107 protein-coding genes, 4 tRNA genes, 1 other RNA gene, 2 pseudogenes and 1 riboswitch (1 of these 115 running past the window's edge) are annotated in these 115343 nt (G+C 56.4%); of the genes and pseudogenes, 37 read left to right on the forward strand and 77 right to left on the reverse strand.

Features of this window, described 5'->3' with window-relative positions:
• Positions 1–488, forward strand: the end of a protein-coding gene (locus AAH446_RS05015; RefSeq protein WP_342905585.1) for an MFS transporter. It extends 979 nt beyond the left edge of the window; only the last 488 of its 1467 coding nucleotides appear in the window; its start codon lies off the left edge, out of view; it ends in the stop codon at positions 486–488.
• 37 nt (positions 489–525) lie between these two features.
• Here the strand turns inward: AAH446_RS05015 and idi are convergent, their stop codons facing one another.
• The 5 genes from idi to bglX all read right to left on the reverse strand — a co-directional run bounded on the left by idi (position 526) and on the right by bglX (position 7731).
• Positions 526–1068 (reverse strand): isopentenyl-diphosphate Delta-isomerase, encoded by a 543-nt coding sequence (gene idi / locus AAH446_RS05020; RefSeq protein WP_342905586.1) that lies wholly within the window; start codon positions 1066–1068, stop codon positions 526–528.
• Between the two features lie 149 nt (positions 1069–1217).
• Entirely contained in the window at positions 1218–3113 is a 1896-nt protein-coding gene (locus tag AAH446_RS05025; protein WP_342905587.1) for a methyl-accepting chemotaxis protein, read from the reverse strand.
• A gap of 139 nt (positions 3114–3252) precedes the next feature.
• Positions 3253–4362, reverse strand: coding sequence for a suppressor of fused domain protein (locus AAH446_RS05030; protein ID WP_342905588.1), 1110 nt, complete (start codon positions 4360–4362; stop codon positions 3253–3255).
• 130 nt (positions 4363–4492) lie between these two features.
• Entirely contained in the window at positions 4493–5362 is an 870-nt protein-coding gene (locus AAH446_RS05035; protein WP_342905589.1) for an oxygenase MpaB family protein, read from the reverse strand.
• A gap of 71 nt (positions 5363–5433) precedes the next feature.
• Positions 5434–7731 (reverse strand): beta-glucosidase BglX, encoded by a 2298-nt coding sequence (gene bglX, locus AAH446_RS05040; protein ID WP_342905590.1) that lies wholly within the window; start codon positions 7729–7731, stop codon positions 5434–5436.
• Between the two features lie 189 nt (positions 7732–7920).
• Between bglX and dld the strand changes: the two genes are divergently transcribed.
• On the forward strand, positions 7921–9651 hold the full coding sequence (gene dld, locus AAH446_RS05045; protein ID WP_342905591.1) for a D-lactate dehydrogenase: 1731 nt from the start codon (positions 7921–7923) through the stop codon (positions 9649–9651).
• A 58-nt stretch (positions 9652–9709) separates the two neighbouring features.
• On the opposite strand, the gene AAH446_RS05050 is transcribed toward dld, so the two are convergent.
• The 3 genes from AAH446_RS05050 to AAH446_RS05060 form a co-directional block, all read right to left on the reverse strand.
• Positions 9710–12136: a DUF3772 domain-containing protein gene (locus tag AAH446_RS05050; protein ID WP_342905592.1), complete on the reverse strand. Its 2427-nt coding sequence runs from the start codon at positions 12134–12136 to the stop codon at positions 9710–9712.
• A gap of 181 nt (positions 12137–12317) precedes the next feature.
• Positions 12318–13259 (reverse strand): D-alanyl-D-alanine endopeptidase, encoded by a 942-nt coding sequence (gene pbpG / locus AAH446_RS05055; protein WP_342905593.1) that lies wholly within the window; start codon positions 13257–13259, stop codon positions 12318–12320.
• A gap of 178 nt (positions 13260–13437) precedes the next feature.
• A complete protein-coding gene (locus tag AAH446_RS05060) occupies positions 13438–14025 on the reverse strand; it encodes a Yip1 family protein (protein WP_342905594.1) in 588 nt (195 codons plus the stop codon).
• 212 nt (positions 14026–14237) lie between these two features.
• On the opposite strand from AAH446_RS05060, the gene AAH446_RS05065 reads away from it, so the two are divergent.
• Positions 14238–14828, forward strand: a complete 591-nt coding sequence (locus AAH446_RS05065; protein WP_342905595.1) for a DedA family protein — start codon at positions 14238–14240, stop codon at positions 14826–14828.
• Positions 14829–14845: 17 nt separating this feature from the next.
• Here AAH446_RS05065 and AAH446_RS05070 read toward each other — a convergent pair whose 3' ends face one another.
• Complete coding sequence (locus AAH446_RS05070) at positions 14846–15622, reverse strand: SDR family oxidoreductase (RefSeq protein ID WP_342905596.1); 777 nt, start codon at positions 15620–15622, stop codon at positions 14846–14848.
• A 156-nt stretch (positions 15623–15778) separates the two neighbouring features.
• Between AAH446_RS05070 and AAH446_RS05075 the strand changes: the two genes are divergently transcribed.
• Complete coding sequence (locus AAH446_RS05075; RefSeq protein ID WP_342905597.1) at positions 15779–17593, forward strand: glycoside hydrolase family 15 protein; 1815 nt, start codon at positions 15779–15781, stop codon at positions 17591–17593.
• 183 nt (positions 17594–17776) lie between these two features.
• Positions 17777–19003, forward strand: coding sequence for a L,D-transpeptidase family protein (locus tag AAH446_RS05080; protein WP_342905598.1), 1227 nt, complete (start codon positions 17777–17779; stop codon positions 19001–19003).
• 110 nt (positions 19004–19113) lie between these two features.
• Here AAH446_RS05080 and AAH446_RS05085 read toward each other — a convergent pair whose 3' ends face one another.
• The 5 genes and pseudogenes from AAH446_RS05085 to AAH446_RS05105 form a co-directional block, all read right to left on the reverse strand.
• Positions 19114–19458 (reverse strand): DUF1493 family protein, encoded by a 345-nt coding sequence (locus AAH446_RS05085; RefSeq protein ID WP_342905599.1) that lies wholly within the window; start codon positions 19456–19458, stop codon positions 19114–19116.
• Positions 19443–19562 (reverse strand): annotated as a pseudogene (locus tag AAH446_RS05090) (STM2901 family protein); the annotation flags it as partial. The pseudogene AAH446_RS05090 and the gene AAH446_RS05085, both read right to left, overlap by 16 nt.
• Before the next feature lie 39 nt (positions 19563–19601).
• Positions 19602–20546, reverse strand: coding sequence for a tRNA dihydrouridine(16) synthase DusC (gene dusC, locus AAH446_RS05095; RefSeq protein WP_342905600.1), 945 nt, complete (start codon positions 20544–20546; stop codon positions 19602–19604).
• Positions 20547–20606: 60 nt separating this feature from the next.
• Complete coding sequence (gene rhlE / locus AAH446_RS05100; protein WP_342905601.1) at positions 20607–22034, reverse strand: ATP-dependent RNA helicase RhlE; 1428 nt, start codon at positions 22032–22034, stop codon at positions 20607–20609.
• Between the two features lie 329 nt (positions 22035–22363).
• Positions 22364–22747, reverse strand: coding sequence for a YbhQ family protein (locus AAH446_RS05105; protein WP_342905602.1), 384 nt, complete (start codon positions 22745–22747; stop codon positions 22364–22366).
• Positions 22748–22929: 182 nt separating this feature from the next.
• Between AAH446_RS05105 and AAH446_RS05110 the strand changes: the two genes are divergently transcribed.
• The 3 genes from AAH446_RS05110 to AAH446_RS05120 are packed head-to-tail and all read left to right on the forward strand — an operon-like array spanning position 22930 to position 25943.
• A complete protein-coding gene (locus AAH446_RS05110; RefSeq protein WP_342905603.1) occupies positions 22930–23691 on the forward strand; it encodes an endonuclease/exonuclease/phosphatase family protein in 762 nt (253 codons plus the stop codon).
• A complete protein-coding gene (gene clsB, locus AAH446_RS05115; RefSeq protein ID WP_342905604.1) occupies positions 23688–24932 on the forward strand; it encodes a cardiolipin synthase ClsB in 1245 nt (414 codons plus the stop codon). The genes AAH446_RS05110 and clsB overlap by 4 nt, the downstream gene beginning before the upstream one ends.
• A gap of 42 nt (positions 24933–24974) precedes the next feature.
• A complete protein-coding gene (locus AAH446_RS05120; protein ID WP_342905605.1) occupies positions 24975–25943 on the forward strand; it encodes a lysylphosphatidylglycerol synthase domain-containing protein in 969 nt (322 codons plus the stop codon).
• Between the two features lie 53 nt (positions 25944–25996).
• On the opposite strand, the gene AAH446_RS05125 is transcribed toward AAH446_RS05120, so the two are convergent.
• A complete protein-coding gene (locus AAH446_RS05125) occupies positions 25997–26707 on the reverse strand; it encodes a Bax inhibitor-1/YccA family protein (RefSeq protein WP_342905606.1) in 711 nt (236 codons plus the stop codon).
• A 260-nt stretch (positions 26708–26967) separates the two neighbouring features.
• Between AAH446_RS05125 and AAH446_RS05130 the strand changes: the two genes are divergently transcribed.
• Positions 26968–28914 (forward strand): methyl-accepting chemotaxis protein, encoded by a 1947-nt coding sequence (locus AAH446_RS05130; RefSeq protein WP_342905607.1) that lies wholly within the window; start codon positions 26968–26970, stop codon positions 28912–28914.
• A 197-nt stretch (positions 28915–29111) separates the two neighbouring features.
• On the opposite strand, the gene AAH446_RS05135 is transcribed toward AAH446_RS05130, so the two are convergent.
• The 6 genes from AAH446_RS05135 to moaA form a co-directional block, all read right to left on the reverse strand.
• Positions 29112–30206, reverse strand: coding sequence for a DUF1615 domain-containing protein (locus AAH446_RS05135; protein WP_342905608.1), 1095 nt, complete (start codon positions 30204–30206; stop codon positions 29112–29114).
• Positions 30207–30316: 110 nt separating this feature from the next.
• Positions 30317–30769 (reverse strand): molybdopterin synthase catalytic subunit MoaE, encoded by a 453-nt coding sequence (gene moaE, locus AAH446_RS05140; RefSeq protein ID WP_342905609.1) that lies wholly within the window; start codon positions 30767–30769, stop codon positions 30317–30319.
• Between the two features lies 1 nt (position 30770).
• Positions 30771–31016 (reverse strand): molybdopterin synthase sulfur carrier subunit, encoded by a 246-nt coding sequence (gene moaD, locus AAH446_RS05145; RefSeq protein WP_342905610.1) that lies wholly within the window; start codon positions 31014–31016, stop codon positions 30771–30773.
• Entirely contained in the window at positions 31009–31494 is a 486-nt protein-coding gene (moaC, locus tag AAH446_RS05150; RefSeq protein ID WP_342905611.1) for a cyclic pyranopterin monophosphate synthase MoaC, read from the reverse strand. Before moaC ends, moaD begins: the two co-directional genes overlap by 8 nt.
• A gap of 4 nt (positions 31495–31498) precedes the next feature.
• On the reverse strand, positions 31499–32014 hold the full coding sequence (moaB, locus tag AAH446_RS05155; protein ID WP_342905612.1) for a molybdenum cofactor biosynthesis protein B: 516 nt from the start codon (positions 32012–32014) through the stop codon (positions 31499–31501).
• A gap of 14 nt (positions 32015–32028) precedes the next feature.
• Positions 32029–33018 (reverse strand): GTP 3',8-cyclase MoaA, encoded by a 990-nt coding sequence (gene moaA, locus AAH446_RS05160; protein ID WP_342905826.1) that lies wholly within the window; start codon positions 33016–33018, stop codon positions 32029–32031.
• Positions 33005–33137: riboswitch (molybdenum cofactor riboswitch) on the reverse strand. (Overlaps the previous gene by 14 nt.)
• 187 nt (positions 33138–33324) lie before the next feature.
• On the opposite strand from moaA, the gene AAH446_RS05165 reads away from it, so the two are divergent.
• Positions 33325–34233 carry a gluconeogenesis factor YvcK family protein gene (locus AAH446_RS05165; RefSeq protein ID WP_342905613.1) on the forward strand — a complete coding sequence of 303 codons (909 nt, stop codon included), beginning with the start codon at positions 33325–33327 and terminating at the stop codon, positions 34231–34233.
• Positions 34234–34479: 246 nt separating this feature from the next.
• Here the strand turns inward: AAH446_RS05165 and AAH446_RS05170 are convergent, their stop codons facing one another.
• The 3 genes from AAH446_RS05170 to uvrB form a co-directional block, all read right to left on the reverse strand.
• Positions 34480–34968 carry a PIN domain-containing protein gene (locus AAH446_RS05170; protein WP_342905614.1) on the reverse strand — a complete coding sequence of 163 codons (489 nt, stop codon included), beginning with the start codon at positions 34966–34968 and terminating at the stop codon, positions 34480–34482.
• The gene (locus tag AAH446_RS05175; RefSeq protein WP_342905615.1) at positions 34968–35429 is read right to left on the reverse strand and encodes a helix-turn-helix domain-containing protein; all 462 of its coding nucleotides are present in this window, start codon (positions 35427–35429) and stop codon (positions 34968–34970) included. The genes AAH446_RS05170 and AAH446_RS05175 overlap by 1 nt, the downstream gene beginning before the upstream one ends.
• 676 nt (positions 35430–36105) lie before the next feature.
• Positions 36106–38136, reverse strand: a complete 2031-nt coding sequence (gene uvrB / locus AAH446_RS05180) for an excinuclease ABC subunit UvrB (protein WP_342905616.1) — start codon at positions 38134–38136, stop codon at positions 36106–36108.
• A gap of 531 nt (positions 38137–38667) precedes the next feature.
• Between uvrB and AAH446_RS05185 the strand changes: the two genes are divergently transcribed.
• Both AAH446_RS05185 and AAH446_RS05190 read left to right on the forward strand, forming a co-directional pair.
• Positions 38668–38823 carry a hypothetical protein gene (locus AAH446_RS05185; RefSeq protein ID WP_342905617.1) on the forward strand — a complete coding sequence of 52 codons (156 nt, stop codon included), beginning with the start codon at positions 38668–38670 and terminating at the stop codon, positions 38821–38823.
• Between the two features lie 229 nt (positions 38824–39052).
• Positions 39053–39769 carry an ABC transporter ATP-binding protein gene (locus AAH446_RS05190; RefSeq protein ID WP_342905618.1) on the forward strand — a complete coding sequence of 239 codons (717 nt, stop codon included), beginning with the start codon at positions 39053–39055 and terminating at the stop codon, positions 39767–39769.
• 45 nt (positions 39770–39814) lie between these two features.
• Here AAH446_RS05190 and bioD read toward each other — a convergent pair whose 3' ends face one another.
• The 4 genes from bioD to bioB are packed head-to-tail and all read right to left on the reverse strand — an operon-like array spanning position 39815 to position 43407.
• The gene (bioD, locus tag AAH446_RS05195; RefSeq protein WP_342905619.1) at positions 39815–40489 is read right to left on the reverse strand and encodes a dethiobiotin synthase; all 675 of its coding nucleotides are present in this window, start codon (positions 40487–40489) and stop codon (positions 39815–39817) included.
• Positions 40482–41240 carry a malonyl-ACP O-methyltransferase BioC gene (bioC, locus tag AAH446_RS05200; RefSeq protein WP_342905620.1) on the reverse strand — a complete coding sequence of 253 codons (759 nt, stop codon included), beginning with the start codon at positions 41238–41240 and terminating at the stop codon, positions 40482–40484. Before bioC ends, bioD begins: the two co-directional genes overlap by 8 nt.
• Positions 41221–42375, reverse strand: coding sequence for an 8-amino-7-oxononanoate synthase (gene bioF, locus AAH446_RS05205; protein ID WP_342905621.1), 1155 nt, complete (start codon positions 42373–42375; stop codon positions 41221–41223). The genes bioC and bioF overlap by 20 nt, the downstream gene beginning before the upstream one ends.
• Positions 42376–43407, reverse strand: coding sequence for a biotin synthase BioB (gene bioB / locus AAH446_RS05210; protein WP_342905622.1), 1032 nt, complete (start codon positions 43405–43407; stop codon positions 42376–42378). It lies immediately after the preceding gene.
• 88 nt (positions 43408–43495) lie between these two features.
• On the opposite strand from bioB, the gene bioA reads away from it, so the two are divergent.
• From bioA to AAH446_RS05230, 4 genes are all read left to right on the forward strand, one after another.
• Positions 43496–44785, forward strand: coding sequence for an adenosylmethionine--8-amino-7-oxononanoate transaminase (gene bioA, locus AAH446_RS05215; protein WP_342905623.1), 1290 nt, complete (start codon positions 43496–43498; stop codon positions 44783–44785).
• A 105-nt stretch (positions 44786–44890) separates the two neighbouring features.
• Positions 44891–45934 carry an NADP-dependent oxidoreductase gene (locus tag AAH446_RS05220; RefSeq protein ID WP_342905624.1) on the forward strand — a complete coding sequence of 348 codons (1044 nt, stop codon included), beginning with the start codon at positions 44891–44893 and terminating at the stop codon, positions 45932–45934.
• A gap of 11 nt (positions 45935–45945) precedes the next feature.
• On the forward strand, positions 45946–46626 hold the full coding sequence (locus AAH446_RS05225; protein ID WP_342905625.1) for a type 1 glutamine amidotransferase domain-containing protein: 681 nt from the start codon (positions 45946–45948) through the stop codon (positions 46624–46626).
• A 13-nt stretch (positions 46627–46639) separates the two neighbouring features.
• Positions 46640–47116 (forward strand): kinase inhibitor, encoded by a 477-nt coding sequence (locus AAH446_RS05230; protein WP_342905626.1) that lies wholly within the window; start codon positions 46640–46642, stop codon positions 47114–47116.
• A 78-nt stretch (positions 47117–47194) separates the two neighbouring features.
• Here AAH446_RS05230 and pgl read toward each other — a convergent pair whose 3' ends face one another.
• Positions 47195–48193: a 6-phosphogluconolactonase gene (gene pgl, locus AAH446_RS05235; protein ID WP_342905627.1), complete on the reverse strand. Its 999-nt coding sequence runs from the start codon at positions 48191–48193 to the stop codon at positions 47195–47197.
• A gap of 149 nt (positions 48194–48342) precedes the next feature.
• Here pgl and AAH446_RS05240 point away from each other — a divergent pair, with 149 nt between their 5' ends.
• Complete coding sequence (locus tag AAH446_RS05240) at positions 48343–49161, forward strand: pyridoxal phosphatase (RefSeq protein ID WP_342905628.1); 819 nt, start codon at positions 48343–48345, stop codon at positions 49159–49161.
• On the opposite strand, the gene modC is transcribed toward AAH446_RS05240, so the two are convergent.
• The 4 genes from modC to AAH446_RS05260 form a co-directional block, all read right to left on the reverse strand.
• Entirely contained in the window at positions 49162–50220 is a 1059-nt protein-coding gene (gene modC, locus AAH446_RS05245) for a molybdenum ABC transporter ATP-binding protein ModC (protein ID WP_342905629.1), read from the reverse strand.
• On the reverse strand, positions 50214–50909 hold the full coding sequence (gene modB, locus AAH446_RS05250; protein ID WP_342905630.1) for a molybdate ABC transporter permease subunit: 696 nt from the start codon (positions 50907–50909) through the stop codon (positions 50214–50216). The genes modC and modB overlap by 7 nt, the downstream gene beginning before the upstream one ends.
• Complete coding sequence (gene modA, locus AAH446_RS05255) at positions 50906–51679, reverse strand: molybdate ABC transporter substrate-binding protein (RefSeq protein ID WP_342905631.1); 774 nt, start codon at positions 51677–51679, stop codon at positions 50906–50908. Before modA ends, modB begins: the two co-directional genes overlap by 4 nt.
• A 141-nt stretch (positions 51680–51820) precedes the next feature.
• Entirely contained in the window at positions 51821–51976 is a 156-nt protein-coding gene (locus AAH446_RS05260; protein ID WP_342905632.1) for an AcrZ family multidrug efflux pump-associated protein, read from the reverse strand.
• 144 nt (positions 51977–52120) lie between these two features.
• Here AAH446_RS05260 and modE point away from each other — a divergent pair, with 144 nt between their 5' ends.
• From modE to gpmA, 6 genes are all read left to right on the forward strand, one after another.
• Positions 52121–52900, forward strand: a complete 780-nt coding sequence (modE, locus tag AAH446_RS05265) for a molybdenum-dependent transcriptional regulator (protein WP_342905633.1) — start codon at positions 52121–52123, stop codon at positions 52898–52900.
• A 75-nt stretch (positions 52901–52975) separates the two neighbouring features.
• Positions 52976–54448, forward strand: coding sequence for a molybdate ABC transporter ATP-binding protein ModF (gene modF, locus AAH446_RS05270; RefSeq protein WP_342905634.1), 1473 nt, complete (start codon positions 52976–52978; stop codon positions 54446–54448).
• A 281-nt stretch (positions 54449–54729) separates the two neighbouring features.
• Positions 54730–55776, forward strand: a complete 1047-nt coding sequence (gene galT / locus AAH446_RS05275) for a galactose-1-phosphate uridylyltransferase (RefSeq protein WP_342905635.1) — start codon at positions 54730–54732, stop codon at positions 55774–55776.
• A gap of 2 nt (positions 55777–55778) precedes the next feature.
• Entirely contained in the window at positions 55779–56927 is a 1149-nt protein-coding gene (gene galK, locus AAH446_RS05280; RefSeq protein WP_342905636.1) for a galactokinase, read from the forward strand.
• Positions 56921–57949, forward strand: coding sequence for a galactose-1-epimerase (gene galM / locus AAH446_RS05285; protein WP_342905637.1), 1029 nt, complete (start codon positions 56921–56923; stop codon positions 57947–57949). Before galK ends, galM begins: the two co-directional genes overlap by 7 nt.
• 145 nt (positions 57950–58094) lie before the next feature.
• Positions 58095–58847, forward strand: coding sequence for a 2,3-diphosphoglycerate-dependent phosphoglycerate mutase (gpmA, locus tag AAH446_RS05290; protein ID WP_342905638.1), 753 nt, complete (start codon positions 58095–58097; stop codon positions 58845–58847).
• A 91-nt stretch (positions 58848–58938) separates the two neighbouring features.
• On the opposite strand, the gene aroG is transcribed toward gpmA, so the two are convergent.
• A complete protein-coding gene (aroG, locus tag AAH446_RS05295; RefSeq protein ID WP_342905639.1) occupies positions 58939–59991 on the reverse strand; it encodes a 3-deoxy-7-phosphoheptulonate synthase AroG in 1053 nt (350 codons plus the stop codon).
• A 296-nt stretch (positions 59992–60287) separates the two neighbouring features.
• Here aroG and AAH446_RS05300 point away from each other — a divergent pair, with 296 nt between their 5' ends.
• The 4 genes from AAH446_RS05300 (at position 60288) to zitB (ending at position 65366) form a co-directional block, all read left to right on the forward strand.
• Positions 60288–60623, forward strand: a complete 336-nt coding sequence (locus tag AAH446_RS05300; protein ID WP_342905640.1) for a YbgS-like family protein — start codon at positions 60288–60290, stop codon at positions 60621–60623.
• Positions 60624–60740: 117 nt separating this feature from the next.
• Complete coding sequence (locus tag AAH446_RS05305) at positions 60741–61331, forward strand: response regulator transcription factor (RefSeq protein WP_342905641.1); 591 nt, start codon at positions 60741–60743, stop codon at positions 61329–61331.
• Positions 61313–64450 carry an ATP-binding protein gene (locus AAH446_RS05310; protein ID WP_342905642.1) on the forward strand — a complete coding sequence of 1046 codons (3138 nt, stop codon included), beginning with the start codon at positions 61313–61315 and terminating at the stop codon, positions 64448–64450. The genes AAH446_RS05305 and AAH446_RS05310 overlap by 19 nt, the downstream gene beginning before the upstream one ends.
• Entirely contained in the window at positions 64431–65366 is a 936-nt protein-coding gene (gene zitB, locus AAH446_RS05315; RefSeq protein ID WP_342905643.1) for a CDF family zinc transporter ZitB, read from the forward strand. Before AAH446_RS05310 ends, zitB begins: the two co-directional genes overlap by 20 nt.
• A gap of 1 nt (position 65367) precedes the next feature.
• Here zitB and pnuC read toward each other — a convergent pair whose 3' ends face one another.
• From pnuC to AAH446_RS05330, 3 genes are all read right to left on the reverse strand, one after another.
• On the reverse strand, positions 65368–66084 hold the full coding sequence (pnuC, locus tag AAH446_RS05320) for a nicotinamide riboside transporter PnuC (RefSeq protein WP_342905644.1): 717 nt from the start codon (positions 66082–66084) through the stop codon (positions 65368–65370).
• A 36-nt stretch (positions 66085–66120) separates the two neighbouring features.
• Complete coding sequence (nadA, locus tag AAH446_RS05325) at positions 66121–67164, reverse strand: quinolinate synthase NadA (RefSeq protein ID WP_342905645.1); 1044 nt, start codon at positions 67162–67164, stop codon at positions 66121–66123.
• A 144-nt stretch (positions 67165–67308) separates the two neighbouring features.
• On the reverse strand, positions 67309–67830 hold the full coding sequence (locus AAH446_RS05330) for a methylated-DNA--[protein]-cysteine S-methyltransferase (RefSeq protein ID WP_342905646.1): 522 nt from the start codon (positions 67828–67830) through the stop codon (positions 67309–67311).
• A gap of 178 nt (positions 67831–68008) precedes the next feature.
• Here AAH446_RS05330 and AAH446_RS05335 point away from each other — a divergent pair, with 178 nt between their 5' ends.
• Complete coding sequence (locus tag AAH446_RS05335) at positions 68009–69466, forward strand: AlkA N-terminal domain-containing protein (protein WP_342905647.1); 1458 nt, start codon at positions 68009–68011, stop codon at positions 69464–69466.
• 184 nt (positions 69467–69650) lie between these two features.
• On the opposite strand, the gene AAH446_RS05340 is transcribed toward AAH446_RS05335, so the two are convergent.
• The 25 genes and pseudogenes from AAH446_RS05340 to sdhC form a co-directional block, all read right to left on the reverse strand.
• Positions 69651–69726, reverse strand: a tRNA-Lys gene (locus AAH446_RS05340).
• A gap of 59 nt (positions 69727–69785) precedes the next feature.
• Positions 69786–69861: transfer RNA gene (locus tag AAH446_RS05345), tRNA-Lys, on the reverse strand.
• Positions 69862–69920: 59 nt separating this feature from the next.
• Positions 69921–69996: transfer RNA gene (locus tag AAH446_RS05350), tRNA-Lys, on the reverse strand.
• A gap of 33 nt (positions 69997–70029) precedes the next feature.
• A non-coding RNA gene (locus tag AAH446_RS05355) (RtT sRNA) lies at positions 70030–70154 on the reverse strand.
• 11 nt (positions 70155–70165) lie between these two features.
• Positions 70166–70241, reverse strand: a tRNA-Lys gene (locus AAH446_RS05360).
• A 164-nt stretch (positions 70242–70405) separates the two neighbouring features.
• Positions 70406–71206, reverse strand: coding sequence for a cell division protein CpoB (cpoB, locus tag AAH446_RS05365; protein ID WP_342905648.1), 801 nt, complete (start codon positions 71204–71206; stop codon positions 70406–70408).
• A 9-nt stretch (positions 71207–71215) separates the two neighbouring features.
• Positions 71216–71737, reverse strand: coding sequence for a peptidoglycan-associated lipoprotein Pal (gene pal, locus AAH446_RS05370; RefSeq protein WP_342905649.1), 522 nt, complete (start codon positions 71735–71737; stop codon positions 71216–71218).
• 44 nt (positions 71738–71781) lie between these two features.
• The gene (tolB, locus tag AAH446_RS05375) at positions 71782–73074 is read right to left on the reverse strand and encodes a Tol-Pal system beta propeller repeat protein TolB (protein ID WP_342905650.1); all 1293 of its coding nucleotides are present in this window, start codon (positions 73072–73074) and stop codon (positions 71782–71784) included.
• A 121-nt stretch (positions 73075–73195) separates the two neighbouring features.
• Positions 73196–74407: a cell envelope integrity protein TolA gene (gene tolA, locus AAH446_RS05380; RefSeq protein ID WP_342905651.1), complete on the reverse strand. Its 1212-nt coding sequence runs from the start codon at positions 74405–74407 to the stop codon at positions 73196–73198.
• 29 nt (positions 74408–74436) lie between these two features.
• Positions 74437–74868 carry a colicin uptake protein TolR gene (gene tolR / locus AAH446_RS05385; RefSeq protein WP_342905652.1) on the reverse strand — a complete coding sequence of 144 codons (432 nt, stop codon included), beginning with the start codon at positions 74866–74868 and terminating at the stop codon, positions 74437–74439.
• Positions 74869–74882: 14 nt separating this feature from the next.
• Positions 74883–75560, reverse strand: coding sequence for a Tol-Pal system protein TolQ (gene tolQ / locus AAH446_RS05390; RefSeq protein WP_342905827.1), 678 nt, complete (start codon positions 75558–75560; stop codon positions 74883–74885).
• A 5-nt stretch (positions 75561–75565) separates the two neighbouring features.
• Positions 75566–75970: a tol-pal system-associated acyl-CoA thioesterase gene (gene ybgC, locus AAH446_RS05395; protein WP_342905653.1), complete on the reverse strand. Its 405-nt coding sequence runs from the start codon at positions 75968–75970 to the stop codon at positions 75566–75568.
• Positions 75971–76197: 227 nt separating this feature from the next.
• The gene (ybgE, locus tag AAH446_RS05400) at positions 76198–76491 is read right to left on the reverse strand and encodes a cyd operon protein YbgE (protein WP_342905654.1); all 294 of its coding nucleotides are present in this window, start codon (positions 76489–76491) and stop codon (positions 76198–76200) included.
• Between the two features lie 5 nt (positions 76492–76496).
• Positions 76497–76601 carry a cytochrome bd-I oxidase subunit CydX gene (cydX, locus tag AAH446_RS05405; protein ID WP_342905655.1) on the reverse strand — a complete coding sequence of 35 codons (105 nt, stop codon included), beginning with the start codon at positions 76599–76601 and terminating at the stop codon, positions 76497–76499.
• Between the two features lie 15 nt (positions 76602–76616).
• Complete coding sequence (gene cydB / locus AAH446_RS05410) at positions 76617–77756, reverse strand: cytochrome d ubiquinol oxidase subunit II (protein ID WP_342905656.1); 1140 nt, start codon at positions 77754–77756, stop codon at positions 76617–76619.
• 15 nt (positions 77757–77771) lie between these two features.
• Complete coding sequence (gene cydA / locus AAH446_RS05415; RefSeq protein WP_342905657.1) at positions 77772–79337, reverse strand: cytochrome ubiquinol oxidase subunit I; 1566 nt, start codon at positions 79335–79337, stop codon at positions 77772–77774.
• A 574-nt stretch (positions 79338–79911) separates the two neighbouring features.
• Positions 79912–80230 (reverse strand): annotated as a pseudogene (locus AAH446_RS19730) (iron chelate uptake ABC transporter family permease subunit).
• 172 nt (positions 80231–80402) lie between these two features.
• Positions 80403–81275, reverse strand: coding sequence for a succinate--CoA ligase subunit alpha (sucD, locus tag AAH446_RS05425; RefSeq protein WP_342905658.1), 873 nt, complete (start codon positions 81273–81275; stop codon positions 80403–80405).
• A complete protein-coding gene (sucC, locus tag AAH446_RS05430) occupies positions 81275–82441 on the reverse strand; it encodes an ADP-forming succinate--CoA ligase subunit beta (protein WP_342905659.1) in 1167 nt (388 codons plus the stop codon). Before sucC ends, sucD begins: the two co-directional genes overlap by 1 nt.
• Positions 82442–82550: 109 nt before the next feature.
• Positions 82551–83777: a 2-oxoglutarate dehydrogenase complex dihydrolipoyllysine-residue succinyltransferase gene (gene odhB / locus AAH446_RS05435; RefSeq protein ID WP_342905660.1), complete on the reverse strand. Its 1227-nt coding sequence runs from the start codon at positions 83775–83777 to the stop codon at positions 82551–82553.
• A 15-nt stretch (positions 83778–83792) separates the two neighbouring features.
• Positions 83793–86600, reverse strand: a complete 2808-nt coding sequence (gene sucA, locus AAH446_RS05440; protein WP_342905661.1) for a 2-oxoglutarate dehydrogenase E1 component — start codon at positions 86598–86600, stop codon at positions 83793–83795.
• A gap of 260 nt (positions 86601–86860) precedes the next feature.
• Positions 86861–87577 (reverse strand): succinate dehydrogenase iron-sulfur subunit, encoded by a 717-nt coding sequence (locus tag AAH446_RS05445; RefSeq protein ID WP_342905662.1) that lies wholly within the window; start codon positions 87575–87577, stop codon positions 86861–86863.
• A 17-nt stretch (positions 87578–87594) separates the two neighbouring features.
• Positions 87595–89361: a succinate dehydrogenase flavoprotein subunit gene (gene sdhA / locus AAH446_RS05450; RefSeq protein ID WP_342905663.1), complete on the reverse strand. Its 1767-nt coding sequence runs from the start codon at positions 89359–89361 to the stop codon at positions 87595–87597.
• Complete coding sequence (gene sdhD, locus AAH446_RS05455; protein WP_342905664.1) at positions 89361–89708, reverse strand: succinate dehydrogenase membrane anchor subunit; 348 nt, start codon at positions 89706–89708, stop codon at positions 89361–89363. The genes sdhA and sdhD overlap by 1 nt, the downstream gene beginning before the upstream one ends.
• Positions 89702–90091 carry a succinate dehydrogenase cytochrome b556 subunit gene (gene sdhC / locus AAH446_RS05460; protein WP_342905828.1) on the reverse strand — a complete coding sequence of 130 codons (390 nt, stop codon included), beginning with the start codon at positions 90089–90091 and terminating at the stop codon, positions 89702–89704. The genes sdhD and sdhC overlap by 7 nt, the downstream gene beginning before the upstream one ends.
• A 623-nt stretch (positions 90092–90714) precedes the next feature.
• Between sdhC and AAH446_RS05465 the strand changes: the two genes are divergently transcribed.
• Entirely contained in the window at positions 90715–91995 is a 1281-nt protein-coding gene (locus AAH446_RS05465; protein WP_342905665.1) for a citrate synthase, read from the forward strand.
• A 129-nt stretch (positions 91996–92124) separates the two neighbouring features.
• On the opposite strand, the gene nei is transcribed toward AAH446_RS05465, so the two are convergent.
• The 13 genes from nei to seqA form a co-directional block, all read right to left on the reverse strand.
• On the reverse strand, positions 92125–92916 hold the full coding sequence (nei, locus tag AAH446_RS05470) for an endonuclease VIII (RefSeq protein ID WP_342905666.1): 792 nt from the start codon (positions 92914–92916) through the stop codon (positions 92125–92127).
• Positions 92917–92938: 22 nt separating this feature from the next.
• Positions 92939–93592: a pyroglutamyl-peptidase I gene (gene pcp, locus AAH446_RS05475; RefSeq protein WP_342905667.1), complete on the reverse strand. Its 654-nt coding sequence runs from the start codon at positions 93590–93592 to the stop codon at positions 92939–92941.
• A 7-nt stretch (positions 93593–93599) separates the two neighbouring features.
• Complete coding sequence (locus AAH446_RS05480) at positions 93600–94589, reverse strand: DUF979 domain-containing protein (RefSeq protein WP_342905668.1); 990 nt, start codon at positions 94587–94589, stop codon at positions 93600–93602.
• Positions 94589–95317, reverse strand: coding sequence for a DUF969 domain-containing protein (locus tag AAH446_RS05485; RefSeq protein ID WP_342905669.1), 729 nt, complete (start codon positions 95315–95317; stop codon positions 94589–94591). The genes AAH446_RS05480 and AAH446_RS05485 overlap by 1 nt, the downstream gene beginning before the upstream one ends.
• A 68-nt stretch (positions 95318–95385) precedes the next feature.
• A complete protein-coding gene (pxpA, locus tag AAH446_RS05490; RefSeq protein WP_342905670.1) occupies positions 95386–96123 on the reverse strand; it encodes a 5-oxoprolinase subunit PxpA in 738 nt (245 codons plus the stop codon).
• On the reverse strand, positions 96107–97045 hold the full coding sequence (gene pxpC, locus AAH446_RS05495; RefSeq protein ID WP_342905671.1) for a 5-oxoprolinase subunit PxpC: 939 nt from the start codon (positions 97043–97045) through the stop codon (positions 96107–96109). The genes pxpA and pxpC overlap by 17 nt, the downstream gene beginning before the upstream one ends.
• Positions 97039–97695 carry a 5-oxoprolinase subunit PxpB gene (pxpB, locus tag AAH446_RS05500; protein ID WP_342905672.1) on the reverse strand — a complete coding sequence of 219 codons (657 nt, stop codon included), beginning with the start codon at positions 97693–97695 and terminating at the stop codon, positions 97039–97041. Before pxpB ends, pxpC begins: the two co-directional genes overlap by 7 nt.
• Positions 97696–97816: 121 nt before the next feature.
• Positions 97817–98560 carry a type 2 GTP cyclohydrolase I gene (locus AAH446_RS05505; RefSeq protein ID WP_342905673.1) on the reverse strand — a complete coding sequence of 248 codons (744 nt, stop codon included), beginning with the start codon at positions 98558–98560 and terminating at the stop codon, positions 97817–97819.
• A gap of 35 nt (positions 98561–98595) precedes the next feature.
• Positions 98596–100020 carry a deoxyribodipyrimidine photo-lyase gene (gene phrB, locus AAH446_RS05510; RefSeq protein WP_342905674.1) on the reverse strand — a complete coding sequence of 475 codons (1425 nt, stop codon included), beginning with the start codon at positions 100018–100020 and terminating at the stop codon, positions 98596–98598.
• 21 nt (positions 100021–100041) lie between these two features.
• Positions 100042–100998, reverse strand: a complete 957-nt coding sequence (locus AAH446_RS05515; RefSeq protein ID WP_342905675.1) for a YbgA family protein — start codon at positions 100996–100998, stop codon at positions 100042–100044.
• A gap of 123 nt (positions 100999–101121) precedes the next feature.
• The gene (locus AAH446_RS05520) at positions 101122–101328 is read right to left on the reverse strand and encodes a YbfA family protein (protein ID WP_342905676.1); all 207 of its coding nucleotides are present in this window, start codon (positions 101326–101328) and stop codon (positions 101122–101124) included.
• A gap of 259 nt (positions 101329–101587) precedes the next feature.
• On the reverse strand, positions 101588–103228 hold the full coding sequence (pgm, locus tag AAH446_RS05525; protein WP_342905677.1) for a phosphoglucomutase (alpha-D-glucose-1,6-bisphosphate-dependent): 1641 nt from the start codon (positions 103226–103228) through the stop codon (positions 101588–101590).
• Positions 103229–103258: 30 nt separating this feature from the next.
• Positions 103259–103810: a replication initiation negative regulator SeqA gene (seqA, locus tag AAH446_RS05530; RefSeq protein ID WP_342905678.1), complete on the reverse strand. Its 552-nt coding sequence runs from the start codon at positions 103808–103810 to the stop codon at positions 103259–103261.
• Positions 103811–104065: 255 nt separating this feature from the next.
• Here seqA and ybfF point away from each other — a divergent pair, with 255 nt between their 5' ends.
• The 4 genes from ybfF to fur all read left to right on the forward strand — a co-directional run bounded on the left by ybfF (position 104066) and on the right by fur (position 106766).
• On the forward strand, positions 104066–104830 hold the full coding sequence (gene ybfF / locus AAH446_RS05535; RefSeq protein ID WP_342905679.1) for an esterase: 765 nt from the start codon (positions 104066–104068) through the stop codon (positions 104828–104830).
• Between the two features lie 147 nt (positions 104831–104977).
• Entirely contained in the window at positions 104978–105259 is a 282-nt protein-coding gene (gene ybfE / locus AAH446_RS05540; RefSeq protein WP_342905680.1) for a LexA regulated protein, read from the forward strand.
• Between the two features lie 162 nt (positions 105260–105421).
• Positions 105422–105952 (forward strand): flavodoxin FldA, encoded by a 531-nt coding sequence (fldA, locus tag AAH446_RS05545; protein WP_342905681.1) that lies wholly within the window; start codon positions 105422–105424, stop codon positions 105950–105952.
• A gap of 370 nt (positions 105953–106322) precedes the next feature.
• Positions 106323–106766: a ferric iron uptake transcriptional regulator gene (gene fur, locus AAH446_RS05550; RefSeq protein ID WP_342905682.1), complete on the forward strand. Its 444-nt coding sequence runs from the start codon at positions 106323–106325 to the stop codon at positions 106764–106766.
• 328 nt (positions 106767–107094) lie between these two features.
• Here the strand turns inward: fur and glnS are convergent, their stop codons facing one another.
• Together glnS and nagE are read right to left on the reverse strand one after the other, a co-directional pair.
• Positions 107095–108762, reverse strand: a complete 1668-nt coding sequence (gene glnS / locus AAH446_RS05555) for a glutamine--tRNA ligase (protein WP_342905683.1) — start codon at positions 108760–108762, stop codon at positions 107095–107097.
• Between the two features lie 153 nt (positions 108763–108915).
• Positions 108916–110946 carry an N-acetylglucosamine-specific PTS transporter subunit IIBC gene (gene nagE, locus AAH446_RS05560; protein WP_342905829.1) on the reverse strand — a complete coding sequence of 677 codons (2031 nt, stop codon included), beginning with the start codon at positions 110944–110946 and terminating at the stop codon, positions 108916–108918.
• A 337-nt stretch (positions 110947–111283) separates the two neighbouring features.
• Between nagE and nagB the strand changes: the two genes are divergently transcribed.
• The 4 genes from nagB to AAH446_RS05580 all read left to right on the forward strand — a co-directional run bounded on the left by nagB (position 111284) and on the right by AAH446_RS05580 (position 115312).
• On the forward strand, positions 111284–112084 hold the full coding sequence (gene nagB, locus AAH446_RS05565; protein ID WP_342905684.1) for a glucosamine-6-phosphate deaminase: 801 nt from the start codon (positions 111284–111286) through the stop codon (positions 112082–112084).
• 66 nt (positions 112085–112150) lie between these two features.
• A complete protein-coding gene (nagA, locus tag AAH446_RS05570) occupies positions 112151–113299 on the forward strand; it encodes an N-acetylglucosamine-6-phosphate deacetylase (protein WP_342905685.1) in 1149 nt (382 codons plus the stop codon).
• A gap of 7 nt (positions 113300–113306) precedes the next feature.
• Complete coding sequence (gene nagC, locus AAH446_RS05575; RefSeq protein WP_342905686.1) at positions 113307–114527, forward strand: DNA-binding transcriptional regulator NagC; 1221 nt, start codon at positions 113307–113309, stop codon at positions 114525–114527.
• Between the two features lie 32 nt (positions 114528–114559).
• Positions 114560–115312 carry an HAD-IIA family hydrolase gene (locus tag AAH446_RS05580; RefSeq protein WP_342905830.1) on the forward strand — a complete coding sequence of 251 codons (753 nt, stop codon included), beginning with the start codon at positions 114560–114562 and terminating at the stop codon, positions 115310–115312.
• The last annotated feature ends 31 nt before the right edge of the window (positions 115313–115343 follow it).

Consider the following 115343-nt stretch of genomic DNA (forward strand, 5'->3'; position numbering starts at 1 on the left):
TGACCACTATTCTGGTGTCGCTGGCGCTGAACCTGCTGTTTGCCTTTACCGGCGGTTTGCTGGCGGTGCGGCTGGTTCCCCGCTTCGGCGCATGGAAGATGACCGTGCTGGGCTATGCCTGCCAGCTGGCCGCGCTGGTTGGCCTTGCGCTGGTTGGCAGGCCGGATAATGGCGATCAGGCCGCAATTTCTATCGCCATGCTGGCGCTGTTCCTGCTGGGACAGGGCTTCGGTCCCGGCTCTCATAGCATGACTTTCGCCTCGCTCAGCTATCCCACCTCGCTGCGTGGCGTGGGCGTCGGCTTTAACCAGACGCTGATGCGCGCCAGCTCAACGCTGTCGCTGTTTCTTTTCCCGCTGCTGTCGGCGGCGCTCAGTACCGACGTGTTCTGGGTGATTGCGCTGGCGCCGCTGGCGGGTCTGATTGCGCTGCTTGCCATCCGCTGGGAACCCTCCGGCTACGACGTGGATGCGGAGGATTTTGCCTGATAAGCGAGAGGGTTTTGCTGGACGGCGGCAGGCAGGTTCAGGCCGTTACCAGACTGCTGGTAAAGCGCCGCAGCTGTTCAGGCACGCGGGAAAAGGTGTAGCGGAACCAGGGGGTGAAGCGTTCGGGGTGGGCGGCGATTTCGGCCTCGATTTCCGCTACGCTGGCATAGCGCCAGCCAGCGGCTTCCTCCGCGGCGGGCTGCGGCAGCTCATCGCTGATGGCAAAATAGACGTGGCCGAACTCATGTTCCGACAGGCCGTTGCTGAGCGGCAGGTTATAGCTCACTTCAAACACGGGCTGGAGCGAAAGGCGCATCCCCATCTCTTCCCGCAGCCGGCGTTCAGCGGCATCCCGGGTCCGCTCGCCGGGAACGGGGTGGCCGCAGGTGGTATTACTCCACAAGCCGCCACAGTGATATTTGCCCATGGCACGCTGCTGCAACAGCAGCTGATGGCGTGAGTTAAACACATAAACGGTTACCGCCCGGTGCAGTAATCCTTTCTGATGTACCTCCAGCTTCTCCATCCGTCCGGTAGGGCGATCGTGCCGATCGACCAGGATCACTTCGATTGCTGACATGCTGATTCCTTGAGATTAATCTCAGGTATTGTGGCACATCGCCAGGGCGTCATACTGTATAAAATCGTGCGGCGCGTTCGCCTTGTGAGCGCGGTATAAAAAAGGGCAGCCGATGGCTGCCCTGACTGAGTGACTTATTACCGGAGGCGTTACAGCTTAAAGCTGCTGACAACCAGCTCAAGCTGGACGCTCTGCTCTTCCATGGCCTGCGCGGCGGCGGAGACCTGCTCCACCAGCGAGGCGTTCTGCTGAGTCGTGCTGTCGAGCTGGTTGATGGCGGTGTTAACCTGGTCAATTCCCATGCTCTGCTCACGGCTGGCGGACATGATTTCACTCATCAGCGTGGTCACGCTACTGACGCCGTTCATCAGTTCATCCATGGTACTGCCCGCTTCCTGCACCAGCAGGCTGCCCTGATCGATATTGGCGACCGACTCTTCAATCAGCTTTTTAATTTCACGCGCGGAGTTGGCGGAACGCTGAGCGAGGTTGCGCACTTCCGACGCGACGACGGCAAATCCACGCCCCTGTTCGCCGGCACGAGCCGCTTCTACTGCGGCGTTAAGCGCCAGGATGTTCGTCTGGAAGGCGATGCTGTCGATCACGCTGATGATATCCACCACTTTGCGGGAAGAAGTATTGATCTCTCCCATGGTGACCACTACCTGCTTCACGACGCTGGAACCGCGCTCGGCAACGCGTGATGCGTCCCCGGCCAGCTGGTTAGCGTGGGTGGCGTTATCCGCATTTTGCCGGACGGTGCCGGTCAGCTGCTCCATGGAGGCCGCCGTTTCCACGATAGAGCTGGACTGCTCCTCGGTACGCGCGGAGAGATCCATATTGCCGCTGGCGATCTCTTTCGAGGCGGAGGTGATTGCCAGCGCACTGTCACCAACCTGCCGCATCAGTCCCTGCAAGTATTCAATAAAGGCGTTAAAGCTCTGTGAGACGGCATTGAACTCCGGGCTGCTGCTGGCAGGCAGGCGCTGGGTCAGGTCGGCGCCGCCGGTTGAGAGCGAAAGGATATTCTCATTAAGACCGTTCAGACGAGTCATCATGGTGCGGATAAAGCCCAGCAGTACCAGCAGCAGCAGGATAGCCAGCGGGATCTGCACCAGGCCCAGGCGGGTCAGGATTGAGTTGGTCTGTTTCGCCAGTAGCGCGGTGGGCACGTCACTGGCGATGAACCAGGGGCTGCCGGAAATCTGCTGCACGAACAGCGTATGCGAACCGTCCTCACCTTCATAGGTGTTCTGCACCACATCGCTGCCTGCACCAGAAAGCATCGCCTTCAGCGGCGCCGCCATTGGCGTAGCGAAATCGCTCAGGTTGCCGAGCTTGGGCGCTGCGCCAACCAGGGTGGCATCACCCACGACTTTGCCATCCGCTTCGACGATAAACACTTTGCCGTCAATCGCTTCACCCATCTCTTTCGCCAGATGGTTAAAGAAGCCCAGCGTGACGTCAATAGTTGCCACGCCCCAGGCCGCGCCGTCACGGTAAATGGTCATGGCGCAGTTGGTGCGCGGCTGCGGGCTGGCCGCGTCCTGATAGGCTTTCGCCCAGGCGCACTGCCCTTTAGCGGCGGCCATGCCATCTTTATACCAGGGCTGCTCGTAGTAGTTTGGGGCTTCGGCCGAGTTCCAGAAGGTGTTGACCTTCAGCGCATTGCTGCTGTCACGGGCGAAGAAGGTGCTGAATTTGTCCGTGGCCGGATCGCGCATTTTAGGCAACGGCCAGATCCCGCCGCCGAAGACGTCCACATCCTGATACTGATTCACCAGCGCAGGAAGCACAGTATCAATGCTGGCGCTGTCGAGCACCGCGACGGTTTCCGTAATACTGCGCTGCTGCGCCTGAATACGGTTCATCATGGCGGTAATCCGTGAACCAATGCTGTCCACTTCGTAACGTACCAGCCGGCTCTCATTGGTCGTAAGCTGAGGCGCGACAAAAATTTTAATGACAACCACCGTGATCAGCAGCAGCAGCGCAAAGAAGCCGACGATCAACAGCGTAAATCTGCCCTGGGTTGTTTTTAACATGTAGAGCCCCATCCTACTCAAATTCGGCACAATTGCCTGATCGAATTAACGGCGGGGCCAGACGGAACTTGAGGTGATAGCAATCACATTTCAGGGAATATTTTCATCCATGCGGGCGTGGCGCGAAACCGGCAAGAATTTATTCTTGTGATTCAACCAGCTGCTGGCGTGGGCGAAATATATGTCCACCCCCCTCGGCAAGTAACCGGGTTACCAGCTGGTGGCCGCCGTTCTCTTCCACCTCAGCGAATTCCCGTTCGGCGGTTGTGACCGGCGAGGTCCAGAGCAGGTTAACCTTATCGCCCTCGCGTCTGGGCAGGGCAAACTGCCCCGCCTCACCGCCCAGCTCACCAGAAAGGATAAAGCCCTCAAAGCCCACCGGGGCCACGGCGGAGGTCAGCGTATGCCCTTCGCCCAGCCAGCTGAGGCGGGCCCAGGGAAAGTGCGCAAAGCTGGCAAGGGCGCTGGCCATCTGCACGGCGTTCTCTTCCGTCATCACTTCAGCATCAATCGCCATCCCCAGCTCGACGCGACGATAGTGCGGCGCAAGATCTTCATAAAGATAATCCACCCACGGCATCGGACGAATGCTCATACCCAGCGTCAGAAAGAACCAGCTGCCCTGATGATAGTGCTGGGAAATCGCCATCGGCGGCCAGTTGCCCTGGTCGATGGAATAGTACTTCAGCGATTCGCCATAATGAGATTCATAGCACTTCAGCATATCGCGCTGCATCGGTTCCCAGAGGTGTCCATCGTGCCAGTCACGCCAGAAATGCCGGTGTTTTTCCGCCAGCGCGTAGTAGTCATTGGTGGAGGCGGAGCCGAGCGGCGCCGTCAGGCGATTCTCTTTAATACAGCCAGCGGAGAAGCTGACCTGCTTCTGCTGGTAAAGGCTCCAGCCGGGAATGACCGCCAGCAGCTGCCCCTGATACCAGAGCGCGGCGCCATCGTCACCCGGCTCCCAGATAATTTGCAGTCCTGCCGGATCGAGGATCGGCTCAGCCTGAAGCGTACGGCAAAAGGCCGCGCTCAGCAGCGGAGGACGCCCCTGCTCTATCGCCTCCTGGTCTTCACTGGCGGGCGCAGGCAGCAGGTTTCTCAGCCAGCAGCCGCGTACGGCAAACTGCTGACGAAACGGCTCGGCGGGCCAGATATAGAAATAGGCGACGCGCTCATCCTGTTCAACGCTGGCGAGCAGGGTTTGTTGCTGATTAAAAACTTCAGCAATCCGGTACGACTGTGTCATAGAGCCTCGGCGGTGGAGGGTGATCTTTTTTCGGCAGAGTAGCAGAATGTCCCGTTACGCCACGCCGGGACAAGGGGAAGAGTCTCAAAATGTCCGCTGCTGACGCGCTGGCAGCCGATAATCGCGCGGTTTATTCACGCCCCATACGCGCCATCGCCCGCTGATAAGCGCCCCGGCGGATTGACCAGCGCAGCATGGCGGCAAGCAGGTTAATCCGCTGCCGGATAAACCCCCGACGCAGCGAAGTGAAGTGAAAGCCAAACTGCGCCTGCGCCCATTCCGGCAGCAGCTCAATCCCGGCCATCATCATCGCTTTCATCGCCGGACGGGCCTGCCAGCTGGGGGCCGGTGCGCTTAACAGCAGCGAAAGCACTTCACGGGTGCGCGCGTCACAGCGTAGCTGTGGGCGCATCGCCTCAAAATAGGCCTCTACCGCCTGCACCGATTTCGGCACCTGTTCCGCGCCCAGCGCTTCCGCCACCACGGCCGCTTCGGCATAGTAGCGATCCTGGTCGGCAAGGCTTAACTGTGGGTTTTTATAGCGCAGATGCGCCGCCAGAAAACGGCTGGTCTCCGCCACATGCACCCACGTCAGCAGCGCCGGATCGCTGGCCGAATAAGGCATTCCGTGCGCATCCACGCCCGTCACCTTAAGGTGGATCCGCCTGACCCGCTCAATCAGCGTGGTGGCATCGGCGGTATTTCCAAAGGTCGTGACGGCAATAAACTGGCTGGTGCGGCGCAGTCGGCCCATCATGTCGTCGCGAAAGGTGGAGTGATCCCAGACCCCGGCCAGCGCCAGCGGATGCAGCATCTGCATCAGCAGCGCCGAAATGCCGCCGCAAAGCATGGAGGAGAAATCACCATGGACGCGCCAGATAACGCTGTCCGGGCCATAAAGCCCCGGATCGCCCGGCGGCTGAGAGAGATCGAACTCGTTCATTGCCAGCCCGTTCAGACGAAAGATCTGCTGCTGAATTTTGTCCCGAACCGAAGGCATAAAAATTCCTGTTGAGAGGCAATCAGGGGCGAATCACTTCGCCCCTGATTGAGGGTGTTGTACCGGTCCCGCTAAAGGTATTCAAACTCCGCGTCGTGAGTACGTGCGGAATCCAGACCAATCATCACGCTGAATTTGCCCGGTTCCGCCACCTGCTGCATTTTCGCATTCCAGAACTGGAGCGCCTTCACGTCAATCGGGAAAGTGACGGTTTGCGTCTCGCCCGGTTTAAGGCTGATCCGCTTAAAGCCTTTCAGCTCCTTCACGGGGCGGCTGATGCTGGCCGTCTGGTCGCGCAGGTACATTTGCACCACGGTTGCGCCTTCCCGCTCACCGGTATTGGTGATCGTTATGCTGGCATCCACCACGCCGTTACGCGGCATGGTCGGCGCAGACATAGCCACTGGCGATAGCCTGAAGGTGGTGTAGCTCAGTCCATAGCCGAACGGATAAAGCGGGCCGTTTGCCGCATCATAGTAGTGGGAGGTGTACTTGTTCGGCTTATCCGCGTTATAAGGACGTCCGGTGTTCAGATGATTATAGTAAATCGGGATCTGCCCGACGGAGCGCGGGAAGGACATCGGCAGCTTGCCGGACGGGTTATAGTCGCCGAACAGTACGTCAGCGATGGCATTACCCCCTTCGGTGCCGCTGAACCAGGTTTCCAGCAGCGCGTCGGCCTGCTGATCCTCTTTCACCAGCGCCAGCGGACGGCCGTTCATCAGTACCAGCACCAGCGGCTTGCCGGTCGCCTTAAGCGCCTTAATCAGCGCCTGCTGGCTCTCGGGAAGCGTGATGTCGCTACGGCTGGACGCCTCGTGCGCCATCCCCTGGGCTTCGCCCACCACCGCTACCACCACGTCAGCTTGGTTCGCCGTGGCGACCGCTTCATCCAGCAGCTGTTGCGGCGTGCGGTTATCTACCGTCACCGCTTTTTCATAGAGGTTCAGGAAATCCTGAATCCCTTTATGATCGGTGGCGTTAGCGCCCTTGGCGTACAGCACTTTGGCCTCTCCGGCGGTGGCGTTTTTCAGCCCCTGCAAAACGGTCACCGACTGTGTCGCCACGCCTGCCGCCGACCAGCTGCCCATGATGTCACGCTGGCTGTCGGCCAGCGGGCCGATCAGGGCAATAGTACCGGTTTTCTTCAGCGGCAGCGTATTCTGCCGGTTTTTCAGCAGTACCAGGCTTTTGCGCGCCACGTCGCGGGCTTCAGCACGGTGCAGACGGCTTTCGGCATTGGTGTCCGCCGGATCGCTGCTTTTGTCACCCAGGTGGCTGTAGGGATCGTTAAACAGCCCCATATCATATTTAACGTTCAGCACGTGGCGTGCCGCGTCATCAATCTCTTCTTCACTTACCGCACCGCTTTTCACCAGTCCCGGCAGGTACTTACTGTAGTACTCGTCGCTCATGCTCATGTTGACGCCGGACTGGATAGCAATACGTACCGCGTCCTCAGGATCGCTGGCGACGCCGTGCTGGATCAGCTCTTTAATCGCACCGTGATCGCTAATGGTAATCCCTTTAAATTTCCACTCTTCGCGCAGTACATCCTTCAGCAGCCAGTCATCAGCGGTTGCCGGGACGCCATTGAGCGAGTTAAGCGCCACCATCACGCCGCCGCTGCCGGCATCCAGCGCGGCTTTGTAGGGCGGCAGGTAGTCCTGCGCCAGTCGCTGCGGGCTCATATCCACCGTGTTGTAGTCACGTCCGCCTTCGACCGCGCCATAGGCGGCGAAGTGCTTGACGCTGGTCATCACTGAATAGCGGTCAGCCGGGCTTTTCCCCTGCATCGACTCGACCATCGTGCGTCCCATCTCCGAGGTGAGGAAAGTATCTTCGCCAAACCCTTCAGAGACGCGTCCCCAGCGTGGTTCACGCGTCACGTCGACCATCGGCGCCCAGGTCATATTCAGACCGTCGTCGGCGGCTTCATGAGCGGAAACGCGTCCCACCACCGCGACCGCTTCCCGATCCCAGCTTGCCGCCAGGCCCAGCGGAATGGGGAATACCGTGCGCTGACCGTGCACCACGTCATAGGCGAAGAAAAGCGGGATCTTCAGGCGGCTTAGCTGCATCGCCTGATCCTGCATCGCACGGATATCTTGTCGCGTAACGGTATTAAAGATGGCGCCAACCTGCTCCTGCTTAATCATCTCGCGGATGGCTTCTTTCGGGTTATCTGGCCCAACGCTGATTAGCCTGAGCTGGCCAATTTTTTCATCCAGCGTCATTTTCTTTAGCAGGTTGGTGACAAAGGCATCGCGGGCTTCCGGCGTCAGCGGATGGTCACCAGAAAGGTCTTCGGCATGACCCGGCTGCAGCGCCAGTGCGACAGCGAGACTGACAGAGCAAATCCATTTCATCAGGTTGATTCTCTTAAGTAACTGCGTAGCAAGGGATTATTATAAGATAGCGTAACAGGACATTAGTGTGCCATAAGATGAGGATAGCAGGTAGTTTTCAACCCATTAACGCTACCCTTCTGATTATTAACCGCTTCACCGCCGGCGCGGTGCTACTATCAGGCAATCTGACAGAAAAGGACAATGGCTATGCATAACTCCCCGGTCCGGGCCAGCCTGCCGCTGCTGGCTGAACTGAAGCGCATCGTTGGACGCAGTCATCTTCTTACCGATCCCCGTGAGACGGAACGCTACCGTAAGGGCTTTCGCTCCGGTGAGGGCGAGGCGCTGGCGGTCGTTTTCCCCGGCACGCTGCTGGAGCAGTGGCGCATCCTGCAGGCCTGCGTGGCGGCGGACGTGATTATCCTGATGCAGGCGGCCAATACCGGCCTGACCGAGGGCTCCACGCCGCAGGGCAGTGATTATGACCGCAAAATAGTGATTATCAGTACGCTGCGGATGGATAAAATCCAGCTGCTCGACGGCGGCAGCCAGGTTGTCGCTTTTCCCGGCAGTACGCTTTACCAGCTGGAAAACGTGCTGAAGCCGCTGGGCCGCGAGCCGCATTCCGTGATTGGCTCCTCCTGCATCGGCGCCTCGGTGCTGGGCGGCGTCTGCAATAATTCAGGCGGCTCGCTGATCCGGCGTGGGCCCGCCTACAGCGAAATGGCGCTCTATGCGCAAATTGATGCCGGGGGAAAGCTGACGCTGGTAAATCATCTTGGCATCGACCTTGGTACGACGCCGGAACAGATTCTGACGCGGCTTGATGACGAAACCTGGCAGCAGAGCGATGTCCGGCACGACGAGCGTCACGCGTCAGATCATGAGTACGCCAGCCGCGTCCGCGAAGTGGAGGCCGACACGCCTTCCCGCTTTAACGCGGATGCCCGCAGGCTTTATGAAGCGTCCGGCTGCGCGGGCAAGCTGGCGGTGTTCGCGGTGCGCCTCGATACTTTTCCCGTTGAGCAGGCCCAGCAGGTCTTTTATATCGGCACCAACGATACCTCGGTGCTGGATGACATCCGTCGCCATATCCTCAGCAAGTTCAGCAATCTGCCTGTGGCTGCGGAATATCTGCACCGCGATATTTTCGATATTGCCGAGGTCTACGGCAAAGATACCTTTGTAATGATCGATAAGCTTGGCACCGATAAAATGCCCGCCTTTTTTACCTTTAAAGGCCGTGCCGACGCGCTGTTAAATCGCATTTCGTTTATCAAACCCCATTTTATTGACCGGATGCTGCAAAAGGTCAGCGGCCTGCTGCCCTCTCACCTGCCGAAGCGGCTGAAGCAATACCGCGATCGTTACGAGCATCATCTGATGCTGAAAATGTCCGGTGAAGGGACTGAAGAGGCGCGACGCTATCTGACCCGCTACTTTCAGCAGGGACAGGGTGAATTTTTTGAGTGCAGCAAGGAGGAAGGGGCAAAAGCGTTTCTGCACCGGTTTGCGGCTGCGGGCGCTGCCGTACGTTACCATGCCGTGCATCACGATGAAGTGGAGGATATTCTGGCGCTGGATATCGCCCTGCGCCGTAACGACCGTCACTGGTTTGAACGCCTGCCTGCCGAATTCGATGAGGCGCTGATCCACCGTCTCTATTACGGCCATTTCTTCTGCCATGTCTTCCATCAGGACTACATCGTAAAAAAAGGCGTTGATGTCCATGCGCTGAAAGAGAAGATGTTAGCGATACTGTCAGAGAGAGGGGCCGAATATCCGGCGGAGCACAACGTCGGACACATTTATGCGGCTAAACCGCAGCTGAAAGCGTTCTATCAGCAGCTCGACCCCACCAACAGCTTTAACCCCGGCATCGGCAAAACGACCAAAGCGAAGCACTGGGCTGGCTGCGGCTGCGATAAGGCCAGCTAAAAGGAAATGCATCAGCCCGGCTGGCCGCGTAACAGGTGGCCGGGCCGGGCTTAGAGCGTCAGGCGTCTGATTCCTTCAGCACGATATGTCCGTTGCGTTGCTCGACAATCATCGTCTGCGGCGTTGAAAGCACCACGCCCTCATCACGCAGCCGGGTCAGGATCGCAAACAGTAGATCGCTTTTGGCGCCTGAAACCCGGCGCGGGCTTGAGACATTGCCGGTCACCGAAAGAATAATGCCTGAGGCGGTGAGATCCTTAAAAGAAACCGAAGGTTCCGGCGTGGCGAGAATGCTCTCATTTTCATGGTAAACGTCAAGCAGCAGCTGGCGGACCTGTACCGGGTCGATATCCAGCGGAAACGTCAGCGTGACGGTTACCACGCCCTGGGCGTTACCCATGGTGGCATTGCGGACGTTTTGCGAAATAAACTGCGAATTAGGCACGATCACCGTGGATCTGTCGCCAAGCTGGATCTCCGTTGCGCGCACGCTGATGCGGCGTATGTCGCCTTCAATCCCGCTGATGCTCACCAGATCGCCGACTTTGACCGGCCTTTCCGTCAGCAAAATCAGGCCGGAGACGAAGTTTTTCACGATCTCCTGCAGGCCAAAGCCCATTCCCAGCGACAGGGCGCTGACGATCCAGGCCAGTTTATTCCATTGCAGCCCCATCACCGACAGCGCAAGCAGGATAATCAGTACATAGCCAACGTTGCTGAACAGGGTGATCAGCGAGACCCGCATTCCTTCGTCCATGGTGGTTTTCGGAAGAAAATCCCGTTCCAGCCAGCGCTTCACCGAACGCAGCACGTAGATGCCAACCACCAGGCAAAGCAGCGCATTAAGGACGTGAGCGGGCACGATATTCAGGGATTCAAGCCCCTTGCCGCCCCAGAATTCGATCGCCTTTTGCATCAGCTCAATCGGCGTGGCGCTGCCAAAAGTGCCGTTCAGTATCGCGACGGCCGCCGCCAGTACCAGTACGGCCCGGCTGACGCCGGTCAGCAGCGCGGCCGTCTGTCCCAGATAACGCTCGTCAATGTTAAGCGAACGCTGAATACTTTTGCCGGAGGCATTGTGGGTGGAAAACAGACTTTCAAAACTGTCGGCCATCAGCTGGCTGAGAATAAAGAAAGAGCCGAACACTATGCCTATCCAGATAAGCTCATAGCTGAGGAAGCGCGCCAGGGTCACGTAACCGATGACCAGCGAAACCATGATGCCGATGCCGACCAGCGTAATGGACATCTGAATCAGGCCGACCAGCGTGGACTTCGCTTCCGGCTGCTGCCCCTGGAGGATCATCCGGCGGCGTACGCGGTTAGTACGGAAACTGATGGAAAGTGCGGTGGCGCCAATCAGCAGCGCGGTCAGGCCGTTGGCGAAAACCGTGGTCGCCACGCTGGTATTGGCGGTGCTGTTCAGGGTTTCGCTCATCTGGCAAACGAAGACCAGTGCGGCCGTGAGCGGAGGAAAGGGTTTTAACGCCAGCGCCACTTCATCCGAGATATTGGGCAGCCGCCACGAGGAACGGCGGGTGGAAAGGAACGCCCTGCCCAGCCCGGCGATAAGCCCGCAGAGAATGCTTAAATTCACCAGCCCGTCGGCAAAATCACGCACCTCATCTTCAACAAGATCGTGGCGCGTAAAAGCGAGATCGAGGAAGTTAAACGCCAGCACAATCGCAACCAGCGACGTCAGGGCGGTTGCCGCCGCGAGGAAACTGCGCCGCAGCCGCCCCTCCGGCAGCAGGTGAATGCCGACCCAGGCCAGGAATTCTTCCAGGTAGCGTCGACCGGCCGTTGCCACCAGCCCGGCAAGCAGAAGCCAGAACAGCGTCCCGATACGCCATTCTGGCTCCCATGAGAGCGCTACCGCATCCCGCAGCTCGCTGATGAAATTGCCAATTTTTTTGCTGTCGTTACTCTGGTTGTTAAACACCGGCGCCCAGAAACGCGGCCCGAAAATACTGCCGGCGTTGAGCGCCAGCTGGGTTTTCAGCGCATCGCGCCGCAGGGTGACGATTTGGGCGGAAAGCGTGATCGCGCCGCTTTTAATCGCCTCAGCCTGCTTAATCTGATCGTCCAGTTTACCTTTCTGATTTTCCAGGCTTTTACGCTTTCTGGTGACGTCAGCGGTTTCGTTTACCCCGCTGTCAGCCTGGGGGGCCGGGCCAAGCACGGCAAGCTGGGCCAGTAGCTGGACGCGCTGAGGGATAAGCGCCTGCGTCAGCGTATCGGCGGTGCCGGAAAGCTCCAGCGCCAGCTCGTTAAGCGCGGTAAGCCTGCTGTCATTGGTTTCCCCCGACACCTGCTGCTTAATTTTATCCAGCACCTTCTGCATTTTGGGCAGTTCAGCGGCGGCATTGATCTTTACCGGAGCATCTTCACTTTGCTGAGGCCGATCGGCTGCCTGTGTCAGCAAAGGCGTCAGCGCAAACAGCGCCAACAAAAAAACCCGAAACCAGGTGAGTAACGTAGACATGGAAATTTCCAGATAGCCAGTAAAACGGCCCTGAAGGGGCCGGGGAGGTTCAGCCGCCAGTCTAGTCTTTTGACCGGACCGACACTATCAGATTCATAAACGAAAACAGCGCCTGTAACATTCTCCGGCGGGGCCCGGTTCGCGCCTGGCATTCCCCCCGAAGGACGGGGGGAGCGGTCAGCTATTCGACGCTCTCAGCGGGAACATCATTGCTGGCCGTCAGCGCGGCCTTCTGCTTCTTGTAGCTCAGCGCGGCAGCGGGCACCGGCGAGATTTTGCCGGTTTCCATCCAGCTTTTCAGCCGCCGGGCATCCGCAAAGTGGGTATATTTCCCAAAAGCATCCATCACCACCAGCGCGACCGGCTGCTGCTTAATAACCGTACGCATCACCAGACAATGTCCTGCTTCATTGGTGAAGCCGGTTTTGGTCAGCTGAATATTCCAGTCCGGCCGGTAGACCAGATGGTTGGTATTACGAAAAGGCAGCGTATAGGCCGGGCTGCTAAAGGTCGCCATATCCTCATGGGTTGTGCTTAGCTGCCCCATCAGCGGATAGCGTTTGGTGGCGATCAGTAACTTGATCAGATCGCGGGCGGTAGAGACATTTTTCGTCGACAGTCCGGTCGGCTCAACGTAGCGCGTATGGTTCATGCCCAGCGCTTTCGCTTTGGCGTTCATCGCGCGGATAAAGGCGTCATAGCCGCCCGGATAGTGATGAGCGAGGCTTGCCGCCGCCCGGTTTTCCGACGACATCAGCGCCAGCAGCATCATCTCTTTACGGCTGATTTCGCTGTTCAGCCGCACGCGCGAATAGACACCGCGCATCTCTGGCGTATGGCTGATATCCACGGCGATTTTCTCGTCCAGCGGCAGGTGCGCATCCAGCGCGACCATCACCGTCATCAGCTTGGTGATAGAGGCCATCGGCCTGATCCGGTCGGGATTGCTGGCATAAAGGATTTTATTGCTGTTGAGGTTAACGATCATTGCGCTGCCGGACGCGATTTGCGGACGCGGCGCAACCTCAGCCAGAGGCGGGCTGGCAGCAGCCTGATTCAGGGCGGCCTGGCCGGAAAAAAGGAGAACCAAACTCAGCAGAGACGAGCGAATGTGTGCAGGCATTTATTAAAACTTAACCGGAAGATGATTCTGGTGCGGCGTCGCCACACGCTGCCGTCGCGCAAACAAGCGTGCGCTGGGCTGGCGTGCGCATCATACGCTGACCACCGTTTTGTTGCCTACTGGATTATCGTTTCCGGGCATTACCGGAAAACCGCCGGCGAACCGGCGGCGCAGGGAATTACCGTATTAAGTGGCCATAGCCCCAAATCACAACCGTCAGCGCCAGCAGCACTTCAAATACCAGCACGCCAATCGCCAGCGTCGAACTGGAAAACCGCAGGCTCTCCTCACGATCGATATTCAGAAAGAGCGGAATCCCGATATAGAGCAGATAGCCGGTATAGACCAGCGCCAGCGCGCCCACCAGCACGCAGAGCCAGACCAGCGGATAAAGCGCCACTAAGCCGCTCAGAAACAGCGGAGTTGCGACATAGCCGGCAAATACCGTACAGCGTTGCAGGCTCGGGCGCTGTGGGTAGTCACGCGCCATCCAGTGAATAACCCTGCCCATCACCGCCACGCCGCCCAGTATCATCCCATAAAACAGTACGGCCAGGCCCAGCGCGCTGACCAGCGATAGCGGGATAGTTTCATTAGCGCCCAGATCCCAGCCAATTTGTGTCGTGCCGATAAAAGCGCAGATCACCGGGATCAGCGCCATAAGAAGAACGTGGTGGGTGTAGTGGTGAGAGACGGTTTCGTTTTCCTGCTTGATGTCACGCATCTCGCGGTCGGGATGCGCAAGAAGTCCCCAAACGTGGTTCATATCTTCACTCCTCTGCTACGACGATCACCCTGGATGGCCGGGTGGGTCATTCAAGTATAAGCGCATGCAGGCTGTTTATTTTTTCAACAGCGGAGATTTTGGCTAATGCGTTAATTTTGCAACTGAAAAAGGTAAAGCAGCTTTTCTCTTTCACCCTTTCAGCCGCAGCGTTTACACTCAGCGTCTGTTTGCGGATGAACCGGTGGGAAATAATGCCTGTTGATGTTAACGCTCTGATTTCGCAATACGGTTATCTGGCGCTGTTTATCGGCTGTATGGCCGAAGGGGAGACATTTACGCTGCTGGGCGGCGTGGCGGCGCATCAGGGACTGCTGCACTATGGCTGGGTGGTGCTGGTCGCCCTGGCCGGCGGCACGCTTGGCGATACGCTGCTGTTCCTGATAGGTCGTCGTTATGGCACGGCGTTGCTGAAGCGGTTTAAAAATCATCAGAACCAGATTAACCGCGCTAACCGCCTGATCCGTAAGCGTCCGGCGCTGCTGATTATCGGCGTCAGGTTTATGTATGGGCTGCGCATCATTGGCCCGATTATCATTGGAGCCAGCGGCATTAAGCTACGAAAATTCCTGCCGCTTAACCTTCTCGGTGCCGCGCTCTGGGCGATAATATTCGTCACGCTGGGCTATCTCGGCGGCCAGATTATCACGCCATGGCTCGCTGTGCTGGATCACCACATCAAGCAGCTTTTCTGGGTTGTTCTGACGCTGGTACTGGTGTGGGGAATAAGGATCTTTCTGAAGCGACGCGCCGGGAAAAAGAAAGAGGAAGCCGGGCGCGACTAGCCCGCCCGGCCCGGGCGTTATTCCTGCATATAATACTGAGGATTGGCCAGCGTGAAGCCGCCATCAATCACAAATGACTGCCCGGTGGTGTAGGTTGACCACTGGGAGCAGAGCCAGGCGACCATGCTGGCGATTTCCCGAGTATCGCCAGGGCGGCCTGCCGGAATTTCCGGTAGTTCAATGCTCTTCACATCCTTGTTTTCCATGTCGTTCATCGGCGTGGCGATAGCGCCAGGCGCCACGGCATTCACCAGAATGTTATGCGGCAGCAGGCTCAGGGCCATCGATTTGGTTAATCCGCCTAAGGCATGTTTGGTGGCGGTATAGGCAACGGAGCCAGGCAGCGGCGTATGCTCGTGTACCGAGGTGATGTTGATAATTCTGCCACCCTGCCCCTGCTTAACCATATGTCTGGCGGCGATCTGGCTGCAGGCGAAGGCACCATCTACGTTCACGCTAAAAACCTTGCGCCAGTCTTCAAAACGGGTTTCAAGGAAATCGCCTTTGACGTTTGTTCCGGCATTATTCACCAGCACGTCAATACGCCCCAGCCGGGCGATAAGCGTTTCAAGCGCGCGGCTTCCCTCTTCAGGCTCGGCAAGGTCCAGCCGTTCAACTTCCGCTTTACGCCCCAGCTCCTCAACCTGACGCGCCGTCTCCCGCGCCCCTTTTTCATCTGAACGCCAGGTAATGCCAATATCGAACCCCTGTCGGGCCAGCATGATGGCGCAAGCCTGGCCGATTCCCGAATCTGATGCAGTGACGATGGCAACCTTATCTTCAGGTGTACTCATGGTTTTCTCCTGTTCAGTAAAGTGAAGTTCGCAGCAAGTATAGTTGATGGAAATATCCTCCTGCTGATGCCGGGTTTCAGGCTCCCGCCCCGCTGTGAGCCGCAGGGACTATAGTTAACTCTGACAGTCTGTTAATTCACGATTTCCGGGAGAAAAATGAGTCAGATAAAACGCAGAATCGAAGATCATGGAATTATCGGCGACCTGAGAACCTGCGCGCTGGTCGCCTGCGATGGCACCATTGATTATTTCTGCTGGCCCGATCTGGACAGTCCGTCAATCTTTACCGCCCTGCTTGACGGCGACGAGGCCGGTATATTCAGCATTGAGCCGGACTGGTATGAGCCCCGCCGGCAGCAGCTTTACCTGCCCGACACCGCCCTGCTGCAAACGCGCTGGCTCGCTGACGAAGGCGTGGCGGAAATTACCGATTACATGCCGCTGTGCCAGCCGGATGATATGCAGCCGCGTATTATCCGGCGGATAAAAGTGCTGCACGGCCAGGCGAACTTTACCCTTCGCTGTGCCCCCGTACACGATTATGCGCGAGCCGATACCCTCGCCAGCCTGAAAGAGGGCAGCGTTCTCTTCAGCGCAAGTAACCAGCCTACGCTGCGGCTGTGCGGTAACGTGGAGTTCAAAATAGACGGCGGCGCAGCTACTGCATGCTTCACCCTGAAAGAGGGGGAACATCGGGAATTTATCCTTGGCGGCGCCGATGATAAGCATCTTGACGAAGAGAGTACGGCTCACTATTTCCAGGAAACGCTGAACTACTGGCGGGACTGGAGCGCCAGGAGCAGCTATCACGGACGCTGGCAGGAGATGGTCAACCGTTCGGCGCTGACGCTGAAGCTGCTGACCTCGCTAAAGCACGGTTCGATTGCCGCAGCGGCAACCTTCGGTCTTCCCGAAGAGCTGGGCGGCGAACGCAACTGGGATTACCGCGCCTCCTGGCTGCGCGACGCCTCTTTCAGCATTTATGCGCTGATGCGCCTCGGCTACGTGGATGAAGCGAAGCACTTTACCCATTGGGTGGGGCGCTGCGTGGAAAACAGTCACAACGATGTCGAAAGGCTTCAGGTTATGTATCGTCTCGACAGCGGCACCGAGCTGCATGAGAGCGAACTGCTCAACCTGTCGGGCTATGCCAATTCGACGCCGGTCAGGATCGGTAACGATGCCTGGAACCAGAAGCAGCTTGATATTTACGGCGAGCTGATGGATGCCATCTATCTGGCCAATAAATATGGCGAAGCGATTTCCCACCGGGGATGGCTGCACGTGACTAAAATGATCGATCACGTCTGTGAATGCTGGAATCAGCCCGACGCCGGAATTTGGGAAATGCGCGGCGAACCTCAGCACTTTCTGCATTCACGACTGATGTGCTGGGTGGCGCTGGATCGGGCGGTCCGCCTGGCCGAGAAGCGCTCCCTCTCTTTTCCGCGCGACCGCTGGTGCCAGGTACGGGATGAGATCCGCGAAGATATCTGGGAAAACTTCTGGAACAGCGAGCAGGGCCACTTCGTCTCCACGCGACTGGGTAAGTTTGTCGATGCCTCAATGCTGCTGATGCCGCTGGTGCGGTTTGTCAGCGCAACCGATCCGGACTGGCTTGCCACGCTGGATACCATCAAAAAAGAGCTGGTCAGCGACGGGCTGGTGCGCCGTTATAATATGTCCGAAACCCCTGCCGACGGGCTGGAAGGAAGTGAAGGCTCTTTCGTCGCCTGCTCTTTCTGGTACGTTGAGTGTCTGGCGCGCGCGGGCCGCGTGGACGAGGCGCATTTCGAGTTCGAGAAGCTGCTCACCTATGCCAATCCGCTGGGCCTTTACGCCGAAGAGTTTGATAAGCGCGGCCATGCGCTGGGCAATACGCCTCAGGCATTGAGTCACTTGGCGCTGATAAGCGCGGCATTTTTCCTCAACAGGAAGCTGAAAGGCGGCGATTTACTCTGGCAACCCTGAACGCAATCAGGCATGTTGAGCGGTAACAGCCGCTCAGCGGGACAATTTTGCGTAAAGTTAGTTCAACGGACAAAAATCCAGGTTTATTCCTTGCTGGCATGACCATATAATGTGCAGCCGCTCACATCCGGGCGGAACTGATTTATTTATCCACCGTTCACATGGCGCTATACCCTGAAGAATATGAAAAAGAGCATTCGCGCGTTAGTTATTTTCGTTCTGGCCGTTACGGCATACAGCCCTTCGGCCTTCGCCGTGGTCTACTCGCTTCCGGCCGCGAACAGCCGCCTGGTGGGTGAGAATATCGAAATTACCGTCCCCCAGGACAGCAAGCTTCCGCTGGAAGCCTTCGCTGCACAGTATCAGATGGGCCTCAGCAACCTCATGGAAGCCAATCCGGGCGTGGATGTTTATCTGCCAAAGCCGGGCAGTAAGCTGATTATCCCGCAGCAGCTACTCCTGCCCAGCGCACCGCGTGAAGGCATTGTGATTAACAGCGCGGAAATGCGTCTCTATTACTACCCGAAAGGCACCAAAACCGTGGTAGTGCTGCCTATCGGTATTGGCGAGCTGGGCAAAGATACGCCGGTGGACTGGACGACAACCGTACATCGCAAAAAAGATGGTCCGACCTGGACGCCGACTAAAAAGATGCATGAAGAATACGCCGCGCGCGGTGAGGTTCTGCCTGCGGTCTTCCCTGCCGGTCCCGATAACCCAATGGGCCTTTACGCGCTCTATATCGGCCGCCTGTACGCCATTCACGGCACCAACGCCAACTTTGGTATCGGCCTGCGCGTCAGCCACGGCTGCGTCCGCCTGCGCTCGGAAGATATCAAATGGCTGTTCGATAATGTGCCGGTTAGCACCCGCGTTCAGTTTATCAACCAGCCCATCAAGGCCTCGGTTGAGCCAGATGGTTCACGCCTGATTGAAGTGCACAACCCGCTTTCTGAAACCGAAGAGCAGTTCAATTCACGCGCGCCGGTTCCGCTGACGATCACCCCTGTGGTCAGCAAAGTGGTTTCTGATGCCAGCGTCGATACCGCTGCCCTGGAGGCGACCCTGAAAACGCGCTCCGGTATGCCGACTAAAATCAACGGCGCGGCGGCTGACAACACCCCTGAAGTTCCGGTCGCAGTTCCTGAAATGGAAGATGCTATGCCGGCCGAAGAGCCAATGACGCCTGTTATGCCGGAAGGTGCCAGCGAGGCGGCACCGCAGGCCGATCCCGCCACGGTGAATGCCGCAGCGCCAACGGTGGAGAACGCTGAACCTGACAGCGCAAATGAAAACACCACTTTTGTGGCGCCTGTTCAGCCCGGCCCAATCTATGAGCATAGCGCTACCGCCGTTCCGGCTAAAGCTGCCGCTCAGGCGATGAAAAAAGCGGTTACGACCCCTTCCTGATTATTATCCTGAAATGGGCCAGCTCTGGCCCATTTTTTCTGTCCTTCCTTTCCGGTCACAAAATTTCTTCTGCTGCTATTAAAAGCGGTGAGTCACGTTGACACTGATAGCTAATCGTACAACCACTTTCCAGCTTCAGCAGACTCAGCGAACATTCTTACGGTTAATGCCTGCCGTGTTTGTTCCACTTCATCCCGTTTAGCCTTAAACCATCTGGTGAGCAATGGGGTGTTTTCCCACGGGAAATAGCAAGACCAGTCCACATCGGATAAATCAACCCTGAACTCTTTTTCAAATCTGTCCAAAGCACTATGAAGATCATCGCTTGGTGCATCATACAAATCGGAGTCAAGTTCAAGAAGAATCTCTTTCCCATTGCTGTCAAGTTCACGTGATATTTCATCCCTGAATAGCCTAAGAACATCCTCCTGTATGCTCATCAGAAAGACGTCCATTGGACACGGTCTTTCGGTCTGGCTATAAGGTTGTATTTGTTTTGAGTCTTACGTGATACCTGATGCAGGGAATTAATCAGGCCAATCCAACCTAACCAGGGAAGTTTCATTTCATACCCCCTAAAGCGCGAAAGCCCACATTGTCAGACAGGCAGACTGACGCTATCGATGACACGGGCGATCTCTCCTGAGCTTTTCAGCGCACGGATCTGCGCGAACAGAGAGGTGGCTTCGTCATACTCTTTGCGCAGATAGCCCAGCCACTGCTTGATGCGGGCCACATGATAAAGTCCGGTATCGCCCTGCTTTTCAAGGCGCACATATTTTTGCAGCAGCGTAACGACCTCCGGCCAGGGCAGACGGGGCTCGTTGAATTTAATCACCCGGCTCAGGTTAGGCACGTTAAGCGCTCCCCGGCCAATCATCACCGCATCACAGCCGGTGGCCGCCAGACACGCCTGCGCGCTCTGCCAGTCCCAGATTTCTCCGTTAGCGATAACGGGGATCGTGAGCCGCTGGCGAATTTTGCCAATGGCCGCCCAGTTGATCCGCTCCGCTTTATAGCCATCTTCCTTCGTGCGTCCATGTACCACCAGTTCAGTAGCGCCAGCCTGCTGAACGGCGTCAGCGATTTCAAACTGACGATCGCCATTCTCCCAGCCCAGCCGCACTTTTACCGTCACCGGCAGCCCGGCGGGAACGGCCTCACGCATCGCTTTGGCGCCGCGATAAATCAGGTCGGGGTCCTTGAGCAGGGTCGCCCCGCCGCCGCTGCCGTTGACCGTTTTGGAAGGACAGCCGCAGTTGAGATCGACGCCCCAGGAACCCAGCTCCACCGCCCGGGCGGCGTTTTCGGCCAGCCATTGCGGTGACTGTCCTAAAAGCTGCACGCGCACCAGCGTGCCAGAGGGCGTACGGCTGGCATGGAGAAGTTCAGGGCAGAGGCGATGAAAGGATTTGACCGGCAGAAGCTGGTCAACAACGCGCAGGAATTCGGTAACGCAGAGATCGTAATCGTTGACCTCCGTCAGGAGTTCCCGAACCAGGGAGTCGAGTACGCCCTCCATCGGGGCCAGTAAAACACGCATATCACAACCTGTTCGTAGCGTTGAGAAAGGGGATCCGGAGATCCCCCTGGAGAAAAGACGTTAAGCGGGGTTGGAGCGGCGTGGACGGGTTTTGCCGCGTGCCGCGTCGCCGCCTTCTGGCCTTGCGCTGCGTCCCGCGCTGCTGCTGCCCGCGCCCTGACGACGCTGACCGTTACCGTTACCGTTACCGCTGCGCTCGCCGCCTGCGGACTGGCTGCGTTCGCCGCCGTTACCACGACCCTGCGCGCTGCCACGATTGCCCTGCGGCGCGCCGCGTCCACGGCCACCGCCTGCGCCTGCACCGCCGCGCTGCTGACGTCCGTTCTGAATCGGTTCAGCTTTAATCGACGGGTCCGGCTCGTAGCCTTCAATCGCAATGCGCGGGATTTCACGCTTCAGCACGCGTTCAATGTCACGCAGCAGCTTGTGCTCATCCACGCAGACCAGCGACAGCGCTTCACCGGTGGCCGCAGCACGTCCGGTACGACCGATACGGTGAACGTAATCTTCCGGCACGTTAGGCAACTCATAGTTCACCACGTGCGGCAGTTCAGAGATATCGATGCCGCGTGCAGCAATATCGGTCGCCACCAGCACGCGAATGTTGCCTTCTTTAAAGTCGCTCAGCGCACGGGTACGCGCGCCCTGGCTTTTGTTACCGTGAATCGCGGCCGCGGTGATGCCGTCTTTATTCAGCTGCTCGGCAAGATGGTTGGCACCGTGCTTGGTGCGGGTAAACACCAGCACCTGCTGCCAGTTATCACGGCCAATCAGGAACGACAACAGCTCCCGCTTGCGTTTCTTATCAACGAAATGCACATGCTGATCGATCTGCTCGGAAGCGGTATTGCGGCGGGCCACGGAAACCTGTTCCGGGTTGTGCAGCAGTTTTTCCGCCAGGCCTTTAATCTCATCAGAGAAGGTGGCAGAGAAGAGCAGGTTCTGACGTTTGGCCGGTAATTTGGCGAGGATGCGACGGATATCGTGAATAAAGCCCATATCCAGCATGCGATCCGCTTCGTCCAGTACCAGGATTTCAACTTTAGAGAGATCCAGCGCGTTCTGGTGTACCAGATCGAGCAGGCGTCCCGGCGTGGCAACCAGTACGTCAACGCCGCCACGCAGTTTCATCATCTGCGGGTTAATGCTGACGCCGCCGAAAACCACCAGCGAACGCATATCCAGATATTTGCTGTAGTCGTGAACGTTTTCACCCACCTGAGCCGCCAGTTCGCGGGTCGGGGTCAGGATCAGCGCACGAACCGGGCGGCGTCCTTTTGGATGCGGCGTTTCTGTACTGAGCAGCTGAAGCAGCGGCAGCGTAAAGCCGGCCGTTTTACCGGTACCGGTCTGGGCGCTGGCCATCAGGTCGCGTCCGGCCAGCACTACCGGAATAGCCTGAGTCTGGATAGGGGTCGGCTCGTTATAGCCCTGTTCTGCAACAGCACGCAAAATGTCGGCGTTAAGGCCGAGAGAATCAAATGACATAGAATTGAAAGACTCCGGTTCCGCCCTGACCGCCATGAGCGGTGTAGTTTCCAGGGGGATACTTGGACGCCAGGCTTCGCCTGACGTTTGAAAGGGGGCACAAACCACGGTGCGTAAGGGGCGGATTATAACAGATGTTGCGCTGACGGGAGAGATTCTTTTCAGAAGCGGCCCTTTGGGCGCACCTCTTTATAACCGATACCGGCACCAGGCGTTGCTGCCGAATGGTTATCTGTGCCTCAGCCACGCTGCGGGTCATGATGGCAGTGTTTCTGTCTGAAGAGGAGGGATTTTCAGCGAAGCGGGGCCACCGGAGTGGCCCTCAGGGATCAGCGGTGGCGCGCGCGAACGGGCTCTTTCGCCAGCAGCGAAACCACGGCGGGTCCGGTCAGCATCAGCACGCCCACGCAACCCAGCAGGAGGTTGTTATGGATCACGCGTGAGAGCAGATAAAGCACCAGCATGGCGGCGCCGAAATAGTAAGTGGTGGTAACGAACTCCAGGAAGCCACCCACGCGGCGGAGGCGTGGCAGGCGCTGGGTTAACAACATCGCGCCAAAGACGCCGGCATACATCGCCAGTAATATCGTTGAGACTTGCAGCAAGGCCTGATGCTTCCATCCCCACACCAGCGCGGCCATCAGCAGCAGGTGGAGAGCGATATGTACACAGGTTTGTCCGGTGACAATCTGGATACGATTAGACCATTTCATTTTCTTCTCCTGGCAGACCCAACAGAGGTCGCCCAGCCTTGTTAACACAGTAAGTGATAACGTATTTCCTCAGACTATCGTAGTTTTAGGATAATGCCCCAAACAACACAGCTTGTCGGCACTCTTTTGTGACAAAGACTACACTTTACTCCACACCAGTCGAAAAGGAGAGCGCGCACAGTATGTCACAAAAACCGCAAGGATTTTCATTAAAAGTCCTGACGATCAATACACATAAGGGTTTTACCACCTTTAACCGTCGTTTTATTTTGCCTGAACTCCGCGACGCCGTACGCGCCACCTCGGCAGATATCGTGTTCCTGCAGGAGGTCATGGGCAGCCACGCAATTAATCAACTTAAGGTGGATAAGTGGCCTGAGACGCCCCATTATGAATTTCTGGCCGACACGATCTGGAATGACTACGCTTATGGCCGCAATGCGATCTATCCGGAAGGACATCATGGTAATGCGGTGATGTCCCGCTTCCCGATCGCTGAATATGAAAACCGGGATATCTCGGTTGAGGGCACAGAAAAACGCGGCCTGCTGCACTGTAGAGTGGCGCTCCCTGCCCCGCATACGACCCTGCACGCTATCTGCGTCCATCTGGGCCTTAAGGACGCGCACCGCAATGCGCAACTAAGGCTCCTGTGCGATCTTGTAAACAGCCTGCCGCCCGGTGAGCCGGTAGTGGTCGCGGGTGACTTTAATGACTGGCAGCAGAAGGCCAACAGGATTTTAAAACAGGGAGCCGCAATGGAAGAAGTTTTCAGCAGTAAATATGGACGTCCGGCCCGCACCTTCCCCGCCCGGTTCCCGCTGCTGCGGCTGGACCGCATCTATGTTAAAAATGCCAGCATCAGTCATCCCCAGACCATCCCTCTGCGGCCCTGGTCACATCTATCCGATCATGCGCCTCTGGCAGTGGAGATTCATTTATGAACATGGAATGGCGCGACGGCAACAGCCTGCGGCTGCTGGAAAACGGGGAAGCCTATTTCCCACGAGTGTTTGGCGCGATCCGCCGGGCGCAGCAAAGCGTCCTGCTGGAATCCTTTATTTTATTTGACGATGAAGTCGGCCAGGAACTGCACGCCGTGGTCATCGAAGCGGCACAGCGCGGCGTAAAAGTCGAAATGCTGCTGGATGGCTATGGCTCAAACGACCTGCCCGACAGCTATGTCAAAAGCCTGACGGCGGCCGGCGTACGCTTTATTTTTTACGATCCCCGCCCGCTGGTGTTGGGGATGAGAACCAACATCTTTCGGCGGCTGCACCGTAAAACCGTGGTTTGCGACGGCGAAATAGCTTTCGTCGGTGGCATTAACTTTTCCGCCGAGCACAATTCCAGCTTTGGCAAGCAGGCCAAACAGGATTACGCCGTTGAGGTGAAAGGCCCCATCGTTGATGATATTACCCGCTACGTACAGCAGGCGATAAACAGCAAGCAGGAGACGCGTCGCTGGTGGGGGCAGCGTTCCCATCGCCCGACGAAGAACACCACGCCGGGTGACGCTCAGGTGCTGTTTGTCTGGCGGGATAATGATGAACATCGCAACGATATTGAGCAGCACTATATTGAAATGCTGCGATCCGCGAAGCAGGAAGTGATTATTGCCAACGCCTATTTTTTCCCCGGCTATCGTTTACTGCGGGAAATGCGGGATGCGGCCCAGCGCGGGGTCTCGGTCAGGCTGATTGTCCAGGGCGAACCGGATATGCCGATCGTCAAGGTAGGCGCCAAACTGCTCTATAATTATCTGGTCGGGGGCGGCGTGGAGATCTATGAATATATCCGGCGCCCGCTCCATGCCAAAATCGCCCTTCAGGACGATCACTGGTCTACCGTCGGCTCCAGCAATCTCGATCCGCTGAGCCTGTCGCTGAATCTTGAAGCTAATCTGATCGTTCACGATCGCACCTTCAACAATACGGTACGGGAGACGCTGAACCGTCTGCTTGAGGAGGACTGCAGGCGCGTTCACGAAAGCGAGCTGCCTAAGCAGAACTGGTGGCAGCTGAGCAAGGGCATCATTGTTTTCCATTTTCTGCGTCATTTCCCCGCTATTGCCGGCTGGCTGCCCGCCCATACGCCAAAACTGGCGCAGGTAGATCCGCCGGTCCAGCCGGAAATTGAAACGCAGGACCGTGCTGAGCCTGAAAATAAAAGGGTTGAACACTGATGCGCCGTTTTCTGATTCCCGTGATTAAGAGAGTAGAGCCTGATGTCTGAGTCGCATTCCCGCTGGAAAATGATAAAAAAAATCCTGACATGGCTGTTTTTTATTGCGGTCGTGGTGCTGTTGGTGATCTACGCCAAAAAGGTTAACTGGCAGGATGTTATAGACGTCATCGCCAACTATAACCGGCTGGCGATCCTGGCCTCGGTTGCGCTGGTCGTCGTCAGCTACCTGACCTATGGCCTGTACGATCTGATTGGCCGGGCTTACTGCGGTCATCAGCTGCAAAAGCGTCAGGTGATGCTGGTGTCATTCATCTGCTACGCCTTTAACCTGACGCTCAGTACCTGGGTGGGCGGCGTGGCGATGCGCTATCGTCTTTACTCCCGGCTGGGCCTGGACGGCAGCACCATTACGCGTATTTTCTCGCTAAGTATTGCCACTAACTGGCTCGGCTATGTGCTGGTGGCCGGCGTGGTGTTCAGCGCTGGCATGGTCCCCATCCCGGCGGGCTGGTTTATCGGCGACGGAACGCTACGCGTTATTGGTATCGCACTTCTTGCTTTTACCCTGTTTTACCTGGGGCTGTGCGCCTTTTCCCGGCGCCGTAGCTGGCACGTAAGAGGTCATAAACTGGCGCTCCCTTCCCTGCGTATGGCTTTGATTCAGTTTGCCGTTTCCAGCGCAAACTGGCTGGTGATGGGGACAATCATCTGGCTGCTGCTGGGACGAAATGTGGATTATCCCCAGGTACTGGGCGTGCTGCTGATCAGCAGTATTGCGGGGGTGATTATCCATATTCCGGCCGGTATCGGCGTACTTGAGGCGGTTTTCCTGGCGCTGCTGAGTGGGGATCATCTGTCCCACGGCGCGATTATCGCCGCCCTGCTGGCCTATCGGGTTATCTACTTTATCGCGCCGCTGCTGCTGGCGCTGGTGCTCTATCTCTGGCTGGAGAGCCGCGCCAGGTCTTTGCGGCAGAAGAATCAGCGAGATATGGGAAACGTACCCTGACGTCAGGCAATAAAAAAGGCGAATCGTAAGATTCGCCTTTTTTCCCTTCAGGGTTAGCGGCGGTTGCCGAAAATGCGTAGCAGCATCAGGAACAGGTTGATAAAGTCCAGATAGAGGGTCAGCGCGCCCATAATGGAATAGCGACGCAGATTCTCTTTATCCTCAACGTTAATCCCCTCCCCGATATTTTTCAGCTTCTGGGTGTCGTAGGCGGTCAGACCAACAAAGACCACCACGCCGATATAGGTGACGGCCCACATCAGCGCGCTGCTTTTCAGCCAGATATTCACCAGCGAAGCCAGCACTATCCCAATCAGCGCCATAAACAACATGCTGCCCATGCCGCTCAGATCGCGTTTAGTGGTGTAGCCCCAGAAGCTCATGGCACCAAACATCCCGCCGGTCACCAGGAAAGTGCTGGCGATGGAGGAGTAGGTGTAAACGAGGAAAATACTCGCCATGGTCAGCCCGGTCAGAGCGGAGTAGAGCATAAACAGCGCCGTCGCCGCCGCGCCGCTCAGCTTATGCACCATGCCTGAGAGCACAAAAACCAGCCCCAGCTGAACGATAATCAGACCGAAGAACGTGATCTGATTTGCAAAAACCAGCTCCATTACCGCAGGCGTATTCGCCGCGAACCATGAGACAAAGGCCGTCAGCAGCAGGCCACAGGTCATCCAGCCGTAAACCTGCGCCATGTAGGTCTGCAGGCCGGAGCTGGCCTGCGAGACAATGGTGTCGTTTGAACGTGGATATCGATCCATGATGCTCTCCTTATTCGCGAGTCGAAAATTAAACAGATTAACCAAAAAGTGTCGCTTAAGTCTGGCACAGTCCGGGAAGATTAAGCCAGCGCCCATCCTCTCTTTTTATGCAGGACGCCCCATTTCAGCAGGCAATACGCGCTCAAAAAGAAACCGATATGCTTAAAGGTTACACATTTGTTGCCGATAGGTTTTGTACAGGGAGATTCACTGACAGGAAGTACAAAATTTGCTTCACTCTTCAACACCGGGGAATCTCCATGAACAGTCAGCCAAATTCCAGGCGAAAAATGCGTACCCGAACCCTTATGCTGCTGGCTGGTGGGTTGACGATTACGCTCGGTTTTACCCTGACCATTGGTCTTCTTAGCTGGCAGTCGAGCCAGCAACAGCGCAAGCTGGCGGAAGACTATCTGGGTCAAATTGCCCTTGGCAACGCGCTCAGCGTTCAGAAAGAGCTGGATTACGCCCGCACCGTGGCAAGAGATCTGGGTCAGAGCATTATCGCCCTGCCGGCATCCGGTATTACTGACCGCAGCGTTGCCGAAAACCTGATGAAATATTCGCTCAAGCAAAATCCGGACTATCTGTCGATGTCGGTGATTTTTGAAGCGAACGCTTTCGATGGCCGCGATGCGGAATTCGCGCTGCTGCCCGACTCTGCCCCACAGGGACGCTTTGCCCGCTTTGTCGATCGCAATAGCGCCGGACAGTACGCCCTGCACAACCTTGACTCCTTTCTGACGCCGGGCCAGGGCGACTATTACCTGATCCCGCAGAAAGAGCAGAAAGATACCCTGATTGAACCCTACAGCTATGCCTATAACGGCGTCGATACGTTACTGACTTCGGTCGCCGCCGTGGTGATAGATGAAAACAAACTGAAAGCGGTGGCCACGGCAGATCTTTCGCTGGCCTCGCTGCAGAAGAGCATTGGCGCTATTAAACCCTGGGAAGGGACTGGCTATGCGCTGCTGCTTTCTAATAAAGGCCTGGTGGTTTCAGCCCCGGACGCAACCCTGGCGGGCAAGCCTTATCAAGGCGACACCAGCGATTTCAGCACGCAGGTTGTGGAACATTACGACAGCGTTCTGGGCGAGAACGTGCTGCAAACCTGGCGTCCCGTCACCATTGGGAACAGCGAACATCCCTGGTATCTTAGCGTCGTCGCGCCGGTGAATACGGTAATGGCCGCAGCTAACCGTCAACTGATGCACGCCCTTATCATGATGGTGTTCAGTATCATTATCGTGTGTACGGTTCTTGGCCTGCTCTTCAGCCGTAAAATTGCCCGGCCCGTTGGCGGCGAGCCTTCTCAGGCTGCAGAGATAGCCCTTGGCGTTGCCGAAGGGGATCTGACCGCCCATATCCCGGTAGAGAAAAACGACAGCCAGAGCATCTTCTTTGCCATGCAGACTATGCAGCAGCAGCTGCGTACGATGGTCGGTGAGATCATCTCCGCCAGCGACTCTGTCCGTCAGGGAGCCGGCGAAATCGCCAGCGGCAACCTCGACCTCGCCTCCCGCACCGAACAGCAGGCGGCGGCGCTGGAAGAGACGGCGGCCAGCATGGAGCAGCTCACCGCAACGGTAAAACACAATGCGGACAATGCTCACCAGGCGACTGCCCTGACCGATACCGCCAATGAAATTGCCGGGCGTGGGGAAGCGCTGGTGCAGCAAGTTGTGCAGATTATGCAGCAAATTGACGACAGTTCCCGCAAGATTGGCGCCATTACCAGTATTATTAACAGTATCGCATTCCAGACGAATATCCTGGCGCTGAATGCGGCCGTGGAAGCCGCCCGCGCCGGTGAACAGGGCCGCGGTTTTGCCGTCGTCGCGGCGGAAGTGCGCAGCCTGGCTCAGCGCAGCGCGAACGCCGTAAAAGATATTTCCGCACTGATTGATGAGTCAACCAACCGCGTTGGCCGTGGCGTCAGCCTGGTACAGGATGCAGGTAAAACGATGCATGAAATGACCGTTGCGGTGAACTCGGTGAAAACCATTATCGGCGAGATCGTTCACGCTTCTGACGAGCAGTCGCAGGGGATTGGCCAGGTGACCGTTGCCGTCAACCAGATGGATGGCGCTACCCAGCAGAACTCCGCGCTGGTGCAGCAGATGTCCGCCGCGGCCTCTTCTCTGGAAGATCAGGCGCAGCAGCTGGCGCAGACCGTGCAGCTGTTCCGGCTGGAAACCGCTTAAGCGCAGGCTGCTTTATCACCAAAAAAAGGGGTTAGCAGAGACAGATAGCATCGCCCCTGCACGGCTAACCACCGCACCGCTGTAAAAAAATAACCCGGTTTACCAGACCGGGTTATTTTTTATCTGCATCCGCCGCGATTTCCGCAGGCGCCGATCTTAGTCCCGCAATGCCGGTAGATTTTGGCGCGTAATCTGCGCTATTTTGCCCGTGACAGGCAGCGCTGGTAGCGGCTGTCGACACGCTGAGCAAACCAGGCGGTCGTCAGATTACGGGTGATTTTTGGGCTTTCCAGCTTGATGCCGGGCAGCATTTCCCTCGGCTGACGCCTGCCGGCGTTTTTATCCGCCAGCGCAAAAACCTTATTCCAGAGATCGGTTTCACCGAACTCAATACTGTTTCCTTTCTTCAGCGCACGACGAATGGCGCTGTCACTCATATCCAGCCGTTTGCCTAAGGTCCGGACTGCCAGCTCGGTCGAACCCGCCTGGTCCGATCCATAAAGGATCAGATCGCCGTCCAGCGCCAGCCTGATGCCGGTAAGCTGTGCCACGGCAGCCTGAAACGCCGCATTGCGGCTGGCATACCAGCCGGCATTAAAGTCAGCAAAGCGGTAGAGCGGTTTACTGTAGCTGGCCGGATAGCCCAGCAGATGCATCGTGCCGAAATACATGCCTCCCCGACGGGTAAAGACTTCACGCCGGACCGAATCCTCCACCGGGTAGGGGTAATCTTCCGCATGCGCCTCGGCGAAGGCGATGCTGACCTGCATCGGGCCGCCGGTATGGATCGGGTTCAGGTTGCCAAACAGCGTCTGCCCCATCGGCACCATGTTGATAAAATCATCAAAGATCGCGCTCAGCTCTTTTTCACTGCGCACATTGTCCAGACGCTCGGTATAGCTTTTCCCGTCCGGCGAAGGAATTCTGAGCGCGGTACGCACCACAAAGTTGGGGATATGCAGTTTGCCTGCCCGCCGGTCGATTTCGCCCCAGGCAATTTTGGCAAGGCCGGAAACGTTGGCGTCGGCGCTGAAGTTGGATTCCTGATCGGTCACGGCAATTACCGCGCAGAGGTTGCTCACGGAAGGATCGAGTTCCTGACTGTTAAAGGCGGCGAAAATATCGTTGGTCCACGCCTGACGATCGGCGATCTTCGGCGGAAGCAATTTGCTAATCTGCGCTTTAACGTCAGCGGGCTGGCGTTGCGGCACGGTTTTCTCTGGCTGGCTGCTACAGCCCGCCAGCACCAGCAGTGCCAGCAGCGACAAATGCCTTAGCGAAATAAATGACATCGCAATCCTTGTTAGATGAATTATGGCGGAAAGGGTACACAGCGGGGCGGCAATATGCCATCAGCGAGGCGGTTTTCCTGCCGCCCGTATTCTCAGGGCGGCAGGAAGGGTTATTCCCAGCGGGTGGCGGCGTCACGATCGCTGTCGCGCGCTTCAACCCAGTGCTCACCCTCCGGGGTAGCCTCCCGCTTCCAGAACGGCGCGCGGGTTTTCAGATAGTCCATGATGAATTCGGCAGCGGCAAAGGCGCTGCCGCGATGCGCCCCGCTCACGCCAACCATCACGATTTCGTCGCCGGGAAAGAGTTCGCCAATGCGATGGATCACCGTCACGCGCTGCAACGGCCAGCGCGTCCGCGCTTCGGCCACGATCTCCTCCAGCGCTTTTTCCGTCATACCGGGATAGTGTTCCAGCGTCAGCGCAGAAACGTTTTCACCAAGGTTGTGGTTACGCACCTTGCCGGTGAAAGTGACGACCGCCCCATCCTCATCACAGGCGGCCAGCCAGCGGTACTCTTCAGCCATATCAAAGGGAGCCTGGCCGACTCTGATCCGCGTCGCCATATCAGCCTCCGGTGACCGGTGGGAAAAAAGCGACCTCGTCACCCGCTTTCAGCGGATGCTGCGGCGACACCAGCGTCTGGTTAACCGCCGAGAGCAGCTTGCCCGGTTCCAGCGCCAGCGCCCAGCGATCGCCTTTCGAAGCCAGCGCGGCCCGCAACGCTTCCACGGTGGCATAATCTTCCGTCATAGTGACGCTGCCAGTGCCCACCAGCTCGCGCACCTGGGCAAAAAAGAGGACGTTAATCACGATCCACCGCCTGAAAATCGCCTGACTTGCCGCCGCTTTTGCTCAACAGGCGGCAGGTTTCGATGGTGATATCTTTCTGTACCGCTTTGCACATATCGTAGATGGTCAGCGCGGCGACCGAGGCCGCCGTCAGGGCTTCCATCTCGACGCCGGTTTTACCGGTCAGGCGGCACAGCGATTCGATCCGTACCCGGCTTTGCGCCACCTCCGCCGTCAGCGTGACCTCCACCTTGCTCAGCAGGAGTGGATGGCAGAGTGGGATCAGCTCCCAGGTGCGCTTGGCGGCCTGAATGCCTGCGATGCGGGCAGTGGCAAACACGTCGCCTTTATGATGGCTGCCCTCGACGATCATTTGCAGCGTATCGGGATGCATCACCACAAAGGCTTCCGCACGCGCTTCGCGCACCGTTTCACGCTTGGTGGAAACATCCACCATATGCGCTTCGCCGGCCGCATTAATATGGGTCAGTTGAGACATGGTTTCAGGACTTCTTCAGGTGGGAGACAAAATTACAGGGGCGGGTCCGGGCATCCAGCTGTTCGCGGATAATCCGTTCCCAGGCAATCTGGCAGGCGCTGGTCGAGCCCGGCACGGCAAAAATCAGCGTCTGGTTGGCGATACCGCCTAGCGCACGGGACTGAAGCGTGGCGCTGCCGACCTCCTCCCAGGAGACCATGCGGAACAGCTCGCCAAAGCCTTCGATCTCGCGATCGAACAGCGGCAGCAGCGCCTCGGGCGTGCTGTTTTTGCTGTTAAAGCCGGTACCGCCGTTGATCAACACAACCTGCACATCCGCGCTGGCAATCCAGCTGGAGACCACGGCGCGAATGCGATAGCGGTTATCACCGACCAGCGCATGATCGAGCACCTCGTGACCCGCTTCGGTCAGCGCCTCGCGCAGATAGTCGCCGGAGCTGTCGCTGGCCGCATCGCGGCTGTCCGAAACGGTCAGAACGGCCACGCTGAGCGGCATAAATTCGTTAACAGGTTTAGCCATGTTTGCCTCCTTAGTTAGCCACCGATATAAGAGAGATTCTGCGTCACGCCGGTATTGCCCTGATGCAGGAAATGCGTCTGCTTTTTGGTGCGGAGGCTGGCGGCGATGCGCGCCTGAAGCTCGGCCTGCTGATCGTCCGTCTGGAGCAAGTCACGCAGGGAAACGCCGCCGTCACCAAACAGGCAGAGATGCAGCTTGCCGGTCGCGGAAACCCGCAGCCGGTTGCAGCTGGCGCAGAAATCTTTTTCGTAGGGCATGATCAGGCCGATTTCACCCTGGTAATCAGGGTGGGTGAACACCTGCGCCGGGCCGTCGCTGCGCTCGCGCGGCTGACGCGTCCAGCCCTGTATCAGCAGGCTGTCGCGGATAACCTCACCGGAGATGTGGTGCTTGCGAAACAGCGAACCGCCGTCGCCGGTCTCCATCAGCTCAATAAAGCGTAGCTGAATGGGCCGTTTGCGGATCCATTCAAGGAAGGTGTGCAGGCTGTTGTGATTGACGTCGCGCATCAGCACGGTGTTCACCTTCACCTTACTGAAGCCCGCCTCAAAGGCCGCGTCAATGCCGCTCATCACCTGATGAAACTTATCCTGGCCGGTAATGGCGTGAAACTGCCGGGCATCCAGGCTGTCGATGCTGACGTTCAGCGCGGTCAGACCCGCATCCCGCCACTGTGCGACGTCACGCGCCAGCCGGTAGCCGTTGGTGGTGACGGCCAGTTTGCGAATAGCGGGGTTTTCCCGCACCGCGGCGATAATGTCGGTAAAGTCGCGCCGCAGCGAAGGCTCGCCGCCGGTCAGCCGCACCTTTTCCGTTCCCGCCGCCGCAAAGGCACGGGTCACGCGCCGGATTTCATCCAGCGTCAGGAAACTTTTATTGGCGACGCCCTGCGGCTTGTAGCCGTCAGGCAGGCAGTAGTTACAGCGAAAATTGCAAACGTCGGTAATCGACAGGCGCAGATAATAGAAGCTGCGGTCGAAGCTATCGGTAAATTGTGACACCAGGACACCTTTCCAAATACGGGAGATGCAGGCATTTCTTTCTGCACCCTGGCAACGGAGCGTTGCGGCCAGGGCACCCTATCAGGAGACGTAGGTGCCAGGGCTAAGTGTGATAAACCGGACATCGGTAAATCATGGTAGGAAAATTCTACTGCTATTAGCGCCATGTTACCAGCGTAGCGTTTCGCTATATATTTTGATATATAACGTATTTTCACAGCTTTTTCCCCGAAAGGCAGGATAAGATAGCGGGCAATTCCCGGCTTTGCGCTGGGTCAACGCGCCGCCCTATAACAATGAAGGAGTGATATGCGTAACCGCACACTGGCTGACCTCGATCGCGTGGTGGCTTTAGGCGGCGGGCACGGCCTGGGCCGTGTTATGTCCGCCCTTTCCCCGTTGGGTTCACGGCTGACGGGCATCGTCACCACCACGGACAACGGCGGCTCAACCGGCCGCATTCGCCGCTCCGAAGGCGGCATTGCGTGGGGAGACATGCGTAACTGCCTTAATCAGCTTATCGCTGAACCGAGCGTAGCCTCGGCAATGTTTGAATACCGCTTCGCGGGCAATGGCGAACTGGCCGGCCATAACCTGGGTAACCTGATGCTGAAAGCGCTGGATCATCTCAGCGTCCGGCCCGTCGAAGCGATCAATCTGATCCGCAATTTACTCAAGGTGGACGCTTTTCTGATCCCGATGTCCGAGCAGCCCGTCGATCTGGTTGCGATCGACGATGAGGGAAATACGGTTTATGGCGAAACTGACATTGATCGTATGCCACAGCCGCCGCGCGAAATGATGCTTTCACCGACGGTAAAAGCGACCCGGGAAGCGATCGAAGCCGTGGGCGAAGCGGACCTGATTTTAATTGGCCCCGGCAGCTTCTATACCAGCCTGATGCCGGTGCTGCTGATGCCGGATATGGCGCAGGCGCTGCGACGCACCCCGGCGACCATGGTGTTTATTGATAATCTGGGCAGAGAGCTCAGCCCGGCGGCGGCCCGGCTGACGCTGGCCGATAAGCTCGGGCTGATGGAGGGGACCATCGGCAAGAAGGTCATTGATGCGGTAGTGGTCGGTCCCGGCATTGATGCCCGCCACCTCAGCGATCGTGTGGTGATTCAGGAGCCGCTGGAGGCGAACGACGTTAAATATCGCCACGATCGCCAGCTGCTTCATGCCGCGCTTGAGCATGCCATCCAGTCGATAATCTGACATGCCGCCCGGACGCGGGTGGCAATGCGCACCTTCACGAAGCCCCGCGCTCATTGGGAGAAGTGGATTGCCCAAAACCTCCAGACACCAGATGCTTGTACTGCTCCCTACATCTGACCGTTGATATAAAACCTTTTAAAAACAGCCTGCCATGGGCGGGCTAGATCATGAACCGGTAACCTTCAAGAGCTTTAACGGTCATTGGTAATCCCAGCTTTAGAAGAGATTCCAGGTATAACGCTGCGCTCATAGGCAGATTTTAAGGCTTGATCGTTGCGTGCGTACAGCATTCAAAACCAGTGCCTGATTAAGATCGAATAAGTCTGAAATAAATTCATCCGGGTGCATCGCTTCAATACCAAACTGCGCAAAATTATCCTTGGGAAAATCCTTCATATTAAAGGTAACGATAACCTCTGCGTTGCACCTTGTCGCAGCAGCTAATACATGCCTGTCATCTGGATCAGGTAATGTTAGCCCCGGAATTAATGGCTCAAAACCAGTTACAAGAGCATCAGGAAGCGCTTTGTTCATCAGCGCCTCAACATGCTTAACCTTTTCCGGGATTACTTCCGGCATATTGTTAATTAAGTTTCTTTGCCATTCATCGTGAATAGTAGCAGACCATTTTGGCTGGTATAACCCACTTAGTCCAAGCCGCATAAGCAGGTCACGCAGCATATTTGGATAGATGACACAGGCATCAAGTACAACCGGATAAGGCGAATGATTCATTAGTAAAAACCGAGTTCCTGACTTACATCAGCCAACTCCTGCATGGCATCATTACTTTCACTTTCGCGCTGAGCTTTATAACGCATCAGATCGGCAAAGAGCACGCGGCGATGACGGCCCGTTTTATGAAATGGCAGATTCCCATCCTCTAAAAGTTTCACCATATGAGGACGTGAAACATTTAGAATATTGGCGGCTTCCTGTGTCGTTAATTCAGCATGAACCGGGACTATCTGAACCGCGTTGCCTTCGGCCAGTTCCCCTAAGATATTCATTAGCAGCGTCAATGATGACGTTGGTAGCTCGATCTGATGGGTTTTGTCGTTTGCATCCTGAATTGTAATGTTTTGCGTTTCAAATTTTGTAGAGAGAAATGTTGCAAGTTCTCTTTGTCCACGTAAAGCAACCTCAATTTCTTTCTGAGCTGGCAGGCTTAAATTGTCCAGAATTGAGCTTTTCATAAGTATCTTCCAGGTTTCTATGACTTTTCAGTTTTTGAGGTTTATGCGGCACGCTTATGGTGCAGAAACATCAATTTCTCAAGCTTAAACGAAACAAACGAAATGGGCAACATTCGAAACAAACGAAATGATACGGTGCGTAGAGCGATGCTTTCGACGAGTAACGCTTTTAGTTACGCACAATTTTCAGCGCGACCGCCGAAACCATCACAGCAACCAGAGAAACCGCCTTTACAGCTTTTTTTTGCTTTCTGAGGTGTAGTAATGGTTCAACGTATTCTTACCGCTACCTTATCTCAGAACAAGCCTGTGCTGGTGGAGTCTGTCTTTAACGATGGCATTTTTAATTATGGCCGATCCCGTTACCTACTCCCCTTGCCGTGACAATCTAATTACCGACATGCTTCCCGCCTCATTAAGTGACGTGTCAATGGGTTTAAAGTGCGGGTAGATGAAGTGTCAGGCGAGTTTTCAAAAATGTCTGGTGCGGGTCAGGTCAGGCTTAACGATCCGCATACTGATGGCGGACCGGTTAGCTCTGCTGCGCTCGACCACCACCAGGAAAGCGCAGGCCCAAGAGCATTATCACGTCTCAATCCGGGGCCAGGTTTGATATCCCACAAAGCCTTATTGATTCCACCAGCAATAGCAAAAACGAAACGGTTTACGACTTCAACTATGAGGCGGCGATAAACAGCTCGCGGGCTTCATGCAACAGATCGCGCACGTGCGCCGCCTCTTCAAACTCCAGGTTCTGCGCATGCTGCTGCATCTGGGCTTCCAGCTCGTGGATTTTCTTCTGGAGTCCCTTCGGCGACATATCCAGATAAGCGGCATCCTCTTCCACAATGCTGGCACGTCCCGATTTTGCGCCCCGTCCTTTGGTTTTGGCCTTGTTAATGCCCTGGCCCAGCTCAAGGATATCGGCGATTTTCTTATTCAGGCCCTGCGGCACAATGCCCCGTTCTTTGTTGTAAATTTCCTGCTTCTCGCGGCGACGCTCCGTCTCGCCGATGGCCCGCTCCATGGAAGGGGTGATCTTATCGCCGTAGAGGATCGCCTTACCGTTGACGTTACGGGCGGCGCGGCCAATGGTCTGGATCAGGGAGCGTTCGGAGCGCAGGAAGCCCTCTTTATCCGCATCCAGAATCGCCACCAGCGACACTTCCGGCATATCCAGCCCTTCCCTCAGCAGGTTGATGCCCACCAGCACATCAAATTTGCCCAGGCGCAGATCGCGGATAATCTCCACCCGCTCCACGGTATCGATATCGGAATGGAGGTAGCGTACCCGCTCGCCGTGCTCTTCAAGGTATTCGGTCAGATCTTCCGCCATACGCTTGGTCAGCACCGTGACCAGCACGCGCTCATTGATGGCCACGCGTTTGCGGATTTCCGACAGCAGATCGTCCACCTGGGTCGCTACCGGACGCACTTCAATCAGCGGGTCGAGCAGCCCGGTAGGCCGCACCACCTGATCGATAACCTCACCGCCGGATTTCTCCAGCTCATAGTTCCCCGGCGTGGCGGAAACATAGATGGTCTGCGGCGCGAGCGCCTCAAACTCTTCAAACTTCATCGGGCGGTTATCCAAAGCGGAGGGCAGACGGAAGCCATATTCCACCAGCGTCTCTTTACGCGCCCGGTCGCCGCGATACATACCGCCAATCTGTGGAATGGTAACGTGTGACTCATCCACCACCAGCAGGCCGTCAGCGGGCAGGTAATCGAACAGGGTCGGCGGCGCTTCGCCGGGGCCACGGCCGGACAGATAGCGGGAGTAGTTCTCGATCCCCGAGCAGTAGCCCAGCTCGTTCATCATCTCTAAGTCAAACTGGGTGCGCTGAGAAAGACGCTGCTCTTCCAGCAGTTTGTTATTGGCGAGCAGCACTTTCTTGCGGTCGGCCAGCTCATCTTTGATATCTTCCATCGCCTGGAGGATACGTTCACGCGGCGTCACGTAGTGCGTTTTCGGATAGATGGTATAGCGCGGGATAACCGAATCGATCTGCCCGGTCAGCGGATCGAAAATGGAGAGCCGCTCCACCTCTTCATCAAACAGCTCAACGCGCAGGGCGTAGTCATCCGACTCGGCCGGAAAGATATCAATAACCTCGCCGCGCACGCGGAAGGTGCCGCGCTGAAACGCCTGATCGTTGCGGGTGTACTGCAATTCCGCCAGCCGCCGCAGAATAGCGCGCTGATCGATAACCATGCCGCGTGAAAGGTGCAGCATCATTTTAAGATAGAGATCGGGGTCACCCAGGCCATAAATGGCCGACACCGAGGCCACGACGATAACATCGCGGCGCTCCAGCAGCGCTTTTGTCGCGGAAAGCCGCATCTGCTCGATATGTTCGTTTACCGAGGCGTCTTTTTCGATAAAGGTATCCGAGCTGGGCACATAGGCTTCTGGCTGGTAATAATCGTAGTAAGAGACAAAGTACTCGACCGCATTGTCGGGGAAGAACTCTTTCATTTCCCCATAGAGCTGGGCGGCCAGCGTCTTGTTAGGCGCCAGCACCATGGTTGGGCGGTTCAGATCGGCGATGACGTTGGCAACGGTAAAGGTTTTCCCCGAGCCGGTCACGCCCAGCAGCGTCTGATGTGCCAGCCCATCCTCCAGGCCCTCCTCAAGACGACGGATCGCTTCCGGCTGGTCGCCTGACGGTTTGAATTCGGAGTTGAGTTTAAAGACTTTGCTCATTGAGGGGCTACCTGGTGATGAATTTACGCGAACAGGGATCTTATTTTACTCTGCCATGGCGATTTTGCCAGCAAAAAATACTGGATATAAAACCAGTGATATTGCATGATGGCAGCAGAAAACGTCCGTAGTGCTGTGGCTCACTTTAGCGCACCCTGCCATCCCGCAGCCAGCACATGGGTTATCCCCAGCCAGGAGCGGCATTTAACATTTGTCAAGTGTCGCTGACAAAATGACGTCATCCGGACAAGTCAGATTATTCCAGCGCTTGATTTTCACCAACTTGCTGATTTTAAATAACTTCAATCGCAAGACGAGTTTCACACCAACTCGTAGCCAGCCCGCGCCCGCTCTCGTTTCGCAAGGGTTTTAAGCCACTCATACACATGGTTATCCACAGGAATGGTGGATAACTGATTTCAGCGCCCAACCAGACTGATGTGTATAAATCGGCGTAAGGCCGCCGTCGCCCGGCGAAATATTTTTTTTTGGTTTTTTTTATCCGCTTTTCGCACAACTGGCACGTTGGTTATGCATATTTCCGTCGCTGCTGCCAGCCCTTCAGGCGTGCTTTTTGCACCGATTATCCTCCCTTCTTTTGCCCTGATGACAGGCAATTGCACTACTTTTGATCCGCGCCCGGCACTGGCGAAGTGCAGCGAACAATTTCCAGAAGCAATTAATTAACAACATTGACTAATCATTGGCGCTAACGACCCGTTTTCATCATGCTGCAGCAAAAAAGAAGGTTCTGGCCCACGAATTGCAAGCTATCAGATAACCACCTCGCGTTTCTCAACACCAGAGCGAGATGCACAGAGCCGCAGGCTTTTCCTGCGAAGCGCTGAAGCTGTGTCACAGCCGGAGAGCTGATGCAATCAGGTGCGATCGAAAACTGTCTGGAGGAGAGAGTCAGATGCTCAGCTTACGTTCGGTAAATCAGTTCTATGGGCAAAATCATATTCTCTGGGATGTGGATCTGGATCTGCCGCCCGGCACCTGCACCGGCGTGCTGGGCCAGGCCGGCATGGGCAAAACCACCCTGGTGAACTGCATCATGGGCCACTTGCCGGTTAACAGCGGTACCATGATCTGGCAGGAGGCGAATCTGCCGCCGCAGAATCTGCTGTTGCAGCCGGTAGAGCAGCGGGCGGCGCTGGGGATTGGCTATGTGCCGCAACGGGGGCATATTTTTTCACAGCTCAGCGTAGAGGATAATCTGCATATTGCGCTGCTGGCTGGCGCAGGCGAGGATCGCCACCGGGCCATACCGCCCTCCGTTTATGCGCTCTTTCCCATGCTCTATTCCCTGCGGCACCAGCGCAGCGGAGAACTGCCGCCAGAGCAGCAACAGCAGCTTGCGCTGGCCCGGGCGCTGGTATTGCAGCCCAAGCTGCTAATTTTGGATGAGCCGACCGAAGGGATGTCGCCGTGGCTGGAGGAGGAGACGGGGAACCTGATCCATATTCTGAACCACGATTTTGGTCTGACGATCCTGCTTCTTGAACAGCGCCTCTCGTTTATCCGCAAAGTGGCTGATTACTTTTTACTGCTGCATCGCGGACGTAATGTCGCTCATGGTGAGGTTGCACAGCTGGATGAGAGTATGGTGAATACCTGGCTCAGGGTATGAGGAAAAGGCCGGAGCGCGCAGGCTGCTCCGGCAAGTCGATAAAAGTCAGGCAGGCAGCGTCACATACTGCCCGAGGTTATCGAACGCGGCGGCCTCCGTTAAGAAGGGGATTTCGCCGAGTTGCGGCGCGGGCAGCCGCAGCCGGAGCGTGTCGAGGTACTCCCTGTGCCGTTTTCCCGGCGGCTGGATATCATTGGCGATCCAGCCAGCCAGCCGCAGGCCGCTCGCGGCTATCGCCTGCGCGGTCAGCATGGCGTGATTGATACAGCCCAGCTTGATGCCGACGACCAGCACCACCGGCAGCTGCTCCAGCTCTACCCAGTCCGCGAAGGTTGTACTGGCTGACAGGGGAGTAAACCAGCCGCCCGCGCCTTCGGTCAGCACCCAGTCCGCCTGCTGCGTCAGCGCCTGAAGGCCAGCTGAAAGCTGCTGAAACGTGATGGGCCGGCCCTCTTCCGCGCTGACAATGTGGGGCGACGTCGGCTCAATAAAGGCCAGCGGGTTAATGCTGTCATAGGGCAGCGTCAGCGCAGAGTATTTTTGCAGGGCCAGCGCATCGCTGTTCCGCACGCCTTCCGGCGTCAGCTCACAGCCTGAGGCGACCGGTTTGTACCCTACGCTGCGCCATCCTGCCAGCTTCGCCGCCTGAAGCAGCGCGGTACTGGCGACCGTTTTGCCCGTTTCCGTATCGGTTCCGGTAATAAACCAGCGTTCAGTCACGGTGAATCACTCCATAAATCAGATGATAGCTGAGCAGGTAACCACGCCGATCCTGCGGCCACTCACGCTCAAGCTGTTGCAGGCGGGCACGGGTTAGCAGACCGCCGCTGCGCCCCTGGTGTAAATGGGTAGCTCCAATCCCTTTTAAAGAGCGAAGCAGGCTGAGCAGGTCGGGGAACGCCATGGTGATGCTGTGCGGCTGGAGCCTCAGTGCCAGCCCCTCTCCCGCAGCGGCAATCTCTTCTGACGTTAAAAAAGCATTTACCGGCGCGGCCAGGCCACAATTCTGCCAGGCGGTGCTCAGTTCATGCAGCGAGCCATCGGCGACCGTTGAGAAGAGCACCTGGCCTCCAGGACGGATGATTTGCTGAAACCCCGTCAGCACACGCCGCAGATCGCCACACCACTGCACCGCCAGATTACTCCAGCAAAGATCGAACGCCGGGCCGGTAAAGGGTAGCGCCTCAATATCGCCCTGGCGGTAGAGGTCCGCCGCCTGCGCGCGCTCTGCCTGCTGCAACATTTCCGCTGACAAATCCAGCGCGGTGACGTGATTGCCCGCCTGACGCCAGCGGCGGCTGAACCAGCCCGTGCCGCAGCCGGCGTCCAGCACGCGCATTCCCTGCTTCCGGCGGGCGAGCGCCGCCAGTCCCTCGCCGCTCAGCCGCTGGAGTTCAGCATGCTGGTTGTAATGCCGGGCCGCACGGCCAAAAGCCTGCGCGACCGCGTCTTTATTGACTTCCTGCGTCATGCAATACCTCCAGAAGTCGTTCTATATCTTCCGCCTGATGCGCCGCGCTGAGCGTGATGCGCAGCCGGGCCGTACCGGGCGGTACTGTGGGCGGACGGATAGCCGTTACCCAGCATCCCTGCTGGCGCAGCGTGTCCGCCAGCGTCAGTGCCCGACGCTCGTCCCCCACAATCAGTGGCTGAATAGCGCTGGCGGAGGGTGAGAGCAACAGCCCTCTTTCCCGCGCGCCCTGCCGGAAATGCCGGATATTTTTCTGTAGCCGCTCGCGCAAATCGTCAGCCTCCCGGATACGGCTGAGCGCGGCGTCCAGCGCGTAAGCCTGAGCGGGCGGCATCGCCGTGCTGTAAACCAGATGGCGGGCAAACTGCAACAGATAATCCGCCGTGTCGTTCTGGCAGAGCACCGCCGCGCCGCTGACGCCAAACGCTTTGCCGAAGGTGACCACCAACAGCTCGGGTTTGACCTTCTGCTGCCAGCAGCTGCCGCGCCCCTCTTCGCCGACGATGCCCACGCCATGCGCGTCGTCCACCATCAGCCAGCCGCCGTGCAGCCGGGTAATTTCCTGCAACGCCGCCAGCGGCGCGCTGTCGCCGTCCATGCTGAAGACGCCTTCCGTCACCACCAGCGCCTCTCCCACGGCGGGTTTAGCAAAGAGTTTGCTGAGGGCATCCGGCTGATTATGCGCAAAGCGACGCAGGGTCGCCGGGCTGAGCGCCGCCGCTTCCAGCAGTGAGGCGTGAGAGAGTTTATCTGCGTAAATGACGTCATTTTTCGCCATCATTGCCGCAATAATTGCCTGATTCGCCGCAAATCCCGAAATAAACAGCAGCGCGCGGGGAAATCCCAGCCAGCGGGCAAGACGCTCCTCCAGCGCCGCATGGGCCTGATGGTAGCCGGTGACGTGGCCGGAACCGCCAGCGCCGACGCCGTAGCGACCGGCACCGCGCTGCCACGCGTTGATAATGCTGGGATCCTGACTCAGTCCAAGATAATCATTCGCGGCAAAATTGAGATAGTCCCGCCCTTCAATCCTGATCTTTCGCACATCGCCCTGCTGATTGATCCGTCGCTGCCGGAACTGCGCTTTCTCACGGCGGGCGGTGAGCGCCAGATCGATCCGTTGCTGCCAGCTCATTCAGCGGGCCGCGTTATAGAACTGGTCGGTATCGGCCTGAAGCAGCTGCCCGGCCAGCGCCTGCTGCTGTTCGTTATCGCCCGCGTCGGTCGTGGTCTGACGCGGGTTCAGCCCGAGCTTACGGAACAGCAGCATATCTTTATCCTCTTCCGGGTTCGGCGTGGTCAGCAGCTTGCAGCCGTAAAATATTGAGTTCGCGCCCGCCATAAAGCACATCGCCTGGGTCTGCTCGCTCATCTGCTCACGTCCGGCGGAAAGACGCACGTGGGAGGCTGGCATCATGATGCGCGCCACGGCGATAGTGCGGATAAAATCGAAGGGATCGACATCGTCGTTATCCGCCAGCGGGGTGCCTTTGACTTTCACCAGCATATTAATCGGCACGCTTTCCGGCGGTGTCGGCAGGTTAGCCAGCTGCACCAGCAGCCCGGCACGATCGTTAACGGTTTCTCCCAGGCCAACGATGCCGCCCGAGCAGACTTTTATCCCGGCATCGCGCACTTTGCCCAGCGTATCCAGGCGCTCCTGATAGCTGCGGGTGGTAATGATGTTGCCGTAAAATTCGGGCGAGGTATCCAGGTTATGGTTGTAGTAATCCAGCCCGGCATTCGCCAGTCGCTGAGCCTGTGCTTCGCTCAACGTCCCCAGGGTCATGCAGGTTTCCAGGCCCATTTCCCTGACGCCCCGGACCATCTGCTCCAGGTAAGGCATATCGCGCTCATGCGGATTCTTCCAGGCCGCGCCCATACAGAAGCGATCGGACCCGGCCGCCCGCGCTTTACGCGCGGAGCTGAGCACTTCTTCCACCTCCATCAGCCGTTCCGATTCCAGCCCGGTCTTATAGCGGGCGCTCTGCGGACAATATTTGCAGTCCTCAGGGCAGGCGCCGGTTTTGATCGACAGCAGCGTACTGACCTGCACCTGGCGCGGGTCGAAGTGTTGCCGGTGAACCTGCTGCGCTTCAAACATCAATTCAAGAAAGGGCTTATCAAACAGGGCCTGTGCCTGCGCAATCGTCCAGCGGGTTGCCATTGCATGCTCCAAATAATTCTGTCGTTTGTGGTGACGGTCTGGTTATACTTGTAAACTAATTTTTTTAATTTTGGTTTACAAGTTTTTTATGACCCCTTCCGATCTCGCTTTTGACCGTGACCATATCTGGCATCCCTATACCTCGATGAGCGAACCGCTGCCGGTATGGCCGGTCGTGGCTGCACAGGGAACCTCGCTTCAGCTGGCGGATGGCCGTCAACTGGTTGACGGCATGTCCTCCTGGTGGGCGACGATACATGGCTACAATCATCCCCGCCTGAACCGGGCGATGACGGCGCAAATCGAACAGATGTCACACGTAATGTTTGGTGGCATCACCCACCCTGCCGCCGTGGCACTCTGTCGCCAGCTGGTAGCGATGACGCCCGAAAATCTGACCTGCGTCTTCCTGGCGGACTCCGGCTCGGTCGCGGTTGAAGTCGCGATGAAAATGGCCTTGCAGTACTGGCAGGCGCGGGGCGAAAAGCGTCAGCGCTTCCTCACACTGCGCAACGGTTATCATGGCGATACCTTTGCGGCGATGTCGGTCTGCGATCCCCAGAATTCAATGCACAGCCTTTATCAGGGATATCTGCCTGCGCATCTGTTTGCCGCTGCGCCAACCTGTCGCTTCAGCGACGACTGGCAGGAGAACGACATTGATGATTTCGCCCACCAGCTGGTGCAGCATGCCGGCGAGATCGCAGCCGTTATTCTGGAACCTGTCGTGCAGGGTGCCGGAGGAATGCGCTTTTACCATCCCCGCTATCTGCAACGGGTACGTGAACTGTGCGACCGGCACAACATCCTGCTGATTGCCGATGAGATCGCCACCGGCTTTGGCCGCACCGGCAAACTTTTCGCCTGCGAACACGCCGGGATTTCGCCCGATATCCTCTGCGTCGGCAAGGCGTTGACCGGTGGCACCATGACGCTGTCCGCCACGCTGACCACCCGCGAGGTCGCCAATACCATCAGCAACGGCAAAGCGGGCTGTTTTATGCACGGCCCGACCTTTATGGCCAACCCGCTCGCCTGCGCCGTCGCCAGTGAAAGCCTGGCGATGCTGCAGGAAAATCACTGGCCGCAGCAGGTTGCCGCCATTGAGGCGCAGCTGCGCAAGGCACTGCTGCCGCTTAACGCACACGCCGCCGTGAAGGATGCGCGGGTGCTGGGCAGCATTGGCGTGGTGGAAACGCACCAGCCGGTGAACATGGCGGCAATTCAGGCATTTTTTGTTGGACGCGGCGTCTGGATCCGACCGTTTGGCCGGTTAATTTACCTGATGCCGCCCTATATTATTGCTCCGGAGGCGCTGGCTTTACTGACCAAGGCCATCACAGATGCGCTGGATCGCCCCGATCTGTTTCTCTGCTGAGTGGCTTAACCCTGTCACAATCTCTTTATGGCACAGAGCGCCAGGCGGCGATGGCGCTGATGCACTACGCTTTTACGGGATAACATCTCGCAGAGGAGCAAATATATGCCGCAAGATAAACAAACTAATCGCCGCATCGTGCTGGCTTCCCGCCCTCAGGGCGCACCGACGGAAGAAAATTTCCGCCTTGAATCTCAGCACGTTCCCTCTCCTGGTAAGGGTCAGGTTTTACTTCGCACCGTCTGGCTTTCGCTCGACCCCTATATGCGCGGCAGAATGAGCGATGCCCCCTCTTATGTGCCACCGGTTGCCATAGATGAGGTGATGGGCGCAGGCACCGTGGCTATCGTTGAACAGTCCAGTCACGACGATTACGCGCCCGGTGACTGGGTGGTCAGCCAGAGCGGCTGGCAGGACTTCGCAATTTCCGATGGCAAAGATCTCTTCAAGCTGAGCGGTCCGGTACTGAAGCACCCTTCCTGGGCGCTGGGTATGCTGGGTATGACCGGTTTTACTGCCTATATGGGGCTGCTGGATATTGGTAACCCTCAGCCCGGCGAAACGGTCGTGGTGGCCGCCGCTACCGGTGCCGTCGGATCGATGGTTGGCCAGATTGCCAAACTGAAAGGCTGTTATGTGGTCGGCATTGCCGGCGGTGAAGAGAAGTGCCGCTACGCCGAGGAAGTGCTGGGCTTTGATAAGTGTCTGGACCACCGTTCGCAGGGCCTGGAAGAAGCGCTCAAGCGCTACTGCCGCGACGGAATAGATGTCTATTTTGAAAGCGTCGGCGGCAAAGTTTTCGATGCCGTCCTGCCGCTGATGAACACCAAAGGCCGCATCCCGGTCTGTGGCCTGATTGCCGACTATAACAGCAGCGAACCGGGCACCGGTCCCGACCGTCTGCAACCCTTCCAGAGCGCCATCCTGCGCAAGCGTCTGCGCGTACAGGGGTTCATCATTACCCAGGATTACGGCCATCGCTTCGGTGAGTTCTTCAGCCAGATGAGCCAGTGGGTGGCAGAAGACCGCTTCGTCTTCCGCGAAGATATCGTTGAGGGTCTGGATAAGGCACCTGAAACCTTTATCGGCATGCTTGAAGGTCAAAATTTCGGCAAGGTGCTGATCCGCGTCGCCGGTGATAATCCGTAAAGGAGAGCAGTATGAAAGTGCTAATGGTATTAACCTCACACGACAGGCTGGGCGAAACCGGCAAGAAAACCGGTTTCTGGCTGGAAGAATTTGCCGCCCCCTGGTATATCTTTCGCGATGCCGGCATCAATGTAGTACTGGCTTCCCCGGCAGGCGGTCAGCCGCCGCTGGATCCAAAAAGCGATGAACCTGACGCGCAGACCAGCGATACCGAACGCTTCCGCCACGATATCAGCGCACAGCAGTCGCTGGCGAATACCCAGCAGCTTGAGAAAATTGACAGCAGCCATTTCGACGCGGTGTTCTATCCGGGCGGTCACGGACCGCTGTGGGATCTGGCGGAAGATCGCAAAAGCATTGAGCTGATTGAAAATTTCTACGCTAACGGTAAGCCGGTGGGTGCCGTTTGCCATGCGCCGGGCGTACTTCGCCACGTGAAAAAACCTGACGGCACGCCGCTGGTGGCAGGTAAAAGGGTGACGGGGTTTACCAACAGCGAAGAAGAGGCGGTCGGGCTGACGAATGTGGTACCTTTCCTGGTAGAGGATGCGCTGAGATCGCTGGGGGCGCAGTTTGAGAAAACCGATGACTGGGGCGTGTTTACGCTGACGGATGGTCATCTGGTGACCGGACAGAATCCCGCATCCTCCGCAGCAGCGGCCGAAGAGCTGCTGAAACTGCTTCATCAATAAAACAGGAGGTGGAATGAAACTGCTAAGCCAGGATTTCAACGACGGCGATAAGCTGCCGCTGCGTCATGTCTTTAACGGCATGGGCTACGAAGGGGATAACCTTTCCCCGCAGCTGATGTGGGACGATGCCCCTGCGGGCACCAAAAGCTTCGTTGTGACCTGTTACGATCCCGATGCGCCAACCGGCTCCGGCTGGTGGCACTGGGTCGTTGCTAACCTGCCCGCTGACACGCGAGTGCTGCCTCAGGGTGCAGGCTCCGGCATCGCCGCACTGCCGTCCGGTGTGGTTCAGTGCCGCACCGACTTCGGCACCAGCGGCTACGGCGGCGCGGCACCGCCGAAAGGCGAAAGCCACCGCTATATCTTCACCGTGCACGCGCTGGACGTGGAGCAGATCGAGGTGGATGAAGGCGCCAGCGGCGCGATGGTGGGCTTCAACGTCCATTTCCACCAGCTTGCCAGCGCCTCCGTGACGGCAATCTACTCCTGATAAAGAGAGGGCGGAGACAACTCCGCCCTGCTTTCAGTCTGAAGTGACGCCCTCAGCGAAACAGCGCCGATAGATCACTCAGTCCAGACGATGAATCACCACCCACATTGGACCCTGACCAACGGCATAACGCGCCAGCGGCGTCAGCAGCCCCTGTTCACCGCTGATTTTGCATACTTCGATATGGTGAGACTTCTGTCCCGCCGCGATCAGATACTGGCCGCTATGGTCGATGTTGAAGCCGCGTGGCTGCGTCTCCGTCGGCTGATGGCCTTCCAGGGTCAGTAATCCGCCATCTTCGCTGATGCTGAAAATGGCCAGAACGCTGGCGGTACGATCGCAGCTGTAGAGATGGCGCCCGTCCGGCGTGATATGAATATCCGCCGCCCAGCGCGTTTCACTGAAGCCGGCTGGCATCATATCCAGCGTCTGCACCCTTTCCATTTCGCCATGCGCATTGTTCAGCTGCCAGACGTCAACGGTGCTGTCCAGCTCATTGATGCAGTAGGCGTACTGCTGGCCCGGATGAAAGGCCATATGTCGCGGCCCGGCGCCTTCCACGGTCGTAACCTGTGGCTGCGAATGCGGCACCAGCTCTCCATTCTCCTGAAGATCGAACAGGCAGATGCGATCCTGCTTCAGCGCCGGCACGTAGAGCGTTTTATTGTCCGGACCGATATTGGCAGAATGGCAACCATCCATCCCACTGACAACCTGAAGCGGTTCACCCGGCAATCCATCATTTCCGATCGGTGACACGCTGACGCAGGCATCGTTGTAGGAACCGACAAAGATAAAACGACCCTGGCGGTCGGTTGAAATATGGGTCGGGCTGCCCGGCAGCGAAGCCTGTCCCGCCTCTTCAAGCTTGCCATCCGCATCAATCCGGTACGCCACTACCCGAAAATCGGGACGGACGCCCACGTAGAGAAACTGCTTATCGGGGCTGACCACCATCGGCTGCACCTGCCCCGGCGCATCAATCACCTGCAAAAGCGCCAGAGCGCCTTCATCGCTGAGCTGCCAGGCATGGATCTGATGGCTCTCAGGGCTCGCGGTATATACGACTTGTTTCATGAATTCTCCTTTTTCTGGGTAATCGGCTTGTGGCAAAGCGTAGCGCGTTTTAACACCCTGCGTGGGGGAATTGTGGCGCATCATTTTGTCAGCCTCACCACAGGGTGTACACTTACCGGCTCTTATTTAGTCACTTCCGGAACTGTTTTATGAGTTATCGCATTATTGCGCTGGACCTGGACGGCACCCTGCTGACGCCGCGCAAAACCATTCTTCCCGAGTCGCTGGAAGCGTTAAAAAAAGCCCGCGAGGCCGGCGTGAAGGTGGTTATCGTCACCGGTCGCCATCACGTTGCCATCCATCCTTTTTATCAGGCGCTGGCGCTGGATACACCTGCAATCTGCTGTAATGGCACCTATTTGTATGATTACCATGCAAAAAACGTCTTGGCCTCCGATCCGCTGCCGCAGGATCAGGCGCTGGCCGTTATCGATATGCTGGATGCGGCAGCCATTCACGGCCTGCTTTACGTCGACGATGCGATGCTGTACCAGACGGAGACCGGTCACGTAGCGCGCACCATTAACTGGGGCCTGTCGCTGCCCGAAGATCAGCGTCCGGTATTCCGTCAGGTCGACAGCCTCGCGCAGGCAGCGAAAGCGGCGACCTCAATCTGGAAGTTCGCCCTCTCACATCCTGATACCCGGGCGCTGGATCAGTTTGCCGGGCAGGTGGAAAAAGAGATGGGGCTTGCCTGTGAGTGGTCATGGCACGATCAGGTGGATATCGCCAAAGCGGGTAACAGCAAGGGCCGGCGGCTGGCGGAGTGGGTGGCGTCGCAGGGTTTGCAGATGAGCGACGTGCTGGCCTTTGGCGATAATTATAACGACCTCAGCATGCTGGAAGCGGTCGGCCTTGGCGTGGCGATGGGCAATGCCGACGAGGCGATCAGGGCCCGTGCCGGTCGGGTGATCGGCACCAACCTGGAGCCCGGTATAGCGGAAACGATCTACCGGGAAATCCTCTAATCAGGGCGTGATGGAGACGCTTTTGATCTGCGCATAGAGCCACATTCCCGGTTTGATCATCAGTTCATCGCGGGCCCAGGGCGTGATTCGTGCCCAAAGCTCGCTCTGCCCCACCAGCAGCTTCACCTCTATCTGATCGTCAATCTCCAGCAGCTCGGTCACCTGCGCAGGGATGACGTTGCGGATCGTGGTGTTTACCGGCGGCTGTAGCACCAGCGAGACGTCAGCCGACTGAATGCGGATACGCAGCGCCGTTTTCAGCGGCGCATTGACGCGGCTGACCCAGATATGCTGATCGCCCAACGAGAGCGCGGTCATGGCGTAGCGCGGATGCTGCTCCAGCACCTGCACTTTCAGCACGCTGCTTTGCTCCGCGCGCGGCAGCCAGGGCCGCATCGCGCTGCTGGCCCAGACATTTTCCAGCGTGCCGAGCGCCTTCACTTTTCCCTCATCCAGCACCAGCACGTAATCTGCCAGGTGCAGGATCTCATCAAGGCTGTGGCTGACGTAAAGGATCGGGATCGCCACCTGAGCCGCCAGCTTTTGCAGATAGGGCAACAGCTCGCGTTTGCGCGGCAGATCCAGCGAGGCGAGCGGTTCATCCATCAGCAGCATTTCCGGCGCGGTCAGCAGCGCCCGCCCTATCGCCACCCGCTGTTTTTCTCCTCCTGAGAGGGAGGCGGGATAGCGCGAGAGCAGCGGCTCCAGCCCGAGCAGGGCCACCAGCGGGTCAAACTGAGGCCGCATACTTCTGGCCATGCCATATTCAAGGTTGCCGCGCACGCGGTAGTGCGGGAAAAGGCGGGCATCCTGGAATACGTAACCGATACGCCGCTTTTCCGGCGGCAGATAAATGCCCGGACCGGCATCGCACAGCACACGGTCATTTAGCAGGATACGCCCTTCCTGCGGTCGGGTAAGGCCGCCTATGGCGTTGATCAGCGACGTTTTCCCCGCGCCTGAAACGCCGAATACCGCCGTAATGCCCTTCGCGGGAAGCCGGGCGTTAACCGCCAAAGTATGGTCGCCGAGGCGCTGGGTGAAATTCAGTTCTAACATGATTCTCCCAACCTCTTACGGCCCCAGCGGGTCAGCCATTCGGAAAGCAGCAGTGAACAGAGCGCCAGCAAGATGGCAATCACGCAGAGACGGGCCGCCGCCGCCTCCGCACCGGGCGTTTCAATCAGGGTATACATCGCCGAGGGCAACGTTCTGGTTTCGCCAGGGATATTGGAGACGAAGGTGATCGTGGCGCCAAATTCGCCCAGCGAACGGGCAAAGGCCAGCACCGTTCCCACGATAATGCCCGGCAGCGTCAGCGGCAGCGTGATGGTGAAAAAGACCCGCCAGCGGCCTGCGCCAAGCGTTCGCGCGGCCTGCTCCAGCCGGCCATCCACGCCCTCCAGCGACAGGCGGATAGCGCGCACCATCAGCGGGAAAGCGATCACCGCCGAGGCAAGCGCCGCGCCGCGCCAGCTGAAGGCGAAGCTGAAGTCAAACCACGCATCCAGATACTGGCCGATAAAGCCGCGGCGTCCGAAGCTAATCAGTAAAATGTAGCCCACCACGACCGGCGGTAGCACCAGCGGCAGATGGATCAGGCTGTCGAGCAGCGCCTTGCCCGGAAAACGGCAGCGAACCAGAATCCAGGCCATTAAAATACCGAACGGCAGACTGGCGAGCACCGCCACCGAGGAAACTTTCAGGCTGAGCGCGACAGCCTGCCATTCAGGCTCACTGAGGATCATATTTCAGGGGTAAATCCATAGCGTTTGAAAACGGCCGCGGCTTCCGGCCCTTTCAGATAGTGATAAAAAGCGGTGACGACGGGAGAAGCGTGTCCCTTCACCATCGCCATCGGGTATTTGACCGGCCTGTGGCTCGCCTCCGGAAAGACGCCCACGACCGTCACTTTTTTACTGACAACCGCATCAGAGCCGTAAACGATGCCGTAAGGCGTTTCGTTACGCTCCACCAGCGCCAGCGCGGCGCGAACGCTGTTGCCTCGCGCCAGAACCGGCGACAGCGTATCCCAGGCCCCCAGGTTTTGTAACGCCTCTTTCGCGTAAATCCCGGCAGGCACATGGTCAGGATCGCCAACGGAGAGGCGCTGGCCCTTCAGCAGGTTTTTCCAGTCGGTTTTCGCGGTGATCGCCACCGGCTGGGGATGGTTTTCCACTGGCGCTATCAGCACCAGATCGTTACCCAGCAGCGTATAGCGGCTGGCCTTATCCATCGTATTTTTCTCTGTCGCGTAATCCATCCACTGCAAATCGGCAGAAATAAACAGATCGGCTGGTGCGCCCTGCTCTATTTGCCGTGCCAGCGTCGAGGAGGAGGCAAAGGAGGAGACGATTTCCACCTTTTTATCCTTCTGGTACTGAGCAGCAATTTCCCCGAGCGCATTGGTGAGCGAGGCCGCGGCAAAAACGGTAATTTTGTCAGCGGCGGCAGCGTTGCCCGCCACGCTGACGCTCAGCGCGGCACCGATAATATAGTGAGTTAGTTTTACAGACATAGTGTTCTCCTGAACGTTATATAAGTAATAATATAACGATTGCAAAAGCGCTGTCTTGACTAATATCGGCTGAAACAGAAAGAAGTTGAGCAGGGAGAGCAAAAATACGCGCCCGGCGGAGAGCCGGACGCGGCAGGAAATTTACTGGCGGTTTTTCGCCGGCTGGTTATTGCGGTGACCAATTTTCGAAATCACGTTAAACACTTCACCCAGCCCGTAAATCAGACCGAGGATAATCGCCATCACCACAGGAACCATGAGGATCGCTTCGGCAAGGCCTATCAATAATTCCAGCATAGTCGCCTCGATTGCTGAAGAAAAAAGTTATTGTAACCAGCGTGCAGAAAAGTGCACTGACCTTTTGTGCCTTTTACCCGTTTTTACGCGCGGCTGCGCAAGCGTGTACAATCCCATCATCTCGCGCGTTTATAAGGACCTACCATGCAGGCTGAACTTACCCTGATCCTGAAATTACAGCAGCGGCTCTTTGCCGATCCGCGACGGATTGCGCTGCTGAAGCAGATCCAGCAAACCGGCTCCATCAGCCAGGGCGCGAAGCTTGCCGGGATTAGCTATAAAAGCGCCTGGGATGCCATTAACGAAATGAACACGCTGGCGGACCAGATGCTGGTTGAGCGGGCAACCGGCGGTAAGGGCGGCGGCGGCGCCAGGGTCACACCCTACGGCGAAAGGCTTATTCAGCTTTTTGCCCTGCTGGAGCAGATCCAGCAGAAGGCTTTTGACGTCTTGCAGGATGACGTGCCGCTCGGCAGCCTGCTGGGCGCTATTGCCCGCTTTTCACTGCAAACCAGCGCCCGCAACCAGCTCTATGGCACCGTCGTTAAGCGCGATGAGCTGCCTGTGCAGCAGCGCGTTGAGGTGCTGCTGGCGGATGGCAGCACCCAAATCGTCGTTGCGCTGACCGAACAGAGCGCAAACCGGCTGGCGCTGACCAGCGGTAAAGAGGTGCTGGTTCTGATTAAGGCACCCTGGATAGATGTCACTACTGGCGCATCCTCTGCGGATAATCAGCTTGATGGCGTCATTGACCAGCTTGAGCCTGGGGAGACCCACAGCGAAGTGCTGGTCACACTCGCCAGCGGCGAGACGCTCTGCGCCACCCTCAGCAATGCGCGCGTCGCGGAGCAACAGCTGGCGGCCGGGCTGACGGTGACAGCACATTTTAACGCCGACAAAGTGATTATCGCGACGCTGCTCTGAATCACGCCGCACCATTTGACATTGCCGCCAGCGGAGATTATTACTCTGGTTACAATGCATATAATGGAACGAATAATGTTAACGTTGCAAATTTCGCAAGGCACGTTTCATCTTAACGCGGCCCGCACCCTGTCGCTGCCCGACCTGACTATCCGCGCGGGCGAAAGCTGGGCCTTTGTCGGCGCTAACGGTAGCGGCAAATCGTCGCTGGCCCGTGCGCTTGCAGGCGAGCTGACGCCAGCTAAAGGCGTGGTGAGCAATACATTTATCCATCCTTTTCGGCTTTCGCTGGAGCAGTTGCAGCGGCTGGTTGCCGAGGAATGGCAGCGCAATAATACCGACATGCTCAGCCCGGGCGAGGAAGACACCGGCCGGACGGCGGCAGAAATCATCCAGGAAAACGTTAAAGATCCGGCGCGCTGCCGTGAGCTGGCGACCCTGTTTGGTATCACCGCCCTGCTTGACCGCCGCTTCAAATACCTCTCGACGGGCGAAACCCGGAAAACCCTGCTCTGCCAGGCGCTGATGGCGAGCCCGGACCTGCTGATCCTCGACGAGCCTTTTGACGGACTCGACGTGGCTTCCCGCACTAATCTGGCGGCGATCCTGGCCGATCTCCACCAGCAGGGCCTGACGCTGGTGCTGGTGCTTAACCGCTTTGACGATATTCCTGATTTCACTGACCGGGTCGGCGTGCTGGCCGAATGTACGCTGATGCCACCCGGCCCGCGAAAAGAGATCCTCGCAGACGCGCTCGTCGCGCAGCTGGCGCACAGCGAGCGACTGAAAGGCATATCGCTGCCCGAGGCTGACGAAGCGGCCGGTAAGTCAGCCCTGTCTGATGGGGTGCCTCTCGTGGTGCTGCGTGACGGCGTAGTGTCGTACGACGATAAGCCCATTCTCAATCACCTCGACTGGCAGGTCAGTCCGGGGGAACACTGGCAAATCGTCGGCCCTAACGGCGCGGGTAAATCCACGCTGCTCAGCCTGGTGACGGGGGATCATCCTCAGGGGTACAGCAACGACCTGACGCTTTTTGGGCGGCGGCGCGGCAGCGGTGAAACCATCTGGGACATTAAACAGCATATCGGTTACGTCAGCAGCAGCCTGCATCTGGACTACCGCGTCAGCAGCAGCGTACGTAATGTGGTGATTTCCGGCTTCTTTGATTCGATAGGGATCTATCAGGCGGTCTCCGATCGCCAGCAGTTTCTGGCAGGTCAGTGGCTGGAACGACTCGGTATGGGAGGCTCGCTGGGCGAGACGCCGTTTCACAGCCTCTCCTGGGGACAGCAGCGGCTGGTGCTGATCGCCCGTGCGCTGGTAAAACACCCCGCTCTGCTCATTCTTGACGAGCCGCTACAGGGGCTCGACCCGATTAACCGTCAGCTGGTGCGCCGGTTTGTCGATGTGCTGATTGCGGAAGGCGATACCCAGCTTCTCTTTGTCTCACACCATGCGGAAGACGCGCCGGAGTGCATTACCCACCGCCTGACTTTTGTGCCGTATGAAAACGGCTACCGCTATCAGCAGGATATTTTGTCCTGACAGATCGGGGCTGAGCGCGCCGGAAGGCACTGAGTACCGGCGCGTTCAGACAGCAACGCAGGAATACCCGCAGATTTACCTTTCATCATGTAACCGCTACCATTAAATCTTCCTTTAGGGCGCATGGTTATGGACTAAACTGGCGTTAGCGTTGACACTTCAGAATATTCAGCTTGTGTAAACGATTCCATTTATACAGACTCGATCACGCTTTATTTCACCAGGCTGTGCTATTTTTCTTTAAGGCTATCGACGCATTAAGAAGGTTATCAGGACTCAACATGCAAAAATTTAATCCGGTCGATCATCCGCATCGCCGCTATAACCCACTGGCCGATCAGTGGATTCTGGTTTCACCTCACCGCGCCAAACGCCCCTGGCAGGGCGCGCAGGAGACGGCTTCGCAGGAAAAACTGCCGGTGCACGATCCCGACTGTTTTCTCTGCCCCGGGAATACGCGGGTGACAGGGGATAAAAATCCTGACTATGCGAGCACCTACGTCTTCACTAATGACTTTGCCGCGCTGATGACCGATACGCCAGATGCGCCCGAAAGCGAGGATATGCTGATGCGCTGCGAAAGCGCACGCGGCACCAGCCGGGTGATCTGCTTTTCGCCGGATCACAGCAAAACGCTGCCCGAGCTTTCCCTGACCGCACTCGAAGATGTGGTCAAAACCTGGCAGGAACAGACGGCCGATCTGGGGCAACACTATCCCTGGGTGCAGGTATTTGAAAATAAGGGCGCCGCGATGGGCTGCTCCAACCCGCATCCGCACGGCCAGGTCTGGGCCAACAGTTTCCTGCCTAATGAGGCGAAGCGTGAAGATGAGTTACAGCGCGCTTACTTTGCAAAGCACGGCTCGCCGATGCTGATGGATTATACGGCGCGCGAGCTGAAGGATGGCAGCCGCACCGTAGTGGAAACCGAACACTGGCTGGCCGTGGTGCCCTGGTGGGCGGCCTGGCCGTTTGAGACGCTGCTGCTGCCAAAAGCGGCCGTCAAACGCCTGCCTGACCTCTCAGAGGCGCAGCGGCAGGATCTGGCGCTGGCGCTGAAAAAACTGACCAGCCGCTATGACAATCTGTTCCAGTGCTCTTTCCCCTATTCAATGGGCTGGCACGGCGCGCCTTTTAATGATGACGCTAACGACCACTGGCAGCTCCATGCGCATTTTTATCCGCCGCTGCTGCGTTCCGCCACGGTGCGTAAATTTATGGTGGGCTATGAAATGCTGGCTGAAACCCAGCGCGATTTAACGGCGGAGCAGGCAGCCGAACGCCTGCGCGACGTCAGTGATATCCATTTCCGCGAGACGGGAGCATAACGATGACCTTAAAGACCTCTACCCATCAGATTTTCAATGACAAGTTCGGCTACGCCGCCAGCCATACCATACAGGCACCTGGCCGCGTTAACCTGATCGGCGAGCATACCGATTATAATGACGGCTTTGTGCTGCCCTGCGCCATCGATTATCAGACCGTCATTGCCTGCGCGAAACGCGACGATCGTACTGTACGGGTTATCGCCGCTGACTATGAAAATCAGGAAGACAGCTTTTCTCTGGACGAGCCAATTATGCAGCATAAGGACCAGATGTGGTCCAACTATGTGCGTGGGGTGGTAAAGCATCTTCAGCAGCGTAACAAAGACTTTAACGGCATGGATATGGTCATTTCCGGCAATGTCCCTCAGGGCGCGGGTCTCAGCTCGTCCGCCTCGCTGGAAGTCGCCGTAGGGACCGTTTTCCAGCAGCTCTGGCATCTGCCACTGGAAGGCGCTGATATTGCCGTAAATGGCCAGGAAGCGGAAAACCAGTTTGTGGGCTGTAACTGCGGCATTATGGATCAGCTGATCTCCGCGCTGGGCAAGAAAGACCACGCTATGCTGCTCGATTGCCGCACGCTGGGTACGCGCCCGGTCCCGATGCCGGAAGATATTGCGGTTGTGATCATCAACTCGAACTTCCGCCGTAATCTGGTGGGCAGTGAATACAATACCCGCCGTGAACAGTGTGAAACTGGCGCACGCTTCTTTACTCAACCCTCGCTGCGCGATGTTGAACTGTCGCAGTTCCAGGCCGTGGAGCATGAGCTGGATCCGCTGGTCGCCAAACGCGTGCGTCACGTACTGACGGAAAATGCCCGTACGCTGGAGGCCGCCGACGCGCTGGCGAAAGGCGACCTGGCGAGAATGGGCGTACTGATGGCGGAGTCCCACGCCTCTATGCGCGATGATTTTGAAATCACCGTGCCGCCGATTGATACGCTGGTAGAGATTGTGAAAGAGAGCCTTGGCGACAGCGGCGGCGTGCGCATGACCGGCGGCGGCTTCGGCGGCTGTATCGTAGCGCTGATGCCGCTGGATCGCGTTGAAAGCGTGCGGGCCGCCGTGGCGGAACAGTATGAAGCCAAATCCGGCATCAAAGAGACCTTTTACGTCTGTAAAGCGTCAGAAGGAGCCGGACAATGCTGACGCCGGACTCTCATGCCCCCGATGGGCAGCCGTGGCGTATCACCACGCTGCGCAACGCGGGCGGTATGGTCGCCACCTTTATGGACTGGGGCGCGACCTGGCTTTCCGCACGCGTTCCGATGAAGGACGGTACCGTACGTGAAGCGCTGCTGGGCTGCGCCACGCCTTCCGATTATCTGAGCCAGACCGCTTATCTGGGTGCTACCGTGGGCCGTTACGCCAACCGTATCGCACGGTCAACCATCAGCCGTGATGGTCAGACTTTTCACCTGACGGCGAACCAGGGCGCGCATCAACTGCACGGTGGCCCGGAAGGCTTCGATCATCGCCGCTGGCAGATTGTTCGCCAGGCCACGCAGGAGGTGGAGTATCGTCTGGACTCGCCGGCGGGCGATCAGGGCTATCCCGGCACCTTGCTGGTCAGCCTGATCTACCGGCTGGAAGATGATAATACGCTCTCTATCTCCTACCACGCGACGGTTGATGAAGCCTGCCCGGTTAATCTGACTAATCATGCTTATTTCAATCTGGATGCGCAGCATGGCGACGCGCGGCAGCACAGTCTGCGGCTGAACGCTGACTGCTATCTGCCGGTCGACGGTGAAGGGATCCCGAATGCCGATCTGAAAGCGGTCGCGGGCACCAGTTTTGATTTCCGTCAGGCGAAAACCGTCGCGCAGGATTTCCTTCAGGACGAGGATCAGCAGGCGGTAAAAGGATACGATCACGCTTTCCTGCTGAATGCAGGCGAGCAGCCCGCCGCGGAACTCTGCTCAGCCGACGGCAAGCTCAGGCTTGACGTTTTTACCACCGCGCCGGCCCTGCAGTTTTACTCGGGGAATTATCTGGAAGGCACGCCAGCCCGTGAACAGGGCGTCTATACTGCTTTTCAGGGGATTGCGCTGGAGAGCGAGTTTTTACCGGATTCACCCAATCATCCCGAATGGCCGCAGCCCGATTGCTGGTTAGCGCCCGGTGAAACCTGGCAGAGCGTCACTCGCTACCGCCTGACGGCGGTTTGATTAAGCGCATGAAATTCATGCATCGGGAGCGCTTCAGGCTTACTTGCCGCGAAGAATTCCGCTATGGTAGGGCACTATTAAATTGCGACGGCAATTTGCGGTTTACCATTATCATAGAAACGTCAGATTATTAAGGAGTTAAGCTATGGCTGTAACTAAGCTGGTTCTGGTACGTCACGGCGAAAGCCAGTGGAATAACGAAAACCGCTTCACCGGATGGTACGATGTGGACCTGTCCGATAAAGGCCGTACCGAAGCCAAAGCGGCAGGTGAACTGCTGAAAAAAGAAGGCTTTACCTTCGACTACGCTTATACCTCCGTGCTGAAACGCGCTATTCACACCCTGTGGAATATCCTTGATGAAGTGGATCAGGTCTGGCTGCCGGTGGAGAAATCCTGGCGTCTGAACGAGCGCCACTACGGTGCGCTTCAGGGTCTGGATAAAGCGGAAACCGCGCAGAAATATGGCGACGAGCAGGTTAAACAGTGGCGCCGCGGCTTTGCCGTTACCCCACCGGAACTGGATCGTGCCGACGAGCGTTTCCCGGGTCACGACCCACGCTATGCCGGCCTGAGCGCTGAGCAGCTGCCAACCACCGAGAGCCTGGCGCTGACTATCGATCGCGTGCTGCCTTACTGGAATGAGTCCATTCTGCCACGCATGAAAAGCGGTGAAAAAGTTATCATTGCGGCACACGGTAACTCCCTGCGTGCGCTGGTGAAGTACCTGGACGATATGAGCGAAGAAGAGATCCTGGAACTGAACATCCCGACCGGCGTACCGCTGGTGTATGAGTTCGATGAAAACTTCAAGCCGATCAAACATTACTATCTGGGCAATGCCGACGAAATCGCAGCGAAAGCGGCGGCCGTGGCAAACCAGGGTAAAGCAAAATAATCGCTTTAACTTAGCGATAAAAAATCCGCCTTCCGGCGGATTTTTTTTACTCAGCGAACAGAGAAGAGCTTCAGCCCCTCCCCGCGATCCGCTAGCCGCGACGCGCCTTAACCGCTGTGGCCAGCTGGCGAAGCACGGCTTCAGTATCTTCCCAGCCGATACAGGCGTCGGTCACGCTCTTGCCATAAACCAGCGGTTCACCGCTGTCTGGATTCTGATTCCCTTCCACCAGATGACTTTCAATCATCACCCCGATGATGGCGCGCTCGCCGCCGGCGATTTGCCGGGCGACATCCTCAGAAACGTCGAGCTGCTTTTTGAACTGCTTGCTGCTGTTGGCATGGCTGAAGTCGATCATGATCTGCGGCTCCAGCCCCGCCTTATCCAGCCCAGCCTTGACGGCCTCGACGTGCTGCGCACTGTAGTTCGGTTCTTTACCGCCGCGCAGGATGATATGGCAGTCGCCGTTACCGCTGGTTTCCACAATAGCGGAATGACCATATTTGGTAACCGAGAGGAAACAGTGCGGCGCGCTGGCGGCACCGATAGCATCAATGGCGACTTTGATCGTGCCGTCCGTGCCGTTTTTAAAGCCCACCGGGCAGGAGAGGCCGGAAGAAAGCTCACGGTGTACCTGAGATTCCGTGGTCCGTGCGCCAATGGCGCCCCAGCTCATCAGATCGGCCAGATACTGCGGCGTAATCATATCCAGGAACTCACCGGCGGCCGGCAGGCCCATGTCATTAATATCAAGCAGCAGCTTGCGGGCGATACGCAGACCGTCGTTAATCTGAAAGCTGCCATCCATATGCGGATCGTTAATCAGCCCTTTCCAGCCTACCGTAGTGCGCGGTTTTTCGAAATAGACGCGCATTACCACTTCCAACGAGTCACTCAGCTCTTCCCGCAGCTTAAGCAGGCGCTCCGCATAATCGATCGCCGCCTGAGTATCATGGATTGAGCAGGGACCAATCACCACCAGCAGGCGGTCATCTCTCCTTTTAAGAATATGGTGAATAGCCTGGCGCGCGTCTGACACGGTTTTCGCCGCCATCTCCGTGGCAGGGTATTTCTCAAGCAGGGCAACGGGCGGTAAAAGTTCTTTTATCTCTTTGATTCGCAAGTCATCATTCTGATAATTCATAATCATTCCAGTAATTTCAAAAGCCGTACTGCACACCTGGCGCATCAAATCCAATTTATCGCGTGGGGAGAGGAGTGTAAATGACCTTTACAGCTTTTGCCGCCGCTGAGGTTTGCGGTTTTTTTATTCTTGACTACACTTATTAACGTTGAAACTTAAAAAAACGCATACAGATCACCGACTTCAAAGGGGCGGCCCTGTTGCGTAATGCATTTTCCTCCCGGCCTCATATCGTATGATTAAGGTATTTTCCGGGATTTGGTTCGGCAATATTCACTAATTAACGGAGCCTGATAATGAATAAGTTCGCAATCGTTTTTTTAACAGCAGCGATGACACTGGGTAGTGGAGCAGCACTGGCTGAGAGCAATAATGGCGGCGCGAATCAGGCCGCTGACGCAGGTGCAGTATCGGGCAGCGCAAAAGAAAACTTGCAGCCAAACAATGTTGATAACAGCGATATCAACAATACCGGCAATGCCACGTCGCCTCAAACGCAGGCTGACGGCTCAACCAATATGTCTGCTGACGAAATGCATGAAAACTCGCAGTGTAAAGATGGTAAATGCCCGGATATGAACAAAAAAGTGGGTGATGGTGCAGATACCAAGACTGACGGCACCACGCACTAATCGCCGTTTATTCTGCTAAAGGAGGGCTGCGGCTCTCCTTTTTACGTTTCAGCCTGAGTTACATCCCTCCCCCGATTACGCTATTCTTTCACTCTCCTGATTTTCCCGGATAACGCCATGATTAGGCTACTGCTGATTGACGATCACCCGCTGGTGCATATTGCACTTGAAGCGGCCCTCTCCCGTGCGCCTTTTCCGGTGAAGCTGATTTCAGCAGAAAACGAAGCGCTGGCCCTGTCAGCGCTGGCTGCCGGTCCGGTTGAGGTAGTGGTGCTGGATATTGGCCTGCCGGATAGCGACGGTCTTCAGCTGCTGAAGTCGCTGCGTCGTCGCTATCCAGATTGCCCGGTGATTATTTACTCGGCCCAGGAGGAGCGCGTTTACCAGCGCCTTGCCGACGCCGCTGGTGCTTCAGGATACGTTGCCAAGCGTCAACCTATGCCCCAGTTGCTTTCCGCCATTCTTGCAGCGTTAGGCGGGCAGCGGGCATTTCCACCTCAGTCAGCAGAAGAACATAGCCGAAACGTGCTGACCGCCAAAGAGCAGCAGATCCTGCCGCTGCTGGCGCGCGGTCTCTCTAATTTGCAAATCGCCGGGCAGCTGAATATCAGCAATAAAACCGTCAGTACGCATAAGAAAAATATCATGGAGAAAACGGGCGCGGTATCGATTGTGGACCTGGCGGAACTTTGGAAGTCACAGCAGTGATAAAGCGGGTTTTACTGCTTCTCCTGCTGGCGCTAAGCTGTTCCGCCAGCGCTGAGCTGCGTCCCGTTGGCAGCGTCGCGATTCCGCAGGAGATGCTGCCGCTTGAGCCAGGCAGTGGTCAGGCCAAAATGCTGCGGGTCGGCATTCTGCGTGATAACGGCACGCCCTGGAATATGGTGGTCGGTCAGGATCTCTACGGCATCAACGCCGATTATCTGGTGGCGCTGAGTCAGAGTACCGGGATGCGCTTTGAGGTGGAAGGCTACAGCGACTGGCGCGAGCTGAAGCTGGCCCTGGCGCAGGGAAAGCTGGATATCATTTTTGGCGTGCCGCAGCGTGATGCCGGGACAGAAAATGCCACCCAACCCTGGTTTACCAGCCCGCTGCGCATCTACCGCAGCCGGGATAATTTACGTCCCGTCATGTTTAATTCCGCCAATGCCCGGATTGCCATCAGCCGTCCTGCGCTGGCGCTTGTCGATCCCGCCTTTGCTAAAAACCGCCACTGGCACGTTGTTGATAACGATCTGCAGGCGCTGTATGCCCTGTTGAATAACGAGAGCGACTATGTGATTGCGGATGAGACCAGCGCTGGCTTCCTGCTCAGCCAGCTTCAGCAGGGGCAGATCTTTCAGCTCGCCTCACCGCTGACGCCCGGCTCGCTGCAGCTACGGGCAATTACCGCTTCCCCCTTGCTTACCCGCCAGCTGGACAGGGCGATCCGGCAGTTGCCAATGGAAGTCGTCAACGGCATCCAGGGACGCTGGAGCAGCTCCCTGCCCCGCTACCAGGACACCAACACCGCCCGCCTTTCTCCCATGGAGCGGCGCTGGGTGGAGCAGCATCCGGTGGTCACTTATGCGGCCATCAGCGATGATTATCCCTGGAGCTACCGCGCCGCTGACGGCCAGCCCGGCGGCTACAGCGTCGAGTTGCTGAATATTATCGGGCAGAACAGCGGCGTGCGCTTTCAGCCGCGCTGGGTCAGCAATGCGCAGCAGGCACAGGCGCTGCTCGATCAGGGAAGCGTCATGATCCAGCTGACGCGCCCCCTGACCGGCGATGAGTCCGCGCGCAGCACCACGCTGCCGGTCTGGCGCGCGCTCTGGGGCGTTTACGTCGCGCAATCCCCGCAGCCTGTGACCCATTGGGCAGCGCTGAAAGGTAAGCGGATAGGTTTGCGCCGTGGCGATATCGCCCTTAAGCTGTTGCCCAGAGAGGTGAATGCCGTCCTCTTCGACGACAGTAAATCCCTTTATGATGCGCTGGCAAGCGGTCAGATTGATGCCTTAACCGATAACGTCCTTTCCGCCCGCGCCCAGATCCAGTCGCGCCATCGCGATGCAATACGTCTGGCTTTCGCGGCCAGCGATACCGCCTGGCCGGTGACGCTCGGCGTCACGCCGGACTCTCCCCTGCTGCTTACCCTGCTCAATAGCGGCCTTCAGCAAATCCCGGCGGATACCCAGCAGCGGATGCGGGAAAACTGGAGCAATAACAGTTCCGTGCTGGCGGAGGGGGATGGCAATACGATGCGCCCCGTCTCCCTTTTTGTGCTGATTGCCGCCCTGTTCGCCATCGTTTTCCTGCTAATCCTGCTGCTGCGCCGCTATCTGGAACAGCGCAGGGAGCGGATCCAGCGTCGCCAGCTTGAGCAGGCGCGGGAAGAGGCCGATCGCGCGAACAGGATGAAGAGTCAGTTCCTGGCCACGGTCAGCCACGAATTAAGGACGCCGATGCAGGCTATACTCGGCCTGCTGGAGCTGGAGGTTTCCCGCCAGCCCGCCGCCCGTAACCTGGCGGTGATCCACAGCAGCGCCGCTGCGCTCCTGACCTTGCTCAACGATCTACAGGATCATGCGCGCGTAGAGAGCAACAGTTTTACGCTGGCACCTCATCCGCTCGATCCTGATAAATGGCTGAAGCGCCTGGCGGAAGTGTACCATCCGCTAATGCGTAAAAACGGGCCCGCTTTTCGGGTGGAGGCGCTGACGCCGCTGCCGCAAACTATCGCTATTGATGGTGAGCGCCTGCAGCAAATCGCCAATAACCTGATCGGCAACGCCATTAAATTTACCCGCGAGGGGGAGATTAAAGTGACGCTTGCCGCCGGGGATAACGGTAACATGCTGCGGCTACAGGTTATCGACAGCGGTAGCGGCATTCCTGAAACGGAGCAGGCACGGCTGTTTGAACCCTGGTATCAGACCCCTTCCGGGCGCCAGCTTTCGGTTCAGGGCAGCGGCCTTGGCCTCTCCATCTGTAAAGAGATCGTCTCCCGGATGGGGGGTGAGATCGCGCTGGAATCGGGCGCGGATAAGGGCACAACCGTGACGGTCATGCTGCCGTGGCAGCCGGTAGACGAAAGTGAGAGTGGTGACAGTAGCGCCTCCGCCTCTCCCGCGACCCGCCCGCTCACAGCACTTCGCGTGGCGATCGTTGACGATCACCCGACAAATCTGCTGGTCATGCAGCAGCAGCTGGCGTGGTTTGGCATTCAGGCTGACTGCTATCCGGACGGACGCGCCCTGCTGGCTGGCGTAAAGCTCTGGGATCTGCTGTTTATCGATTACAGTATGCCGCACCCGGACGGCATTACGCTGGCAAAAATTATCCGCCGGCGCGAACGGCATGGGACACCGCCTGCCCGGATCGTTATCTGTTCGGCCGATGCGGATATACTGAAGCGGCCGGAAGTCATCCGCCTGGCAGACAATGTTCTGCTTAAGCCCGTCGGACTGCGGGAGATCGAAGCGCTCTTGCCCCGTGAACCCGCCACCGGGTTTGACGATCTTGCTCAGCGTCTGGATAACCTTGCGGGGCAGCAGAGCCATTTTCTCGCGAAGATCTGCGGGACGCTGCGTCTGACCCTCCGCGAAGACATCGATCGGCTTCGGGGAGCGGTAGCCGGGCAGGCCTGGCCTCAGGCTGAAACAGCGATACACCGCATAAAGGGCAGCTGGCAGATGCTGGGGTACAGCGAGGAAGCCACATTATGCCAGCGGGCGATCGACAGGCTCAGCGCGCCGTCACGCCATACTGAAGAAGTGGATTTATTGATATCATTAACGGAAAGTTTACTGACTGAACTGGAAAACTATGGCTCACGCGCACACTGAAAAGGATGGAAACCGCCATCGCCTGCTGGCGGCATTTGTCGTCACGACGGGTTTTATGGTTATCGAGATTGCCGGCGGCCTGATTTCAGGTTCACTGGCGCTGCTGGCGGATGCCGGTCACATGCTGACCGATGCCGCGGCTCTTCTGATGGCGCTACTGGCGGTGCAGTTTGCCCGCCGCAAGCCCAATGCGCGCCATACGTTTGGCCTGCTGAGGCTGACCACGCTGGCGGCCTTCGTCAATGCCATGGCGCTGCTCGTTATCACCCTGCTTATCGTCTGGGAAGCCATTCATCGCTTTATGCAGCCACAGCCGGTGGCCGGCGGCCTGATGCTCGGCGTGGCGGTGGCGGGCCTGCTGGCTAACCTGCTCTCCTTCTGGCTGCTTCATCGTGGCAGCGAAGAGAAAAATCTGAACGTCCGCGCTGCGGCGCTGCATGTGCTGGGAGACCTGCTCGGCTCAGTCGGGGCTATCGTCGCGGCGCTTATCGTTATGTATACCGGCTGGACGCCTATTGACCCCATCCTTTCAATGCTTGTTTCAGCGCTGGTTTTGCGCAGCGCCTGGGCATTAATGAAAGAGAGCCTGCATGAACTTCTGGAGGGTGCGCCTGCGGCCATTGATGCGGATAAGCTGAAAAGAGCGCTGACGCTTGGCATCGCGGAAGTGCGTAACGTGCATCATATCCATCTCTGGCAGGTCGGCGAAAAGCCGGTTATTACGCTGCACGTTCAGGTTATTCCGCCCCGCGATCACGATGCCCTGCTGCACCGTATTCATGCCTGGCTGCATGAGCATTACCAGATAGAACATGCCACGGTGCAGATGGAATTTCAGCGCTGTGAAAACGGCGATTGCGATCTGATGTGGGGACCGCCTGAGCACGCCCCTCACCACCATCACCATCACCACTAAATCATGAAAGCGCCCTGCCGCCGCGTTCCCGGGCGCTTTTGATCCACAGCCAGGCACCGTTGAGCGCAATCAGCGTCAGAATGGCGTATTCCAGCGCCATCGCATAAACGCCCTGGCGGGCAAAGATCATCACGCTGATCACATTGATAATCACCCAAAGCAGCCAGTTTTCGACATATTTGCGGGTCATTAAAATCATCGCCACCACCGATAGCACCATCAGACAGGAATCCCAGAACGGGAAAGCGTCGGGCTCAAGCACCGGCATGGCGACGGCCAGCCCCATTCCCTGCATAACGTTGACCGCAACGCGGGTCAGCCAGGCGAAAACCGGATTGATATAGAGCGTCATCAGGCCAATCGCTATCACGCAAACCGCCAGCCAGCCCAGCGCCTTTGGCAGACTCAGCCAGCGGATCTTCAGCGCAAGCTGGTTTTCCCCCGTCTGCCTGCTCCACGCGTACCAGCCGTAAATATTGGCACCAAAAAAGAACACCTGAAGCAGCAGGCTGGCATAAAGCTGGATTTGAAAGAAAATCACCGCAAAAAGCGTGACGTTAATCAGGCCAAACGCATAGTTGACGATTTTCTCCAGGCTGGCGAGCCAGATGCAGAGCAGACCCGCAACGGTCCCGATAGCTTCAATCCAGGAGAGATCGTAGCCGCCGGCGCCCAGAGGGATATGAACCAGAATATTGTGCGTGCTGAAAAAATCCATATTAACAATCTCTCCCGATCGGTGAGGGGCCAGGTGTTACCCTTTCAGACTTGCTGCAAAGGTTAGCATACGGTTTAGAGGGATCAACGCCGCTTCACGCAATGCAGCATCAACATGGATCTCATGTGCGCTACCGCCCTGATCCAGTCCATCCGCAATGGCCTTCAGGCCGTTCATCGCCATCCACGGGCAGTGCGCGCACGTCCGGCAGGTGGCGCCTTCACCCGCAGTCGGCGCTTCCAGTAGTTCTTTGTCCGGACAGGCCTGCTGCATTTTGTAAAAAATGCCGCGATCGGTTGCCACAATCATCTGGGGATGCGGCAGCGTTTTTGCCGCCTGTATCAGCTGGCTGGTCGAGCCGACGGCATCGGCCAGATCGACAATCGCCTGCGGTGATTCAGGATGAACCAGCACGGCCGCGTCAGGATAGAGCGTTTTCATTCGCTGTAGCGCCTGAGTTTTGAACTCATCATGTACGATGCAGGCGCCCTGCCAGCAAAGAATGTCCGCGCCGGTCTGGCGGGTGACATACTGACCCAGGTGACGATCGGGTGCCCAGATGATTTTCTCACCCAGCCCGTCAAGATGCTCTATCAGATCGACCGCGATGCTTGAGGTGACCACCCAGTCCGCCCGCGCTTTAACCGCCGCTGAGGTGTTGGCATAAACCACTACGGTACGGTCGGGATGCGCATCGCAAAAGCGCGAAAACTCCTCAGCCGGACAGCCGAGATCGAGCGAGCACTCTGCCGCGAGCGTGGGCATCAGAATGGTTTTTTCCGGGCTGAGAATTTTAGCGGTTTCACCCATAAAACGCACCCCGGCAACCAGCAGGGTGCTGGCCGGATGCTGGCTGCCAAAGCGGGCCATCTCCAGCGAGTCAGCGACGCAGCCGCCGGTTTCCTCGGCAAGCGCCTGAATTTCCGGATCGGTGTAGTAGTGCGCCACCATGACCGCATTGCGCGCCTTCAGCAGCCGCCTGATTTTATCGCGATAAAAGGCCTTCTCATCGGGGGAGAGACGCGCAGGCTTGGGCGGGAAAGGATAGACGGCGGTTTCAGGATCGAACATCAGGCTCATATCGCGACTCTCGTTTCTTCAACTTAACGCAGCTTGCGGGATCATGCGTAACCGCCGGCAAAACTGCCCTGACTTGTTTTATATGCTAAACAAGATAGCCGAAATGTTCGCCTGTGTCGCTCTCTTTTTCTTCCTGTCGTGCGGCTAAACTGCGTCCTGTTCCAGCGTAAAAAGCAGCTGGCTTTGCTTCATTGCCTCGATCTTTAACAGCAGCGCTTTGGCCGCCAGCCCACCGGCAAAACCGGTCAGCTTGCCGTTAGCGCCGATTACCCTGTGGCAGGGCGCAATAATGGAAATAGGGTTCTTCCCGTTTGCCGCCCCTACCGCACGAACCGCCGCAGGATGCCCTATCTGCCGTGCAATTTCTGAATAACTTCGGGTTTCACCGAAGGGGATAGCCACCAACGCCTCCCAGACCTTTTTCTGGAATTCTGTGCCGACAAAGTCCAGCGTCATCGTAAACTGAGTACGATTCCCGGCGAAATATTCAATAAGCTGCCGTTCCGTTTCCAGCAGGACAGGATGGGTGGGGTTTTCTTCGGGCGCCATCTGCCGGACGCGTTTCGGATTTTCATTTTCCCACAGTACGGCGGCCAGCCCTTTGTCGCTGGCGATCAACGTCAGATCGCCCACCGGGGAAGGCATAATTTTAAAGAAGTAGCTCATCAGAATTCACCCTGCTTCACGCTCTGTCGAATTGATAAGTGTGATTATCCGTGTTACCACAGCTCTTGCTGGCGGTTTCCGGACATCAGCCTCAATGCGTTATCTGTCCGGAAACCGCCAGCGCAGGCAATAAAATGCCCTTAACCTGGTAAAAAAGCCAGCGCATGAGGTAAGAGAGATGATAGACAGAATGGTGGCCTGGCGGGCGATGACCTCCCGCGATGTCCGTTTTGACGGCGTATTTTTTGTGGGCGTGACTTCGACCGGCATCTATTGCCGGCCCGTCTGTCCGGTAAAAGCCCCTCACCTGAAAAACTGTCTCTTTTTTGACAGTGCAGAAGCTGCCGAAAAAGCCGCGTTTCGCCCCTGCCTGCGCTGCCGTCCCGAGCTGGCCCCCGGCAATGCGCCCGTTGACAGCAGTCACCGTATTGCCGATCTGCTGATACAGCGCATCGAGGAGAGCCCGATCGATAATCTGGAGGGGCTGGAAGCGATCGCGGCCCGGTTTAACCTCAGCTCGCGCCAGCTACGGCGCATCGTGCAGAAAGAGTTAGGGGTTTCGCCGGTCGAACTCAGGCAAACGCGGCGCTTACTGCTGGCAAAGCAGCTGCTGACCGAAACTGCCCTTCCCATTACCGAAATCGCTTATGCCAGCGGGTTTGCCAGCCTGAGACGTTTTAATGAGGTGTTCAGCCAGCAGTACCGGATGCCGCCCAGCCGCCTGCGTAAAGAGGCGGGTAAGGGAACATTTTTCGCCAGTGAAACCTCCACGCTGCTGCTGGGCTACCGTCCTCCTTTTGACTGGATCGCTCTGCTCGACTTCCTGCGCCTGAGGGCCATTAAGGGCGTGGAGAGTGTCGATGCACAGAGTTACGCCCGTACGGTACGTCTGGGAGCGTATCAGGGGTGGATAAGAGTGAGTGAGGCGAAGGCCAGAAACAGCCTGAGCGTGGAATTCAGCCATTCGCTCACGCCTGTGTTACCGCTTCTGCTAAGAAGGCTGAAAAATCTGTTCGATCTGGATGCGCATCCCGAACGTATCGCAGCGCATCTGCAGCTGACGCCATGCCTGGCCGACAGCCTGCAAAAAAATCCGGGGTTAAGGGTGCCTGGGGCCTTTGATGGCTATGAAATGGTGGTCAGGGCGATACTGGGTCAGCAGATCACGGTGAAAGCGGCCACAACTGTGGCCGGGCGCTTTGCTCAGGCCTTCGGCGAGGCTATAGAAACACCCATTGCCGGATTAACGCATCTGTCGCCGGTCGCCGCCAGAGTAGCCAGCGCGAGCCTGGATGAGATCGCCAGCCTGGGCATCGTCAGCGCCCGCTCCCGGACGCTTATCGCTCTGGCCAGAGCCTGTGAGAGCGGTGAGGTGACGCTGGATACCGTTGCGCATCCGGAACAGGCAATAGCGCAGCTGTTGCAGCAACCGGGCATCGGGCCATGGACCGCCCACTATATCGCTATGCGCGCGCTGCGCTGGCCGGATGCGTTTCCAAAAGAAGATGTGGTCGTGAGGAGTAATCTGGGCGGCATGACGGCCAGAGAGGCTGAGGCGGCGTCTCAGGCATGGCGACCCTGGCGTAGCTACGCGGTGATGCATATCTGGAAAAATCTGACGCCGGTTAAGGGCTGAATTGGGTGTGGTGAAAAGGTGCCATTTAGGTAATGAGCTGACTGTGATACATTTTTCCAGGCCTGACATGTTGGTTTTTTCAAACAGGCAACGCTGTCTCCCTCTGGTCGACCCGACCTGCGGCAGGCCCGAACCCTGCCGATTTTACATAGCAAAAAGGCGCCTTTAGGGCGCCTTTCTACACTGGTGGGTCGTGCAGGATTCGAACCTGCGACCAATTGATTAAAAGTCAACTGCTCTACCAACTGAGCTAACGACCCGCTGATGCGGTAATTCCGGTTGCCGTACTGGGTATTCACCACAAAACTTCTGCGAGGAATGGTGGGTCGTGCAGGATTCGAACCTGCGACCAATTGATTAAAAGTCAACTGCTCTACCAACTGAGCTAACGACCCGCTGACGCGGTAATTCCGGTTGCCGTACTGGGTATTCAACACAAAACTTCTGCGAGGAATGGTGGGTCGTGCAGGATTCGAACCTGCGACCAATTGATTAAAAGTCAACTGCTCTACCAACTGAGCTAACGACCCGCAATGCGGTGTACTGTCTGTAAACTTTGTTAGTGGTGGGTCGTGCAGGATAACTCGGCTGACGCTCGGCCTTCGGCCCGTTGCAACTGGCAACGTTGTGTCGCTTCGCTCCACTCGAACCTGCTACAGGTTCTCATCCTTCACGCTTAACACTTTTAAACTTTGTTAGTGGTGGGTCGTGCAGGATTCGAACCTGCGACCAATTGATTAAAAGTCAACTGCTCTACCAACTGAGCTAACGACCCACTTTTGCATCGCCAGAACGTTTTAATATATGTCCCGGCAACGGCGGCATATATTACTGATTTGACGATTCAGCGCAACCACTATTTTAAGATAACCCGTTCAACAGACTACCTTTCAGCCGCTAAGACCAGAAATCACACGATATCTGGCCATAACGTCGCACTTACAGCCCCGCAGCCCGTTTTTGCGCATTTTTTGCGGCATCGGTATTTGGGTACTGTTTCGCCACCTGCTGATAAACGGCTTTCGCTTTCGCGGTGTCGCCTTTTTCCTGCATGATCACGCCAACCTTGTACAAGGCATCTGCGCTTTTCGGTGACTTAGGATAATTTTTAACGACGGTGGCAAAGTAATAGGCCGCGTCATCTTTTTTACCCTTGTTGTAATTGAGCTGCCCCAACCAGTAATTTGCATTTGGTTGGTAAGTGGAGTCAGGATATTTTTTGATAAACGCCTGAAAAGCAGTGATTGCCTGATCAAACTGCTTCTTTTCCAGCACCAGCGAAACGGCCGTATTGTAATCGCTATTCGCATCGCCACTTTGTGTCGGTGTCGCAGCGCTGTCATTAGCCGCTGCATTACCGGCAGCAGCAGCCGCAGCGGCAGGTGCATCATCTGACGCTGACGGCGTCTGAGCCTGCGCATTCGCACCGCCACTGCTTAGCGCGTCCATCTGCTGATAGAGCCCTTTTTGGCGCTCAACAACCTGATTGAGTTGATACTGACTCTCCTGAATCTGACCACGGAGAGAATCGATATCGCGCTGGTTATCGGAAAGCTGCTGCTGAAGCTGTTGAAGGAGCTGACCCTGAGCGTCAGAAATGCGCTCAAGTGTGGTGACGCGGTCTTCGACCGAGCCTGAACCAACGTTACTGATTGACGCCTGGGCATTAGCGGCCCAGGGGGCCGCTACGCCAACCAGTAACGACAGACCCAACAGGTGAAGTCTGAAGTTACTAATCATATGATTCTCTTAGTATACCAGTACGGCACGACGGTTTTTGGCATAGGCCGATTCGTCATGACCCAGTACCGCAGGTTTCTCTTTACCGTAAGAAACGATAGAGATCTGGTCAGCAGAAACGCCTTTACCCTGCAGGTACATTTTAACGGCAGAAGCACGACGTTCGCCCAGGGCGATGTTGTACTCTGGCGTACCGCGCTCATCCGCATGACCTTCAATGGTCACTTTGTATGATGGGTTGTTACGCAGGAAGGTCGCATGCGAATCCAGCATCTGAGCGAAGTCAGACTGGATGTCATATTTGTCCAGGCCAAAGTAAACGATGTTGTTTCTCTGCAGTTCCTGCATCTGCAGGCGAGCCTGTTCGTCAGAGGACATGTTGCCACCGTTGGTCATGCCGCCATTCATACTGCCGTCAGCGCCCATACCGTTGGTCTGATCGTTGTCGTTATTTTTGTGTGAGCTACATGCAGCCACTGCGATTACTGGCAGTGCCAGCATTAAGCCTTTCAGCACTTTATTCAGTTGCATTTCTACAATCCTATTATTGTTTGCCATACATATTTACACATGCATCACAGATACGGCGACCAAGCAGGAAATTTGACCTGTCCATCGGTTGCCGGAAGACGCGCTTTGAACCGCCCATCCGTTGAGACCAGCTGCAGTATAGAACCCATGCCCTGCGTAGAGCTGTAGATCACCATAGTGCCGTTGGGCGCCAGGCTTGGCGTTTCATCCAGGAACGTGTCCGTTAATTGTTGAACGGCTCCCGTTTCCAGATCCTGTCTGGCGACGTGCTGCGCACCGCCATTGGTGCTAATCATCACCATTGATTTGCCATCAGAGCTGACGTCGGCATCCTGATTCTGGCCACCTTCCCAGGTCAGGCGCTGTGGCGTACCGCCGCTTGCGCTGATTTTATAAATTTGCGGACGTCCGGCCTGATCGGAGGTGTAGGCCAGGCTCTGGCTGTCCGGGAACCATGACGGTTCGGTGCTGTTGTAACGGCCATCGGTGATCTGACGGATCTGGCCCGAGGCTAAATCCATCACATAGAGGTTCAGGCTGCCGGTTTTGGAAAGGGCAAAGGCCAGCTTGCTGCCGTCAGGTGAAAATGCAGGCGCACCGTTATGACGGGGGAAAGAAGCAACCTGTTTGATTGCGCCATTGGCTAACGTCTGTACCACCAGCGCCGATTTGCCGCTTTCAAAGGTGACGTACGCCACTTTGCTGCCATCTTTAGACCAGGCTGGCGACATCAGTGGCTGCGGTGAACGGTGCACCACAAACTGGTTGTAGCCATCATAATCGGAGACGCGCAGTTCGTAAGGGAACTGTCCGCCATTCGTCTGCACCACATAGGCGATGCGGGTGCGGAATGCGCCCTTAATGCCGGTCAGCTTCTCGAAGGTTTCATCGCTGGCGGTATGCGCCGCGTAGCGAAGCCACTGCTTCGTCACTTTAAACTGGTTTTGCGCTAGCACGGCGCCAGGATTACCGGAAGTATCCACCAGCTGATAAGAAACCAGATAGCTACCGTCAGCGCCAGGCTGGACCTGACCAATTATCACGGCGTCGATGCCCAGCGCGGTCCAGGCAGCAGGCTGTACTTCTGCCGCAGAGGTTGGCTGCTGCGGCAGGCGGCTACGGTCGAGCGGGTTGAACTTACCGCTGTTGCGTAAATCCGCAGCGACGATGCCACCGATATCTTCAGGTGCGGCGCCCTGCCCTTCCCATTTAAACGGCACTACGCCGATCGGACGGGCCGTGTTCACACCCTGGGTAATCTCAATCCGAACTTCTGCATGCGCCACGGCGACGAACAGCAGTAAAAAACTCACTGCAACACGAAATACCTGCTTCATCTTATCTCCCTTACCTGAACGCAACGTTCACGATAATTCGCCCTGTTTTAGCGAACCATGAATGCATCTATAGAGTCCGGCAGCCTGACCTTAGTTCAACCTGCCGGAGAACACCGAATTATTAAGGCTTGAATACTAACGTAGCATCTTTCACGGCCTGATAGACATCCGCGCTTGGGGGTTTCGGAATCCTCGCCATGCGGGCGGCATTAATGGCGGCCTGACAAAGTGCCGCATCGCCACCTGCCGACGTGGCGGAAATTAACAGCCCGTCTGGCGCAAGCTTGATATGGACGTTACAGGTCCTGCCCTTAAACGTATCAGAGTCGTAAAATTTACTCTGGATAGCGCCCTGGACCAGCCCCAGATAGCTGTCAATCGCGGCTCCGGAAGCGCCCGCTTTTTTCTGATTGCCCTGCCCTTTAGCAGCACTACCCTGCTTCGGCGCATTCTGGCCGGAAGTCAGACCGCCCAGCAGATCGTCAACGTCGCTGCTCTCTTTAGCCTCAGCGGCCGCTTTTTTCTTCGCGTCTGCCGCAGCCTTCGCTTTAGCGGCGGCATCTGCTTTGGCTTTTGCCGCTGCATCCGCTTTCGCTTTCGCGGCTGCATCTGCCTTCGCTTTGGCGTCGGCGTCAGCTTTGGCCTTCGCTGCCACAGCAGCCTGCTGCTTCGCTTCCTGCGCCGCTTTGGCTTTGGCATCGGCCGCCGCCTGGGCTTTCGCTTCCTGCGCGGCTTTCACTTTCGCCGCTTCGGCAGCAGCCTGCTTAGCCTCAGCGTCTGCCTGCTTTTTAGCATCCGCAGCGGCTTTTTTAGCGTCGGCTTCCGCTTTCTTCTGCGCGTCAGCCGCCGCTTTCGCCTGCGCGTCAGCCTGAGCTTTCGCATCTGCTTTCGCCTTCGCGGCTGCCGCTTCGGCCTGTTTTTGCTGCTCCTGCGCCTGTTTTGCGGCTTCCTGCGCTTTTTTCTCTTCAGCCGCCTGCTGCTTCATTTCCTGCTGCGCGGCAAGCCGTTCTTTTTCAAGCTGCTTGAGGCGCTGCTGTTCGGCCGCCTGTTTCTGCTGGAGCTCTTCCGCCTGCTGCTGAGCCGCTTTCTGTCGCTGCTGTTCGGCACGCTGGCTGTCGCTCTGCTGGTTCTGCTGACGGTTATACTGTTCCACCACCGCGCCGGGATCGACCATGACTGCATCGATATCGCCGCCGCCACCACCGCTGCTGCTGGATTCGATTTTTTCGTCAAACGAGCTCCAGATCAGCAGCGCAATCACAACGATATGCAGGAGAACTGAAACAATGATGGCTCGTTTTAACTTATCGTTTTGCTCGGTTGCCTTCGACACTCTCGATTCCCAAAAACGGTTCGAATGAATTAAATCGGCTGCGTCATCAGGCCAACAGACTTCACGCCCGCCTGATGCAGCAAGTTCAGCGCCTTAATGATTTCGTCATAAGGAACGTCCTTTGCCCCGCCAATCAGGAAAACGGCTTTTGGATTGGCCTCAATCCGGCGTTGCGCTTCGGCAACAACCTGTTCGGGCGGCAGCTGCTCCATGCGATCGTGATCGACGACCAGTGTGTACTGCCCCACGCCCGCCACTTCAACGATCACCGGCGGGTTATCCTCGCTGGCGACGGTTTTTGAATCCGTGGCATCGGGCAGATCCACTTCCACACTCTGAGTAATAATGGGTGCTGTCGCCATGAAAATCAGCAGCAGCACCAGCAGCACATCCAGCAGCGGAACAATATTGATCTCGGACTTCATTTCGCGGCGACGGCCGCGACCACGCGTTCTGGCCATGCGTACCTCCGCTCTTACTTGCTGACGTCGCTGGAGAACGCCTGACGATGCAGAATAGCCGTGAACTCTTCCATAAAGTTATCGTAATTCTGTTCCAGCTTGTTCACGCGCTGATTAAGGCGGTTATAGGCCATTACCGCAGGGATGGCGGCAAACAGGCCGATTGCCGTGGCGATCAACGCTTCGGCAATACCTGGCGCAACCATCTGCAAGGTGGCCTGCTTCACCGCGCCCAGCGCGATAAAGGCGTGCATAATGCCCCAAACCGTACCAAACAGACCGATATAGGGACTGATTGACCCCACGGTGCCCAGAAAAGGAATATGGTTTTCAAGCGTCTCCAGCTCGCGGTTGAGTGAAATCCGCATGGCGCGCGTCGCCCCTTCCACTACCGCTTCCGGTGCGTGGTTATTGGCGCGATGCAGCCGGGCGAACTCTTTAAAGCCCGCATAAAAAATCTGTTCAGAGCCGCCAAGCTCATCGCGGCGAGCCTGACTTTCCTGGTAAAGACGGGAAAGCTCAATGCCCGACCAGAATTTGTCTTCGAAGGCATCGGCTTCGCGTCCGGCCGCATTCAGGATACGGGTGCGCTGAATAATGATTGCCCAGGAAGCTATAGAAAAGCCAATCAAAATCAACATGATAAGTTTGACCAAAAGGCTAGCCTTAAGGAACAAATCAAGAATGTTCATGTCAGTCACTGCTTGAACTCCGCGACAATAGACTTGGGAAGCGCAATCGGCTTCATTAGGTGTGGATTGATACAGGCAATCAGAACTTCCGCTTCGTTCAGCGTCAGCCCTTCTGCGTTAACAATACGTTGTGCGAAAGTCATGGTCGTTCTGGTCATCTTCACCACCTCGCTCTGCACCTCAAGCAAATCATCAAGGCGGGCAGCGGCAAGGTAGTCAACCGTGAGACGACGCACGACAAACGCAACCTGCTGTTCCAGCAGCGTCTGTTGATTGAAATGGTGCTGGCGCAGCATCTCAGTTCGTGCCCGTTCATAGAAAGCGACATAGCTGGCATGGTAAACCACGCCACCGGCATCCGTGTCTTCGTAGTAGACGCGAACCGGCCATCGAAACAGTGTTGTACTCACTCTACATCCCGGTCATGCTTTTATAACGTTGCTACTATACGCAAGAGCAATCGCCTTTGGAATGGATTGCCAGAGGGGAGAGAAAATAATTATCGCAGTGAAACAACTTGAGAAATTCCGGAGCCGTTCTCAGACAAATGCTGACATAAGTAGAGGAAAAAAAAGAGTCTGTGGCGGGATGGCGTAACAGATGAAGCGGAGCGGCACGCTGTACCGCTCCGGTATGCTCATCTAAAAAAGAAAAACAGTCCGGTCAGCAGGATGATAAACGCAGGAAGCGGCGAGAAAAAAGCCTGCCAGCGCAGCCGGCGGGGATGAAAACCCACGCCATGGATCACCCCGGTGCACACTGCCCACACCAGCAGTAAACCCTGCCAGATCTTCAGATGCCCGCCGTTGGCCGCAAAGCGCGCCGGATCCCAGAAGATGCATCCCGCCAGCAGCAGCGCCATCAGCAGTGAAAGCGCCCTCAGGGGGCGCTTATCCATGACCCTGTACAGGCGACGAATCAGTTCAGCCATCAGGGTTATTCTTTCGCTTCGCTGTCTTCAATATGCTCAATCGCCAGCGCGGTCACGATGCCGAAAGCACAGGCCAGTAGCGTGCCGAGGATCCAGGCAAAATACCACATAGTTCAGCTCCTCAATCAGTAAAGGGAATGGGTATTAGTTTCAATCTGCTCTCTGGTCAAACGACCGAACATTTTGTAGTAACACCAGGTTGTGTAGATCAGGATAATCGGCACAAAGATGATGGCAGCTACCGTCATGATTTTCAGCGTCAGCAGGCTTGAGGTGGCATCCCACATGGTCAGGCTCAGGTTTGGCACCGTGCTGGAAGGCATGATGAACGGAAACATCGCCACGCCCGCCGTCAGGATCACCGCTGCCAGCGTCAGCGAGGAGAAGATAAAGGCCCAGGCCCCCTTCTCACAGCGCGAACAGAGTACGGTCAGCAATGGCAACACTACGCCGAGCGCCGGGATCGCCCACAGGGCAGGCAGGTTATTGAAGTTAGCCAGCCAGGCGCCCGCCTCACGCGCAACTTCTTTCGTCAGCGGATTCGATGCGGCATTATGATCCAGCACCGACGTCACGACGTACCCGTCAATCCCATACATTACCCATACGCCAGCCAGCGCGAAGCAGACCATCATGACCAGCGCTGAAATCTGCGCGGCGGCCCGGGCGCGAACGTGTAGCTCACCCACAGTACGCATTTGCAGATAGGTGGCACCCTGAGTAAGGATCATGGTCAGGCTGACGATCCCGGCCAGAAGCGCAAAGGGGTTAAGCAGCTGGAAGAAGGTTCCGGTATAAAACAGCCGCAGATACTCATCCATATTAAAAGGAACGCCCTGAAGCAGGTTGCCAAACGCCACGCCGATCACCAGCGGTGGTACGAAGCTACCAATGAAGATGCCCCAGTCCCAGGTACGACGCCAGCGCGGATCTTCAATCTTCGAACGGTAATCGAAGCCGACGGGACGGAAGAAGAGTGAGGCCAGCACCAGGATCATCGCCACGTAGAATCCTGAAAACGCGGCGGCATAGACCATCGGCCAGGCGGCGAACAGCGCGCCGCCTGCGGTAATAAGCCATACCTGATTGCCGTCCCAGTGGGGCGCAATGCTGTTGATCATAATGCGTCGGTCGGTGTCGGTGCGCCCCAGGATCCGGGAGAGCATTCCCACGCCCATATCAAACCCGTCAGCGACGGCGAAACCAATCAGCAGGATGCCGATCAGTACCCACCAGACGAGGCGCAGCAGTTCATAAGTGATCATCGAAATACTCCTGTCTTAGCGTGCCGGTTGAGGTGCAGTACTTTGTTCGAAGTGATAGCGTCCGCTTTTCAGGCTGCTCGGGCCAAGGCGGGCAAACTTGAACATCAGGTACATTTCAACCACCAGGAAGAGCGTATAGAGGCCGCAGATCAGGATCATTGAGAAGAGCAGATCGCCAACCGTTAGTGAAGAGTTCGCGACTGCTGTAGGCAGCACCTCCCCAATCGCCCAGGGTTGACGGCCATACTCGGCAACAAACCAGCCAGATTCAATGGCGATCCAGGGCAGAGGAATGCCGTAAAGCGCGCACTTAAGCAGAAAGGTGCTTTTGCCGATACGGTTGCGGATGACGCTCCAGAAGGCACAGCCGATAATCAGCAGCATCAATACGCCACAGGCGACCATGATACGGAACGAGAAATAGAGCGGCGCAACGCGGGGAATGGAATCTTTGGTTGCCTGCTGAATCTGTGCCTCGCTGGCATCGGTAACGTTAGGCGTGTAGCGCTTCAGCAGCAGACCGTAGCCCAGATCTTTTTTCACGTCGTTAAAGGCGTTACGGATGGCCGGATCGTTATTACCCGAGCGCAACTGTTCCAGCAGATGGTAAGCGGTCATACCGTTACGAATGCGAACCTCATGCTCTCCCATCAACTCCTTCAGACCCGTCACCTGTCCGTCGAGGGAGCGGGTTGCGATCAATCCCAGCGCCCAGGGGATCTGTACGGCATAATTATTACGCTGCGCTTCCTGATCCGGGATACCGAACAAGGTGAAGGCAGCCGGTGCAGGTTGCGTTTCCCATTCGGCTTCGATCGCGGCAAGCTTGGTTTTTTGTACATCGCCAACTTCATAGCCGGACTCATCCCCCAGCACGATAACGGACAGGATTGCCGCCATGCCAAAGCTGGCCGCGATGGCGAAAGAGCGTTTGGCAAAGGCGATGTCGCGACCACGCAGCAGATAGTAGGCGCTAATGCCCATAATAAACATGGCGCCACAGGTATAGCCGGCCGCCACGGTATGCACGAATTTCACCTGCGCAACCGGGTTAAAGATCAGTTCGGAAAAGCTGACCATTTCCATACGCATGGTTTCGAAATTGAAGTCAGAGGCAATGGGATTCTGCATCCAGCCATTTGCCACCAGGATCCAGAGTGCCGAAAGATTAGATCCCAATGCCACCAGCCAGGTCACGGCCATATGCTGAACTTTGCCAAGCCGATCCCAGCCGAAGAAGAAGAGCCCCACAAAGGTCGATTCAAGGAAAAAGGCCATTAATCCTTCAATCGCCAGCGGCGCTCCAAAAATATCGCCCACGTAATGCGAATAATAAGACCAGTTAGTCCCGAACTGAAACTCCATAGTCAGACCGGTAGCCACACCCAGGGCAAAGTTAATACCAAATAACTTGCCCCAGAATTTGGTCATATCTTTATAAATAGGTTTGCCTGATAGCACATAAACCGTTTCCATAATGGCCAGCAAAAACGCCATGCCGAGCGTTAGTGGAACAAACAGGAAATGGTACATAGCCGTCAGAGCAAACTGTAAGCGCGACAGTTCGACAATATCAAACATCTTGACTCCTTGCTCCTCGCACTGAGGTATGGCGCAGCGGGCAGACGCCCTACAGGGGCTGCCGCTGGCCAGTGCCAGTAATTTAAATAAACTTCCCCGGTGACGTTACAGAAATGATAAATAGATGTATCAATTCAAACGCCGAATTTACTGATGACGTTTTTAAAAACGTTTTAATATTTCCACGCGTAGTCTACGCCTTTATAGGTAGCTGACAAACGAAATTTACACTGGTGAGGCGATTCACGTTACTGAATCAAATAAGCAATTAAACAACAAAACAGGCTAATTTGATAAGGGACAATTTAATAGAAAAACGCCGGCGTTTGCCAGAGATAAGAATTGATTTAGATCGCATTTTATTGATATAGAACAAGGAGTGAAAAATATTTATGTGCCAAAAAATTATTAATGTTAATTTGATGTAATTATATTTATTTTCTCGCAACAAAATAAACATACTTTGGCAAACGTAACCTGAAACAGGCGGCCTTTTTCCGCAAACGCTTTCTATATAATAAAGGATGATATGCCGTCGTCTGATTAAACTGTACCGGGCTTCACAAAATTGGCTCTAACGTATCGCGCCGGAAGTTCTTCTCATTAGCATCACGATGATAAAAAAGCCGCCGACGCCAGCGGTAATGATCCCTACAGGTAGCTCCTGATCCTTTATCAGCATCCGGCTGAGAATATCACCGCCACAGAATAATATTGCGCCAGGTACCGCCGAGAGCGGTAGCGTCAGTTCGCCGAGCCAGCCGCCAATACGGGTGATAACCAGAACCGCACCGGCAGAAGCCCCCCGAAGATAGGCCAAACAGAAAGGGATCGGCCAGCTCATTTCGCGTGCATGAAATGAAATCGCTGGCCCTCTCTCCCGTCAGCTGTATGCGGAACCTGTTATAGGCTATCACTGCGCCTTCTGTACTCAGTTAAGGCGCTGAACCCGAAACGCTTCAGGGTGGCTTTCCCGTGCCTGCATGTGGTGCTCTCAGCCGCAGGCAGCGCCGGATCTGCCATAAAAAAGGCCGCCCGGAGGCGGCCTTCTGGCAAATGTCAGCGTTACTGAGGAAGTACGGCTTTTACCGCATCGCCAATATCTGCCAGGCTGCGAACGGTTTTCACTCCGGCCGCTTCCAGCGCAGCAAACTTCTCGTCTGCCGTCCCTTTACCACCCGCGATGATAGCGCCCGCATGACCCATACGTTTGCCTTTTGGCGCGGTTACGCCTGCGATGTAGCCCACAACAGGTTTGGTAACGTGCTCTTTAATGAAAGCCGCCGCCTCTTCTTCTGCGCTACCGCCGATTTCACCGATCATGACGATCGCTTCCGTCTGCGGATCGTCCTGGAACAGCTTCAGGATATCAATGAAGTTTGAACCCGGAATAGGATCGCCGCCGATGCCGACGCAGGTGGACTGGCCGTAGCCGATGTCCGTGGTCTGCTTAACCGCTTCATAAGTCAGCGTCCCTGAACGGGAGACGATGCCGATGCGGCCCGGCTGGTGAATATGGCCAGGCATAATGCCGATTTTACATTCACCTGGGGTGATCACGCCCGGACAGTTCGGTCCAATCATGCGTACGCCCGCTTCATCCAGCTTCACTTTAACCGTCAGCATATCCAGCGTTGGAATACCTTCGGTGATGGTGATGATAAGCTTAATGCCGGCCTCAATCGCTTCCAGAATACCGTCTTTGCAGAAAGGTGCCGGAACGTAGATAACTGACGCCGTTGCGCCCGTCGCCTCTACCGCTTCGCGCACGGTGTTGAATACCGGCAGGCCCAGATGCTCAGTGCCACCTTTGCCTGGCGTTACGCCGCCTACCAGCTGAGTGCCATACGCCAGCGCCTGCTCGGAGTGGAACGTACCCTGTCCGCCGGTGAAGCCCTGGCAGATTACCTTGGTGTTTTTATCGATCAAAATGGACATTATTTTCCCTCCGCTGCGGCCACAACGCGCTGCGCTGCGTCGCTCAGGCTGGTTGCTGCAATAATATTCAAACCGCTGTCGGCCAGTTTCTGGGCGCCCAGCTCGGCATTGTTCCCTTCGAGGCGGACAACAACAGGCACGTTCACGCCGACTTCTTCAACCGCGCCGATGATGCCATCAGCAATCAGGTCACAGCGAACGATGCCGCCGAAGATGTTAACGAAGACCGCTTTTACCGCATCATCAGAAAGGATGATTTTGAACGCTTCGGTCACGCGCTCTTTGGTTGCGCCGCCGCCCACGTCGAGGAAGTTTGCTGGCTGGCCGCCGCTCAGCTTAACGATGTCCATCGTGCCCATCGCCAGGCCAGCGCCGTTAACCATACAGCCGATGTTGCCTTCCAGCGCCACATAGTTCAGCTCCCACTGCGCCGCATGGGCTTCACGGGAATCTTCCTGGCTTGGATCGCGCATTTCGCGCAGTTCTGGCTGACGGAACAGGGCATTGCCATCGGCGCCCAGTTTGCCATCCAGGCAGATCAGATCGCCCTGAGTAGTGATAACCAGCGGGTTGATCTCAACCAGCGCCAGATCGCGCTCCAGGAAGAGGTTTGCCAGACCCATAAAGATCTTGGTGAACTGGCCTACCTGCTTGCCGGTCAGACCCAGTTTGAAGGCCAGCTCGCGACCCTGATAAGGCTGCGGTCCGGTTAACGGGTCGAGCGCCATTTTATGGATCAGGTGCGGGGTTTCTTCCGCCACTTTCTCAATTTCCACGCCGCCTTCGGTGGAGGCCATAAAGACCACACGGCGGGTACCACGGTCAACAACCGCGCCCAGGTAAAGCTCCTGATCGATATCGGTCGCCGCTTCAACCAGGATCTGGTTGACGGGCTGGCCGCCCGCGTCGGTCTGATAAGTTACCAGGCGTTTGCCCAGCCAGTGTTCAGCAAAAGCGCGAATCTCTTCTTTGCTTTTAACTACCTTCACGCCGCCCGCTTTGCCGCGGCCACCGGCATGAACCTGACATTTCACGACCCACGGACCGGCGCCAATCTTTGAGGCGGCTTCTTCAGCTTCACGTGGTGTGGTGCAGGCATAACCGGTTGGTGCCGGTAAACCGTACCGTGCAAACAACTGTTTTGCCTGATATTCGTGTAAGTTCATGATGTTCTATCCATTCAGGTCGGAAAAGACTTGGCCGAACCAGGCATGTTACCTGCGTGTCGGCCACACATAGGGCTGGGCGCGGCGTTGCCACCGCGCCCGACAGGGATTACACGTCCAGCAGCAGACGAGACGGATCTTCCAGCAGCTCTTTGATCGCCACCAGATAGCTCACGGACTCTTTCCCATCGATCAGACGGTGATCGTAGGAGAGGGCCAGATACATCATTGGCTGAATGACTACCTGACCGTTCACCGCCATTGGACGATCTTTGATTGCGTGCATACCGAGGATCGCACTCTGCGGTGGGTTGATAATCGGTGTGGACATCAGCGAGCCGAAAACGCCACCGTTAGTGATGGTGAAGTTACCGCCGGTCAGTTCATCAACGGTCAGCTTACCGTCGCGCCCTTTTACCGCCAGCTCTTTGATTTTTTTCTCAATGTCAGCCATACCCAGTGCATCAACGTCTTTCAGTACCGGCGTGACCAGCCCGCGAGGGGTGGAAACGGCGATGCTGACGTCGAAGTAGTTGTGGTAAACCACATCTTCACCATCGATCGAGGCATTGACTTCCGGGAAACGCTTCAGCGCTTCGACAACGGCTTTCAGGTAGAAAGACATGAAGCCCAGACGTACACCGTGACGTTTTTCAAACGCTTCGCCGTACTGCTTGCGCAGGTTCATGATCGGCTGCATGTTGACTTCGTTGAAGGTCGTCAGCATGGCGGTGCTGTTTTTCGCTTCCAGCAGACGTTCAGCTACGCGTTTACGCAGGCGGGTCATCGGTACGCGCTTCTCGCTGCGGCCTGCAAGCGCAGGTGCTGGCGTTGAGGCTGCCGCTGGCGCTTTCGCGTCGCTGGCTTTCGCGTCCGGCTTATTCGCCAGATGCTTTTCAACATCCTCACGGGTCAGCCTTCCACCCACGCCGGTGCCTTTGATTGCCGAAGCATCAAGGCCGTGCTCAGCGATCAGACGGCGGATTGCCGGGCTGAGTGCGTCGCTGCTCTCTTCTTCAAGAGAAGCATTCTGCCGCTGTGAAGGCGTGGACTCATTGGATTCCGGCTTAGCTGAACTCTCTTTACCGCCGCTGTTGCCTTCTTTCAGACGACCCAGCGCCTGACGTGAGGTCACGGTCGCGCCTTCATCTTCCAGGATAGCTTCCAGAACGCCATCCGCAGAAGCAGGCACTTCCAGCACCACTTTATCGGTTTCGATCTCCACCAGCACTTCGTCGCGCTGAACGGTGTCGCCCGGTTTTTTGTGCCAGGTCGCCACGGTGGCATCGGCAACGGATTCAGGCAGGTCAGGAACGAGGATATCTACGCTACTCATTATTTTTCCTTTAAATTAATTAACGTTCAGCGCGTCATTTACCAGATCTTGCTGCTGCTGCTGGTGAACGGACATATAGCCAACCGCCGGAGAGGCCGAAGCAGGCCGGCCGGCATAACGTAATGAAGCCCCAAATGGCACGACTTCGCGGAAGTGATGCTGACTGCAGTACCAGGCACCCTGATTGAGTGGTTCTTCCTGACACCAGACGAAATCATGCACGTGTGAATATTGCTGAAGCACGTCCTGCACCGCCTTGTGCGGGAAAGGATAGAGCTGTTCAATACGCACAATCGCCACGTCGGTCTGTTCGTTTTTGCGGCGTTTATCCAGCAGATCGTAATAGACCTTACCGGAGCAAAGCACAACGCGCTTCACGCCCTGTGGATCCAGATCGTCAATCTCGCCGATGGCAGGCTTAAAGCCGCCGGTTGCCAGCTCTTCCAGGGAGGAGACAGCCAGCGGATGACGCAGCAGGGATTTCGGTGACATCACCACCAGCGGACGGCGCATACCGCGCAGCGCCTGGCGACGCAGCATATGATAAACCTGAGCCGGCGTGGACGGCACGCAAACCTGCATGTTCTGCTCAGCACAGAGTTGCAGATAGCGCTCAAGGCGAGCGGAGGAGTGCTCCGGACCCTGACCTTCATAGCCGTGCGGCAGCAGCATAACCAGACCACACATGCGGCCCCATTTCTGTTCGCCAGAGCTGATGAACTGATCGATAACGACCTGCGCGCCGTTGGCAAAGTCACCGAACTGCGCTTCCCAGATCGTCAGGGTGCGGGGTTCTGCGGTGGCGTAGCCATATTCAAAGGCCAGTACCGCCTCTTCAGAAAGCACCGAGTCCCAGACCTTGAAGGTTCCCTGACCGTTATGAATATGCTGTAACGGCGTATAGGTGGAACCGTTCGCCTGATTATGGATCACTGCGTGACGGTGGAAGAAGGTGCCACGGCCCATATCTTCACCGGAGAGACGGCAGGGAATGCCTTCATCAACCAGCGTGGCGTAGGCCAGGTTCTCTGCCGCGCCCCAGTCAAACAGCTTGTTGCCTGCGGCCATCTCGGCGCGATCGTTGTAAATTTTCGCCACGCGGGACTGCATCTCGATAGATTCAGGCACGCTGCTGATGCGCTTAGCCAGATCCTGTAAACGTTTTGGATCCAGGCTCGAAGGATAGCTCTCATCCCAGTCGTGATTAAGGTAAGGCGACCAGGTAAACGAGTGCAGGCTCATCGGACGCCATTCCGGCACCACGCATTCGCCCGCGTCCAGCGCGTCACGATACAGGTTGACCATTTCCGTGGCATCTTCCAGGCTGGTGACCTTTTCGTCTTCCAGTCTGTCAGCGTAAATCTTACGTGGCGTCGGATGCTTTTTGATCTTCTGGTACATCACCGGCTGAGTCGCACTCGGCTCATCGGCTTCGTTATGGCCGTGACGGCGATAGCAAACCAGATCGATAAAGACGTCGCGTTTGAAGGTGTTACGGAAATCCAACGCCAGACGGGTCACAAAAGCAACGGCTTCCGGATCGTCCGCATTGACGTGGAAAATCGGCGCCAGCACCATCTTACCAATATCGGTACAGTATTGTGTGGAGCGGGCATCCTTCGGATTGGAGGTGGTGAAGCCAATCTGGTTATTGATAACGATACGGACGGTGCCGCCGACTTCGTAACCCCGCGCCTGGGACATATTCAGGGTTTCCTGAACCACGCCCTGGCCGGTAACGGCAGCATCACCATGGATAGTAATAGGCAGAACTTTGCTGCTGCTCGGCTCGTCGAGGCGGTCGAGACGTGCGCGCACTGACCCCATCACGACCGGGCTGACAATCTCAAGGTGAGACGGGTTAAACGCCAGCGCCAGATGGACCATACCACCTTTGGTTTCCACGTCAGACGAGAAGCCCATATGGTACTTCACGTCACCCGTGCCAAGATGTTCTTTATGCTTGCCGGCGAACTCATCAAACAGATCCTGCGGCTTTTTGCCCAGCACGTTAATCAGCACGTTCAGACGACCACGGTGCGCCATGCCCAGCACCACTTCACGCGTGCCGTTTTTGCCCGCATGGTGGATCATTTCGTTCAGCATCGGCACCAGCGCATCGCCGCCTTCCAGCGAGAAACGCTTCGCGCCCGGGAATTTCGCGCCCAGGTAACGTTCCAGGCCTTCTGCCGCGGTCAGCTGCTTCAGGAAGCCCTTTTTCTCTTCCGCAGAGAAAGAGGCCTGCCCCGCCACCGATTCGATGCGCTGCTGGATCCAGCGCTTCTCTTCGGTATTGGTCATGTGCATATATTCCGCACCGATCGAGCCGCAGTAGGTCTGCTTCAGCATGGCGAAGAGATCTGCCAGCTTCATGGTGTCCTTGCCAAAGGCAAACGACCCCACATTAAAGGTTTCCTGGAAATCCGCTTCGGTCAGATCGTGAAAGGCTGGATCGAGATCCGGCACCGCATCCTGCTTCCACAGCCCAAGCGGATCGAGGTTAGCCAGCTGGTGACCACGAAAACGGAAGGCGTTAATCAGCTGCAATACCTTCACCTGCTTGGCGTTGGTATCGGGATCGCTGACGGAAGAGGTGTAGCGCGTGGCGTCTTTCGCCAGACGCTTAAAATACTCGCGGGTGGTTGAATGGAATTGTTCAGGTCTAACCCCTTGACCTGGAAGCTGCTCAAACAGCGATTTCCAGGCAACGTCAACAGAGTCAGGATCGGTTAAATAGTCCTCATAGAGCTGCTCTATGTAGGTCTGGTTCGCGCCGGCCAGCCAGGAAGAGTCCAGCCAGGGTTTCATCGCGCTGTTCTGCATTGTGATCCCTTAAGCATTTGTGCTTTTTTTCGCCGTGATTAGTAATGGAACCTTTGCAAGTCCCCGCCGCGTTAACGGCTTGCCCCGGGCCGCCTTCCGCCTGATGGAGCGGGACGCGGCCAGAAAGTTCTTCGATACGGGTACAGTGCGCAACGGCTGGCGCCCGGCCCGTAAGGGAACCTTCCACAACAGTCAGCAACCGCTCTGGAAGGCCTCCTGATAAAACAACCGGGAACCTCGGGTTCCCGGTCAGTCGAGGCTTAGGCGCTTCGCTGCAGCAGCATTGACTTAATATGGCCAATGGCTCGCGTAGGATTAAGCCCTTTAGGACATACGCTTACACAGTTCATTATGCTATGACAGCGGAATACGCTGAAAGCATCATTCAGATCGTCGAGGCGCCCATTGGTTTCCGTATCGCGGCTGTCGATCAGGAAACGGTAAGCGGCCAACAGACCTGCCGGCCCGATAAATTTCTCCGGGTTCCACCAGAAAGAGGGGCAGGATGTGGAGCAGCAAGCACAAAGAATACATTCGTACAGGCCGTCCAGCTTTTCCCTCTGCTCCGGTGCCTGGAGATGCTCACGCGCGGGAGGATTCTCGCCATTATTCAACAAGTAAGGCTTGATCTTCTCATATTGAGTGTAGAACTGCCCCATGTCCACTACCAAATCCCGGATAACCGGCAGCCCCGGCAGAGGCCGGATGACAATTTTCTTCTTGCCGCCGCCCAGTGCCGAAACCGGCGTGATGCACGCCAGGCCGTTTTTGCCGTTCATGTTGAGGCCATCGGAGCCGCACACGCCTTCGCGGCAGGAGCGGCGGAAGCCCAGCGTGGGATCTTTTTCCTTCAGGCGAATCAGCGCATCCAGCAGCATCATGTCGCGCCCTTCTTCCGACTCCAGGCTGTAATCCTGCATCCGTGGCGCATCGTCAACGTCCGGGTTGTAACGATAAATTGAAAATTCGAGTCTCATCGTTTTATCTCCGCAAACTAGTAAGTACGTGCTTTCGGCGGGAAGGCCGCGCGCAGTTTTGGCGACATGTTCACCTCTCGGCGGGTCATGCTTTCGCTCTGCGGCAGGTACACGCTGTGACACAACCAGTTAGCATCGTCACGCTCAGGATAGTCGAAGCGGCTGTGCGCGCCCCGGCTTTCGGTACGGAAGTTTGCAGCGACTGCAGTGGCGTAGGCCGTTTCCATCAGATTATCCAGCTCCAGACATTCAATACGCTGGGTGTTGAAGTCACTGGAACGATCGTCCAGACGGGCATTTTTCAGGCGCTCACGCAGCAGCTTCAGTTCAGCCAGGCCTTTCGCCATCGCATCCCCTTCACGGAATACAGAGAAGTTGTTCTGCATACAGGTTTGCAGCGCTTTACGCAGCTCAACGGGATCTTCGCCGGTCGTATTATTGTTCCAGCGATTCAGACGAGCCAGCGAGGCGTCGATTTCATCATCGGTCGCATCACGCAGTTCGCCCTGCTCCTGGATAGATTCCTGTAAATGCAGCCCAGCCGCACGGCCAAAGACCACCAGGTCCAGCAGCGAGTTGCCGCCAAGACGGTTGGAGCCATGGACCGATACGCAGGCGATTTCACCTACGGCAAACAGGCCTGGTACGACGGTGTCTTCACCCTGCTCGTTTACCGTTAGCGCCTGGCCCGTCACGCGGGTAGGAATACCGCCCATCATATAGTGGCAGGTCGGGATAACCGGGATCGGCTCTTTTACCGGATCGATATGGGCAAAGGTCCGCGACAGCTCAAGAATGCCTGGCAGACGCGCTTCCAGAACTTCGCTGCCCAGATGGTCCAGCTTCAGCTTGATATGAGGACCCCATGGGCCTTCACAGCCACGGCCTTCACGGATCTCAATCATCATGGAGCGGGCCACGACGTCACGACCGGCAAGATCCTTCGCGTTTGGCGCATAGCGTTCCATAAAGCGTTCGCCATGCTTGTTCAGCAGATAGCCACCTTCACCACGGCAACCTTCTGTCACCAGCACGCCCGCGCCGGCGATGCCGGTTGGGTGGAACTGCCACATCTCCATATCCTGCACCGGCACGCCTGCGCGAAGCGCCATGCCTACGCCATCGCCCGTATTGATATGGGCGTTGGTGGTGGACTGATAGATACGTCCTGCGCCGCCGGTCGCCAGTACCGTCGCGCGGGCTTTAAAGTAAACCACTTCACCATCTTCGATATTGATCGCGGTGCAGCCAACAATGGCGCCGTCAGCGTTCTTCACCAGATCCAGCGCATACCATTCGGAGAAGATGGTGGTTTTGTTCTTCAGGTTCTGCTGATAAAGCGTATGCAGCAGCGCATGGCCGGTACGGTCAGCGGCTGCGGCGGTGCGGGCTGCCTGCTCGCCGCCAAAGTTTTTGGACTGGCCGCCAAACGGGCGCTGGTAGATGCGGCCATCATCAAGGCGGGAAAACGGCAGGCCCATATGTTCCAGCTCCAGAATCGCTTCCGGACCGGTTTTACACATATATTCGATCGCGTCCTGGTCACCGATATAGTCGGAGCCTTTAACCGTGTCGTACATATGCCATTCCCAGTTGTCATCATGGGTGTTACCCAGCGCAACGGTAATGCCGCCCTGCGCAGACACGGTATGGGAACGGGTTGGAAAAACTTTAGATAACAGGGCACAGGTCTGGCCCGATTGGGAAATCTGCAGCGCGGCACGCATGCCTGCACCACCTGCGCCGATCACAACGGCGTCAAATTCTCTGACTGGCAACTTCATTACGCACCCCACACAACAACAGTTCCATAAATCGCATACACTAACAGTGCCATCACGACGACCAGATGCAGCGTTAACCGCAGCGCCAGTGATTTGACATAGTCCGTCAGTACCTGCCACATCCCGATCCAGCCGTGCACCAGAATGCAGAGCAGCGTCAGAAGGGTGAACACCTTAGTCATGGAGGAGGCAAAGAATCCCCGCCAGATTTCGTAAGTCAGGGTATCAGCCATCATTACGAAGCCGAGAATATAAAGCACGTAGAGCGTAATAACGATGGCGGACGCGCGGAGCAGCAGCCAGTCATGGACGCCGTTACGGCCCAGTGAAGAAGCATTGCTTACCATACGAGGACTCCAGCCAGAATTGAAAGCACGACAGTGATACCAAACGCGATTTGCGCCGAGCGCTTGCCAATTTCCATCGTTTCGCCGAGGTAGCCAAAATCCATCAGCATATGACGAACGCCACCCACGATGTGGTATGCCAGCGCGGCCATAATGCCCCAGACGATGAATTTGACAATGAAGCTGTCCATAACGGCAGAGGCCTCAAGGAAGCCTTCGGGTGAGGAGAGTGACAGGCCCAGTAACCAGAGCAGTATGCCAACGGCAACAAACGTAATGACGCCGGATACGCGGTGGAGAATAGACGCTATTGCAGTAACGGGAAACCGGATCGTGGAGAGATCCAAGTTGACAGGTCTTTGTTTTTTCACGGTTTTGCCCACACAGCCTTTCTTATTTTGCTTCCTCCGGTCCTGAGGGCGGGTCAGACAACGTTTCATGAAGCACTGCGCCAGGCACTAAAACTACAACGTCCAGTGTCAAAACGACGCGTATAAAACGCTGGGTGGCTCCTACAGCAGGGTATTCCCGGAGACCTGGCGGAAGTATAGGGGGTTCACAAACTCATTACAATTCCCCTACAAACATCTTGGAAACATTTGAGTGGAACAGTGACCCCCCTCACATTTTTCACATTCCATACATTTTTAATCAACTGATTTGACAAAAGTTAAACATTTCTGTTACAAACTGACGATTAAAAGTTCTGGGATTCATAAAAGTTATGGGGATACACTTTCTCCAAGCTATAAGTTATGTAAAAGTGAGTTCCAATTGACTTAAAGTATCAGGTAACGGTTACCAAGACGTTATGACCAGACCGGATCTTTAACAACCGCGAAACGCAGCAAGATTGTGCCCTCCCGGCCTGCAAACGCCCGTCACTCTGTACCCTGCACGTTTAAGATGCCACAGAGACGAGTATCTGCCATTTAGCACGCCGCCGTGGACATAATGGCATTTCTGGTGTCAAAGATTCATAGATAAGGCGCTAAGGAGACTGTAAATGGCTGATAAAAAAGCAACGCTAACCCTACAAGGCGAAGCTCCTATTGAACTGGATGTGCTGCAAGGCACGTTAGGACAGGCTGAGATAGACGTCCGCACCCTGGGATCGCAGGGCTATTTCACTTTCGACCCAGGTTTCACCTCAACGGCATCCTGCGAATCCAAAATCACCTATATTGATGGTGATGAAGGGATTCTGCTGCATCGTGGTTTCCCCATTGACCAGCTTGCTCTGCACTCAAACTATCTTGAAGTCTGCTATATCCTGTTAAACGGTGAAAAGCCGACAAAAGAACAGTTTGAAGAGTTCAGCACTATCGTTACCCGCCACACTATGATTCATGAACAGATTCACCATCTGTTCCGCGGCTTCCGTCGTGATTCTCACCCAATGGCGGTGATGTGCGGCGTGACCGGCGCACTGGCAGCGTTCTACCACGACGCGATGGATGTGAATATTGAGCGTCACCGTGAAATCGCGGCGTTCCGTTTGCTCTCCAAAATGCCAACCGTTGCGGCGATGTGCTACAAATATTCGATCGGCCAGCCCTTCGTTTATCCGCGCAACGACCTCTCTTATGCGGGTAATTTCCTGAACATGATGTTCTCCACGCCTTGTGAAGAATATGTCGTGAATCCGGTGCTGGAGCGCGCAATGGATCGTATTCTGATCCTGCATGCCGATCACGAGCAGAACGCATCCACCTCTACTGTACGTACCGCTGGCTCCTCCGGTGCTAACCCCTTCGCCTGTATTGCGGCGGGTATCGCCTCTCTGTGGGGACCTGCGCACGGTGGCGCAAACGAAGCCTGTCTGCGTATGCTGGAAGAGATCAGCTCCGTTGAGCACATCCCTGAATTCCTGAGACGTGCGAAAGATAAAAATGACTCTTTCCGCCTGATGGGCTTCGGTCACCGTGTGTATAAGAACTACGATCCGCGCGCCACGGTCATGCGTGAAACCTGCCATGAAGTGCTGAATGAGCTGGGCATGAAGGACGATCTGCTGGAAGTCGCCATGGAGCTTGAGCATATTGCGCTCAACGACCCGTACTTTATTGAGCGTAAGCTCTATCCAAACGTCGATTTCTACTCTGGCCTTATTCTGAAAGCGATGGGTATTCCTTCCTCCATGTTTACGGTTATCTTTGCGATGGCGCGTACCGTGGGCTGGATCGCACACTGGAAAGAGATGCACGATGACGGCGTTAAAATCGCCCGTCCACGCCAGCTCTATACCGGCTACGATCAGCGTGATTTTGAGTCCAATCTGAAGTAAGTCATTTTACTGACTAAAAAGGGGAGCCCTGTGAAGGGCTCCCCTTTTATTTGCACGAATAATGCTGAATATTGCTGTATTAAGCCGCTGAGAAGCCTGAAACGGCACGCCGTTCACCGCTATGCCATTTTAATGCTGGCAGCCCGGACACCAGTAAAACGGACGGGATGAGAGCGTGGTTTTTTCAATCATACCGCCACAGCGTTCACAGGGTTTGCCGGCACGGTGGAAAACCTTGAAGCGGAACAGCGCACCATGATGCTTTTTATCATCCGCTACGCCGCGCGTCTGGTAGGAAAGCCTTGGCACCGCCAGCAGTGCATCGGCCAGTTTCTCCAACTGGTCCGGTGACAAATCTTCCGCCCGATGGTGCGCCGCCAGCCCTGCCAGCCAGAGGATCTCCACCCGCAGATAATTTCCCAGCCCCGCCAGAAAAGCCTGATCCAGCAGCAGTCCGCTGAACTGGCGCCGCCGGAAGCGTCTGGAGAGCAGCCGTTCCGCCACGCTTTCCGGGGTCAGCGTCATATCCAGTACATCCGGCCCCACCCGCAGCAAAAACGGATGCGTTGCCAGCGTTGCCGCATCCAGCATCTCAATATCCGACGCGCTGTAAAGAAGGACGGTTTTATCCGCCGTGCTCAGGCGGACCCTGAGCACGCGGTTGGTTTGCGGCTCCTCTCCCCTGTCGGTAATCCGCCAGACGCCGTACAGCTGGTTATGGCTGTAGAGCGTCTGACCGCCAGAGAAGTGCGTCAGAATCGCTTTACCCCGCGTCTCAACAGACTGGACCTTTTCACCCAACAGCACAGGCTCCCAGACTTTAAGTTCGGGAAAGGCAAACCAGACATCAGTCAGCGTTTTTCCGGCTAACGCTGCTTCAAGCTGGTCTGCCGCCCGTCGAATTTCCGGCCCTTCAGGCATAACAACTCCCTGTCTGTGATAATCAATGCGTGGCGCCGCCGACAAGACGGATGTCTTCCTCAACCGTCAGAGCGATACTCAGCGCCATTTCGAGCGCCAGAATCACCGTCGGGGCGGGCATACTTGCCGCACCAGGGTGCTTAACCGCCTGCTCCGGCAGCCACGGGATATGAATAAAGCCACCACGCACTTTATTCTTGCCTTTCAGTTTGGCGAGCTTATGCAGAAGACCATACATAACGTGGTTACAGACAAAAGTCCCTGCCGTCTGGGAGACCGAGGCGGGAATACCCGCCTCGCGGATCCCCTCAACAATTGCCTTAACCGGTAGCGTTGAGAAATAGGCCGCCGGACCGCCCTCAACGATGGCTTCATCAACAGGCTGGTTACCGGCATTATCCGGGATGCGCGCATCATCAACGTTGATCGCCACCCTTTCAACCGTGACATCAACACGCCCTCCCGCCTGGCCGACCGCAATGACCAGGTCGGGCTTCAGCTCATCCAGGCTGGAGGCTAGCGAAGCCAGCGATTCACCAAAGACGCAGGGTAGCTGCTTCGCCACCACGCGCGCGCCACAAATCATCCGCTCATGAAGCTGGCTTACCGCTTCCCAGGAGGGATTTAACTGTTCGCCGTCAAAAGGTTCGAAGGCGGTAATCAGTACCGTTTTCATCTGAGCCTCACAGGAACATCAGGAAATAGAGAAGGAAAATATTGGCTATTAACAATAGCACGCCGGTCGGCACCTGGGCCTTGATGACCGCATTGCGATCGGGCAATTCAAGCAGCGCCGCCGGGACAATATTGAAGTTCGCGGCCATCGGCGTCATCAGCGTGCCGCAGTAGCCGGAAAACATCCCAATGGCCGCCATTACCGCCGGATTGCCGTGATGCTGAAGGACCAGAATCGGAATACCGATCCCGGCGGTGACAATCGGGAACGCCGCAAAGGCATTGCCCATGACCATAGTCAGCAGCGCCATGCCGATTGCGTAGGTGGCGACAGCGATAAATTTATTATCCACCGCAAGGTAAGTTTCAGTCAGATGCGAAATTGCCGTCCCCACGCCTGCGGTGGTGAACAACAGGCCCAGCGTTGCCAGGATCTGCGGCAGGATAAACGCCCAGCCGATAGCATCCAGCAGGCGGCGTGCTTCCTGAACGGACTGCGCCGGAGTGTCATGCGTCAGCTTTAACGCAATCAGCCAGCCCACAACGCAGCCCACCATCATGGAGAAGAGCGTGATCAGCGTGGAATGATTGCCCGCGCCGAACACCATTTCCCGCAGGCCCTGGATGTTATTAAACGTAAGCACGCCAATCACGGTCACGACGGGGATCGCCAGCGCGGGCAGGAACAGACGATTACGCAGCCGTTTTGCGCTCTCTGCGCGCTGCTCCGGGGTGCGCTGATGGTAGGAGCCCAGCCGCACGCCACCCAGCCCGGCAATCAGGGCCATTACCACGACCATAACGCCAATCGTAATGTGCAGCGAACGCTCGCCGAGCAGCCTGACCGACCAGTCACCGACAAAAAAGACCAGGCCGTACAGCGCCCAGAAAAGTCCTGTAGTCAGACGACGCGGATTCGCTTTGTCGCGCCAGGACATCACCGCCACCACTATCAGAATGAAGCCCGCCAGCCAGAAAAGATATTGCTGCTGAAACATTAGCGACCTTCCTTAGCTTTCAGGGCATCGGCATTCAGTGCGGCAAGCTCGGCCGCCAGCGTTTTATCCAGCCGGCGCAGCCGCACGGAATGAATAATAAAGGCACAGACCGCCGTCGGGATGCCCCAGGCCGCGATATGCAGCGGCTCCGTCTGAATCCCGGCTGACTCCTGCATAAAGTTATGCATAAAGATAATCGCGCCAAAGGCGACAAAAATATCTTCGCCGAAAAACAGACCAACGTTATCCGTTGCGGCTGACATCGCACGTAAACGGTGACGGACATGATCCGGCAGTTCGCCGTAGCGATTCTCCGTCGCGCCCTCCGCCATCGGTGCCAGCAGCGGACGCACCATCTGCGGATGCCCGCCGAGGCTGGTTAGCCCCAGGGCAGCCGTTGCCTCACGCACAAACAGATACACAATCAGCAGGCGGCCCGCCGTGGCGGTTTTGATCTGCGCAATCCACGCCTGGGCGCGCTCCTTCAGGCCGTGACGCTCAAGCAGGCCAATGACCGCCAGAGGCAGCAGCAGGATCAGCGGCAGGTTGCGGGTGTTCAGAAACCCGGAGCCCAGCTTTTCAAGAATATCGCCGAATGGCATATTGGCGGCGAATCCCGTAATCAGGCCGGCGACAATCACCACCAGCACCGGGTTAAAGCGTAATAAAAAGCCGACCATGATGGCGGCGATGCCGGCCAGCGGCCAGAGGTTCACTGCATTTTCCATACTGTCTCCAGATATCCTGTCCCCTTCCCATTCAGAGAAGGGATCGCCCATCGGGCACTTAGTGAGCCTCAGAGGCTGGTAATCTCAATATTACGCTGGGCAAAGGCTTTGCGAATCTGGCTGGCAAAGGCGAGCGCATGCTCGCCGTCGCCGTGAAGACAGACGGTATCCGCCTTCACCTTCACCCATTCGCCGCTCAGCGACTGCACCTGTCCCTGCTCAATCATGGTCAGCGTCTGGGCAATGGCCTGTTCATCACTCTCCACCATCGCGCCAGGCTGAGAACGCGGCACCAGCGATCCATCAGCCTGGTAGCCGCGATCGGCAAAAACTTCTTCACGCGTGACCAGCCCAAGCGCCTTCGCCGCCCGAATCGATTCACTGTTGGCTAAACCAACCAGGATCAGGGCAGGATCAACCGCTTTTACCGCACGCGCAATCGCCTCTGCCAGCACGGGTTCCTGTGCCGACTGGTTATAGAGCATGCCGTGCGGCTTGACGTGCACCAGCCTGCCGCCTTCACTTTCAGTAAGCGCTTTCAGTGCACCTATCTGATAGATCATCTGTGCATAGACCGTTTCGGGCGGCAGCTGCATCGGCGAACGGCCAAAGTTTTCCCGATCGGGAAAACCCGGATGGGCACCAATCGCCACGTTAAACGCTAACGCCCAGCGCACGCTTTGCAGCATCGTCTGGGCATCGCCCGCGTGGAAACCGCAGGCGATATTGGCGGAAGAGACGTTCTGCAACAGTTCACGATCGTGAGCGCAGCCCTCCCCCAGATCCGCATTAAGATCGACTTTCATGTTCCAGCCCCCATGCCATTTGCGCCATAGAACGTTCCCGTTCCTGCTTAGCCTGTAGCGCCACGTCTAACGTGCAGTGAACAAAGTGAATGGGTTCGCCCAGACGGATCTGCGCAAGATGATAGAGATCGGCTTCGATCACGCAGGCAATGCGCGGATACCCGCCGGTAGTTTGTGCATCCGCCATCAGGACAATCGGCTGGCCGTTCGGCGGCACCTGGATCACCCCGGGTATCAGCCCGTGCGAGAGCATCTCGCGGCTGGTGGTACGCGTCAGCGAACGTCCCTGAAGGCGATAGCCCATACGGTTACTCTGCGGTTGCAGCTGCCAGGAAGTACGCCAGAAGGCTTCACGGCTCTCACGGCTGAACTCATGGAACTCCGGGCCGACCAGCGCCCGCACGCGGTTACCAAACAGCAGCTGACGAACCCCGGCTGGCTTGCTGAAGGTACGTTTTGCTTCTGCGAGCGGTAACAGATCGCCATCGGCGATGGCTTTGCCACCGAAGCCGCCAAAACCGGCCTTGACGTCGGTGCTACAGGAGCCCAGCACGGGCGTCACGGCAAATCCGCCGTCGAGCGCAAGGTAGCTGCGCATCCCGCGCGTTGGCATTTTAAGCGTAAGCCGCTGTCCTTTTTTTACCGCAGTACGCCAGCCGGTCCAGACAGGTTTACCGTCAAGATCGGCGTTACAGCCCGCGCCGGTCAGCGCCATCCAGCCATCACGGCCGAACTCAGCGCAAAACTGGCCCAGCGTGATTTCCAGCACGGCGCTGTTTTTATCGTTGCCCACCAGCAGGTTGGCGGTTTCCATAGCGGGCTGATCCAGAACGCCACTCAGGCAAACGCCAAGCTGCCGCCAGCCGGGCCGGCCCGCATCCTGCAGCGTAGTGCTGATCCCGGCACGAATAATTTTCAGCATATTCCCCCCTTCTGTGGCACAAAGCGCACGCTGTCCCCAGGCCTCAGGAAAGCAGGAGGTTCATGCTGCGGATCAAACAGGTTAAGATCGGTACGGCCGATCAGTTGCCAGCCTCCCGGCGCGGTAAACGGATAAACGCCGGTCTGACTGCCGCCAATACCGACAGATCCGGCCGGTACCGCTACCCTGGGTTCGGCGCGGCGCGGGGTATGCAGCCGTTCATCCAGCCCACCCAGATAAGGGAAGCCGGGCTGAAAACCGATAAAATAGACGACGTAGGCCGCCGCCGCATGGGCCGCAACGACTTGTTGCGGGGTCAGACCGCTGTGGCGTGCGACTTCTTCCAGATCGGGACCTGCCGTACCGCCATAGATAACCGGGATCTCAACCTCGCGGGTTTCCAGCTCCAGCGCTTCGCTCTTTTCCCACCAGAGCTGGAGCCATTCAATCGCGTCCAGCGCGGTACTTTGCGGCTCGCTCAGCATCACGGTGATGTTATTCATCCCGGGCACCACCTCGATCACTTCCGGACGCCCTTTAAGGCGCGCGGAAAGCCCCCAGATGCGCTGCTGGCTACTAAGCGTCACGGGGGGTTCCAGCTCAAGCACAACCGCGCGTTCGCCTAACAGGTAACAACGTGCTCGTTGCAAAACACTCCTCCTGACCTGTCTGTCAGGCCGTCTGATTATGTTATTAGACAAACAGTTATGCTGAAATGTAATGAGAGTGTCAACAGAAGGCTTGAGCGGCGCGATCGCCGCTCAGCGTAAATCAGGCAGGATTAGGGATATCGATGAAGGTGACCTCAAGGCCGTAATTCCCGGCCAACCACTCGCCCAGCGCTTTGATGCCGCCGCGTTCCGTGGCGTGGTGACCGGCGGAGAAGAAGTGTATACCCTGCTCGCGCGCGCTATGGATCGTCTGTTCTGATACCTCACCGGTAATAAACGCATCCACACCAGCCGCTGCTGCGGCATCAATAAACCCCTGACCGCCGCCGCTACACCACGCCACACGGCGGATCTGCGCTGGCGCATTGTCGCCGCAGTGCAGCGGTTCGCGCCCAAGCCTTTTGGCTATGCGGCTGGCCAGCTGCTCGCCGGTCAGGGCATCGTCCAGCTCGCCCCAGGGCACCAGCGGCATCACTTCTCCTTTAACCTCAATGCCCAGCAGCTTCGCCAGCTGGGCGTTATTGCCAAGTTCCGGATGGGCATCCAGCGGCAGATGCCAGCCGAAAAGGTTAATATCATTAGCCAGTAAGGTTTTCAGCCGGTTCCGCTTCATACCTTTAATCACCTGCGCTTCGCTTTTCCAGAAATAGCCATGATGCACCAGTACCGCGTCCGCGTTCAGGCGAACGGCTTCATCCAGCAGCGCCTGACAGGCGGTAACGCCCGTGACGATTTTCTCGATCTCAGGGCGCCCTTCAACCTGAAGTCCATTCGGCGCATAATCGCTGAAATTCGCGCTACTCAGCTGCTGATTCACAATTTGTTCAAGTTCTGTATTACGCATAATCTTTCCTGAAAGTTCCGCAGTCCGGCGCCTGCTTATGATTTTCTGGCGGCTTCGTACGCCTCCAGCGTGCGCTTACGCGCCTCTTTATGATCGACAATCGGTGCCGGATAATCCAGTGATATCTGGTTCTTTTCAGCCCAGCTATGCGGCTGGTGGATATGCTGGTCGGGGACGTTTTTCAGCTCCGGTAGCCACTGGCGGATAAAGCTGCCGTCCTTGTCAAAACGTTCACCCTGGGTTGTAGGGTTGAATATGCGGAAATAGGGTGCCGCGTCGTTGCCGCTTGATGCGGCCCACTGCCAGCCACCGTTATTTGCCGCCAGATCGCCATCGAGCAGCTGTGACATGAAGTAACGCTCACCTTCGCGCCAGTCGATAAGCAGATCTTTAATCAGGAAGCTGGCCGTGATCATGCGCAGGCGGTTATGCATCCAGCCAAGGCTGTTCATCTGCCGCATGGCCGCATCGACGATCGGATAGCCGGTTCTCCCCTGCTCCCAGGCCTCCTGCTGGGCCTTATCCTGCCGCCACGCAACCTTTTTGGTCCAGCCGATAAAGGGCTGATGGCGGCAGAGCGAGGGCCAGGCAACCAGCAGATGGCGATAGAACTCACGCCAGATCAACTCATTGAGCCAGACAAAAACGTTTTTATCCTCCAGCCCGGCTGGATGCTCCCTCAGCAGGCGATGCAGGCACTGCCGTGGAGAAAGTACGCCGGTCGCAAGGTAAACCGATATACGACTGGTGCCATCGACGGAAGGAATATTGCGGTTTTCGGGATATTCCGTAACCGGCTGCTGGCAAAATTCCCGTAACCGCTGAAGCGCAGCGGTTTCGCCCGCGGTAAAGAGATTTCGATCATAATCCTCAAAGGGATAATCAAACGGTAGCAGTTCGGGCAGCTTAGCCAGCGGCGCGTTCTTGCGGGGTTTCGGGGCGGGCACGCACTCCGGCAACCCCTCATTGAGCCTTTTCACAAAGGCCCGGCTGAAGGGGGTAAAGACTTTATACATCTCGCGGTTGCCGGTCAGTACGCTGCCAGGCGACAACAGCAGGCTGTCATCAAATCCCTGCGCTATCACATCATTATCGTATAGCGTCCGTTCGACAGCCGCGTCACGTTGACGCTCATTCACCTCATACTGATAGTTATAAAACAGGCGATCGATCTTGTGCTGTTCACAAAACGCTTTCAGCACGTCAGGTACAGCAGCAAAGTCATCGCAGTGCAGAACGTGTAGCGGGATCCCTTTTTCACCCAGCGCATGCTGCATCTCTGTGAGGCTGTCATAAATAAAGGCCGCCTGTTTTGGCGCCATGGTATGAGACTTCCACTGTGCGGGCGTGGCGATGAACAGCGCCACTACGCTGGCTTCCTCGCTGCGGCAGGCCGCATGTAATGCGTAATTATCATGGATGCGCAGATCGTTGCGCAGCCAGACCAGGTGCGTGGTCATGTTACTTCCTGTCAGGCAGATTCAATGACCGTAGCGCAGACGAAGCGCTTCCGGATAAGGTTCAAAATAACGCTGCTGCGCCAGATAGGCGTCAGGGAATTCCGACATGTAATGCTTAAGCAGCGTCATCGGTGCCAGAAGCGGCTGCAGTCCCTGACGATAGTGATCGATAAGCGCAGCCAGTTCCTGGCGCTGCTTCGAAGTCAGCTGTGGGCGGAAGTACCCCTGAACGTGCATCAGCACATTGGTATGGTTACCCCGGGTCGCCTTATTTTTAAGAAGATCCATTAATCGCTGACGGTACTCAAAGGCGTAGGCTTCCAGCGATGACCAGCTTTCCATCCCGGCCACAAAACGTCCCATTTCGCGATATTGCGGCTGGGAGTGCGCCAGCAGCGAAAGCTTGTAGCGGCTGTGGAAGGCGATTAATTTGCCGCGCGTCAGTCCGCTACGCCAGAGCGAATTAAATTCATGCAGGGTATAGATGCGCTCAACAAAATTTTCGCGCAGAACGGGATCGTTTAACCGGCCGTCTTCTTCTACGGGGAGCCAGGGCATCTGCTTCATCAGCTCGCGGGTAAAAATCCCGACGCCTTCTTTACGGTTATCGTTATTGTCAGGCTTATAGACACGCACCCGCTCCATACCGCAGCTGGGCGATTTTGCACAAACTATGTAACCACAGAGGTGATGCAGCTTAGCGATTTTACTTTCTGAAAACCGCTGCATCTCATCGGTCAGCGGATCGCCATTACCGTTACTGAAGCAGAGCGCCACCTCATCCTCCGCGCTTTTGGTCAGACGTAAAGCGGGGCGCGGCGTGGGCAACCCTATCGCCATTTCCGGGCAGACAGGTTCGAAACGCATAAAGGGGGCGAGATCTTCTGCGGCAAATGCGCAGCGTTTGTGCCCTCCATCGAAGCGGACGTTATCTCCAAGCAGGCAGGCGCTGATGCCGACAGGAATTTTTTCGCTCATAGTTGTACAACCTCCAACTTCTTGTAGAGGTTTAAGTGTAGCTGATATGGAAAGGATAAGCCCGCGCTGCTTAAAAAAAACGGTACTAAGGGCAAAAAAATTCCCGCCGGAGCGGGAAGGTTTTTAATAGAAATCGCAGGCTGCGGCCTCCGACTGCGCCAGCCATACCGGCTGACTGCTCGTCTTCGACCATATCCGGTGAAGGTAGCTGTAAAACCGGGCGCGATCTTGACGAAACAGCATCACAGGCAGCGCGAGGGTACCGACGATCAACACCGCCAGGCGGCGCAGTACGATTCGGGTTAATGAGTAAGGTTGATAAAGACGCATACGTCCTCCGGGCAAATTAAAAAAAGGTAATCTGTACAAAATAATAGCGCCAGTTGTGTAATTTTACTACTCATCCGACCACTATTTTGCAGAAAAAATCACCAGATCGCCCTGCACCTCCGTTATAAAGTTACAGAATAGTTAAATAACAAGATGATATTAACAAGCCCGTCACTTTGCCCTATATCGCTTTACGCCCCCGGCAGCGCGCCCATAAAAAAGGCGCCGCAAGCGGCGCCTTTTCAGCAGAGCATCAGACTCAGGCGTTTTTCAGCACTTCGCTGACAATTTCTACGGCTTCTTTTTCGATCTTTTCACGGTGCTCAGCACCCAGGAAGCTTTCACAGTAGATTTTGTACGCGTCTTCGGTACCGGATGGACGCGCCGCAAACCAGCCGTTTTCCGTCATCACCTTCAGGCCGCCGATGGAGGCGCCGTTACCTGGCGCTGCCGTCAGGCGGGCGGTGATCGGATCGCCTGCCAGCGTGTCAGCACTGACCATTTCCGGAGACAGCTTCGACAGCGCCGCCTTCTGGGCTGAGGTCGCTGAAGCCTGCAAACGGTTATAGCTTGGCGCACCGAAGCGCTCCGCCAGTTCATCATAGTGCTGCTGCGGATTTTTCCCGGTAACGGCGGTAATTTCCGCTGCCAGCAGGCACATAATGATGCCGTCTTTATCGGTAGACCATGGCGTTCCGTCAAAGCGCAGGAAAGACGCGCCAGCGCTCTCTTCGCCGCCGAAGCCAAAGCTGCCGTCAAAAAGACCGTCAACAAACCATTTGAAACCCACCGGCACTTCAACCAGACGGCGGCCGATGTCGTTAACCACGCGGTCGATCATCGCGCTGGAGACCAGCGTTTTCCCGACCGCAACCTCTTTGCCCCACTGCGGACGGTGCTGGAAGAGGTAGTTGATCGCTACCGCAAGGTAGTGGTTAGGATTCATCAGACCCGCCGGAGTGACGATGCCGTGACGGTCATAATCCGGATCGTTAGCAAAAGCGAGATCGAATTTATCACGAAGCGCCAGCAGACCCGCCATGGCGCTTTCGGAAGAGCAGTCCATGCGGATCGCACCATCTTTATCAAGGTGCATAAAGCGGAAGGTCTGATCCACTGAATCGTTAACGATGGTCAGATCCAGCTTGTAGAACTCAGCGATGCGCTGCCAGTAGGCAATACCCGAGCCGCCGAGCGGATCGACGCCGATTTTAAGGCCGGCCTTCTGAATGGCGGCAATATCAACGATCTCCGCCAGCCCTTCGATATAAGGCTGAATCAGATCTTTTTCCTGCAGGTGTCCGCTCGCCCAGGCTTGATCCAGCGCGATGCGTTTCACTTCTTTCAGGCCATCTTTGATCAGCGCATTAGCGCGATCTTCAACGACTTTAGTGACGTTTGTGTCCGCTGGGCCACCGTTTGGCGGATTGTATTTAATGCCGCCATCTTCCGGTGGATTATGCGAAGGCGTAATCACAATTCCATCGGCCTTAGCGCCGCCCGCCTTATTGTGTTCAAGGATGGCATTGGAAATGGCCGGGGTCGGCGTGTAGCCGTTGTCCAGCTGAACGATAACGTCAACGCCATTCGCCGCCAGCACTTCCAGTACGGAAATCAGGGCTGGCTCGGAGAGCGCATGGGTATCTTTACCCACGTAGCAAGGACCGGTGATGCCGTTCTTTTTACGCTCTTCCGCAATCGCCTGGGCGATGGCCAGAATGTGCGTCTCATTGAAGCTCTGACGTCCCGCGCTACCGCGATGGCCTGAGGTTCCAAATTTCACCGCATGTTCCGCATTGTTCAGATCGGGCTGCAGGACATAATACTGCGAGGTTAATTGTGCAACGTTAATCAAATCGCTCTGCTGGGCAGGCTGCCCGGCACGGGGGTGATTAGCCATTGGCGCTTCTCCCTGACACTTAGTTCTCAGTTAGAGGGTGCCGCAAACCTTGTCAGTGAGCTCCGTCGGGAACTGCATTGACTGCATGATATGTTCGACCATGCTGCGTTTACGGCCTGTGTTGGTGTTGGTGATCACCCAATACGGCGTGCCCGGAACGTGCTGGGGCTTGGTATGGATGCCATTCTGTACCAGGGTTTGTTGATTACCCGCAAAGTAGACGCGCGTACGACCATGAAGCGATTCGGTCGCGGCGGCAAATGCCTTGGGATCAAGATTGTATAAAGTCGACAAAATCAGCATAAAACGGTTCACTGCTTTTTTCTGTTCAGCATATTCATCAGAGAGCAGCAGCTCGCGCATAGCGCGGACGCGATCCAGAGGGCGCGCCTCTTCCTTCACCGCAGCACTCTCTTTTGCAACAGGCGCAGAAGTCGCTGCCACACCGCTGGCCGCTGGTGCGCGCTGACCGGCCGTAAATTTAAGCATACGCCGTAAAATGTCAGAGGCGCTTTCACCAATGTGCTGGGTATGGCTGGCGATATAACGGTACAGTTCTTCGTCGACTTCGATAGTTTTCATCTTTATCCAGTACGGTTAGTGCTTGAGAGCCGGTCAGCACGCACGCTGTGGATGACAAACGCACAATAGCCTTTCGAACCAGCTCTAACATGAGGATTATAAAGTTAAATCCTGCCGGGGTGTAGCGCCAGTCCTGAAAGCCGGCAAAAGTCAGAATATGCCGCAAAAAGATCGGAGGCCCCACACCTGCCGTTTCGGCAGAATACGTCCATCCATGATACCCTAACCCCTCGTTTCCACTGTAAGAACTTTACTATGAAATTGAATGTTCGCCTGCAATCTGAACAATCCGCTACCGACGCCGCGCCGGTGGTGCTGATTCACGGCCTGTTTGGCAGCCTCGACAATCTTGGCGTGCTGGCCCGGGGGCTGAAGGATCGCCGCCGTGTGGTGCAGATTGACGTGCGCAATCACGGCCTTTCTCCACGTTCAGAGGAGATGAACTATCCCGCTATGGCGCAGGATGTCGTGGAGACACTTGACGATCTGGGAATCGATCGTTTCACCGTCGTGGGCCACTCTATGGGCGGTAAAATCGCGATGGCGCTGACCGCGCTGGTCCCCGGGCGCATTGAGCAACTGGTAGTTATCGATATTGCCCCCATCGCCTACCGGGAACGTCATCACGACCGCTTTTTTGCCGCCCTCGATGCGGTCAGCGCGGCGGGAATCACGTCACGCAGTGAGGCGGCCGCCCTGATGCGTCAGAGTATAGATGAAGAAGGGGTGATTCAGTTTTTACTGAAATCATTCCATGAAGGTGAATGGCGCTTTAACGTGCCAGCCCTCTGGAATGCCTACGATGAGATCATCGGCTGGCAAACGCTGCCCGCCTGGCCGCATCCTGCGCTCTTTATCCGGGGTGACCGCTCAGCGTATCTCGCTGATGAATACCGCGAGGCGCTGCTCGCTCAGTTTCCGCAGGCGCGCGCCCATGTTATCAGCGGCGCAGGTCACTGGGTCCATGCGGAAAAACCTGAAGCGGTTTTACGCGCCATCAGCCGCTTTTTCGCGCTGTAACAACAAAAGTTTTATGGGGATGTTAAATCATTGTCGTCCCCACTTTCACAGGGTATGATGGCGCGCTAAAAATTTGTCGCTGATGAAATTTCAGCCGGCAGCCTGACCAATTCATCAGCAATCCAGCCTTTTCAGTATCTCGATTCTATGGCAAAAGAAAACACGGACCGCACCACGATCGATCTGTTTGCAGATGAGCGTCGTCCGGGACGACCTAAAACAAATCCGCTAACGCGTGATGAGCAGCTGCGTATCAACAAACGCAACCAGCTTAAACGGGATAAAGTGCGTGGACTGAAGCGTGTCGAGCTGAAAATGAACAGCGACGCGGTGGATGCCCTTAACCAGCTCGCCGAGCAGCGCAATATGAGCCGCAGCGAGCTGATAGAAGAAATGGTGATGGCGCAGTTAGTCAGACAGAACGGTTAAAAGCCCGCCGCCAGGGCTTTGCACGCAGACCGGGACAAAGCACAAAGCGACAAAAGCAGGAGTATTACTCGTTTATCCCCCTGAGGCTGTCTGCTATCATTGTCGTTATCTGTCTTTAACAGCAGTCACCATATCATTAAGTTTCAAGAGGTTATTAAACTCATGGCAATCGTAGGCATTTTCTTTGGCAGCGATACGGGCAATACCGAAAACATTGCAAAAATGATCCAGAAGCAGCTCGGTAACGAGGTGGCTGAGGTTCATGATATCGCGAAAAGTAGCAAAGAAGACCTTGAAGCCTTTGATATTCTGCTGCTGGGTATCCCCACCTGGTACTACGGCGAAGCCCAGTGCGACTGGGACGATTTCTTCCCTACTCTTGAAGAGATCGACTTCAACGGTAAGCTGGTGGCCCTGTTTGGCTGCGGCGATCAGGAAGACTACGCCGAGTACTTCTGTGACGCGATGGGGACTATTCGCGACATCATAGAGCCTAACGGCGCGGTGATCGTTGGCCACTGGCCGACGGAAGGCTATCATTTTGAAGCGTCTAAAGGCCTCGCGGATGACAATCATTTCCTCGGCCTGGCCATTGATGAAGATCGTCAACCTGAACTGACCGCTGAACGTACAGAGAAGTGGGTCAGGCAGGTTTACGAGGAGCTGCATCTGAAGGAAATCCTTGAGGCCTGATTCTGGCCGCCTGATGTGGGCGCTATCTCACATCAGGCGCATGGTTTTTCCTATATTAGTAATAGGCACTTTTTTGTAACTTTCACCTGCAAAACTGTACAATATCGCCATCGGTCATCCGGCTTTCTCAGCGCCTTTCGCCCTAAAGGCGGCTTCGATGAGACAGCGCGAAATGTAATCCACCACAGACGGGCCCCTGCTTTTCAGGATGTAACGGCTTCTCCCTTACATCCCACAGCGGTGAAGCGCCTCCGCGGTTTTCATTTCGGCGTATCAGTTCTATACTGAGGCGCCTGGTTTTTCAGCGACGACCGATGCTCAGGGCTTTTCAGCCACTTAGTGACTAGCAAAGTAACAGGACAATATCCGCATGACTGACAATAACACCGCATTAAAGAAGGCCGGCCTGAAAGTCACACTTCCACGACTTAAAATTCTGGAAGTGCTTCAGGAACCCGTAGGCCATCACGTCAGTGCGGAAGATTTGTATAAGCGCCTGATTGATATGGGCGAAGAGATTGGTCTGGCGACGGTTTACCGCGTTCTGAACCAGTTTGATGACGCCGGTATCGTGACGCGTCATAATTTTGAAGGCGGCAAGTCGGTCTTTGAACTGACCCAGCAGCATCATCATGACCACCTTATCTGCCTGGACTGCGGCAAGGTTATTGAGTTCCGCGATGAGTCTATTGAAGCCCGTCAGCGTGATATCGCCACGAAGCACGGCATCAAGCTCAGCAACCACAGCCTCTATCTCTATGGTCACTGCTTTACGGGCGACTGCCGTGAAGATGAGACGCTGCACGATAAGTAACCAAAAATTAACCCGGCAGCAGGATTCAGACCTGTACGCTTTTACGTTCCGGTGATGCTGCCAGATCGGCACTCGCTCTGTTTACTGAAGCGACTGCGGCTCAAAAAGAAAAAACCGGTGAGGACCTCACCGGTTTTTTTCGTCTGTAAAACAGGTTAAGCAGGGATTGCGATACCAGATCGATTGCGTCCTCTTTATCCCGCGCCCTGTCCCTCTTCTCCATGACGTGACATAAAAAAATCCGTAATCCTGAAAAAAGGATTACGGATTTTAACCTGTACAAGTACGCCACCTCTGTCAACGCTAGCCCTGACAGAGGCCGGAACGTTTATACGCCTGCTTTTGCCCAGGTATCGCGTAAACCGACGGTACGGTTAAATACCAGCTTGCTGGCGCTGGAGTAGCGACTGTCAGCACAGAAGTAGCCTTCGCGCTCAAACTGATAAGGGCTGGAAGGCTGTGCATTGCCGAGGCCTGGCTCGACGAAGCCCTGACGGATAACCAGCGACTCAGGATTAATCGTCGTCAGGAAATCTTCCGCCGCACCAGGATTTGGCACGCTGAACAGACGGTCATATAACCGGAACTCGGCCGGCAGCGCATGCTCGGCAGAAACCCAGTGGATCACGCCCTTCACCTTACGGCCATCAGCAGGATCTTTGCTCAGCGTTTCCGTATCGCAGGTGCAGAACAGGCAGGTAATATTGCCCTCTTCATCTTTTGCCACGCGCTCAGCCCTGATCACGTAAGCGTTGCGCAGGCGAACCTCTTTGCCCAGCACCAGACGTTTGTACTGCTTGTTGGCTTCTTCACGGAAGTCAGCGCGATCGATATAGATTTCCCGGCTGAACGGCACATCCCGCGTTCCCATCTCCGGCTTGTTCGGATGATTAGGCATGGTGATGATCTCTTCGTGACCCGCCGGCAGGTTCTCAATGACCAGCTTCACCGGATCGAGTACGGCCATCGCCCTTGGCGCATTCTCATTCAGATCGTCACGGATGCAGGATTCCAGCGAAGCCATCTCCACGATGTTGTCCTGCTTAGTGACCCCAATACGGCGGCAGAACTCACGGATAGAAGCCGCGCTGTAACCACGACGGCGCAGACCGGAAACGGTCAGCATACGTGGGTCATCCCAGCCTTCTACAATCTTCTCGCTGACCAGCAGGCTGAGCTTACGCTTGGACATGATCGCATACTCAAGATTGAGGCGCGAAAACTCATACTGGCGCGGATGCACCGGAATGGTGATGTTATCCAGCACCCAGTCATAGAGACGGCGGTTATCCTGAAACTCCAGCGTGCAGAGCGAATGGGTGATCCCTTCCAGCGCATCGGAGATGCAGTGGGTGAAATCGTACATCGGGTAGATGCACCACTTGCTGCCCGTCTGATGATGGTCGGCGAACTTGATGCGGTAGAGCACCGGATCGCGCATCACAATGAAGTTAGACGCCATATCAATTTTGGCGCGCAGGCAGGCAGTGCCTTCGGCAAACTCACCGTTGCGCATTTTCTCAAACAGCGCCAGGTTCTCTTCCACGCTGCGATCGCGGTAAGGACTGTTTTTACCCGGAGAAGTCAGCGAGCCGCGATATTCGCGGATTTGCTCAGGCGTCAGCTCGTCAACGTAGGCGAGGCCTTTATTAATCAGCTCAACGGCATAGTGATGCAGCTGATCAAAGTAGTCAGATGAGTAATGGACGTTGCCGCTCCACTCAAAGCCCAGCCACTGCACGTCTTCTTTGATCGACTCAACGAATTCCAGGTCTTCTTTCACCGGATTGGTATCGTCAAAGCGCAGATTGCACTGGCCCTGGTAATCCTGGGCGATGCCAAAATTGAGGCAAATCGATTTGGCATGACCAATATGCAGGTAGCCATTAGGCTCGGGCGGGAAGCGGGTATGCACGCTGGTGTGCTTACCGCTCGCCAGATCTTCGTCAATAATCTGACGAATAAAGTTAGTTGGGCGGGCTTCTGCCTCACTCATCTCAATTTCCTCAGGAATGCTTAGCGCAATTAGTACGTGAAATAACGGAGTATGATCCACAAAGCGGCGAAGGGAAACAACCGTTTGTTAGGGCTTAACGATAAAAAAAGGGCGGGAATCGCTTCCCGCCCTGCATCAAGCTGGCCTTAGCCGTTAACCATTAATCTCACAGAGGCGGCTTTCGCCCGCCACAACGGTTTCACCCGCGAGCAGAGTAATGCCGCTGTAGTCCTCAATATTGCTGACCACGACAGGGCTAATCATCGAGCGGGCATTGGCATTCAGCCAGTCGAGATCCATCTCAAGTACCGGCTGACCGGCCGTAACCTGAGCGCCCTCTTCAACCAGACGCGTGAAGCCTTTGCCGCCCAGCGCGACGGTATCAAGCCCCATATGCACCACGACTTCGATGCCCTTTTCCGTTTCAAGACAGAACGCGTGATTAGTGTTGAAGATTTTCACCACGGTGCCTGCGGCTGGAGAAACAACGGTTTTGCTGGTTGGTTTGATTGCCAGACCATCGCCGACCGCCTTACTGGCGAAGGCTTCATCAGGCACCTGGTCCAGTGCAACCACTTCACCGCTGACCGGTGCCACGAGTACCCCGATCACCCCTTTTGCCACTTTAGGTTCAGCTTGCGCCACCGGGGAGGCGATGGACGCCGCAGAGGTTGCCGCCGCCGCAGCGGAAACAGGGCCTTTACTCAGTACGGTTTTCATCGCAGAAGCGATGGTTTCCGCCCGCGTGCCGACAATAATCTGAATACTCTGCTTATTCAGACGAATAACGCCGGACGCGCCCAGGCGTTTAGCCACGGCTTCGTTTATGGCCCCGCTGTCCTTCACGTTCAGGCGCAGTCGCGTGATACAGGCGTCGATGCCGGTCAGGTTATCCGATCCCCCTACCGCACTGATGTAATGACGCGCAAGAGACTCAGTATCAGTTTCTTTATTACCGCTATTCTCCACGTTCACGTCATAACCATCGCTTTCATCGCCATCCACCGCCAGTTCGCGACCCGGCGTCAGCAGATTGAATCTTTTGATGGTGAAGCGGAAGACCACGTAATAGATGACGAAGAAAACCAGCCCCTGCGGGATCAGCATATACCATTTGGTCGCAAGCGGATTTCGTGACGAAAGCACCATATCCACCAGCCCGGCGCTGAAGCCGAAGCCGGAAATCCAGTGCAAACTCGCGGCGATAAATACCGAGATACCGGTCAGCACGGCGTGAATTAAATAGAGAACCGGCGCCACAAACATGAAGGAGAACTCGAGCGGTTCGGTAATACCGGTAAAGAAGGCGGCAAAAGCAGCCGCCAGCATAATCCCGCCGACCTTCGCGCGGTTTTCCGGACGGGCGCAATGATAGATCGCCAGCGCTGCGCCAGGAAGACCGAACATCATGATTGGGAAGAAGCCAGCCTGATAGCGGCCAGTGATACCGACAACGGCCTTACCGCTTTCGAGCGACTGTGCACCGCCGAGGAAATTAGGAATGTCGTTAATGCCCGCCACGTCAAACCAGAATACGGAATTCAGAGCGTGGTGCAGGCCAACCGGGATCAGCAGGCGGTTGAAGAAGGCATAAACGCCGGCGCCGACCGAGCCAAGTTTCTGAATGCTTTCACCGAAGCTGACCAGACCGCCAAAAATCAGCGGCCAGATATACATCAGGATAAAGGCAACCAGAATCATCAGGAAGGAAACCAGAATAGGAACCAGGCGACGACCGCTGAAGAAGGAGAGCGCCTTAGGCAGCTCAACATGGCTGAAGCGGTTATACATCTCCGCAGAGATGATACCGACCAGGATACCGACAAACTGGTTCTCGATTTTTCCGAACGCCATCGGAACCTGCTCGACCGGAATTTTCTGAATCATAGCAACCGCTGCTGGAGAACAGAGCGTTGTTACCACCAGGAAACCGACAAAGCCGGTCAGCGCTGCCGCACCATCTTTATCTTTTGACATGCCGTAAGCGACGCCAATGGCAAACAGCACGGACATATGTTCAATGATCGCGGCACCGGATTTAATCAGCAGCGCAGCGAAGGCGTTGCCCGCCCCCCATGCGTCAGGATCGATCCAGTACCCAATCCCCATCAGAATGGCGGCGGCGGGCAGCGTTGCCACCGGCACCATCAGCGCCCGTCCTACTCTTTGTAGATAGCTTAAAATATTCACCTTTCCCCCTATAAGACCCGTTAAGGCGCCATGAGCCGTTTCGTTTTATTATCACGGCCTGTTGGTTTCTGAATAACAGTTAAAACCACGAAGCGGAGTGTAAGAAAAATTTAATTCGCTTCGCAAATTAAAACCGCTGCAACTGTGACTATTATCACCAAAATAGGCACTATTTCTTCCGTGCTTCTGGCTATCACCGGAAACTTATTTTATGATCCGAAAAATCAGGACGGATTTATCCCTCGCGGATATGCCCCCGGAGACGTAGGCTTATCGTCAGTAACAAGGGCACCGTCAACCTTCTTCTAATTTTGCTTAAATGAGGTGATACATGAGACTGATTCCTTTGGCTACCCCTGACCATGTTGGAAAATGGGCCGCCCGTCATATCGTTAACCGCATCAATGCCTTCAGTCCTACTGCCGATCGCCCCTTTGTTCTCGGACTGCCTACCGGCGGTACGCCGCTGGTCGCCTATAAGCATTTAATTGAGATGCATAAATCAGGCCAGGTTAGCTTTAAGCACGTTGTCACCTTTAACATGGATGAATACGTCGGTCTGCCTAAAGAGCATCCGGAAAGCTACCACAGCTTTATGTACCGCAACTTTTTTGATCATGTTGATATTCAACGCGAAAACATTAATCTTCTTAACGGTAACGCGCCAGATATTGACGCAGAATGCCGCCAGTATGAAGAAAAAATTCGTCGTTATGGCAAAATTCACCTGTTTATGGGTGGCGTGGGCAATGACGGTCACATTGCCTTTAACGAACCGGCTTCCTCGCTGGCTTCCCGCACCCGCATTAAAACCCTGACGCATGACACCCGGGTGGCGAACTCCCGCTTCTTTAACGGCGATGTTGATCAGGTGCCGAAATATGCACTGACCGTGGGTGTCGGCACCCTGCTGGATGCCGAAGAAGTGATGATCCTCGTTACCGGCCATGTGAAAGCCCAGGCGCTTCAGGCGGCGGTTGAAGGAAACGTGAATCATATGTGGACCATCAGCTGCCTTCAGCTGCACGCCAAATCCGTGGTGGTGTGCGATGAGCCTGCGACAATGGAACTGAAAGTCAAAACCGTTAAGTATTTCCGCGAAATGGAAGCGGAAAACGTGAAAGATCTGTAAGAACTCAGAATACCGTTGGGCCGCGCCGGAACGGCGCGCTCAGCCAGACACCGCCGGGAGAGATTTATGTACGCATTAACTAATGGCCGCCTCTATACCGGCCATGAAATACTGGATAATCATGCTGTTGTTATCGCCAACGGCCTGATTGAGCGCGTTTGCAGGCTGGAAGAACTGCCAGCCGGCGTGACCGTCCGCGACGTCAACGGCGCGCTGATCGCTCCCGGCTTTATCGACGTACAGCTTAACGGTTGCGGCGGCGTGCAGTTTAATGATGACCCCAGCGCGATCAGCACAGAAACGCTGGATATCATGCAGAAAGCGAACGAAAAATCAGGCTGTACCAGCTTCCTGCCTACGCTTATTACCAGCAGCGATGCGCTGATGAAGCGCGCGGTTGACGTTATGCGCAGCTACCTGGCGCAGAATGCCAATAAAGCGCTGGGCCTGCATCTCGAAGGTCCCTGGCTCAATCCCCTTAAAAAAGGGACCCACAATCCTGACTTAATTCGTGAGCCGAATCAGGAGCTGGTGGACTTTCTCTGCGCAAACGCGGACGTCATCACCAAGATCACCCTGGCTCCCGAACAGGTCGAAAGCCACTTTATCCGCCAGCTGAGCGAAGCGGGTATCGTTATCTCCTGCGGCCACTCCCACGCGACCTGGGATGAAGCCCGACGCGGCATTAATGCCGGCATCAGCTTCGCCACGCATCTCTATAACGCCATGCCGACAATTACCGGCCGTGAGCCTGGGCTGATTGGTGCGCTGTTTGACTCCCCTGATATTTATTGCGGCATTATTGCGGATGGATTACACGTTCATTACGCTAACGTCCGTAACGCCAAACGCATCAAGGGCGATAAATTAGTGCTGGTTACCGATGCCACCGCGCCAGCGGGTGCCTCGATTGACCAGTTCATTTTTGCAGGAAAAACAATATACTACCGGGATGGGCTCTGCGTTGACGAAAACGGCACGCTCAGCGGTTCTGCACTGACAATGATCGAAGCGGTAGCGAACAGCGTCGAACATGCAGGCATTTCCCTGGACGAATCGTTAAGAATGGCAACGCTTTACCCTGCACGGGCTATGGGTGTAGAGAAGACGTTAGGCTCGATTGAGGCCGGAAAAGTGGCAAACCTGACGCTTTTCACCCGTGACTACAAAATAATCCAGACTATCGTTAATGGTGACGAAGTCTTAAGCGAGTAGATACTGAATGACCACTGGCGGCCAGGCTCAAATAGGAAATGTCGATCTTGTTAAGCAACTCAACAGCGCGGCCGTTTACCGGCTTATCGACCAGCAGGGCCCGATTTCGCGCATTCAGATTGCCGAGCATAGCCAGCTAGCCCCCGCCAGCGTCACCAAGATTACCCGCCAGCTTATTGAACGCGGGCTGATCAAAGAAGTCGATCAGCAGGCCTCGACCGGAGGCCGCCGCGCCATCTCCATCGTGACGGAAACCCGCGGATTCAATACCATCGGTATCCGCCTCGGACGTAATGACGCCACGCTCACGCTGTTTGATCTCAGTGGAAAATCTCTCGCCCAGGAAGACTATTCGCTGCCGGAACGGACCCAGGAGACCCTGGAGCACGCCCTTTTCAACGCCATCGCCCACTTTAGCGAACAGCATCAGCGCAAGCTGCGGGAACTGATTGCGATCGCGGTCATCCTGCCGGGGTTGGTCGATCCTGATAACGGCGTGATCCGGTATATGCCGCATATTAATGTAAGCTGCTGGCCGCTCGTCGCTAACCTGAAAAAACGCTTCGGCGTAACCAGCTTCGTCGGCCATGATATACGCAGCCTGGCGCTGGCCGAGCACTACTTTGGTGCATCGCGAGACTGCGCGGACTCCATCCTGGTGCGCGTTCACCGGGGAACAGGAGCTGGCATTATTGCAAATGGTCATATCTTTTTAGGCAGTAACGGCAACGTGGGTGAACTGGGACACATTCAGGTCGATCCTCTGGGTGAACGCTGTCACTGCGGCAATTTTGGCTGTCTGGAAACTATTGCGGCCAATGGCGCTATTGAGCATCGCGTACGTCATTTGCTGGCGCAGGGCTATCCAAGCTCACTGACGCCCGATGAGTGCCATATGACGCAGATTTGTAAAGCCGCCAACCGGGGCGACGTGCTGGCCGCAGAAGTGGTTGAATATGTCGGCCGTCATCTGGGTAAAGCGGTAGCCATCGCCATCAACCTGTTTAATCCGCAAAAAGTGGTTATTGCCGGTGAGATCACCGAAGCAGATAAAGTGCTTTTTCCCGCCATTGAAGGCTGCATTAATACGCAGGTTCTGAAGGCGTTTCGTAAAAACCTGCCGGTTGTCCGCTCGGAACTCGATCATCGCTCGGCCATTGGCGCCTTTGCGCTGGCGAAACGTGCCATGCTTAACGGCATTCTTTTACAACATCTACTGGAAGGCTAATGAGCGCTTTAACTCTGAACGACAGCGAAAAGATGAGCATCAAAAACGTCATTTGCGATATCGACGGCGTCCTGATGCATGACAATACCGCCGTTCCGGGCGCGAATGAGTTCCTGCAACGGATTCTGGCTAAAGGAATGCCGCTGGTCTTGTTGACCAATTACCCTTCCCAGACGGCGCTCGATCTTGCTAACCGGTTCGCTTCCGCAGGCATCGATCTGCCGGACAGCGTTTTTTATACTTCGGCGATGGCCACTGCTGATTTTTTACGACGTCAGGAAGGTAAAAAAGCGTACGTTGTGGGAGAAGGCGCGCTGATTCATGAACTCTATAAAGCGGGTTTTACCATTACCGATATCAATCCGGATTTTGTCATCGTGGGGGAAACCCGCTCCTACAACTGGGATATGATGCATAAGGCCGCTTTCTTTGTGGCTAACGGTGCCCGTTTCATTGCCACCAATCCCGATACGCATGCCCGTGGCTTCGTGCCGGCCTGTGGCGCCCTCTGTGCGGGCATCGAGAAAATTTCAGGCCGCTCGCCTTTTTATGTGGGCAAGCCCAGCCCGTGGATTATGCGTGCCGCACTGAACAAAATGCAGGCGCATTCCGAAGAGACGGTGATCGTGGGGGATAATCTTCGTACCGATATCCTTGCCGGTTTCCAGGCGGGGCTGGAGACCATCCTGGTGCTGTCGGGCGTTTCCACGCTCAGTGATATTGACGCCATGCCTTTCCGGCCCAGCTGGGTTTTCCCCTCAGTGGCGGATATCGATATCCTCTAGCAATCAGGCCTGGCCTAAAGGCCGGGCTTTT

It is taken from the genome of Erwinia psychrophila (assembly GCF_039023475.1).
Lineage (GTDB): Bacteria > Pseudomonadota > Gammaproteobacteria > Enterobacterales > Enterobacteriaceae > Erwinia.

Coding starts and splice junctions, on each gene's coding strand:
- rhlE (WP_342905601.1), bottom strand. CDS start 22,034: ATGTCATTTGATTCTCTCGGCCTTAACGCCGACATTTTGCGTGCTGTT.
- uvrB (WP_342905616.1), bottom strand. CDS start 38,136: ATGAGCAAAGTCTTTAAACTCAACTCCGAATTCAAACCGTCAGGCGAC.
- bioF (WP_342905621.1), bottom strand. CDS start 42,375: ATGAGCTGGCAGCAACGGATCGATCTGGCGCTCACCGCCCGCCGTGAG.
- nagA (WP_342905685.1), top strand. CDS start 112,151: ATGTACGCATTAACTAATGGCCGCCTCTATACCGGCCATGAAATACTG.
- zitB (WP_342905643.1), top strand. CDS start 64,431: ATGGCTCACGCGCACACTGAAAAGGATGGAAACCGCCATCGCCTGCTG.
- bioA (WP_342905623.1), top strand. CDS start 43,496: ATGACCCCTTCCGATCTCGCTTTTGACCGTGACCATATCTGGCATCCC.
- AAH446_RS05220 (WP_342905624.1), top strand. CDS start 44,891: ATGCCGCAAGATAAACAAACTAATCGCCGCATCGTGCTGGCTTCCCGC.
- sucD (WP_342905658.1), bottom strand. CDS start 81,275: ATGTCCATTTTGATCGATAAAAACACCAAGGTAATCTGCCAGGGCTTC.
- AAH446_RS05025 (WP_342905587.1), bottom strand. CDS start 3,113: ATGTTAAAAACAACCCAGGGCAGATTTACGCTGTTGATCGTCGGCTTC.
- moaE (WP_342905609.1), bottom strand. CDS start 30,769: ATGGCGACGCGGATCAGAGTCGGCCAGGCTCCCTTTGATATGGCTGAA.
- ybfE (WP_342905680.1), top strand. CDS start 104,978: ATGGCAAAAGAAAACACGGACCGCACCACGATCGATCTGTTTGCAGAT.
- ybgE (WP_342905654.1), bottom strand. CDS start 76,491: ATGGCTGAACTGATTCGTCGCCTGTACAGGGTCATGGATAAGCGCCCC.
- AAH446_RS05240 (WP_342905628.1), top strand. CDS start 48,343: ATGAGTTATCGCATTATTGCGCTGGACCTGGACGGCACCCTGCTGACG.
- sdhA (WP_342905663.1), bottom strand. CDS start 89,361: ATGAAGTTGCCAGTCAGAGAATTTGACGCCGTTGTGATCGGCGCAGGT.
- bglX (WP_342905590.1), bottom strand. CDS start 7,731: ATGAAATGGATTTGCTCTGTCAGTCTCGCTGTCGCACTGGCGCTGCAG.
- ybfF (WP_342905679.1), top strand. CDS start 104,066: ATGAAATTGAATGTTCGCCTGCAATCTGAACAATCCGCTACCGACGCC.
- AAH446_RS05170 (WP_342905614.1), bottom strand. CDS start 34,968: ATGAATCATTCGCCTTATCCGGTTGTACTTGATGCCTGTGTCATCTAT.
- AAH446_RS05190 (WP_342905618.1), top strand. CDS start 39,053: ATGCTCAGCTTACGTTCGGTAAATCAGTTCTATGGGCAAAATCATATT.
- galK (WP_342905636.1), top strand. CDS start 55,779: ATGACCTTAAAGACCTCTACCCATCAGATTTTCAATGACAAGTTCGGC.
- AAH446_RS05075 (WP_342905597.1), top strand. CDS start 15,779: ATGAGTCAGATAAAACGCAGAATCGAAGATCATGGAATTATCGGCGAC.
- AAH446_RS05165 (WP_342905613.1), top strand. CDS start 33,325: ATGCGTAACCGCACACTGGCTGACCTCGATCGCGTGGTGGCTTTAGGC.
- AAH446_RS05225 (WP_342905625.1), top strand. CDS start 45,946: ATGAAAGTGCTAATGGTATTAACCTCACACGACAGGCTGGGCGAAACC.
- pnuC (WP_342905644.1), bottom strand. CDS start 66,084: ATGGATTTTTTCAGCACGCACAATATTCTGGTTCATATCCCTCTGGGC.
- pgm (WP_342905677.1), bottom strand. CDS start 103,228: ATGGCTAATCACCCCCGTGCCGGGCAGCCTGCCCAGCAGAGCGATTTG.
- clsB (WP_342905604.1), top strand. CDS start 23,688: ATGAACATGGAATGGCGCGACGGCAACAGCCTGCGGCTGCTGGAAAAC.
- AAH446_RS05260 (WP_342905632.1), bottom strand. CDS start 51,976: ATGCTGGAATTATTGATAGGCCTTGCCGAAGCGATCCTCATGGTTCCT.
- modE (WP_342905633.1), top strand. CDS start 52,121: ATGCAGGCTGAACTTACCCTGATCCTGAAATTACAGCAGCGGCTCTTT.
- AAH446_RS05080 (WP_342905598.1), top strand. CDS start 17,777: ATGAAAAAGAGCATTCGCGCGTTAGTTATTTTCGTTCTGGCCGTTACG.
- pal (WP_342905649.1), bottom strand. CDS start 71,737: ATGCAACTGAATAAAGTGCTGAAAGGCTTAATGCTGGCACTGCCAGTA.
- sdhD (WP_342905664.1), bottom strand. CDS start 89,708: ATGGTAAGCAATGCTTCTTCACTGGGCCGTAACGGCGTCCATGACTGG.
- galT (WP_342905635.1), top strand. CDS start 54,730: ATGCAAAAATTTAATCCGGTCGATCATCCGCATCGCCGCTATAACCCA.
- AAH446_RS05445 (WP_342905662.1), bottom strand. CDS start 87,577: ATGAGACTCGAATTTTCAATTTATCGTTACAACCCGGACGTTGACGAT.
- idi (WP_342905586.1), bottom strand. CDS start 1,068: ATGTCAGCAATCGAAGTGATCCTGGTCGATCGGCACGATCGCCCTACC.
- AAH446_RS05130 (WP_342905607.1), top strand. CDS start 26,968: ATGAACAGTCAGCCAAATTCCAGGCGAAAAATGCGTACCCGAACCCTT.
- pbpG (WP_342905593.1), bottom strand. CDS start 13,259: ATGCCTGCACACATTCGCTCGTCTCTGCTGAGTTTGGTTCTCCTTTTT.
- gpmA (WP_342905638.1), top strand. CDS start 58,095: ATGGCTGTAACTAAGCTGGTTCTGGTACGTCACGGCGAAAGCCAGTGG.
- pxpC (WP_342905671.1), bottom strand. CDS start 97,045: ATGCTGAAAATTATTCGTGCCGGGATCAGCACTACGCTGCAGGATGCG.
- modF (WP_342905634.1), top strand. CDS start 52,976: ATGTTAACGTTGCAAATTTCGCAAGGCACGTTTCATCTTAACGCGGCC.
- pcp (WP_342905667.1), bottom strand. CDS start 93,592: ATGAAAACGGTACTGATTACCGCCTTCGAACCTTTTGACGGCGAACAG.
- nadA (WP_342905645.1), bottom strand. CDS start 67,164: ATGAGCCTGATGTTCGATCCTGAAACCGCCGTCTATCCTTTCCCGCCC.
- AAH446_RS05515 (WP_342905675.1), bottom strand. CDS start 100,998: ATGAGCGAAAAAATTCCTGTCGGCATCAGCGCCTGCCTGCTTGGAGAT.
- AAH446_RS05035 (WP_342905589.1), bottom strand. CDS start 5,362: ATGCCTTCGGTTCGGGACAAAATTCAGCAGCAGATCTTTCGTCTGAAC.
- cpoB (WP_342905648.1), bottom strand. CDS start 71,206: ATGATTAGTAACTTCAGACTTCACCTGTTGGGTCTGTCGTTACTGGTT.
- dld (WP_342905591.1), top strand. CDS start 7,921: ATGCATAACTCCCCGGTCCGGGCCAGCCTGCCGCTGCTGGCTGAACTG.
- AAH446_RS05580 (WP_342905830.1), top strand. CDS start 114,560: ATGAGCATCAAAAACGTCATTTGCGATATCGACGGCGTCCTGATGCAT.
- cydA (WP_342905657.1), bottom strand. CDS start 79,337: ATGTTTGATATTGTCGAACTGTCGCGCTTACAGTTTGCTCTGACGGCT.
- AAH446_RS05300 (WP_342905640.1), top strand. CDS start 60,288: ATGAATAAGTTCGCAATCGTTTTTTTAACAGCAGCGATGACACTGGGT.
- AAH446_RS05520 (WP_342905676.1), bottom strand. CDS start 101,328: ATGCGTCTTTATCAACCTTACTCATTAACCCGAATCGTACTGCGCCGC.
- AAH446_RS05465 (WP_342905665.1), top strand. CDS start 90,715: ATGGCTGATAAAAAAGCAACGCTAACCCTACAAGGCGAAGCTCCTATT.
- modA (WP_342905631.1), bottom strand. CDS start 51,679: ATGTCTGTAAAACTAACTCACTATATTATCGGTGCCGCGCTGAGCGTC.
- AAH446_RS05085 (WP_342905599.1), bottom strand. CDS start 19,458: ATGGACGTCTTTCTGATGAGCATACAGGAGGATGTTCTTAGGCTATTC.
- AAH446_RS05110 (WP_342905603.1), top strand. CDS start 22,930: ATGTCACAAAAACCGCAAGGATTTTCATTAAAAGTCCTGACGATCAAT.
- AAH446_RS05175 (WP_342905615.1), bottom strand. CDS start 35,429: ATGAAAAGCTCAATTCTGGACAATTTAAGCCTGCCAGCTCAGAAAGAA.
- AAH446_RS05125 (WP_342905606.1), bottom strand. CDS start 26,707: ATGGATCGATATCCACGTTCAAACGACACCATTGTCTCGCAGGCCAGC.
- moaB (WP_342905612.1), bottom strand. CDS start 32,014: ATGGCTAAACCTGTTAACGAATTTATGCCGCTCAGCGTGGCCGTTCTG.
- AAH446_RS05185 (WP_342905617.1), top strand. CDS start 38,668: ATGCATATTTCCGTCGCTGCTGCCAGCCCTTCAGGCGTGCTTTTTGCA.
- AAH446_RS05135 (WP_342905608.1), bottom strand. CDS start 30,206: ATGTCATTTATTTCGCTAAGGCATTTGTCGCTGCTGGCACTGCTGGTG.
- dusC (WP_342905600.1), bottom strand. CDS start 20,546: ATGCGTGTTTTACTGGCCCCGATGGAGGGCGTACTCGACTCCCTGGTT.
- pxpA (WP_342905670.1), bottom strand. CDS start 96,123: ATGAAAGTCGATCTTAATGCGGATCTGGGGGAGGGCTGCGCTCACGAT.
- galM (WP_342905637.1), top strand. CDS start 56,921: ATGCTGACGCCGGACTCTCATGCCCCCGATGGGCAGCCGTGGCGTATC.
- AAH446_RS05030 (WP_342905588.1), bottom strand. CDS start 4,362: ATGACACAGTCGTACCGGATTGCTGAAGTTTTTAATCAGCAACAAACC.
- moaC (WP_342905611.1), bottom strand. CDS start 31,494: ATGTCTCAACTGACCCATATTAATGCGGCCGGCGAAGCGCATATGGTG.
- seqA (WP_342905678.1), bottom strand. CDS start 103,810: ATGAAAACTATCGAAGTCGACGAAGAACTGTACCGTTATATCGCCAGC.
- modC (WP_342905629.1), bottom strand. CDS start 50,220: ATGTTAGAACTGAATTTCACCCAGCGCCTCGGCGACCATACTTTGGCG.
- tolR (WP_342905652.1), bottom strand. CDS start 74,868: ATGGCCAGAACGCGTGGTCGCGGCCGTCGCCGCGAAATGAAGTCCGAG.
- AAH446_RS05505 (WP_342905673.1), bottom strand. CDS start 98,560: ATGCGTAATACAGAACTTGAACAAATTGTGAATCAGCAGCTGAGTAGC.
- AAH446_RS05050 (WP_342905592.1), bottom strand. CDS start 12,136: ATGTCTACGTTACTCACCTGGTTTCGGGTTTTTTTGTTGGCGCTGTTT.
- sucA (WP_342905661.1), bottom strand. CDS start 86,600: ATGCAGAACAGCGCGATGAAACCCTGGCTGGACTCTTCCTGGCTGGCC.
- phrB (WP_342905674.1), bottom strand. CDS start 100,020: ATGACCACGCACCTGGTCTGGCTGCGCAACGATCTGCGCATCCATGAT.
- nagB (WP_342905684.1), top strand. CDS start 111,284: ATGAGACTGATTCCTTTGGCTACCCCTGACCATGTTGGAAAATGGGCC.
- AAH446_RS05335 (WP_342905647.1), top strand. CDS start 68,009: ATGATAGACAGAATGGTGGCCTGGCGGGCGATGACCTCCCGCGATGTC.
- fur (WP_342905682.1), top strand. CDS start 106,323: ATGACTGACAATAACACCGCATTAAAGAAGGCCGGCCTGAAAGTCACA.
- tolB (WP_342905650.1), bottom strand. CDS start 73,074: ATGAAGCAGGTATTTCGTGTTGCAGTGAGTTTTTTACTGCTGTTCGTC.
- tolQ (WP_342905827.1), bottom strand. CDS start 75,560: ATGAACATTCTTGATTTGTTCCTTAAGGCTAGCCTTTTGGTCAAACTT.
- bioB (WP_342905622.1), bottom strand. CDS start 43,407: ATGGCAACCCGCTGGACGATTGCGCAGGCACAGGCCCTGTTTGATAAG.
- AAH446_RS05060 (WP_342905594.1), bottom strand. CDS start 14,025: ATGAACCACGTTTGGGGACTTCTTGCGCATCCCGACCGCGAGATGCGT.
- bioC (WP_342905620.1), bottom strand. CDS start 41,240: ATGACGCAGGAAGTCAATAAAGACGCGGTCGCGCAGGCTTTTGGCCGT.
- cydX (WP_342905655.1), bottom strand. CDS start 76,601: ATGTGGTATTTTGCCTGGATCCTCGGCACGCTACTGGCCTGTGCTTTC.
- sucC (WP_342905659.1), bottom strand. CDS start 82,441: ATGAACTTACACGAATATCAGGCAAAACAGTTGTTTGCACGGTACGGT.
- AAH446_RS05330 (WP_342905646.1), bottom strand. CDS start 67,830: ATGAGCTACTTCTTTAAAATTATGCCTTCCCCGGTGGGCGATCTGACG.
- AAH446_RS05485 (WP_342905669.1), bottom strand. CDS start 95,317: ATGGAAAATGCAGTGAACCTCTGGCCGCTGGCCGGCATCGCCGCCATC.
- nagC (WP_342905686.1), top strand. CDS start 113,307: ATGACCACTGGCGGCCAGGCTCAAATAGGAAATGTCGATCTTGTTAAG.
- AAH446_RS05230 (WP_342905626.1), top strand. CDS start 46,640: ATGAAACTGCTAAGCCAGGATTTCAACGACGGCGATAAGCTGCCGCTG.
- odhB (WP_342905660.1), bottom strand. CDS start 83,777: ATGAGTAGCGTAGATATCCTCGTTCCTGACCTGCCTGAATCCGTTGCC.
- glnS (WP_342905683.1), bottom strand. CDS start 108,762: ATGAGTGAGGCAGAAGCCCGCCCAACTAACTTTATTCGTCAGATTATT.
- nei (WP_342905666.1), bottom strand. CDS start 92,916: ATGCCTGAAGGGCCGGAAATTCGACGGGCGGCAGACCAGCTTGAAGCA.
- AAH446_RS05305 (WP_342905641.1), top strand. CDS start 60,741: ATGATTAGGCTACTGCTGATTGACGATCACCCGCTGGTGCATATTGCA.
- AAH446_RS05065 (WP_342905595.1), top strand. CDS start 14,238: ATGCCTGTTGATGTTAACGCTCTGATTTCGCAATACGGTTATCTGGCG.
- fldA (WP_342905681.1), top strand. CDS start 105,422: ATGGCAATCGTAGGCATTTTCTTTGGCAGCGATACGGGCAATACCGAA.
- AAH446_RS05070 (WP_342905596.1), bottom strand. CDS start 15,622: ATGAGTACACCTGAAGATAAGGTTGCCATCGTCACTGCATCAGATTCG.
- cydB (WP_342905656.1), bottom strand. CDS start 77,756: ATGATCACTTATGAACTGCTGCGCCTCGTCTGGTGGGTACTGATCGGC.
- AAH446_RS05120 (WP_342905605.1), top strand. CDS start 24,975: ATGTCTGAGTCGCATTCCCGCTGGAAAATGATAAAAAAAATCCTGACA.
- modB (WP_342905630.1), bottom strand. CDS start 50,909: ATGATCCTCAGTGAGCCTGAATGGCAGGCTGTCGCGCTCAGCCTGAAA.
- AAH446_RS05105 (WP_342905602.1), bottom strand. CDS start 22,747: ATGAAATGGTCTAATCGTATCCAGATTGTCACCGGACAAACCTGTGTA.
- AAH446_RS05480 (WP_342905668.1), bottom strand. CDS start 94,589: ATGTTTCAGCAGCAATATCTTTTCTGGCTGGCGGGCTTCATTCTGATA.
- pgl (WP_342905627.1), bottom strand. CDS start 48,193: ATGAAACAAGTCGTATATACCGCGAGCCCTGAGAGCCATCAGATCCAT.
- aroG (WP_342905639.1), bottom strand. CDS start 59,991: ATGAATTATCAGAATGATGACTTGCGAATCAAAGAGATAAAAGAACTT.